Annotated in this window: 118 protein-coding genes (2 of these 118 only partly in view); 49 read left to right on the top strand and 69 right to left on the bottom strand. The window is 39.0% G+C overall.

The genetic code is table 11. From position 1 onward, the window contains the following. Positions 1-89, top strand: partial view of a DUF5615 family PIN-like protein gene (locus GO621_RS01410; RefSeq protein ID WP_157563350.1) — the 3' end only. Its footprint begins 265 nt before the window's first position; the window shows 89 of its 354 coding nt (coding positions 266-354); its start codon lies off the left edge, out of view; it ends in the stop codon at positions 87-89. Positions 90-106: 17 nt separating this feature from the next. Here the strand turns inward: GO621_RS01410 and trpC are convergent, their stop codons facing one another. From trpC to GO621_RS01390, 4 genes are all read right to left on the bottom strand, one after another. Continuing rightward, positions 107-889, bottom strand: a complete 783-nt coding sequence (gene trpC, locus GO621_RS01405) for an indole-3-glycerol phosphate synthase TrpC (RefSeq protein ID WP_317163370.1) — start codon at positions 887-889, stop codon at positions 107-109. A 28-nt stretch (positions 890-917) separates the two neighbouring features. Next, positions 918-1547 (bottom strand): anthranilate synthase component II, encoded by a 630-nt coding sequence (locus GO621_RS01400; protein WP_157563344.1) that lies wholly within the window; start codon positions 1545-1547, stop codon positions 918-920. 17 nt (positions 1548-1564) lie between these two features. Further along, positions 1565-2968, bottom strand: a complete 1404-nt coding sequence (locus GO621_RS01395) for an anthranilate synthase component I family protein (protein WP_157563341.1) — start codon at positions 2966-2968, stop codon at positions 1565-1567. A gap of 200 nt (positions 2969-3168) precedes the next feature. Next, complete coding sequence (locus GO621_RS01390; protein WP_157563337.1) at positions 3169-3609, bottom strand: cytochrome B; 441 nt, start codon at positions 3607-3609, stop codon at positions 3169-3171. 146 nt (positions 3610-3755) lie between these two features. Between GO621_RS01390 and GO621_RS01385 the strand changes: the two genes are divergently transcribed. Both GO621_RS01385 and GO621_RS01380 read left to right on the top strand, forming a co-directional pair. Beyond that, complete coding sequence (locus tag GO621_RS01385; RefSeq protein ID WP_157563333.1) at positions 3756-6881, top strand: amidohydrolase family protein; 3126 nt, start codon at positions 3756-3758, stop codon at positions 6879-6881. 21 nt (positions 6882-6902) lie between these two features. After that, entirely contained in the window at positions 6903-8225 is a 1323-nt protein-coding gene (locus GO621_RS01380; protein WP_157563330.1) for an amidohydrolase family protein, read from the top strand. A gap of 76 nt (positions 8226-8301) precedes the next feature. Here GO621_RS01380 and GO621_RS01375 read toward each other — a convergent pair whose 3' ends face one another. Continuing rightward, a complete protein-coding gene (locus tag GO621_RS01375; RefSeq protein ID WP_157563327.1) occupies positions 8302-9498 on the bottom strand; it encodes a DUF1501 domain-containing protein in 1197 nt (398 codons plus the stop codon). A 34-nt stretch (positions 9499-9532) separates the two neighbouring features. Next, positions 9533-10912 (bottom strand): DUF1800 domain-containing protein, encoded by a 1380-nt coding sequence (locus tag GO621_RS01370; RefSeq protein ID WP_157563325.1) that lies wholly within the window; start codon positions 10910-10912, stop codon positions 9533-9535. A gap of 238 nt (positions 10913-11150) precedes the next feature. Here GO621_RS01370 and aat point away from each other — a divergent pair, with 238 nt between their 5' ends. Beyond that, complete coding sequence (gene aat / locus GO621_RS01365; RefSeq protein ID WP_157563323.1) at positions 11151-11777, top strand: leucyl/phenylalanyl-tRNA--protein transferase; 627 nt, start codon at positions 11151-11153, stop codon at positions 11775-11777. 46 nt (positions 11778-11823) lie between these two features. Here the strand turns inward: aat and GO621_RS01360 are convergent, their stop codons facing one another. Genes GO621_RS01360 through GO621_RS01345 form a run of 4 tightly spaced genes read right to left on the bottom strand, consistent with a single transcriptional unit; the run spans position 11824 to position 16575 of the window. Beyond that, on the bottom strand, positions 11824-12333 hold the full coding sequence (locus tag GO621_RS01360; RefSeq protein WP_317163369.1) for a glutathione peroxidase: 510 nt from the start codon (positions 12331-12333) through the stop codon (positions 11824-11826). Positions 12334-12368: 35 nt separating this feature from the next. After that, positions 12369-12806, bottom strand: coding sequence for an rRNA maturation RNase YbeY (gene ybeY, locus GO621_RS01355; protein WP_157563317.1), 438 nt, complete (start codon positions 12804-12806; stop codon positions 12369-12371). A 5-nt stretch (positions 12807-12811) separates the two neighbouring features. Then, positions 12812-13240, bottom strand: coding sequence for an ATP-binding protein (locus GO621_RS01350; RefSeq protein ID WP_157563314.1), 429 nt, complete (start codon positions 13238-13240; stop codon positions 12812-12814). Between the two features lie 2 nt (positions 13241-13242). After that, positions 13243-16575: a DUF4175 family protein gene (locus GO621_RS01345; protein WP_232335561.1), complete on the bottom strand. Its 3333-nt coding sequence runs from the start codon at positions 16573-16575 to the stop codon at positions 13243-13245. Positions 16576-16847: 272 nt separating this feature from the next. Here GO621_RS01345 and GO621_RS01340 point away from each other — a divergent pair, with 272 nt between their 5' ends. Continuing rightward, the gene (locus GO621_RS01340; RefSeq protein ID WP_157563312.1) at positions 16848-17708 is read left to right on the top strand and encodes a hypothetical protein; all 861 of its coding nucleotides are present in this window, start codon (positions 16848-16850) and stop codon (positions 17706-17708) included. 79 nt (positions 17709-17787) lie between these two features. Here GO621_RS01340 and GO621_RS01335 read toward each other — a convergent pair whose 3' ends face one another. The 10 genes from GO621_RS01335 to porX all read right to left on the bottom strand — a co-directional run bounded on the left by GO621_RS01335 (position 17788) and on the right by porX (position 24957). Beyond that, on the bottom strand, positions 17788-17973 hold the full coding sequence (locus GO621_RS01335; RefSeq protein ID WP_157563310.1) for a hypothetical protein: 186 nt from the start codon (positions 17971-17973) through the stop codon (positions 17788-17790). Between the two features lie 25 nt (positions 17974-17998). After that, the gene (locus tag GO621_RS01330) at positions 17999-18142 is read right to left on the bottom strand and encodes a hypothetical protein (protein WP_157563307.1); all 144 of its coding nucleotides are present in this window, start codon (positions 18140-18142) and stop codon (positions 17999-18001) included. Positions 18143-18353: 211 nt separating this feature from the next. Next, positions 18354-19847, bottom strand: a complete 1494-nt coding sequence (locus GO621_RS01325) for a glycoside hydrolase family 28 protein (RefSeq protein ID WP_157563304.1) — start codon at positions 19845-19847, stop codon at positions 18354-18356. A gap of 95 nt (positions 19848-19942) precedes the next feature. Continuing rightward, on the bottom strand, positions 19943-20104 hold the full coding sequence (locus tag GO621_RS01320) for a hypothetical protein (protein ID WP_157563302.1): 162 nt from the start codon (positions 20102-20104) through the stop codon (positions 19943-19945). Between the two features lie 35 nt (positions 20105-20139). Beyond that, positions 20140-21096 carry a YihY/virulence factor BrkB family protein gene (locus GO621_RS01315; protein WP_157563299.1) on the bottom strand — a complete coding sequence of 319 codons (957 nt, stop codon included), beginning with the start codon at positions 21094-21096 and terminating at the stop codon, positions 20140-20142. A 48-nt stretch (positions 21097-21144) separates the two neighbouring features. Beyond that, positions 21145-22371 carry an alanine dehydrogenase gene (locus GO621_RS01310; RefSeq protein ID WP_157563297.1) on the bottom strand — a complete coding sequence of 409 codons (1227 nt, stop codon included), beginning with the start codon at positions 22369-22371 and terminating at the stop codon, positions 21145-21147. 52 nt (positions 22372-22423) lie between these two features. Beyond that, the gene (tsaE, locus tag GO621_RS01305) at positions 22424-22840 is read right to left on the bottom strand and encodes a tRNA (adenosine(37)-N6)-threonylcarbamoyltransferase complex ATPase subunit type 1 TsaE (RefSeq protein ID WP_317163363.1); all 417 of its coding nucleotides are present in this window, start codon (positions 22838-22840) and stop codon (positions 22424-22426) included. A 4-nt stretch (positions 22841-22844) separates the two neighbouring features. Then, positions 22845-23216, bottom strand: a complete 372-nt coding sequence (locus tag GO621_RS01300; RefSeq protein ID WP_157563291.1) for a PIN domain-containing protein — start codon at positions 23214-23216, stop codon at positions 22845-22847. Then, complete coding sequence (locus GO621_RS01295; protein WP_157563288.1) at positions 23203-23367, bottom strand: hypothetical protein; 165 nt, start codon at positions 23365-23367, stop codon at positions 23203-23205. Before GO621_RS01295 ends, GO621_RS01300 begins: the two co-directional genes overlap by 14 nt. Before the next feature lie 36 nt (positions 23368-23403). Further along, complete coding sequence (gene porX, locus GO621_RS01290; protein ID WP_157563285.1) at positions 23404-24957, bottom strand: T9SS response regulator signal transducer PorX; 1554 nt, start codon at positions 24955-24957, stop codon at positions 23404-23406. Between the two features lie 140 nt (positions 24958-25097). On the opposite strand from porX, the gene GO621_RS01285 reads away from it, so the two are divergent. From GO621_RS01285 to efp, 6 genes are all read left to right on the top strand, one after another. Beyond that, complete coding sequence (locus tag GO621_RS01285) at positions 25098-26324, top strand: HD domain-containing protein (RefSeq protein WP_157563284.1); 1227 nt, start codon at positions 25098-25100, stop codon at positions 26322-26324. A 62-nt stretch (positions 26325-26386) separates the two neighbouring features. Next, the gene (gene lpxD / locus GO621_RS01280; protein WP_157563281.1) at positions 26387-27448 is read left to right on the top strand and encodes a UDP-3-O-(3-hydroxymyristoyl)glucosamine N-acyltransferase; all 1062 of its coding nucleotides are present in this window, start codon (positions 26387-26389) and stop codon (positions 27446-27448) included. Positions 27449-27467: 19 nt separating this feature from the next. Continuing rightward, positions 27468-28868, top strand: coding sequence for a bifunctional UDP-3-O-[3-hydroxymyristoyl] N-acetylglucosamine deacetylase/3-hydroxyacyl-ACP dehydratase (locus tag GO621_RS01275; RefSeq protein WP_198170091.1), 1401 nt, complete (start codon positions 27468-27470; stop codon positions 28866-28868). Further along, on the top strand, positions 28865-29656 hold the full coding sequence (gene lpxA / locus GO621_RS01270) for an acyl-ACP--UDP-N-acetylglucosamine O-acyltransferase (RefSeq protein WP_157563275.1): 792 nt from the start codon (positions 28865-28867) through the stop codon (positions 29654-29656). The genes GO621_RS01275 and lpxA overlap by 4 nt, the downstream gene beginning before the upstream one ends. A 16-nt stretch (positions 29657-29672) precedes the next feature. Further along, a complete protein-coding gene (locus GO621_RS01265; RefSeq protein ID WP_157563272.1) occupies positions 29673-30332 on the top strand; it encodes an ABC transporter ATP-binding protein in 660 nt (219 codons plus the stop codon). An 84-nt stretch (positions 30333-30416) separates the two neighbouring features. Continuing rightward, the gene (efp, locus tag GO621_RS01260) at positions 30417-30977 is read left to right on the top strand and encodes an elongation factor P (protein WP_157563269.1); all 561 of its coding nucleotides are present in this window, start codon (positions 30417-30419) and stop codon (positions 30975-30977) included. A 141-nt stretch (positions 30978-31118) separates the two neighbouring features. Here efp and GO621_RS01255 read toward each other — a convergent pair whose 3' ends face one another. Beyond that, complete coding sequence (locus GO621_RS01255; RefSeq protein WP_157563266.1) at positions 31119-32567, bottom strand: M20 family peptidase; 1449 nt, start codon at positions 32565-32567, stop codon at positions 31119-31121. A gap of 9 nt (positions 32568-32576) precedes the next feature. On the opposite strand from GO621_RS01255, the gene GO621_RS01250 reads away from it, so the two are divergent. After that, entirely contained in the window at positions 32577-33239 is a 663-nt protein-coding gene (locus tag GO621_RS01250; RefSeq protein WP_157563263.1) for a 5-formyltetrahydrofolate cyclo-ligase, read from the top strand. A 79-nt stretch (positions 33240-33318) separates the two neighbouring features. Here the strand turns inward: GO621_RS01250 and GO621_RS01245 are convergent, their stop codons facing one another. From GO621_RS01245 to GO621_RS01235, 3 genes are all read right to left on the bottom strand, one after another. Next, positions 33319-34089 carry an exodeoxyribonuclease III gene (locus tag GO621_RS01245; protein ID WP_157563260.1) on the bottom strand — a complete coding sequence of 257 codons (771 nt, stop codon included), beginning with the start codon at positions 34087-34089 and terminating at the stop codon, positions 33319-33321. Between the two features lie 123 nt (positions 34090-34212). Then, positions 34213-34908 carry a peptidylprolyl isomerase gene (locus GO621_RS01240; RefSeq protein ID WP_157563634.1) on the bottom strand — a complete coding sequence of 232 codons (696 nt, stop codon included), beginning with the start codon at positions 34906-34908 and terminating at the stop codon, positions 34213-34215. A 106-nt stretch (positions 34909-35014) separates the two neighbouring features. After that, positions 35015-35356, bottom strand: a complete 342-nt coding sequence (locus GO621_RS01235) for a hypothetical protein (RefSeq protein WP_157563257.1) — start codon at positions 35354-35356, stop codon at positions 35015-35017. Positions 35357-35566: 210 nt separating this feature from the next. On the opposite strand from GO621_RS01235, the gene GO621_RS01230 reads away from it, so the two are divergent. Further along, positions 35567-35896, top strand: a complete 330-nt coding sequence (locus tag GO621_RS01230; protein ID WP_157563254.1) for a hypothetical protein — start codon at positions 35567-35569, stop codon at positions 35894-35896. 62 nt (positions 35897-35958) lie between these two features. Beyond that, positions 35959-38292 (top strand): TonB-dependent receptor, encoded by a 2334-nt coding sequence (locus tag GO621_RS01225; RefSeq protein WP_157563251.1) that lies wholly within the window; start codon positions 35959-35961, stop codon positions 38290-38292. 137 nt (positions 38293-38429) lie between these two features. Here the strand turns inward: GO621_RS01225 and hisS are convergent, their stop codons facing one another. From hisS to fumC, 7 genes are all read right to left on the bottom strand, one after another. Continuing rightward, positions 38430-39983 (bottom strand): histidine--tRNA ligase, encoded by a 1554-nt coding sequence (hisS, locus tag GO621_RS01220; protein WP_157563248.1) that lies wholly within the window; start codon positions 39981-39983, stop codon positions 38430-38432. 86 nt (positions 39984-40069) lie between these two features. After that, positions 40070-40468 (bottom strand): PIN domain-containing protein, encoded by a 399-nt coding sequence (locus GO621_RS01215; protein WP_157563245.1) that lies wholly within the window; start codon positions 40466-40468, stop codon positions 40070-40072. Continuing rightward, a complete protein-coding gene (locus GO621_RS01210; protein WP_157563242.1) occupies positions 40461-40703 on the bottom strand; it encodes a hypothetical protein in 243 nt (80 codons plus the stop codon). Before GO621_RS01210 ends, GO621_RS01215 begins: the two co-directional genes overlap by 8 nt. Before the next feature lie 109 nt (positions 40704-40812). Further along, complete coding sequence (locus GO621_RS01205; protein ID WP_157563239.1) at positions 40813-41247, bottom strand: low molecular weight protein-tyrosine-phosphatase; 435 nt, start codon at positions 41245-41247, stop codon at positions 40813-40815. Positions 41248-41373: 126 nt separating this feature from the next. Next, complete coding sequence (locus tag GO621_RS01200) at positions 41374-42168, bottom strand: S1/P1 nuclease (RefSeq protein WP_157563236.1); 795 nt, start codon at positions 42166-42168, stop codon at positions 41374-41376. A 4-nt stretch (positions 42169-42172) separates the two neighbouring features. Further along, positions 42173-42670, bottom strand: coding sequence for a fumarate hydratase (locus tag GO621_RS01195; protein ID WP_157563233.1), 498 nt, complete (start codon positions 42668-42670; stop codon positions 42173-42175). 79 nt (positions 42671-42749) lie between these two features. Continuing rightward, positions 42750-44147, bottom strand: coding sequence for a class II fumarate hydratase (fumC, locus tag GO621_RS01190; protein ID WP_157563231.1), 1398 nt, complete (start codon positions 44145-44147; stop codon positions 42750-42752). A 373-nt stretch (positions 44148-44520) separates the two neighbouring features. Between fumC and GO621_RS01185 the strand changes: the two genes are divergently transcribed. The 3 genes from GO621_RS01185 to GO621_RS01175 are packed head-to-tail and all read left to right on the top strand — an operon-like array spanning position 44521 to position 46769. Further along, the gene (locus GO621_RS01185) at positions 44521-45726 is read left to right on the top strand and encodes a serine hydrolase domain-containing protein (RefSeq protein ID WP_157563228.1); all 1206 of its coding nucleotides are present in this window, start codon (positions 44521-44523) and stop codon (positions 45724-45726) included. A gap of 21 nt (positions 45727-45747) precedes the next feature. After that, entirely contained in the window at positions 45748-46062 is a 315-nt protein-coding gene (locus tag GO621_RS01180; protein ID WP_157563226.1) for a YbaB/EbfC family nucleoid-associated protein, read from the top strand. Between the two features lie 29 nt (positions 46063-46091). After that, entirely contained in the window at positions 46092-46769 is a 678-nt protein-coding gene (locus GO621_RS01175) for a metal-dependent hydrolase (RefSeq protein WP_157563223.1), read from the top strand. A gap of 52 nt (positions 46770-46821) precedes the next feature. Here GO621_RS01175 and GO621_RS01170 read toward each other — a convergent pair whose 3' ends face one another. The 14 genes from GO621_RS01170 to GO621_RS01105 all read right to left on the bottom strand — a co-directional run bounded on the left by GO621_RS01170 (position 46822) and on the right by GO621_RS01105 (position 60034). Beyond that, the gene (locus tag GO621_RS01170; protein WP_157563220.1) at positions 46822-48087 is read right to left on the bottom strand and encodes a glucose-1-phosphate adenylyltransferase; all 1266 of its coding nucleotides are present in this window, start codon (positions 48085-48087) and stop codon (positions 46822-46824) included. Then, complete coding sequence (locus GO621_RS01165) at positions 48084-49508, bottom strand: glycogen synthase (RefSeq protein ID WP_157563217.1); 1425 nt, start codon at positions 49506-49508, stop codon at positions 48084-48086. The genes GO621_RS01170 and GO621_RS01165 overlap by 4 nt, the downstream gene beginning before the upstream one ends. An 82-nt stretch (positions 49509-49590) precedes the next feature. Beyond that, the gene (gene polA, locus GO621_RS01160; protein ID WP_157563215.1) at positions 49591-52407 is read right to left on the bottom strand and encodes a DNA polymerase I; all 2817 of its coding nucleotides are present in this window, start codon (positions 52405-52407) and stop codon (positions 49591-49593) included. Positions 52408-52490: 83 nt separating this feature from the next. After that, positions 52491-53060, bottom strand: coding sequence for a DNA-3-methyladenine glycosylase I (locus GO621_RS01155; RefSeq protein WP_157563212.1), 570 nt, complete (start codon positions 53058-53060; stop codon positions 52491-52493). 50 nt (positions 53061-53110) lie between these two features. Further along, the gene (locus GO621_RS01150; RefSeq protein ID WP_157563209.1) at positions 53111-53407 is read right to left on the bottom strand and encodes a hypothetical protein; all 297 of its coding nucleotides are present in this window, start codon (positions 53405-53407) and stop codon (positions 53111-53113) included. Between the two features lie 48 nt (positions 53408-53455). Beyond that, complete coding sequence (locus GO621_RS01145) at positions 53456-53815, bottom strand: carboxymuconolactone decarboxylase family protein (RefSeq protein WP_157563205.1); 360 nt, start codon at positions 53813-53815, stop codon at positions 53456-53458. A gap of 33 nt (positions 53816-53848) precedes the next feature. Then, complete coding sequence (locus GO621_RS01140; RefSeq protein WP_157563202.1) at positions 53849-54187, bottom strand: MGMT family protein; 339 nt, start codon at positions 54185-54187, stop codon at positions 53849-53851. A 58-nt stretch (positions 54188-54245) separates the two neighbouring features. Then, positions 54246-54896: a tRNA (guanosine(46)-N7)-methyltransferase TrmB gene (gene trmB, locus GO621_RS01135; protein WP_317163362.1), complete on the bottom strand. Its 651-nt coding sequence runs from the start codon at positions 54894-54896 to the stop codon at positions 54246-54248. Positions 54897-55193: 297 nt separating this feature from the next. Continuing rightward, the gene (locus GO621_RS01130) at positions 55194-55712 is read right to left on the bottom strand and encodes a hypothetical protein (protein WP_157563199.1); all 519 of its coding nucleotides are present in this window, start codon (positions 55710-55712) and stop codon (positions 55194-55196) included. After that, positions 55709-56059 carry a phage holin family protein gene (locus tag GO621_RS01125; RefSeq protein WP_157563197.1) on the bottom strand — a complete coding sequence of 117 codons (351 nt, stop codon included), beginning with the start codon at positions 56057-56059 and terminating at the stop codon, positions 55709-55711. Before GO621_RS01125 ends, GO621_RS01130 begins: the two co-directional genes overlap by 4 nt. A gap of 328 nt (positions 56060-56387) precedes the next feature. Then, the gene (locus tag GO621_RS01120; RefSeq protein ID WP_157563194.1) at positions 56388-57527 is read right to left on the bottom strand and encodes an OmpA family protein; all 1140 of its coding nucleotides are present in this window, start codon (positions 57525-57527) and stop codon (positions 56388-56390) included. A gap of 111 nt (positions 57528-57638) precedes the next feature. Then, entirely contained in the window at positions 57639-57845 is a 207-nt protein-coding gene (locus GO621_RS01115) for a hypothetical protein (protein WP_157563191.1), read from the bottom strand. After that, complete coding sequence (locus GO621_RS01110) at positions 57842-59281, bottom strand: sigma-54-dependent transcriptional regulator (RefSeq protein ID WP_157563188.1); 1440 nt, start codon at positions 59279-59281, stop codon at positions 57842-57844. The genes GO621_RS01115 and GO621_RS01110 overlap by 4 nt, the downstream gene beginning before the upstream one ends. A 159-nt stretch (positions 59282-59440) precedes the next feature. After that, entirely contained in the window at positions 59441-60034 is a 594-nt protein-coding gene (locus GO621_RS01105; protein WP_157563185.1) for an outer membrane beta-barrel protein, read from the bottom strand. Between the two features lie 259 nt (positions 60035-60293). On the opposite strand from GO621_RS01105, the gene GO621_RS01100 reads away from it, so the two are divergent. Next, positions 60294-61961, top strand: coding sequence for a glutamine--tRNA ligase/YqeY domain fusion protein (locus tag GO621_RS01100; protein ID WP_157563182.1), 1668 nt, complete (start codon positions 60294-60296; stop codon positions 61959-61961). Positions 61962-62029: 68 nt separating this feature from the next. On the opposite strand, the gene GO621_RS01095 is transcribed toward GO621_RS01100, so the two are convergent. From GO621_RS01095 to gltX, 5 genes are all read right to left on the bottom strand, one after another. Beyond that, complete coding sequence (locus GO621_RS01095) at positions 62030-62434, bottom strand: PIN domain-containing protein (protein WP_157563180.1); 405 nt, start codon at positions 62432-62434, stop codon at positions 62030-62032. Beyond that, complete coding sequence (locus GO621_RS01090) at positions 62435-62674, bottom strand: hypothetical protein (protein ID WP_157563177.1); 240 nt, start codon at positions 62672-62674, stop codon at positions 62435-62437. Positions 62675-62774: 100 nt separating this feature from the next. Then, positions 62775-63608: an N-acetylmuramoyl-L-alanine amidase gene (locus GO621_RS01085; protein ID WP_157563174.1), complete on the bottom strand. Its 834-nt coding sequence runs from the start codon at positions 63606-63608 to the stop codon at positions 62775-62777. A gap of 210 nt (positions 63609-63818) precedes the next feature. Then, a complete protein-coding gene (locus GO621_RS01080) occupies positions 63819-64946 on the bottom strand; it encodes a Fic family protein (RefSeq protein ID WP_198170090.1) in 1128 nt (375 codons plus the stop codon). A 7-nt stretch (positions 64947-64953) separates the two neighbouring features. Further along, positions 64954-66477, bottom strand: a complete 1524-nt coding sequence (gene gltX, locus GO621_RS01075; protein ID WP_157563172.1) for a glutamate--tRNA ligase — start codon at positions 66475-66477, stop codon at positions 64954-64956. A 149-nt stretch (positions 66478-66626) separates the two neighbouring features. Between gltX and GO621_RS01070 the strand changes: the two genes are divergently transcribed. After that, complete coding sequence (locus tag GO621_RS01070) at positions 66627-67838, top strand: sensor histidine kinase (protein ID WP_157563629.1); 1212 nt, start codon at positions 66627-66629, stop codon at positions 67836-67838. Then, positions 67835-68347, top strand: coding sequence for a DinB family protein (locus GO621_RS01065; RefSeq protein WP_157563170.1), 513 nt, complete (start codon positions 67835-67837; stop codon positions 68345-68347). The genes GO621_RS01070 and GO621_RS01065 overlap by 4 nt, the downstream gene beginning before the upstream one ends. A 9-nt stretch (positions 68348-68356) precedes the next feature. On the opposite strand, the gene GO621_RS01060 is transcribed toward GO621_RS01065, so the two are convergent. Next, on the bottom strand, positions 68357-68719 hold the full coding sequence (locus GO621_RS01060) for a DUF6249 domain-containing protein (RefSeq protein WP_157563167.1): 363 nt from the start codon (positions 68717-68719) through the stop codon (positions 68357-68359). A 272-nt stretch (positions 68720-68991) separates the two neighbouring features. Here GO621_RS01060 and GO621_RS01055 point away from each other — a divergent pair, with 272 nt between their 5' ends. From GO621_RS01055 to GO621_RS01040, 4 genes are all read left to right on the top strand, one after another. Next, positions 68992-69570 (top strand): RNA polymerase sigma factor, encoded by a 579-nt coding sequence (locus GO621_RS01055; RefSeq protein WP_157563164.1) that lies wholly within the window; start codon positions 68992-68994, stop codon positions 69568-69570. Then, positions 69567-70055 (top strand): hypothetical protein, encoded by a 489-nt coding sequence (locus GO621_RS01050; protein WP_157563161.1) that lies wholly within the window; start codon positions 69567-69569, stop codon positions 70053-70055. The genes GO621_RS01055 and GO621_RS01050 overlap by 4 nt, the downstream gene beginning before the upstream one ends. 43 nt (positions 70056-70098) lie before the next feature. Then, positions 70099-70569, top strand: coding sequence for a hypothetical protein (locus GO621_RS01045; RefSeq protein ID WP_157563159.1), 471 nt, complete (start codon positions 70099-70101; stop codon positions 70567-70569). A gap of 167 nt (positions 70570-70736) precedes the next feature. Next, entirely contained in the window at positions 70737-71429 is a 693-nt protein-coding gene (locus GO621_RS01040; protein WP_157563156.1) for a 3-keto-disaccharide hydrolase, read from the top strand. A gap of 97 nt (positions 71430-71526) precedes the next feature. On the opposite strand, the gene GO621_RS01035 is transcribed toward GO621_RS01040, so the two are convergent. Further along, the gene (locus GO621_RS01035) at positions 71527-71718 is read right to left on the bottom strand and encodes a hypothetical protein (protein WP_157563153.1); all 192 of its coding nucleotides are present in this window, start codon (positions 71716-71718) and stop codon (positions 71527-71529) included. Between the two features lie 59 nt (positions 71719-71777). Further along, complete coding sequence (locus GO621_RS01030; RefSeq protein ID WP_157563150.1) at positions 71778-74231, bottom strand: PIG-L family deacetylase; 2454 nt, start codon at positions 74229-74231, stop codon at positions 71778-71780. 209 nt (positions 74232-74440) lie between these two features. On the opposite strand from GO621_RS01030, the gene GO621_RS01025 reads away from it, so the two are divergent. From GO621_RS01025 to GO621_RS01005, 5 genes are all read left to right on the top strand, one after another. After that, the gene (locus GO621_RS01025; RefSeq protein WP_157563148.1) at positions 74441-75076 is read left to right on the top strand and encodes a TetR/AcrR family transcriptional regulator; all 636 of its coding nucleotides are present in this window, start codon (positions 74441-74443) and stop codon (positions 75074-75076) included. Next, on the top strand, positions 75073-76443 hold the full coding sequence (locus GO621_RS01020; protein WP_157563146.1) for a TolC family protein: 1371 nt from the start codon (positions 75073-75075) through the stop codon (positions 76441-76443). The genes GO621_RS01025 and GO621_RS01020 overlap by 4 nt, the downstream gene beginning before the upstream one ends. Before the next feature lie 14 nt (positions 76444-76457). Next, complete coding sequence (locus GO621_RS01015; protein ID WP_157563143.1) at positions 76458-77522, top strand: HlyD family secretion protein; 1065 nt, start codon at positions 76458-76460, stop codon at positions 77520-77522. 4 nt (positions 77523-77526) lie between these two features. Further along, the gene (locus tag GO621_RS01010; RefSeq protein WP_157563140.1) at positions 77527-79077 is read left to right on the top strand and encodes a DHA2 family efflux MFS transporter permease subunit; all 1551 of its coding nucleotides are present in this window, start codon (positions 77527-77529) and stop codon (positions 79075-79077) included. Between the two features lie 231 nt (positions 79078-79308). Next, positions 79309-79830, top strand: coding sequence for a GNAT family N-acetyltransferase (locus tag GO621_RS01005; RefSeq protein ID WP_157563137.1), 522 nt, complete (start codon positions 79309-79311; stop codon positions 79828-79830). Between the two features lie 92 nt (positions 79831-79922). On the opposite strand, the gene GO621_RS01000 is transcribed toward GO621_RS01005, so the two are convergent. Then, entirely contained in the window at positions 79923-81755 is a 1833-nt protein-coding gene (locus GO621_RS01000) for an FAD-dependent oxidoreductase (RefSeq protein WP_157563135.1), read from the bottom strand. Positions 81756-81819: 64 nt separating this feature from the next. On the opposite strand from GO621_RS01000, the gene GO621_RS00995 reads away from it, so the two are divergent. The 5 genes from GO621_RS00995 to GO621_RS00975 all read left to right on the top strand — a co-directional run bounded on the left by GO621_RS00995 (position 81820) and on the right by GO621_RS00975 (position 84980). Continuing rightward, positions 81820-83493 carry an amidase gene (locus GO621_RS00995; RefSeq protein WP_157563133.1) on the top strand — a complete coding sequence of 558 codons (1674 nt, stop codon included), beginning with the start codon at positions 81820-81822 and terminating at the stop codon, positions 83491-83493. A 32-nt stretch (positions 83494-83525) separates the two neighbouring features. After that, positions 83526-84044, top strand: coding sequence for a YfiT family bacillithiol transferase (locus GO621_RS00990; protein WP_157563130.1), 519 nt, complete (start codon positions 83526-83528; stop codon positions 84042-84044). A gap of 58 nt (positions 84045-84102) precedes the next feature. Continuing rightward, positions 84103-84285: an AbrB/MazE/SpoVT family DNA-binding domain-containing protein gene (locus tag GO621_RS00985; RefSeq protein WP_232335559.1), complete on the top strand. Its 183-nt coding sequence runs from the start codon at positions 84103-84105 to the stop codon at positions 84283-84285. A 144-nt stretch (positions 84286-84429) separates the two neighbouring features. Further along, the gene (locus GO621_RS00980; RefSeq protein WP_157563127.1) at positions 84430-84672 is read left to right on the top strand and encodes a hypothetical protein; all 243 of its coding nucleotides are present in this window, start codon (positions 84430-84432) and stop codon (positions 84670-84672) included. Then, positions 84663-84980, top strand: a complete 318-nt coding sequence (locus GO621_RS00975; protein ID WP_157563125.1) for a type II toxin-antitoxin system RelE/ParE family toxin — start codon at positions 84663-84665, stop codon at positions 84978-84980. Before GO621_RS00980 ends, GO621_RS00975 begins: the two co-directional genes overlap by 10 nt. A 33-nt stretch (positions 84981-85013) precedes the next feature. Here the strand turns inward: GO621_RS00975 and GO621_RS00970 are convergent, their stop codons facing one another. The 4 genes from GO621_RS00970 to GO621_RS00955 form a co-directional block, all read right to left on the bottom strand. Beyond that, positions 85014-85814, bottom strand: a complete 801-nt coding sequence (locus GO621_RS00970; protein ID WP_157563122.1) for a hypothetical protein — start codon at positions 85812-85814, stop codon at positions 85014-85016. Positions 85815-85825: 11 nt separating this feature from the next. Further along, positions 85826-86347, bottom strand: coding sequence for a heavy-metal-associated domain-containing protein (locus GO621_RS00965; RefSeq protein WP_157563119.1), 522 nt, complete (start codon positions 86345-86347; stop codon positions 85826-85828). 85 nt (positions 86348-86432) lie between these two features. After that, entirely contained in the window at positions 86433-86804 is a 372-nt protein-coding gene (locus GO621_RS00960; protein ID WP_157563116.1) for an HYC_CC_PP family protein, read from the bottom strand. A 108-nt stretch (positions 86805-86912) separates the two neighbouring features. Further along, positions 86913-87590: an OmpA family protein gene (locus GO621_RS00955; RefSeq protein WP_157563114.1), complete on the bottom strand. Its 678-nt coding sequence runs from the start codon at positions 87588-87590 to the stop codon at positions 86913-86915. 71 nt (positions 87591-87661) lie between these two features. Between GO621_RS00955 and GO621_RS00950 the strand changes: the two genes are divergently transcribed. Then, the gene (locus tag GO621_RS00950) at positions 87662-88486 is read left to right on the top strand and encodes an NAD(P)-binding domain-containing protein (RefSeq protein WP_198170089.1); all 825 of its coding nucleotides are present in this window, start codon (positions 87662-87664) and stop codon (positions 88484-88486) included. On the opposite strand, the gene GO621_RS00945 is transcribed toward GO621_RS00950, so the two are convergent. The 6 genes from GO621_RS00945 to GO621_RS00920 all read right to left on the bottom strand — a co-directional run bounded on the left by GO621_RS00945 (position 88483) and on the right by GO621_RS00920 (position 96040). Beyond that, positions 88483-89049, bottom strand: a complete 567-nt coding sequence (locus GO621_RS00945; protein WP_198170088.1) for a thiamine pyrophosphokinase — start codon at positions 89047-89049, stop codon at positions 88483-88485. The genes GO621_RS00950 and GO621_RS00945 overlap by 4 nt on opposite strands. Before the next feature lie 165 nt (positions 89050-89214). Next, positions 89215-90858 (bottom strand): alkaline phosphatase PafA, encoded by a 1644-nt coding sequence (gene pafA, locus GO621_RS00940; protein WP_157563108.1) that lies wholly within the window; start codon positions 90856-90858, stop codon positions 89215-89217. Positions 90859-90966: 108 nt separating this feature from the next. Continuing rightward, positions 90967-91638: an MgtC/SapB family protein gene (locus GO621_RS00935; protein WP_157563106.1), complete on the bottom strand. Its 672-nt coding sequence runs from the start codon at positions 91636-91638 to the stop codon at positions 90967-90969. A gap of 130 nt (positions 91639-91768) precedes the next feature. Then, on the bottom strand, positions 91769-92875 hold the full coding sequence (locus GO621_RS00930; RefSeq protein ID WP_157563103.1) for an acyl-CoA dehydrogenase family protein: 1107 nt from the start codon (positions 92873-92875) through the stop codon (positions 91769-91771). Between the two features lie 130 nt (positions 92876-93005). After that, positions 93006-93626, bottom strand: coding sequence for a nicotinamide riboside transporter PnuC (gene pnuC, locus GO621_RS00925; RefSeq protein WP_317163361.1), 621 nt, complete (start codon positions 93624-93626; stop codon positions 93006-93008). Positions 93627-93655: 29 nt separating this feature from the next. Further along, positions 93656-96040, bottom strand: a complete 2385-nt coding sequence (locus GO621_RS00920; RefSeq protein ID WP_232335558.1) for a TonB-dependent receptor — start codon at positions 96038-96040, stop codon at positions 93656-93658. Between the two features lie 267 nt (positions 96041-96307). Here GO621_RS00920 and GO621_RS00915 point away from each other — a divergent pair, with 267 nt between their 5' ends. The 6 genes from GO621_RS00915 to GO621_RS00890 all read left to right on the top strand — a co-directional run bounded on the left by GO621_RS00915 (position 96308) and on the right by GO621_RS00890 (position 100569). Beyond that, positions 96308-96628, top strand: a complete 321-nt coding sequence (locus GO621_RS00915; protein ID WP_157563097.1) for a hypothetical protein — start codon at positions 96308-96310, stop codon at positions 96626-96628. Next, positions 96613-96906 carry a type II toxin-antitoxin system RelE/ParE family toxin gene (locus tag GO621_RS00910; protein ID WP_157563094.1) on the top strand — a complete coding sequence of 98 codons (294 nt, stop codon included), beginning with the start codon at positions 96613-96615 and terminating at the stop codon, positions 96904-96906. Before GO621_RS00915 ends, GO621_RS00910 begins: the two co-directional genes overlap by 16 nt. Before the next feature lie 244 nt (positions 96907-97150). Beyond that, positions 97151-98896, top strand: coding sequence for an aspartate--tRNA ligase (gene aspS / locus GO621_RS00905; protein WP_157563091.1), 1746 nt, complete (start codon positions 97151-97153; stop codon positions 98894-98896). 23 nt (positions 98897-98919) lie between these two features. Beyond that, positions 98920-99390 (top strand): FKBP-type peptidyl-prolyl cis-trans isomerase, encoded by a 471-nt coding sequence (locus GO621_RS00900; protein ID WP_157563088.1) that lies wholly within the window; start codon positions 98920-98922, stop codon positions 99388-99390. A 44-nt stretch (positions 99391-99434) separates the two neighbouring features. Then, entirely contained in the window at positions 99435-99980 is a 546-nt protein-coding gene (locus tag GO621_RS00895; RefSeq protein ID WP_157563086.1) for a Uma2 family endonuclease, read from the top strand. Positions 99981-100017: 37 nt separating this feature from the next. Continuing rightward, positions 100018-100569 carry a Uma2 family endonuclease gene (locus GO621_RS00890; protein WP_157563083.1) on the top strand — a complete coding sequence of 184 codons (552 nt, stop codon included), beginning with the start codon at positions 100018-100020 and terminating at the stop codon, positions 100567-100569. Positions 100570-100608: 39 nt separating this feature from the next. Here GO621_RS00890 and GO621_RS00885 read toward each other — a convergent pair whose 3' ends face one another. After that, positions 100609-101571, bottom strand: coding sequence for an SMP-30/gluconolactonase/LRE family protein (locus tag GO621_RS00885; protein ID WP_232335557.1), 963 nt, complete (start codon positions 101569-101571; stop codon positions 100609-100611). A gap of 153 nt (positions 101572-101724) precedes the next feature. On the opposite strand from GO621_RS00885, the gene GO621_RS00880 reads away from it, so the two are divergent. Together GO621_RS00880 and cobA are read left to right on the top strand one after the other, a co-directional pair. Next, entirely contained in the window at positions 101725-103029 is a 1305-nt protein-coding gene (locus tag GO621_RS00880) for an amidohydrolase (RefSeq protein ID WP_157563080.1), read from the top strand. A 36-nt stretch (positions 103030-103065) separates the two neighbouring features. Continuing rightward, positions 103066-103800, top strand: a complete 735-nt coding sequence (cobA, locus tag GO621_RS00875; protein WP_157563077.1) for a uroporphyrinogen-III C-methyltransferase — start codon at positions 103066-103068, stop codon at positions 103798-103800. Between the two features lie 82 nt (positions 103801-103882). On the opposite strand, the gene GO621_RS00870 is transcribed toward cobA, so the two are convergent. Genes GO621_RS00870 through GO621_RS00855 form a run of 4 tightly spaced genes read right to left on the bottom strand, consistent with a single transcriptional unit; the run spans position 103883 to position 107050 of the window. Then, the gene (locus tag GO621_RS00870; protein WP_157563059.1) at positions 103883-104140 is read right to left on the bottom strand and encodes a type II toxin-antitoxin system RelE/ParE family toxin; all 258 of its coding nucleotides are present in this window, start codon (positions 104138-104140) and stop codon (positions 103883-103885) included. Continuing rightward, positions 104137-104334 (bottom strand): DUF2683 family protein, encoded by a 198-nt coding sequence (locus GO621_RS00865; RefSeq protein WP_157563056.1) that lies wholly within the window; start codon positions 104332-104334, stop codon positions 104137-104139. The genes GO621_RS00870 and GO621_RS00865 overlap by 4 nt, the downstream gene beginning before the upstream one ends. A 51-nt stretch (positions 104335-104385) precedes the next feature. Next, complete coding sequence (locus GO621_RS00860) at positions 104386-106068, bottom strand: ArnT family glycosyltransferase (protein ID WP_157563053.1); 1683 nt, start codon at positions 106066-106068, stop codon at positions 104386-104388. Between the two features lie 34 nt (positions 106069-106102). Then, on the bottom strand, positions 106103-107050 hold the full coding sequence (locus tag GO621_RS00855; protein ID WP_157563049.1) for a Smr/MutS family protein: 948 nt from the start codon (positions 107048-107050) through the stop codon (positions 106103-106105). Positions 107051-107426: 376 nt separating this feature from the next. On the opposite strand from GO621_RS00855, the gene GO621_RS00850 reads away from it, so the two are divergent. The 6 genes from GO621_RS00850 to GO621_RS00825 form a co-directional block, all read left to right on the top strand. Continuing rightward, on the top strand, positions 107427-109271 hold the full coding sequence (locus GO621_RS00850) for an ATP-binding response regulator (protein WP_157563047.1): 1845 nt from the start codon (positions 107427-107429) through the stop codon (positions 109269-109271). Between the two features lie 76 nt (positions 109272-109347). Next, positions 109348-109986 carry an MBL fold metallo-hydrolase gene (locus tag GO621_RS00845; RefSeq protein WP_157563044.1) on the top strand — a complete coding sequence of 213 codons (639 nt, stop codon included), beginning with the start codon at positions 109348-109350 and terminating at the stop codon, positions 109984-109986. 71 nt (positions 109987-110057) lie between these two features. Beyond that, positions 110058-111281 carry an FtsX-like permease family protein gene (locus GO621_RS00840; protein WP_157563041.1) on the top strand — a complete coding sequence of 408 codons (1224 nt, stop codon included), beginning with the start codon at positions 110058-110060 and terminating at the stop codon, positions 111279-111281. A gap of 9 nt (positions 111282-111290) precedes the next feature. Then, positions 111291-111650 carry a hypothetical protein gene (locus tag GO621_RS00835; protein WP_157563038.1) on the top strand — a complete coding sequence of 120 codons (360 nt, stop codon included), beginning with the start codon at positions 111291-111293 and terminating at the stop codon, positions 111648-111650. A 301-nt stretch (positions 111651-111951) separates the two neighbouring features. Next, a complete protein-coding gene (locus GO621_RS00830; protein WP_157563035.1) occupies positions 111952-113604 on the top strand; it encodes a glycoside hydrolase family 28 protein in 1653 nt (550 codons plus the stop codon). A gap of 7 nt (positions 113605-113611) precedes the next feature. Then, on the top strand, positions 113612-114491 hold the 5' portion of the coding sequence (locus GO621_RS00825; protein WP_157563033.1) for a glycoside hydrolase family 88 protein. Its footprint extends 1034 nt past the window's final position; the window shows 880 of its 1914 coding nt (coding positions 1-880); its start codon is at positions 113612-113614; its stop codon lies beyond the right edge, outside the window.

Here is a 114491-nt window from a genome sequence, read left to right as displayed (position 1 = left end):
GAACATTGTGGCATTTTTTAAGAAATTATATTGATGCTGCAATAAAAATGTTAGCAGAATCCGATGTTAACATCATCGAGATTGAATAAAAGCCATTAAAGCTCCTTTAAATCTTCCCAACAAATTCCTTCATTGCTGCTCCCGGATCAGCTTCTTTCATAAAATTCTCACCAATCAGAAAGCCGTTAAAACCAGCTTCTTTTAACTGACGGATAGTTTCCGGATCAGAAATTGCGCTTTCCGAAACCTTCAAAAACTCTGCCGGTATAGATTTTATCAGGGTAAAAGAAGTATCAACCGAAACGGTAAAATCTGCCAGGTTGCGGTTATTTACGCCGATTGCATCTAAGTTTTGATCTAAACTTCTTTCCAGTTCTTCCAGATTATGTACTTCCAGCAAAACATTTAAGCCTAAACTTTTGGCCAGTTCTGCCATTTTTTTGATTTCCTGCGGAGATAAAATCGCTGCAATCAGCAAAATTATATCTGCTCCAAGCGCTTTTGCTTCGATAACCTGATATTCATCAATCATAAAATCTTTCCTCAAAACCGGGATTTGATTAGCTTTTCGTGCTTGTATCAAATCGCTTTTTTTACCCATAAAAAAAGCACGATCTGTTAAAACAGACAATGCCGAAGCGCCTGCTGCTGCATAAGCTTGCGTTACATTTTTAACTTTTGCCCGATCGTTAATAATTCCTTTTGATGGCGATTTTCGTTTAAATTCTGCAATAATTCCGCTTTTGGTAGGATCGAGCAAAAACTCGCGGAAAGAATAAGGCTTGCGGCTAAAATACTCTGATTCTTCCAGTTTTATGTAAGAAGTTTTGCTTTTTGAAGCCTGTACTTCTACCTTTTTTCGGGCAACAATTCGGTCTAAAATAGTTATCATTATAAATATCTACGCGTAAAATGGCTTATAGTTTTATAAAATGATTAGCTACTAATTCCGGATCAGCTTTCGTTTCCGTTCCCATTAGCCAATTGTGCATCATTTTTTTTCCGTGTTCTGTTAACACAGATTCTGGATGGAATTGAACGCCACGAACATCATACTTTTTATGCCGCAGGGCCATTATAGAGTTATCTTTTTCATCAATTGCAGTGATTAATATTTCTTCCGGCAAACCTTTTTCTGATACAACCCAGGAATGATAACGGCCAACGTTAAACGTTTCCGGCAATCCGGAGAAAAGTTTTTCTTCTATGTCCGTAACTTTTATTGGTGTTGATAAACCATGCATTGGACGGTTTAAATTATATAATTCTCCGCCAAAAACTTCGGCAATTGCCTGCTGTCCTAAACAAACGCCAAACATGCTTTTTGTTGGTGCATAGGTTTCGATCACTTTTAACAATAAACCAGCTTCCGACGGAATACCCGGTCCAGGCGATAAAATAATCTTATCAAAAGCAGCAACATCTTCCAGCTTAAACTGATCGTTGCGCCAAACTTCGCATTCCAATCCAAGCTCATTCACTAAATGAACTAAGTTGTAAGTAAAAGAATCGTAATTATCAATGATTAATATTTCCGGATTGCTCATGATGCTTCTTTTATCGGTTAAATTTCTGTAGCTGTTTCCAATGCTTTTCGCAAAGCAGCAACTTTATTGTTTACTTCGTTTAATTCGCTTACCGGAACAGAATCAGCAACAATTCCGGCACCGGCCTGGTAATGTAACACATTTGCTTTGCTTAAAAAAGAGCGGATAATAATGGCATGGTTAAAATCGCCGTTAAAACCTAAAAAACCAATTGCGCCGCTGTAAAAACTTCTTTTGCCTTTCTCGTAGGCATCAATCAATTCCATAGCGCGGTATTTTGGTGCACCACTTAAAGTGCCCGCCGGATAAGTATCTGCAACAACTTTAAAAGAAGGAATGCCAGGTTTAATTTTACCGCTAACACGTGAAACTAAATGGATTAAATGAGAGTAATACTGAACTTCTTTAAAAGCCTGCACTTCTACGTTAGTACAATGGCGGCTTAAATCATTTCGTGCCAGATCTACCAGCATAACGTGTTCTGCAGATTCTTTCGGGTCGCTTTCTAAAGCTCTTGCTAATTGCGCATCTTTTTCGTCATCGCCAGTCCGCTTAAATGTTCCGGCAATTGGGTAAATCGTTGCAGTTCTGTTTTTAATGGTGATTTGTGCTTCGGGAGAGGAACCGAAAATTTTAAAACTGCCATAATCAAAATAAAACAAATACGGCGAAGGGTTGATGGAACGCAAGGCGCGGTAAACATTAAATTCGTCGCCCTGAAATTGCTGGCTAAAGGCCCTGGAAGGTACAATCTGGAAAACATCACCGCGCAGGATATGCTGCTGCATTTTCTCAACAATAGCTATAAATTCTTCATTTCTTAAATTCGAGCTTTCTTCCCCCTTTAAATTAAAATGATATTCGGGGAAGTTTTTGTTCTGGATGAGATATTGGATTTTTTTCAACCCGGATGGTTTCGGGTCGTTTTCTGCCTGGTTCTCGAAAATGCACAGTTCATTTTTAAAATGATCGACCGCGATAATATACCGGTAAACGTAGTATTGCATTTCCGGAATGCCACGGTAATCATCTTCTTTTTTTAGTTTGATGGTTTCAAAATGCTCTACAATTTCATGAGAAAAATAACCAAACAAACCATTTGAAATAATTTTTAAAGGAACGGCATTGGTTTCAAACAGTTCCAGAAACGCTTCTATATGCGTAACCAGATCAAATGTTCCTGCCTCAAACTCCTGTTGCTTGCCATCCGGAAACTGGTTTACCAATTTTCCAGCCTGAAGAATCATTCCGGCTATCGGTTCGCAGCAGATGTAGCTCATGCTGTTTTCGCGGCTATGGTAATCAGAACTTTCCAGCAATAAGCTGTTTGGAAATACATCGCGCAACTTTAAATAGATGCTTACAGGAGTGGCTGTATCAGCTAAAAGTTTTTTGTAAGTAGAGGTTAATTTATATTTCATTGTAATATTAAAAAACCCGGCTCGTGTTTACGGCCGGGTTCATATCAGGTTTATAGTTGATTAGGTAGGAAAAATCAAAAACACCATCCGGCTTTCCTTTTAGGAAGACTTTGCCAGTTGTTATTATGGTTTTGATTCATCATTGTTTAACAAAATTAGAAATAAAAATGAACCTGCAAATTTTTTTAGAAAAATATTTTTCAGACTGACATTCCAAGTACGCCCCGATGGCTCAAAACAAGTGTAACAATTACAATTATGGCGGCTAAAAGATAGAAAATGAAAATGTTAGCATGCTTCTTTTCTGGCAATAAAATCTTTTTAGAACGTGAGTAACCAACAGTAATCAATACAATTGCAATGATCATCATGGTAAGATGTTCTACTGTCCAGTAACGTGCTGTCGCATCTTTCATTGTTGCATTGGAAAATTGGACAAGCGGACTTAAAAAGTACAAAACCAAACCAATAAGCAGTTGTGTATGTGCCGAGATCAGCGCAAAAAGATTCAGTTTACGATTGCTTTCCGTATAAGTTTTTTTGCCCAACCATCCTAAAAGTGCCTGAATAATAGCTGCTACAACTAAAATAAGTACAATGTAACGAAATCCGGAATGTAAATATTTAAAAAAAGGGTACATAAAAGAAGTATTAAGTTTTTTGCGAATATACAGCTTATTTAATAGGGCAGTAATTTGGCTCTTTTTGTAACAATTACACTAATCATAAGCATAAATTAATTTTTTTTGGATGGAATTAATACATTTATTGAAAAACCATCAACAGAATGAAAAAAATCTTACTTTTTTGTTTTGCTTTAGCCATTTTTAACCATTCCAGTGCCCAGGAAACCTTTCCTGTTAACGGCGCATGGGATATTAGGCCGGGGCAATATGCTTTTACTAACGCAACTATTGTTGTTAACCCAGATCAAACCATTGCCAATGGTACTTTATTGGTTAAAGACCGACTGATTGAAGCGGTAGGCCAGGGAATTAGTGTACCTAAAGGATATATTACTGTTGACCTAAAAGGAAAATACATTTATCCGGGTTTGGTAGATGCCTTTTCTACTTATGGTTTACCTGAAGCACCACGACAGGCTTTTGGTGCTGCTGGTTTTGGTGCTGCACGTGCTTCTGTACCGGTATCTACAAAACCTGGTGCTTTCGGTTGGAATGAAGCTATCCGTGCAGATGTAAATGCCAAAACATTATTTCATGTAAATGCTACCCGTGCAGAAGAATATAAACGAAATGGCTTTGGTGCAGTGCAAACTTTAGTGCAGGATGGCATTGTGCGAGGAACTTCGGCTGTAGTAAGTTTAGGAAACGAACGTGATAATGAAGTAATGCTGAACGACCAAGCCGCTGCTAATTATTCTTTTAGCAAAGGCACAGCAGCTACTAACTATCCTTCATCTTTAATGGGTGTTATTGCATTGCTCCGTCAAACTTATTTAGATGCACAATGGTATAAAAACCAAAAGGAAGAGTACAATATTTCACTTGCTGAATTTAACCGCACACAAACCCTGCCCCAGCTTTTTGAAGTAACTGATTTACAAAGCATTTATCGGGCTGATAAAATTGCCAGAGAATTTGGTAAACAATACATTTTAAAAAGTGATGGTGATGAATACCAAAACATTGCGGCTGTAAAAGCTACCGGTCGTAGTTTTATCATTCCGCTTACTTTCCCGGCCCCTTATGATGTTGAGGATCCTTTAGATGCCCGCAATATCAGTTACGAACAGTTAAAAGGCTGGGAACTGGCTCCGACTAACCCTGGCGCTTTGGAAAAAGCAGGAATCCGTTTTGCCATAACGTCTAATGGTTTGACTAATTCTCGTGATTTTTGGACTAATCTAAGAACTGCCATCAATTATGGCCTTACAGAAAAGCAAGCCTTAAAAGCACTAACACAAACCCCTGCAGAAATGCTCGGCGTTGCTGATAAGATAGGTACGCTTGCAAAAGGCAAAATGGCAAATTTTATCATTACCTCTGATGGCCTTTTTAAGCCCGAAAATATTATTTATGAGAATTGGATAGAAGGCCGCCAGTTTGTGGTAAACAAAATGGACGTAACAGACCTGCGCGGAACTTATACTTTTAACAGTAATGTTTTATCAAACATTAATTTAAGTATAAGCGGTACTCCCAGCACTTATACTGTTAATATTACAACTTCTGGTGCTGATAGTTTACGTACAACCGGAACCATTACACGCACTGGCGATTTAGTAAGCGTTTATTATAATTCCCGCAATCAGCCTGCCGGCGTTGTCCGCCTTAGCGGTTATATTGCATCCACATCGCCAATAACTTTAAACGGTACAGGCATAACACCAGATGGAACTTCTTTTAGGTGGACAGCTACCCGAAGTGGTGCTGCACCTGCTAACGGTAATCCGTTTGCCCGTGGCGGTAATACGCCTAATGCATCCCGCCCTGCTTCTCCTGTCGGGCCAGTTGTTTATCCGTTTGCGGCTTTTGGATTTACAGAAGTGCCGAAAACCGAAAATGTATTGTTCAAAAACGCAACTGTTTGGACCAACGAAAAAGATGGCATCTTAAAAAATGCTGATGTACTTATTGAAAATGGCAAGATAAAAGCAGTAGGTAAAAACCTTTCAGCCGGAAATGCAAAAGTAATTGATGCAACAGGAAAACACATTTCACCAGGAATTATTGATGAACACTCTCATATTGCAGCTATCGGCAGTATAAATGAAGCTACTCAGGCGGTTACTTCAGAAGTTCGCATTGGTGATGTTCTGGATGCAACCGATATTCAATTGTATCGTCAGTTAGCTGGTGGGGTTACTACGTCACAAATCCTTCATGGTTCGGCTAATCCTATTGGAGGCCAAAATTATATCATTAAACATCGCTGGGGCGTAACTCCAGAACAATTGAAATTTGAAAATGCACCACAATTTATCAAATTTGCCTTGGGCGAAAACGTAAAACAAAGTAACCGTCCGCAGCAGTTTGGCGATGCTAACACACGTTTCCCGCAAACGCGCATGGGTGTTGAGCAGGTTTATATAGATGCTTTTACCCGCGCAAAAGAATATAAAGCAGCGCGTGCAGTAAAAGGAAACAATGTTAGGCGGGATTTAGAATTAGATGCACTGGTAGAAATTTTAGATGATACCCGTCATATTACCTGCCACTCTTATGTACAATCAGAAATTAATATGCTGATGCATGTTGCAGATTCAATGCATTTCAAAATCAACACTTTTACGCACATTTTAGAAGGTTATAAAGTGGCCGACAAAATGAAAGCGCGTAATATTGCAGCTTCAACTTTTTCTGATTGGTGGGCTTATAAAATGGAAGTGCAGGACGCTATTCCTTATAATGCAAATATTATGCATTCAGAAGGCCTAACCGTTGCTATTAACTCTGATGATGCAGAAATGGCCCGCCGTTTAAACCAGGAAGCAGGCAAATCAGTAACGTACGGTAAAATGAGCGAAGAAGAAGCTTTAAAGCTGGTTACCCTTAATCCGGCTAAGATGCTTCATATTGATGGCCGTGTAGGTAGCATCAGGCCAGGAAAAGATGCTGATTTAGTTGTTTGGTCTGCTGATCCGCTTTCTATTTATGCGGTAGCCGAAAAAACTTATATTGATGGTGTACCTTACTGGGATTATTCAAAAGACGCTGATCGCCAAAAAGCAATGAAAGCGGATGAAGGCCGAATTATTCAAAAAATGCTTCAGGCTAAAAATGCCGGTGCTTCAACACAAAGAGTAGGCCCTCCGCGCCGCCGGCAACTATACACCTGTGACGATATTGACGAAAGTGCTTACGTAGTAGCGGATGAATACAATGGTTGGCTAAAAACGGCAACGGATGTTAAGCAGCAATCAGCCCAGAATAATCAAAATAAAAAGTAATTCCTAAATGCTTCTTTTACCATGAAAAAAATATTATTAAGTTTTGGAGGATTGCTTTTTAGTACAGTCCTCACTTTTGGCCAGGCTAATATCGTGCCTGCCAAACCACAATCAGGGCCCATCGTTATCACCGGTGCTACTATCCATGTAGGTAACGGTACGGTTATCAATAATGGTTATATTGCTTTTAATAAAGGAAAAATTACAGCGGTAGGCGAAGGTGCTGCCCCTAATATAACCGGCGCTACCGTGGTTGATGCTTCTGGTAAACAATTGTATCCTGGTTTTATCTGCCCGATTACAACTTTAGGTTTGGTGGAAATTGAAGAAGGTGCGCGAGGAACAGTAGATGATACAGAAACTGGTGATCTGAATCCGCATGTACGTTCGTTAATTGCTTTTAATACCGATTCCAAAGTTATACCTACCGTTCGTTCAAACGGTATTTTGCTGGCTCAGCCAACTCCGGAAGGAGGTACTATATCTGGTCAGTCATCTGTAATGATGCTTGATGGATGGAACTGGGAAGATGCAGCTTATAAAAAAGATATTGGTATTCATTTAACCTGGCCTGTTGCCCGTGCCACTGGCAGAGGCCGAAGGGCTGCTTTTGCTTTAGCTGGTCAAACACAGGAATCGCCAGCAGAGCTTGCACAAAAATCAATTGATAATCTTAACAGTTTATTTACTGAAGCGCAAGGTTATGCTGCCGAAACCCATCATAAAGTAAACAACATTCGGTTTGAAGCTATGCGAGGTTTATTTAACGGAACTAAAAAGCTGTTTATCAATGCTGATGGCGCTAAAGAGATTGAGCAAGCAGTAAGTTTTGCCAAAAAATTTAATCTTTCTGCTGTAATTGTTGGTGGTAAAGAATCTTATTTAGTGGCCGATGATTTAAAGCAAAACAACATTCCTGTTATTATTAAAGAAACGCAAACCTTGCCGGATAAGGATGAAGATGATGTTTACTTACCTTACAAACTGCCACATTTGCTGCAGGAAGCAGGTGTTTTATATGGATTAACAGGTATTGGTTTCTGGAGACAGCGAAATTTACCATTTGAGGCAGGCGAAGCAGTTGGTTACGGTTTAACCAAAGAGCAGGCTTTATCCATGATCACTTTAAATAATGCCAGAATTTTAGGGATTGATAAAACAACCGGAACGTTGGAAGTTGGTAAAGATGCAAACCTATTTGTTTCTAAAGGTGATGCTTTGGATATGTTAGGGTTGGATGTAACAGATGAATATATACAAGGCCGTACAATTAACCTGGATAACCTGCATAAACAGCTTTACAAAAAGTTTTCGGGCAAATATGGGTTAGAAACTAAGTTGTAACAGAAATTACATTTACTAAAAAAGGTGCTTCCGATTTTGAAAGCACCTTTTTTTATGCGGTAAAAGAAGCATTCAGCTACACAAAGTCCAATCCTGCAAACTGCTTGTTTAAAATCTGGCTGTTGTTTACATCCAGCCATTTATCTAAAACCGTAGCATACACATCCCGAAAATCTACCTGATATTGCAAATCGCCCTGGTTTAAATTAACCAGATCAGGCGCAGGATTGTAAATGCCCGCTTTCTTTAGTTTTCCTCCGTAAATCAATACATTATTTGCTGTTCCATGGTCTGTTCCATTGCTTGCATTTTGTTCTACACGGCGGCCAAATTCAGAAAAAGTCATTACCAAAGTATCATCCAGTTTATCGGTTTGCTTTAAATCTTTGATAAAAGCAGCAACAGCATCTGCATAAATTTTTAACTGCCGGCCTTGTTGTGCCTGCTGGCCGGTATGCGTATCAAAACCGCTTAAAGAAACATAATAAACACGCGTTTGCAAACCAGAATTGATAAATTTTGAAACAGTTTTAAGTTGATTGCCTAATCCCGTTGCCGGATAATCTGCTTTAACCTGGTATGTTTTTGCTGTTTTCTGGATATAATCTGCTGAAGAATAAGTTTCGATCATCGTTTTATACAGATAACCCAAATTATCTTCATTTAAATGATCCTGATGCGCGTGCACCATATCTTTAAAAAATGGTTCGCGCGTGGTTTGAAACAACTTGTTCGGGTCTTGTACTGCAATTCCTTTTTTGGTAAGCCCTTTCATGGCTAAAGATAAGGTGTCATCAACCTCAATAGCTGTATAAGGATTTTTACAAGTCTGGCAATTAGAATCTAAATAACGGCCAATCCATCCGGTAGAAAGAAACTGATTTGCCTCGCTGCCAGTTTGCCAGATGTCCATAGACCTGAAATGCGAACGATCTGGGTTTGGATAGCCAACAGAATTAATAATGCTCATCCAGCCCTGATCGTAAAGCTCTTTTAATGCTGCCAGGTTTGGGTTGAGGCCTTGCATATCATCCAGCTTAATCAAATCAGTTGGATTGACAGCAATCGTTTTCCGTTTCTGGTAATATACATCGTTTCCGTAAGGAATAACCGTGTTTAAACCATCATTGCCGCCCGAAAGCTGAATGATAACCAGATTTTTAAAGCCGGTTAAATCATTCATGGCCAAAGCCTCAAAAGGTTTCAGGAAAGCCGGGATAAGATATGCGCCGGAAACCAAGGCTGTATTTCTTAAAAAATCTCTTCTTTTCATGATTTTCTTTTTAACGAAGTTGAGGGATGAGGATTTAACAAAGCTGATATTCAGGCGTGGAAACCAATTGTATCACTAAAGTTTTAATATCATTAATCTGGCTTGCTTCTTTTATCTCCAGATTATTAGCAACCGGTTCAAGCATAAAACGGGCAATTTCATCGTTTGAAGTATTTTTAGGGATATCGGCCATAAACTTAGTCCAGTCTGGTTGTGCCTGTACGCGTTTAATTACGTTTAATTGCTGTTTGCGTGTTGCTGCCAGATATGCTTCATCTTCCGGATTTGCTTTTCCTTCAAACTCAATTAAACCGGCATTTAATATAATAGAAGGGATTTTCATGCGATACATTAAGGATGAACTATCTATCCAATTTCTACCGCCCGCCCAACCGGCAACATTTGGCGGCCTGAAAAGTAACTGGCCAAGGGCACGCTGAAACTGTATTAACACATCCGGATTTTGATAGCTGATATAAAACTGCCGGTTTAGGCCAACCAGCAATTCTACCGGTGATTTGATAAGGTTGCCTATGTTTTTATCTTCATAAAACCAGTCAGCTGTAAAAATATATTCTAAAAGCGGCTTAATTTCATAATTAGAATTGTAAAAAACGTCTGCCATTTGTTTTACGTGGTTTTCGTCTATCGTATCGTTTACCAGATAGCGGTACAATTTTTTGCTGATAAAAGAAGCACATTCTTTTCGGGCAAGAATAGTATCAATAATATCTTCTCCGCAAAAATTAGCGGTTTTACCAAAAAAGGTTTTTTCGCCTTCATCATGTACTCTTGGCCGGAAAGTAAATTCTCCATTTCGGTCAAAAGCCCAGCCGGTAAAAGCACGGGCCGATTGTTTAATGTCATCTTCGGTATAATTGCCTCTGCCTAAAGTAAAAAGCTCCATCAATTCCCGGGCAAAGTTTTCATTCGGATGGCCTTTCTGGTTTTGCTGATTATTTAAAAATTGCAGCATGGCAGGCGTTTTAGAAACTTCCAGCACTAATGTTTTAAAATTGCCGAGTGCGTTTTTGCGTTCTACATTGTTCAACTGCTGCGCATATAACGAATTGCCAATGTTGCAGGCAAAATGGTTATGCCAGAACAAGGTGAGCTTTTCGCGCAATTGGGCATCAGTTGTGCCCATCCTTTCAATCCAGGCCGTATTTAATTTTTTTTCCTGCTGATTTCGGTCTTGCTGGATTTGCTTTCGCGTTTCCTCCATTTGGTTTAAGCGATAACGCAAATCAATGTTTTCGTCAATTGCAAGCAGCGGCTCATTAACTTCTGATGCTTTAAACAGTTTTTTTACAGCCTTTTTTACCGACCAGTGTTCATGGTCGTGCAGATCTTCAAAGCGAATACCAAATGCGGCGCGTGCATACAAATGTTTAATTTGCTTGAAATTGTTCATTGGCTTAAATTTAGATAGATATGACCTATCAAATTTCAGAAAGTTTAATCAGATAACAAACTGAATTTTAGGTTATTAAAAGAAGCATTATTTAAACAGATAGTTAGAGGCAAAACAATAACCGTTTAAAAGAAGTAAGAATATTTTTAGTGTTTATACGGTATGGATGGATAAGCAATAATTAAGTACGAAGGCAGATTTCGTAAAATAAAGATTAACGTTGCTGTAAGAATAATTCATGATTTTTCAGTTAGATAAAAAGCCTGTTTTCCCTGATCCGGAATTGGCGGAACCGGACGGGTTGCTGGCCATTGGCGGAGATTTATCCGTAGAGCGGTTACAGAATGCTTATGCACAAGGCATTTTCCCCTGGTACAGCAACAAGCAACCCATTTTATGGTATTCGCCAAATGAACGTTTTGTGCTTTATCCGTATAAGTTAAAAATATCAAAAAGTATGCGTAAAGTGCTGCGGTCCGGACAGTTTAAAGTTACATTTAACCTGGATTTTGCAGCGGTAATCCGTGCTTGTGCCCGTGTAGTTCGTGATGGCCAAAGAGGTACCTGGATTACTAATGATATGGAAAAAGCCTATCTTAAACTGCACAATATTGGCAAAGCACATTCAATAGAAGTATGGGAAAAAGAGGAGTTAGTGGGTGGCTTATATGGCGTGGAAGTTAACCGAATTTTTTGCGGGGAAAGCATGTTCAGTAAAGTTAGCAATGCTTCTAAAGCAGCACTTATTGCATTGTGCCAGCAAAAAGAGTATGAGTTGATTGACTGCCAAATGTATACGGAACACCTGGAATCTTTAGGTGCCGAAATGATCAGCAGAAAAAAATATCAGAAATTTCTTGTATAAAAAAAGGGCTTCCTTGATGTAAGAAAGCTCTTTTTAGCAACCTTTTTTATAGTTGGCTTGTAATTTCGGTTGATAGTGGTTTTACACTTGACCGATAACGATGGATCAATTTTCCGTTTTCATCAATCAGAAACTTCTCAAAATTCCATTGGATATCACCCGTAAAATCAGGGTTTTCTGTTGTAGTCAGGTATTTAAACAACGGACTGATGTCATCGCCTTTAACACTAATTTTTTCGCTTAAAGGGAAAGTAACGCCATAATTTTTCTGGCAAAATTCTTTAATTGCAGGGTTTGCTCCGGGTTCTTGTCCGCCAAAATTATTGGCCGGAAAACCAATCACCACAACTTTGTCTTTGTACTGGTCCGATAATTTTTGGAGTTCTGCATATTGTGGCGTAAAACCGCATTTAGACGCCGTATTAACAATAAGCAGCTTTTTACCTTTATATGCAGCAAGGTTAAAGTTTTTACCATCTATTGTTTTTAGCTTAAATTCATAAACAGAATTAGGGGCAGTAAAAACTAAAGCAAGGATAATAGCAAGTGATTTTATCATTTTTTTAAAACTAAGATTAAGTAAATATAGCCTTATTTCTGGTTGTTATTAACCATGCTGGCCAGATAAAAGTTTTCTTTATCTGTCATTAGTTTTTTGTCTTTAGCAGATTTATCCTTATAACCCAATAAATGCAGGGTACCGTGGATTAGTACACGATAAAGTTCATCTAAAGTTGTAATTTGATAAGTTGAAGCGTTTTCTGCTACTCTTTCTACCGATATAAAAATATCGCCTGCAATTTCTTTTTTTGTTTCAGAATTATCGAAAGTAATAATGTCTGTATAAGTATCATGCTGTAAATAATCCTGGTTGATTTTCAGCAGATACTTATCGGAACAAAAGATGAAGTTAATTTCTTTTAAAATATGATTTTCTGCAACAATAGTTTGTTCGATCCAGTTGCGTAAATTCTTTTTGTTTTTTAATTTGAAATCAATCTCTTCTTCAAAAAAATTAATTTTAGCCAAAATGCTTAAATTTTGAAGTGCAGTTCAACTTCATTTCCGCGTGCATTAAAAATAAACTGATCTGCCAGATGTTTAATAATAAAAACACCACGCCCGGTTAATTTTTCTAAGTTTTCCGGGGCAGTCGGATCAGGTATATTATTATAATCAAAGCCCGGCCCTTCATCAGCTACCGTCCAAACAATTTTTTTACTATCGGTAACTTCTGCATTAATATATACTTTTTTATTCGGATCAGACTGGTTGCCATGCACAATTGCATTAATCAACGCTTCGTTTAAGCAAGTCATCATATTAGCAAAAGTATCTTCACTAACATGATAGCGTTCTGAGATTTCTTCAACCAGGTTTTCTAAGCGGGAAATGCTCTCCATAGTTGAAGGAAGCTGAAGCGTGTATAATTCGCCGTCTGATACTTTTACTGGTTGCACCATTATTATTTGCGGTTAATTTCGTTAAAGTAAGTCTTTATTTTCGATTTATAAAACAGATTTACATCCGGAGGTATGGTAATAAGCTGTTCTGTTTGCTTATTTTTTATCTGCTGATAGCCCTGCAATGCCTTCTGATAACCTGGAGCAGTGTTTTTGCCAGCCTGGCTTTCCCGCTTTTGGTCTTGTTCCCGTTCCTGTTCTGCCTTTTCAGCTTCTAACAACCTTGTTTGTATCTTCTGTTGTCTGATTAACGTTTCCGTTTCAATTTTCTTATTTACGAGATCGGTTTCACTTTGTTCCATTTGTTTCGTAATATCACCAAGATTACCTAACCCGCTTTTACCGTCTTTGTTTTCTTGCTGGTTAATATTCTGTAATGCCCGGCGTATCATTTCCTGCTGCCGGGCCATTTTTGCCATCTGCTCGCTCATCCCGTTTTTTTGTTGGCCTGGCTGTCCCTGGTTGCCCTGCTGCTGCATTTGCTGGCGTGCTTTCTGCATATTTTTGTTCAGTTCCTGCTGCATCTGGCTCAGTTGCTGTATAGAAGGCTGCTTTTGTTTACCGCTTCCCGGTTTTGCATTTTTCATGGCATTTTGCAACTGGTCCAGCACTTCATTTAACATTAAGGCTAAGTTGTTCATAGATGTCATGGCAAATTGCTGGTTACGGTTTGCTTCTGCGGTCCGTCGTTCACCTAAGTTGGCAATTGCCTGATCGATGTTGGTATTAATCGCTGTAATTTCTTTGTTTACGGTAGATTCAATTTGCGGGACACGCTTGCTTAAAGCAAATAAACTATCTTCTACTGTTTTTAGGTTATCTTTTATGTTTTGCTGCTGCTGCGTTTGGTTTACATAATCCGGGTCGGAAGCATTTAATTGCTTAAAAACCTGCATTACTTTTTCCTGGTTAAAAGAACTTGTAACCAGGTTTTTTAAAATTGCCCGAAGCTGTTGTACGTTCAGTTGCAATTCCTGCTCTTCGCCCTGCTGCTGCATCTGCTTCATTTTGCTGCTCATTTTCTGCATGGCTGATGCTGCCTGCTGCTGTGCCTGCGAAGCTTTTTGTTTGTTGTTTTTGCTTAGGTTTTCCTCGCCCTTGTCCATTTGCTGTTCGGCTTCCTGCTGTTCGGCTTTGGGCGTTTCAAAATTGTTCTTGTTGTCCAAAGCTTCGTTTTTCTGTTCCAGCTCTTTTAAAGATTTCTCTAAATCCTGAAAATCTTTTTTAATCGCTCCCTGTTCCTGCTTAAGCTGATTGGCATCTTGCTTCGTTTGGGCACTCTTTTCTGCTAAAGCCTGTTGCTTTTCAGCTAATTTATCCAACTGGTTAATGCTCTCGTTCAGCTTCTGGTCAAACTCCAGTTGTTTGTACAGTTCCAGCATCCGGTCAAGCTCTTTTTGCAGGGATTTATTGTCCATCTGCATTTTACCCACATCTTCGCGCGTTTCATCCTTTTGGTTTTCCTGAAGCATTTGTTCCAGGTTTTTCAGCAGTTCTTTGGTTTTTTCGTCCAGCACGTTTTTAAACAAATCGTTGATCTGTTTCTGTTTTTCTAAAATATCCTGGTTTTGTTGTTTGGTTTCCTGGCGGTTGTACAAATTCTGCTCGTTTTCCTTTTGCATATCCTTTACCAAATCTTCCAGTTCATGGCGTTTTTGCAGCAAATCTGCTACCTGCTTTTTCTCATCAAAAGAAAGCGTTTTTTTATCCAGCAATAACCTGTTTAATTTTTGTGCATCGCGCTCAACTTCCGCAGAAAGTTTAATGGCTGATTGCATTTTATTTTTTACCGATTGCGTGCCTGCATCCAAAGTTTTATTCTGTTCTGTTTCTGTTGGAATATGTAAAGTTTGCTCTGGCGTTCTACTGTGTTTTGCCCCGTTTACGCCATCATTATCCGCAACATCAAAATAATAAACCAGCTCGTCTCCGGGATTTAACGATACTTCTTTTATCGACCAAAAATAGAAGAACGTGGAAGATGTTTGATGCAAATCAGCTTTAACAGGCAAACTGTAAGATTTATTTTTTTGCGGAGAAGCCGGATTACGGACCGAATAATGAAAAGTTAAAGACGAGAAGCCATAATCATCCTGGATTTTTCCGGTAAAATAATGTGCTTTAGAACTGACAGAATCTGCTTTTTGCTCCACAGCAATTACCGGCGGCAAATCTGGAATAACGGAAATACGGTAAGTAGCAGAATCAGCAGAAGAAACAAAATGGTTGATTGGCTTTACTGCATAAGAACCAGATTTTAACAACTTTTCCTGGTGTTTAAATATGTCATTATCCGCAGTAATTAAAGTTGTTTTTTGATTGAGCGAAAACTGGACTTCGCTTGCATTTTCTGTATGCAGTTCCCATTGTACAACTGTTCCTTCCGGTAAAGTTAAATCACCAGCATTATTAATATTTTCAGCAGGTTTATGGAGATAAGAAGGATAAACCAAGCGTGCATCCAAATGCAGTAAAGATGGTTTTGGGTTGACTTTGATTTCAAATTCTTCTGAAGAAAAATCATTTCCAACTAAACGAAAACGGATATTTTGCTGAATGTTAGAAAAAGTATGGTAAAAAGAGCTTAAGTTTTCTTTGTCCAGCCTAAAACTGTTTTTGCCGGTTTCTAAGTAAACACTTTCCGGAAATTCGTTGCCGGTTAATTTTAGGTTCAATTTAAAGTCCTGGCCCTGAACAACGGAAAGCGATCTATTTAAAATATGCCAGCTAAAAGGAGCTTTTGGTGCAAAATACTGGTTGTGTTTGATGATACGTTCCGTTCCGTCATGAATAATCGACGGTGCAACCAAAGCAACCATTATAATTAATGACAGCGGAATTAAAGCCCACTTTAAAAAACGTTTATTTTCGTTGATTTTTACAGCAGCCGAAAAAGTAACTGGTTTTAATTCTGCTATTTTTTGGTTGATACTGGCTTCGATCAGCAATTTTCTTTCCGGATTTTGGTCCGCAATTTTTTTTAGCTGAAGTGTATTGAGCAGTTTATCCTGCACGTTTTGAAAATATCGGCCAATAATTTCTGCTGCCTGGTCGTGCGAAATCAATTTCCCTAAACGAAAATAAGCCAGCAAAGACGGCGCAACCAGCCAGCAAAAAAGTGAAAGGTTTAACAGGATAAAGCCGTAAAAAATAAGCGAGCGGAAAGAAGTGTTGAAATGGCCGTAATACTCAGAAAAAGTAATAACCAGATAACTAAAAAATAGCGCAGCGCCCAAAAAGATCAATCCACGAAGCAACTTGTTTAAGTAATACTTCCGGATGAATTCATCCATTTTGGTTAGCAGTAAATCGTAGTTATTACCAGACTGCATCATATCAACCAAAAATAAAAATAATAAGCTGTACCCAAAAGGCTGTGGTTAATTATTGTTGATGCTTCTTTTACCGGGTAAAAATTTGTTCCCCCGTTTTCTGAAACTTCCAAAAAGTAAAACCGTATTTTAATAAACTGGCTTTTTTAAAATTCTTATCTAACTAATGCTAATGTTCAATTGCTTTTTTTACCAGTATTAAATTTATACTTTAGATAACCAGTTCTGTTACTAAACCTCAAACTAAAGATTTTGCTAAAATTTGAATTTGGCTTATGGTAAAACCTATACATTGTAAAACCCTTTTAGGGCATAATAATTTAGATTTTTCTATCGAGTGTTTGCAAAGTTTTCTAAAGCATTCATGTGATGAAATTTGCCTGGAAATTTTTGAAGATGGTTCGATTACACCAGCAGATGAGGAACGGTTATTATCCAGCTTAAAAAACAGTGTTGTTATCAGAAAGGGAGAAAGGGACAGAAAACTTCAAACAATGCTGGCGGATTATCCGGCCTGTAACCACTATAGAAACAGTACAAATTATGCCCAGAAATTATTTGATATTATGTTGTATGATAACCAGGACGTGCTTTACATTGATAGTGATATTTACTTTCTGAAAAAGTTTGTGCTGCCAGAACTGGACGAAACACCAGTATTTATGTACGATAATCAGAATGCTTATTCTTTTACGCCTATTGATTTACTTAAAATTAAGATACCGGTTTTTCCTAACGTTAACTCTGGTATATTTTATTTCCCGCATAATTTGTTTAACCTGAGTTTTATTGAACAGTTAATTAATGATGCAGTTATTAGTAAAGGCATAAAAAAAGGTATTCCCTGGTTAGAGCAAACCATCTGGAGTTTTCTGGCGGCTAAAAGTAAGAGGATCAGTTATTTTAATCCTAACCAGGTTATTATGGCTGATTTTGCCCTTAAAACGGATGCCGATACTGTTGCTGTCCATCTGGTTTATTATTTCCGGACACATATTAAACAACTAAGGCTAATGCCTGCTGATGGAAATACTTGTTCTGCAATTGCATTAAAAGCCCAAACCAGTTATTTAAATAAGGTGGATTTTGCAATAGAAAAATTTAACAGGAAAATAAAAAGGATTTATAACGGATAAAGCCATGCTTCTTTTACCATATAAAAAATGCCATCAGCATTTTCTGATGGCATTTTTTGTAGGGTACTTTGTATTAATCTTAGTGATGATAACGTTTTACCACCACATACCTGTGATGCGGTACATGATGAGTACGTCTTTCTACAACAACAACTTTACGATGGCGGCGGGGGTTATCGCCTACTTTAACACGAATTTGTGCTTCGGCATTGTTAAAAGCAAAAACAGTAATTAATGCGATAACAATTACTTTTAGGAATTTCATAAGATTTTTAGGATTAGATTGTTAATTAATAATTGCGATAATCATGCTCATCTCTGTGATCTCCGTCACGGTGATCATCATGATGGCGATCATGCCTTGGCGGCCTTCGGTTATATTCCCGTGTATGAACAGAACAGCTGGAAACTGCTGCCATAGCTAACAATCCCATGGCAAACATTTTTAAATTAGGCTTTTTCAAAATTTTGGTTTCTTTTTTATAATAGATGAAACCGAAAAATTAGCGAAAGGTTTAGTTGAAGCGAAAATTACTTATATTTAAGCTGTTAATATATATTAATATTGCCATAATATTTGTATTATAAGCAGCCATAATTCATATTTTGGGGTGATAAAAGAAGCATTGCCCTGATCGTAAATTTTTAGTCTGTTACTTTTATAAACTTTAAATCTGCTGCTGCAATTGCTGGTTTTTTAGCTGTAACCAACTTCACATTTTTAAATGTAATATCCTTAATGCTTTTGGCAACTACGCCTTCTTCTGCTTCAATGTTTACATTTTCAAAGTAAATATCATGTACCGGCATAGCTGGTAACCCTCTAAAAAACATAGCTGTTCTGGCACCTTTACAAATAATGTTGCTGATGTGGAAATCATGGAAATCCGGCACTTTATCATTCACCGTTCTTTCTGCACCTTTTTCTTTTCCGGCCGGTACATCTTCGTAATAGGTATCAAACAAAACAGCTTCGTTAATAATTTTGCTCATCGAAATTTGGTCGATAAAAACAGCATGTACCGGACCGCCACGGCCAGCATTGCTTTTAACCCGGATGCCAATATCCGTTCCAAAGAAATTACAGTTGGTTACGTAAATATTTTTCATGCCGCCATCCGTATTGCTGCCGATAACAAAACCGCCATGTCCTTGTAAAACCGTACATTCTGCAATCAATACGTTTTCCAAAGCTGCGTTGTTTTCATCACCATTCCCGCTCGATTTCATGCAAATACCATCATCGCCGACACTAACGGTTGTTCTGTAAATTACCACGTTTTTGCTGGCGCTGATGTCGATACCATCACCATTTTGTGCCGAGTAATCATTATGAACTTTGGTATTACGGATAATTAAATTGGTAATTCCTTTTGGGTTGATGACAAACATCGGCGAGTTTTTAAATGTTGGCCCGTCAATCATCAGGTTTTTGGTATTGTTAATTACTACCATTTTTGGCCGCAGATAATCCCGTGCTGGCAGGTAATCTTCTGCTGTTACGTTTTGCTTGTTTTTCAGTTGTTTTAAATAAGCCTCTCCGTTTAAAGCATCCCTGCTTGGCCACCAGATTTTACCATCAGCGCTTAAAACTCCTCCGGAAGCAACAACACTTTGCCATTCTGCTGCGCTAACTTTTCCTTTTTTTAGGGGCCGCCAGGTTTGGCCGTTGCCATCAAAAGAACCTTCACCCGTAATAGAAACATTTTCCAGTTTATTCCCCCAGATTGGCGGCGTAACAGTATAACTGTTTTTAGATTCTGCCATCATAGGGTACTGTGTATGATCTGTAGTGAAAATTACGTTTGCACCTTTTTCTACATGCAAGTCTAAATTACTTTTCATTTCGATCGGTCCGGTTTGCCAATTTCCCGCAGGAATAATTACATGGCCACCACCAGCTTTAGAGCAGGCATCTATCGCTTTGGCTATTGCTTGTGTATTTAATGTTTTGCCATCGCTTACTGCACCATAAGCTGTAATAGAAAAGGTTTGGTTTGGAATAACCGGTCCTGGTACATCAGGCATTTTAAACGGTGCATTTTTAGTGTAATAAGCTATATCATGAGTTTGGGCAGCAGCTAAATTTCTTATAAAAGCCAGGAATAAGAACGCTAACAAGAAGGTGGGTTTATTCATCAGGTTATTTAAGTTTTTATGAAAATGGTTTATAACAATCGTAATTGGTGCTTCTAAGATATTATTATTTCTTTAGACTGGACTATGCTTTCATTTTATCTCCGCAGATAGTAATTTAATGCTTCTTTTAGCAGCTGTTTTTCATCAAGCAGTTGCAATGCGATGAGGGTTTTTTCGCGGTAATCTGTTAAACTTAGGACCGAAGAAACCGAAGTAAGATTTGTAGAATTGTAACTTGCCAATGCTTCTTTTATCACACTAATTTTTAGGTGATAAAAGAAGCATTGGCACATTATTCTTCTAAATGATGTTGCGGCGGCAGCACTTTAACATCACGCTCAATTTCTTTTTGTTCAACGTGTACGGCGTATTCTGCAGGTTCAATCTTATCTCCGTAAGCTTCTGCATAAACGCGGGTAAATTCGGCCCCAAAATATAAAATGGCTGATGTGTAGTAAATCCAAACCAAAATTACGATTAATGAACCGGCAGCGCCATAAGTAGAGCCTGTTCCCGTCGTCTGGATGTAAACGCCAATCAGATACTTTCCCAGCATAAATAAAAGGGAGGTAAAAAAAGCACCGGTACGAACATCGCGCCAGGCAATTTTAACATCAGGCAAAAACTTAAAAATAATTCCGAAAAGCACTGCAATTACAATATAAGTAATGCCAATATTAATGAGGTTAAATAGCTGGATGGTAATTTCGGGGAAATACCGCGTTATGTGTGTGCTTAATGCCAAAACCAAAGCGTTAACAATCAGGGAAACCAGGAGCAAAAATCCTAAGCTGATAATCATCGAAAAAGAAATCAGCCTGTTGGTCAACATCTTAACCCAGCCTTTTTTCGGTTTTGCCCTTACGCACCAGATCATATTGATGGAATCCTGGATTTCTAAAAAAATACTGGTTGCACCAATAATTAAGGTAATTACACTGGTAAAAATAGCAATGCCGGTTTTTCCGGAAAGTGATACGCTCTTGATCATTTCCTGAATCTGAGATGCAGCACTGCTACCTACATAAGATTTAATTTGCGGATAGATGTTATTTTGAACGGCATCCGGCCCCAAAAAAGTGCTGATCAATGAAATCACCAGCATCAGCAGTGGCGCTAAGGCAAAAACAGTATAATAGGCAAGCGAAGCACTTAGTTTTAAACCTTTGTCGTTAGTAAAGCCATTAAAAGTGGCTATTAAAATTTTGCCGGTTCTTTTAAAATATTTTAAAGCGAAGTATTTTTTCATTTGGTGTTTTTATTCGGTAAAAACAGCATATTTAATTAACCGCTGCTTTTACCGGTTAGAAACGATTAGCAGGTCAAGGTCTTTGCTGGGGATATTAAAGCGTTCAGACAAATACTGACTGGTTAAATGCCCCTGGTAAATGTAAACGGCATTGCGTACGCCTGCTTTTTCCCAAATCACATTTTTTAAACCGCCGTGTTCGCCAATGTCCAATAAAATAGGGGCAAAAATATTAGTAAGGGCATAAGTTGCTGTTCTCGCTACGCGGGAGGCAATGTTGGGTACGCAATAATGGATTACATCATATTTTCGGAAAACCGGATTGGTGTGGTTGGTTACTTCCGAAGTTTCAAAACACCCGCCCTGGTCGATGCTCACATCAATAATAACAGAGTTTGGTTTCATCTGGCTTACCGTTTCCTCGGTTACCAAACAAGGGCTGCGGCCAGCATTTGCACGCATCGCGCCGATAGCAACATCGCAAGTAGTAATGGCTTTTTCCAACACAATTGGCTGGATAACCGAAGTAAAAACGCGGCTGCCAATATTATTTTGCAAACGGCGGAGTTTATAAATAGAAGGATCAAAAACTTTTACCTGTGCACCCAAGGCCAAAGCTGTGCGTGCGGCATATTCTCCTACAGTTCCGGCGCCTAAAATCACAATTTCTGTTGGCGGAACACCGGTAATGCCGCCAAGCATCAAGCCTTTTCCGTTAAAAACGTTGCTTAAATATTCAGCTGCAATCAGGATAGAAGTAGCGCCAACAATTTCGCTCATGGCACGTACCACACTTAAAGAACCGCCTTCATCCTGCAAATCCTCAAAACAAAGTGCTGTTATTTTTTTGTTGATGAGGGCGTGTAAATACTCCGGCTTAATGGTTGTAGTTTGCAGCGTAGAGATCAGAGTCTGGTTCATCTTCATCAGCTCAATCTCGGCCAAAGTGGGCGGGGCAATTTTCAGGATAATATCTGCCTGGTAAACCTGTTTGGCATCGTACACAATCTGTGCGCCTTGCTCGCTGTAATTATTATCTGTAAAATTAGCTGCAAGCCCGGCGTTTGATTCTAAAATTACAGTGTGGCCATTGTTTACCAATGTTGCTACCGAAAGCGGCGTAATGGCAATGCGGTTTTCTTGAAAAGAAGTTTCTTTGGGAATGCCGATGTAAAGCTTGTTTTTTTTGTTCCTTACTTCCAGCATCGATTCCTGCGGCTGCATCATTGCCTGTTTGGCGACATCTGAAAAACCACTTAAAGTGCCTGAACTCATATTGTTTCTATTTGCGGTTGCTGAAATTAAGCAAATATAAGCCGAAATGAGATTAAATTTTCGCTATTGTTAATTTTCGCTGTTGATCGGGCTGTACTTCAACCAAAATTTTAAGAGAATTTTCGGGTAATAAATCTGGTATTTTTTCCGGCCATTCGATCAAACAGTAATTGCCGGAATAGAAATATTCTTCTACACCAATATCTAAAGCTTCGGCTTGGTTTTTAAGGCGATAAAAGTCAAAATGATAAACTATACCTTCGGGGTACTCATATTCATTTACGATAGAAAAAGTCGGGCTTGAAACGGTGTCTGTAACGACTAAAGCAGCACAAAAAGCTTTGATAAAAGTAGTTTTCCCGGCACCCATCTCGCCGTAAAAGAGTAGGATTTTTTGGTTTTGAACTCTGGACAATAGAAAATCCACAGCATTTTCTATTTCTTTTTCAGTATAAATAAAAGTAGTCACTTTACTATATTTCAAATAAAATTAAATCCAGTTCTTTAACAGTCGTAAAGGCTTTATCAGCAGTAATAAAAGGTAAATTATTTGAAATAGCCGAAGCCGCAATAATACTATCAGGAAGTTTTAGTCTAAAAGTTTTTCTTATTTCGATAGTAATACTTTTAATAGTTTGATCTAAATCAATCACATCTATAGATTGAATAAAATTGTTCAGAATTTCTGTAGAATTTGAATCATTTCCTTTATATGCAAACAATTCTATCTCACTGATAATGGAAATAAAAATTTCCTGCCCTTGTAAAAAGTCGGCTAAAATTTTATTTCCATTCAGAAGGTATATACAAGTATTAGTATCTAAGAAAACCTTATTCCCACTCATTCCTGAGTTGCTGTTGAATTTTCAATCCGTCTTCTTCAAATTTTAAAGCACCACAAAATTTTTTTGCATCAAAATATTTTTTGACTTTTCGCTTTGCAATTGCCTTCTTGATTTCAGTCAGATCGCTATCCTTATTTAAAATCGTAACCATGATCAAATATAAAAAAAGTATTGTAAAAGAAGCATTCTACCTCGGTCCGTAAGTAGCAATTGGCACAATCATTTCTTCCATAGAAATACCTCCATGCTGGAAAGTTTCGTTATAAAAGTTAACAAAGTGGTTAAAATTGTTCGGGTAAACGAAGTATTTATCTTCCTTGGCAAACACAAAGCTGGAACTTACATGTAGTTTCGGCAGCATGGCATCATGCGGGTTGCGGATGTGAAATACTTCTTTGGCATTGTAATTTAAATTTTTGCCTTGTTTGTAACGCAGGTTGGTATTCGTGTTTCTGTCGCCAATAATCTTGCTTGGGTTTTTTACACGGATTGTTCCATGATCGGTTGTGATAACCACTTTTACCTGTTTTTGCGCCAGAAATTTCAACAAGTCAAACAAAGGGGAATGCTCAAACCAGGAAAGCGTTAATGAGCGGTAGGCGGCATCTCCGCTGGCCAGTTCGCGTATCATTTGCATATCTGTACGTGCATGCGAAAGCATATCTACAAAGTTGTAAACAACCACATTCAGTTCGTTTTGCATCAGGTTGCTGATGGAATCGTTTAATGCACGGCCTTCATCAATATTTAAAATTTTATGATAAGAAAACTTACAGTCTCTGCGTAGTGTCCTTTTAAGCTGATCGGCCAGAAACTGCTCTTCAAACAAGTTTTTGCCGCCTTCATCTTCATCGTTCTGCCACATTTCCGGAAAGCGTTTTTCCATATCCAGTGGCATTAAACCGGCAAAAATGGCATTACGCGCATATTGCGTTGCTGTTGGCAAAATACTGAAGTAAGTATCTTCTTCTTCCAGACGAAAATATTCTGAAATGATTGGGTGAATGATGCGATATTGGTCATAACGTAAATTATCTATCAAAATAAAAAAAGTGGGCGAAGTAGGATTTAGCTGCGGAAAAACCTTCTTTTTAAATAATTGATGTGAAAGCATTGGTGCCGAATCCTGTTCCTTTATCCATTTCAAATAATTTTTTTCAATGAATTTGGAAAATTGTGTGTTTGCTTCTGCCTTTTGCAAAGTCAGGATATCGTGCATACCTGCATCTTCCAGTTTTTCCAGCTCGAGTTCCCAATAAATTAGTTTCTTATAAACATCAACCCATTCCTGGTAACTCAGGTTATCGTTCAAACTCATTCCAAGCGTGCGGAAATCCTGCTGGTAAGCCATTGTGGTTTTAGCCGTAACCAAACGCTTGTTTTCGGTCAGTTTTTTAATGGTAAGCAAAATTTGCTTCGGGTTAACCGGCTTAATCAGGTAATCATCAATTTTAGAACCAATTGCATCTTCCATCAAGTGTTCTTCTTCACTTTTGGTAATCATTACAATAGGTACATCTGCATTAATGTTTTTAATTTCAGTCAGCGTTTCTAAACCGGTCATGCCCGGCATATTTTCGTCCAGAAAAACTAAATCAATATTGTTGTTTTTGAAAATATCAACCGCATCTGCGCCATTAGTTGCAGTTTTAATCGTGTAACCTTTTTCGTTTAAAAATAATATATGTGGTTTCAGAAAGTCAATCTCATCATCGGCCCATAATATAGTAGTATCCTGCATTTTAGTATTTGTTTAAAAAATTAAACCCTGTAGGCAACGTTTTGTTGCTTCAGCTGTATAAACTTAACAAAATTTAACACAAAGCAGGAAAGCGGTATTTTAGTTTTACTTTAAAGGCGTTTTTTAAAGAAGCATTAATTTTGAATAAAAAGAAAATCATTAATGATCCGGTTTACGGATTTATCACTATACCAACCGACCTGATTTTTGATCTGGTAGAGCACCATTATTTTCAGCGGTTGCGCTACATCAAACAATTGGGGATGACACATTTGGTTTATCCCGGTGCGTTGCATACCCGTTTTCATCATGCACTTGGCGCCCTACATTTAATGGGACTTGCGGTAGAAACCTTGCGCAGCAAAGGCGTTGAAATTTCGGCTGAGGAAGAAGAAGGCGTAGAAATCGCTATTTTATTGCATGATATTGGCCACGGGCCGTTTTCGCATGCACTTGAAAATACCCTGGTAAAAGGAGTATCGCACGAAATGATTTCCAGATTATTAATGGACCGATTGAACAAAGAGTTTAACGGGCAACTGGAAATGGCAATTGCTATTTTTAATGATACTTATCCGAAGCATTTTTTACATCAGTTGGTTTCGGGGCAGTTGGATATCGACCGGATGGATTACCTGAACCGTGATAGTTTTTTTACCGGCGTTTCTGAAGGTGTGATCAGTTTTGACCGGATCCTTAAAATGCTAAACGTCCGGGATGATCATATTGTAGTGGAAGAAAAAGGCATTTACTCCGTAGAAAAATTTCTGATTGCGCGTAGATTAATGTACTGGCAGGTTTATCTGCATAAAACTGTTATTGCTGCCGAAATGCTGCTGGTTAAAATTTTAGAACGGAGCCGCGAACTGGCTTTAAGCGGTGCAGATTTATTTGCGACACCTGCATTGGCGCATTTCCTAAATAAAAGTGTGCTAAAAGAAGCATTCGTAATGGATGCACGGCATTTAGATGCGTTTATTAACCTGGATGATACAGATATTTTATCAGCCGTAAAAGTTTGGGTAAACCATTCAGACTTTATCTTGTCTGACCTCTGCAAACGTTTTATTAGCCGTAATTTGTATCGCGTAGAAATAACCAACATACCGCCGGCAATAGACCAAACGGTAGAATTAAAGCAACTGGTAAAAGAAAAACTCGGTCTAATAGACGAAGAAGAAGCCGGTTATTATGTTTTTACAGATCGTATAGTAAATGATGCTTATAAGGTTGGTGACGAGAATATCAGGATTTTACTTAAAAATGGTGAAGTGCAGGACATTGCCGATGCCAGCGATAATTCAAACCTTATTTCGTTATCTAAACGGGTGATAAAATATGTTTTATGTGTAATTAAAGGTTTGTAACAATACTTATTGCAGCTGGTTTATAATTTGCTGCTTTGATATTTAGAATTAAATTTGTCCCGATGCAATTTACCGCACTTGAACTCAGCTTATTGTTAAATGGAACTGTTGAAGGTAAGCCTGAAGTAACGGTTAATCAGTTAGCAAAAATAGAAGAAGCAGAAGAAGGTTGTTTGTCTTTTTTAGCCAATCCTAAATACGAGCAGTTCTTATACACCACCAAAGCTTCGGTTGTTATTGTTAATAACGATCAGCTTTTAGCAGAACCTATAAACACTACCCTTATCCGTGTAGAGAACCCCTACATTGCTATTTCTGTGTTGCTCGAAAAATATAACCAGAGTAAATTAGCAAAAGCCGGTATTGAGCAGCCTTGTTTTATTCATCCCTCTGCACAAATTGGCCAGGATGTTTACATCGGCGCTTTTACTTACATCGGCCCAAATGTTAAAATTGGCAACAATTGCCGCATCTACCCAAATTCTTATCTGGCTGATGATGTACAACTTGGCAGCAATGTTACTTTGTTTGCCGGTGTAAAAATTTATTTTGACTGTATTATTGGTAATAATGTCATTGTTCATTCAGGTGTAATTGTTGGTGGCGATGGTTTTGGCTTTGCCCCGCAAGGTGATGGCAGTTATCAGAAAATTAGCCAGATTGGTAATGTAATTATTGAAGATGATGTAGAGATTGGCGCAAATACAACCATTGACCGCGCTACTATGGGTTCAACCATTATCCGAAAAGGAGTTAAGCTGGATAACCTTATCCAGATTGCACATAATGTAGAAATTGGCTGCAATACTGTTGTAGCAGCACAAACCGGTATTTCGGGCAGTACAAAAATTGGTGAAAATGTAATTTTAGGCGGACAAGTTGGCGTGGTAGGCCATATTAGTGTGGCCAAAGGTTCGCAAGTGCAGGCAAAATCTGGCATCAGCAGATCAATTAACGAAGAAAATAAGAAATGGGCAGGCGCGCCTGCTACTCATTATCAGGAGCACATGCGCTCACAAGTAATGGTAAACCGTTTGCCCGAAATAGAAAAAAAAATTAAGGAGCTGGAAAAAAAACTGACCGAATTGCAACACGTTTCTGTACAACATGATCTGAAACCTTAGCAATAACGACTTGATAATTATGAATGTAAAACAAAGAACAATTAAAGCTGCGGTTTCTGTTTCAGGAACAGGATTACATACCGGTGAAAAAGTAACGCTCACTTTTCGTCCGGCTCCGGAAAACCACGGATTTAAGTTCAGAAGGATTGATATTGAAGGCCAGCCTATTATTGATGCGGATGTAGATAACGTTACCGATACTTCCCGCGGTACAACCATCAGCCAGGATGGGGCATCTGTAAATACGGTTGAGCATGTACTTGCTTCGCTGGTTGGTTTAGAGTTGGATAATGTGCTTATTGATTTAGACGGACCGGAAACACCAATTATGGATGGTAGTTCCCTGCAATATGTAGATGCCTTGGTTGAAGCAGGCTTTAAAGAGCAGGAAGCCGACCGTGAATATTTTAGTATTCCATATAACATCCATTATTCTGAACCTGACCGTAAAGTAGATATGGTAGCTATGCCGCTTGATGATTATCGTTTTACCTGTATGGTTGATTATAATTCGCCTGTCCTGGGCAGTCAGCATGCCAGTATTTCTACCATTTCTGAGTTTAGGCGCGAAATTGCATCCTGCCGCACCTTTTGTTTTTTGCATGAATTGGAAATGCTGTTAAAGCATAACCTGATTAAAGGCGGCGATATTAATAATGCTATTGTTGTGGTTGACCGCGATGTAAACCAGGAAGAACTGCAACATTTAGCTACACTGTTTAACCGGAAAGATATTAATGTTGCCCCGCAAGGCATCTTAAATAATATAGAATTAAGGCACCAGAATGAACCGGCAAGGCACAAATTGCTGGATATGATTGGCGATCTGGCATTAGTAGGCGTGCCGTTAAAAGGCCATATTATGGCTGCCCGTCCGGGCCATGCTGCTAACATCGCTTTCGCTAAAAAAATAAAAACGCTGATCAAAAAAGAGCGGAACAAAAAGAACTACCATTATTATAACCCGAATGCAAAACCGGTTTACGATACAGTACAGATCATGAACATACTGCCGCACCGGCCGCCTATGTTATTGATCGATAAAATCATGGAGCTTACAAAAACCCATGTGGTCGGTGTAAAAGCAGTTACCATGAACGAGCCTTTTTTTGCAGGCCATTTTCCGGGTGCACCTGTTATGCCGGGCGTATTGCAGATTGAAGCCATGGCACAAACGGGAGGAATTTTAGTATTGAATACCGTTCCTGATCCTGAAAATTGGTTAACACTGTTTTTAAAGATAGAAAATGCGCGTTTTAAAGATAAAGTTTTACCAGGTGATACACTCGTTTTCCGTTGTGACCTGCTGGCACCTATCCGCCGCGGCATCGCACAAATGAAAGGGATTGGATTTGTAGGAGAAAAAATTGTGGTAGAAGCCGAACTAATGGCGCAAATTGTTAGATACAAAAACGCATGACCCAGCCTTTAGCATACATTCATCCCGAAGCAAAAATCGCTGCTGATGTGGTGATTGAGCCTTTCGTTACCATTTACGGAGATGTGGAAATTGGCGAAGGTACGTGGATTGGATCTAACGTAACCATTATGGATGGTGCGCGTATTGGTAAAAACTGCCGTATTTTTCCGGGTGCCGTTATTTCTGCTATTCCGCAGGACCTGAAATTTGCAGGCGAAAAAACGACGGTAGAAATTGGTGATAATACGACCATCCGTGAATGTGCAACTATTAACAGAGGCACCAAAGATCGCTGGAAAACAAGTGTAGGAAACAATTGTCTGATTATGGCTTATTGCCACGTTGGCCACGATTGCCAGATCGGTAATAATTGCATCTTCTCCAATAACACAACATTAGCAGGCCACGTAACTATTGATGATTATGTTGTGTTGGCTGGCATGGTTGCGGTACATCAGTTTTGCCATATTGGTGCGCATGCTTTTGTTACTGGTGGTTCTTTGGTGCGAAAAGATGTTCCGCCTTATGTTAAAGCTGCCCGCGAACCTTTATCTTATGTTGGTATCAATTCTGTTGGTTTACGCCGGAGAGGCTATTCCTCCGATCAGATCAACGAAATCCAGGATATTTACCGTACCATTTTTGTAAAAAAGCATAACTTGAGCAATGCACTTTACATGATCGAAGCAGAACGGCAACCAACAGAAATACGAGATGAAATACTGGATTTTATCCGGAACTCCAACCGTGGCATTATGAAAGGGTTTGGTAACCCTTCCTCTTTTTAAAGACCAATAGCCATTCATGCAAATCATTCTTGAAAACCTGGGCCGACGTTTTAACAGAGACTGGATTTTCAGGAACATTAATTATACTTTTTCCTCGCCGCATAGCTACGCCATTTTAGGGATTAATGGTTCAGGTAAATCTACGTTACTTCAAATACTAAATGGAAGTTTATCACCTTCGGCTGGCAGTGTATGCTTCTTTTATCAGCAAAAAAAAGTAGAGGTTGAACAGGTTTACCAGCACGTAAGCTTAGCTGCCCCTTACCTCGAACTAATTGAAGAATTTAGCTTAAGCGAAATGATCGATTTCCATTTTCAGTTTAAAACTTATTTAAGTGGGTTAGACCGACATAAAATTATAGAACTGCTGCAAATGGAAAGCAGTAAAAACAAATTAATCCGCTATTTTTCTTCCGGGATGAAGCAACGTGTTAAATTAGCCCTTGCTTTTTGTGCAGATACACCTTTGTTAATGCTGGATGAACCAACCGCAAACTTAGATACGCAGGGAATTGACTGGTACTTGCAATTAGTGGAAAAATTTGCTGCAAGCCGCCTAACCATTATCTGTTCCAACCAGGAACACGAATACAGTTTCTGCCGGGACCAATTGAATATTTTGGATTACAAGAAAAAGTCTGATACTGTTTTTACCACTATAAAATCTGCCTTCTAAATATCAAAATATGGGAACAGCAATTAAAGCTTTTGTTTCTTTCCGCCCGATTGCTAATTTTGCGGCTCTCAAATAAAACTGATTATGGCTAAGGCATCTGATATAAAAAATGGTAATATCCTGCGTTTTAACGGCGAACTGATACAGGTAGAAGAGTTTATCCACCGTACACCCGGCAACTTGCGCGCTTTTTACCAGGCGCGTATGCGCAATGTTAAAACAGGAAAATTAGTAGAATACCGTTTCCGTACGGATGAAGAAGTAGAAATTGCCCGTGTAGAAACCAGTGATTACCAGTATTTATACGAAGATGGCAACGATTTGGTAGTGATGGACAACACCACTTACGAGCAGTTTAACATACCAAAATTTTTGTTCGGTAATTCTGTTAAATTTTTAAAAGAAGGCGCCAACGTAATTGTAGCTTTTGAAAGCGATGAACCGATTATGGCCAAAGCGCCCGCATCAGCAGAGTTGGAAATTACTTATACCGAACCTGCTGTTAAAGGCGATACTTCAACCGGTGCTTTGAAAAGTGCAACGGTTGAGACCGGGGCCGAAATTAAAGTGCCATTATTTATTAATTTAGGTGATAAAGTAAAAGTGGATACGGCAACCGGCAGTTATGTAGAACGTGTAAAGTAATCATGCTTCTTTTATCGGTATAAAATTGGGGTTTTGTTAGAGTTTGTCATCCCGAACTTGTTTCGGGATTCCCTCAGGATTAGTATAAAGAACATTTCCCGAGAGATGCTGAAATAAATTCAGCATGACAAACCACCTTTTTTATTTCAAGTCCTTCATTAAACGATAATAAAAACCAATCGCTTTTTTATACTCATCCACGCCAATATGTTCGTTCAAACCGTGCATACCTTTCAGGTCAGTTACAGGGGCAAAACGTAAAATACAATTTGAAATACCGGCCATTTGCCTCGAATCTGTTGCGCCAACCGTTAAATAAGGTGCAATCATAGTGCCTGGATAGCTTTCTACCACTGCTTTTTCCAACTGTTTAAAACCTTCACTTTGTGTTGAAGTTAAGCCCGATGCTTCCTCTGCAAAAGCATCTTTTTTAATCAATTGAACGCGATTATCATTAATTGCTTCTTTTACATGCCTAAAAACAGCATCAATAGAAGTTCCGGGCAATAGCCTGAAATTAATAGTGGCACTTGCCGAAGTTGGTATCACATTATCTTTTACGCCAGCCTGTAAGATAGTAGGCGCAATAGTAGTACGGATGAGCGCATTTCCACCAGCAGATTTTTCATAAATTTTAAATAGCAGCGGTTTAAAAAGCCATTGGTTAGCAATAGCCATTTTAGAAGTAAAAGGCATTTCCGGGCCTAAATAATTAAAAAAATCGCCGGTAGAACCAGCAAAACTGGCCGGAAAAGGTTTAGACCGAAGTTTCTGTACCGCATTTACCAATACATCAATTGCCGTTTCGGTTTTTGGCATGGACGAGTGTCCGCCTTCAATATTTACTTTTAAGTCGATTGATAAATAGCCTTTTTCGGATGTGCCGATCAGTGCAACCGGTTTTCCCTGCAAACCCGGGATTTCTTTTTTGGTGATTTCTCCGCCTTCATCCAAAACCCAATCTGCTTTAATCCCTCTGGTTTTAAATAACGCCGCAACTGCTTTTACGCCTTTGCCGCCGGCTTCTTCATCGTGCCCAAAAACAAAATAAATGGTACGTTCCGGCTGCCTGTTTTCCTGCAACAGCTTTTCCGTTGCCTCTAATAAAGCAAACAGACTTATTTTATCATCCGCAGAACCTCGTCCCCAAAGTTTTCCGTCTTTGATTGTCCCGCCAAAAGGATCAACTTTCCATTGCGGTAAACTTGCTTTTTCTACCGGAACAACATCCTGGTGCGCCATTAAAATTACTGGTTTTAAGGCTGGGTTTTTGCCTTTCCAGGTATAAACCAACGAATATCCGGCAACTGTTTCTAACCGCAATTTTTGCTGGATCAGCGGATAAGTTTTAGCCAGATAACGATGAAAAGCTAAAAATGTACTGCTATCCGGTTTGGCACGATCAGAAACAGAAACTGTTTTAAAACGGATCCCTTGTTGCAGGTGGACAATTGCACTATCACTTACGGCAAGGGTTGTTGCCGTTGGATAAGTAGGTTGTATGGATTTAAAAGTGAAAGTTTTGATCAGGATGATAAGCACCAGAATCAATACAACCGTCAATAAAAAGAATGCAAATTTTTTACCCATAAAAGAAGCATGAAAGCAATCTCCAAAATAAAAATAAAAAACCGGAACAGGCGCAATTATCGTTTTGCAACTATCTTTAAGCACAATTTTATTGAGGTGAAGAAGCACGGACTACGCAAAATATATCTTGGAAAGCGGTTGCAGCTACCAGAAACAGAATATCAAAACCTAAACCAGGCTTTGTTGCAGCAATTTGCTAAACTTAATTTTGCGGGAATAACAGCTGTACATATTTTTTTGCCGATGCTCCGCACAAAAGAACCGGATACCAGGCTGTTGATAAAACATCTGCAAAAAGAGCATCCACAGATCAAAAGGGTTTTTCCCAAAGCAGATTTCAAACTAAAAACTTTAAGTCATTTTATGGATGATGAACAATTAGTTATTACTGAAAATGAGTTCGGCATTCCGGAACCGGTAAGCGGAAACCAATTTTATATCGATAAAAACAGCATCATCATCGTACCGCTGCTTGCTTTTGATTTAAATGGAAACCGCGTTGGCTACGGCGGTGGTTTTTACGATCGTTTTTTAGTTGGATGCGAGGCAGGAACACGGTTTATCGGCTTATCGTTTTTTGAACCGGTTGATTTGATTGAAGATGCAGGTGTATTGGATGTAAAATTGCATCAATGTATTACGCCGGAAAGTGTTTTGTCATTCCGACGATAGGAGAAATTTTCTTCAAAGAAAAATGAAACCATCTTGATTAAAGAAGGTTCCTCCTATCGTCGGAATGACAGAAAAAAGCTTAAAACTCCAGTTCAAGCAACACGGGGCAATGATCAGAATGTTTAGCTTCGGGTAAAATAGCGGCACGTTTTAAATATGGTTTTAAATCAGGTGTAACTAAATTATAATCAATACGCCAGCCTAAGTTTTTACTGCGCGCACCAGCGCGAAAACTCCACCAGGTGTAATTGTGCGGCTCTCTGTTAAAATGCCGGAAAGTATCGATAAAGCCAGATTCGAGCAGTTTTTCCATCCATTCCCGTTCTTCAGGTAAAAAACCGGAAGAATTAGCGTTAGATTTCGGGTTATGAATATCAATTGGCTGATGGCAAATATTGTAATCTCCGCAAACAACAAGTTTTGGGAAAGCCCATTGCAATTTGTGCAGGTAATCGCCAAACTCATCTAAAAAACGAAACTTAAAAGCCTGCCGTTCTGCTCCGGAAGAACCAGATGGAAAGTAAACGCTCATTACTGAAACTTCTTCAAAATCTACCCGCAGGCAACGGCCTTCACGGTCAAAATCCGGAATACCGCAGCCATATTCTACATGCAACGGTTTTTGTTTGGTAAAAACAGCAGTGCCGCTGTAGCCTTTTTTCTCCGCAGGAAACCAAAAATGATGATAACCCATCTGCTCCAGCAAAAAAAGTTCGCTCTGCAAAACATCGGGCGAGGCTTTAATTTCCTGTAAGCAAATTACATCAGCATCGGTAGCCTGCAACCACGCAAGCCAGTTTTTGCTGATGGCAGAACGGATGCCGTTTACGTTATAGGTAATGATTTTCATGGGTGAGAGGTTTGAGGTATGAGGTTAGAGGTGAAGGGCTGAAAGGTAAAAGGTGAAAGGTGAAGGGCGAAAGGCAAAGCTAAGTATAAGTATTCTTACCTCATACCTCTCACCTCCTACCCCTCAACCCTTTTGCAAAATCCTGTCCAGCCATTTGCATTCTTTTTTCTTCAGTAAACTAACTGTCATCGGTACATCTTGTAGCGGGCGGTCTTTTGCATCTTTTTTTAGAGCTGCAATACGGTCAACCATATCTAAACCAGTAACAATTTCGCCAAAAACGGTATAATTTTGGTCGAGGTGAGGTACGCCTCCAACCGATTTATACCATTCCCGTTGTGCTAATGGGATTTTTCGTCCTTTTAAACGGGTTTGCTCCATTTGGTCTAACTGCTCATCGGTAAAACGTTTACCTTCAACCAGGTAAAACTGGCATCCGCTGGAAGCTTTCTTCGGATTATCATCGCGCGCAGCAGCTATCACACCTTTTTTATGGAACAAGCTATCGCGAAATTCTGCATCAACGGTATAGGCAACATCTCCATCACCCAAAGCTTCTCCGGGTTTTGCTTTTTTAGAATCCGGGTCGCCGCCCTGGATCATAAAATCCTGTATCACCCGATGAAACAAAGTTCCGTTATAAAAGCCTTGTTTGGCTAATTTGATAAAGTTATCGCGGTGTTTAGGTGTTTCGTTATAAAGCCGAATAATACATTCACCGTAATTAGTTTTAATCCGTACGTATTGGTTTTTGGGAGCTTTGGCAAAAACGACACACGTAATTAATAATAAAATAAAAGCAGCGGCAATTTTTTTCATGGTAAAAGAAGCATGGATAATATTTAGATTGTAGTTATAGTTCATGTTTGTGGTAAATCCGCTCGCGCTCCCCGCACCTCTTACCCCACACCTAATACCTCGCACCTCAAATCCCCTCCTCAAAATAATTAATAATCAAAGATTTCATCACCATTTCCTGTTCCAGCAAGGTATAGTTCGGAATTGTTTTTACCAGTTTCCAGTGCGGCCAGCCATCCTGGTCCAAACCTTCCAGCTCGTAAAAACCTAATTGACTAAATAATTTACAAGTTGCAATGTGCATCAGTTCTTCCTTTTGGCGCTTGCCGAATTTTTGCGGGCCTTTGCCCAATTCCTGTACGCCGATCAGAAAAAGCATGACTTTGATATCCGGCACATCCGAATCAAAATCCTGAGCAATACGTTCTTGCAAAGCGGCCCATTTAGTGTTTATTTCAGCTGCGGTCATACAGCAAATATAAGGTTTGATGCAGGGTTGCAAGGCAAAATTTTAAGCCGATAAAAACAGCATTGGATTGCCTGTCATTACATTGTTACAGCATAAATTGGCTTTTTAATGAAAGAAGCTATAATAAATTGATGTTTCGGCTATAAATTTGATAAAAGTTAGTTCAAATAAAAGATATTTGTAAACAGCTTAAATACTGATTTAAATATTTTGAATAAGCGTAAGGTACATCAAATTTTATCACGGCTACTGCTACTTTTTTTTGTAGTAGGGCAGATTATTATTTATGCACATCAGCATCATTCAAAATATCATACTTTAATAGTTGGTTCGCCGCATTCTGCTGATAAGCATACAGTTGTACAGGAAAAATGTACTTTCTGCGATCAGATGCACCATGCACCCATCAATTGCGTGCAAAAGCCAGATTATTGTACTGTTTTAACGGCTATTGCCCGGATTTATATTTCCAAACAGTATCATTACAAAGGGAATTCTTTGATTCATGCCGATGGCTTATCCCCGCCGGTTTTAGTTTGATAAATAGTGCACCTGAACGTGGGTGTATCATCATTAAACTATCACCTCTTACTTTAAATGCCATGAAATTTAAGCTTTCGTTCTTAATACTGTTTTTATCTACCTTTTTTTTACCTGTTTACCCTGCTGTTGATGTTGCTTTAACCGGAAAAGTAATTGATGCTCAAACTAAAGAAACGCTGCCAGGCGCTGTAATTTCCATCCCTCAGCTTAAAGTTACGGCTATAACCAACAACAGTGGCCAATTTTCTATCAATAATTTACCTAAAAAAGGAAAATTTTTAGTGCAGGTTGTTTACATCGGCTACAAAACACTCACCCAAACCATTGATTTTTCTACTACCACGCCATTAATATTTGCCTTGCAAGCAAGTGTTATCGAAGGGCGCGAAGTGGTTGTTGTAGGTACAGCGGTTAGTTCAAACAGCAAGCAAAACAGCACCAATGTATCAACCTTAACCCGCGAGCAGTTGCTTGCGCCATCATCTACTAATTTAATTGATGCCATTTCTAAACAAGTTCCCGGCGTATCCGAAATTACAACCGGACCAGCTATTTCTAAACCTGTTATCCGTGGATTAGGGTCTAACCGCGTGGTTACTTTAAGCGATGGCGTAAAACAGCAAGGGCAGCAATGGGGCGATGAGCATGGGATTGAAATAGACCAGTTTAGTCCGGAACGGGCAGAAGTTTTACGCGGTGCAGCTTCTCTGCTTTATGGTTCTGATGCTTTAGGCGGCGTAATTAATTTGTTAGAACCCTTGCCTGCACCTGTTGGTGAAATTAAAGGCGAAGTGGTATCCAATTATTCTACCAATAATGGTTTAACCGCCAATTCTTTAATGTTGACCGGCAACGAAAACGGATTTGTTTGGCGTGCACGCGGCAGTTATTCTAACGCTTATTCTTTTAAAACGCCAACAGGTTATTTCCCTAACTCCGGTTATAATGAAACCAATTTAAGCGGAATGATTGGCCTCAATAAAGAATGGGGCTATTCTAATATTAACGTTTCTTACTTTAAAAACAATATTGGTTTTTATGATCCGTCATTTAATTCTCAAGGTAATTATATAAGGGAAAACGGTACTGCTTTTACCGATGCTGATTACACTAACCGCACAATTGAATATCCAAGACAGGATATCCGCCATTACAAAATAGGCTGGAACAGTAATTTTATAATGCCCAACGGACAGTTAAAAGTTGATTTGGGTTACCAGAAAAACCAGCGACGTGAGCTAGACAATGCAGATCCTGCTTTATTTTTCGACTTAAGCACCTACAGTGCAGATTTGAAATATTATATAGATGAAAGCAATGGCTGGCAACCTGTTTTTGGCCTAAGCGGAGATTATGGCAACAGCCTGAATAAAGGAACCGAGTTTTTGGTTCCTGCTTATGATACTTATGGCATCGGCGCTTTTGGTTACGTAAAAAAAACCTGGGAAAAAAGTACTTTTAATGCCGGTTTACGCTACGATTACCGCAGAAATAACGGTTACGGATTAATCGAAAACAATGTGGCCCGGTTTACTCCTTTTACCAATACTTTTTCCAACATCAGCGGCGCTTTTGGTTATACGCATGAGTTTAATGATCACTTAAATTTTAAAGCTAACGCAGGTTCTGCTTTCCGGTCGCCTAACCCGGCAGAATTAGGTTCAAATGGTGTACACGAAGGAACTTATCGATATGAAATTGGTAACCCTAACTTAAAACCGGAAAGAAGCTATCAGGTAGATGCAACGCTGGAATATGAAAGCAAAATGATAACCGGAAGCCTGGGTATTTACGAAAACTATATTCACGATTTTATTTATGCAGCTAATAAAAAGGGCGATAACATAACGGTTAATGATGCTAACGGTAATCCACAGCTTTATCCGGTTTACCGTTACGGGCAAGTTAATGCTAATTTATCTGGTTTTGAAGGAAGTTTAACCATTCATCCAACTTCGTTTATCCATTTTGAAAACCTGTTTGGTTATACTTACGCGCAAAACACAAGTTTAAACAGGCCGCTTTCTTTTATTCCAGCCGGAAGCCTACGCAATACTTTACGTTTTGAACCTAAAATAAAGCACACAACCGATTCTTATGTTTATATTGGGATTGATAACAACTTCGCACAAAACCGTTTCGATCCTGATTTTGAAACACCAACCAGCGGTTATACTTTGTTAAATGCTGGTATTGGTACAACCTTAATGCTCAAACATCAGCCTTTAAGGTTATCTGTCAGCGGAAATAACTTGCTAAACAAAGCTTATTACGATGCTTTAAGCAGATTAAAACCTGGCCGTTTAGACCAGACTGATCCAACTTTAGGCGTTTACAACATGGGCCGGAACATTACTTTTGGTGTTTATATTCCGTTGCAGATTAAAAAATAAGCCATCACAACCATAATGCTTCTTTTATCACCTTAATTTTTAGGTTGATAAAAGAAGCATTCTTCAAAGCGTTTTTTTTCTTTAATAAAGATTTCTCTCTTCGGCTTAAATGCAAAAAAGCTGAAATAATAAAATAGTTAAGCTTGTAATTCAGCCAGAACCTGTTCTACCAAAAGCTTTCGCTGCTCGCCGGTTTGCATGTTTTTTAAGGATAACAAGCCGCGTTGCATTTCTTCGCTGCCAATCATAATCGTAAATGGAATATTTTTATTATTAGCGTAATCCAACTGCTTTTTGATTTTTGCGCCCGGCGGATATAATTCTGCACGGATTTCCTGCTGCCGTAATTGATTCACTAATTGGAAACCGTAGTTTTCAAACTCCTTATCAAAACAACAAATTAAAACTTGTGTGCCTTGTGTGGCATCCTCCGGGAAAAGCTTTAATTCCTCTAAAACATCATAAATCCGGTCGGCACCAAAAGAAATTCCGGCTCCGGTCATTCCTTTTAAGCCAAACATTCCGGTTAAATCATCGTAACGGCCGCCGCCGCCAATGCTTCCCATGGCTACTTCGTTGGTTTTTACTTCGAAAATTGCACCGGTATAATAGTTTAAACCGCGGGCAAGTGTAATATCGAGTTCCAGTTTTGCTGTTTTTAACCTTGCATTTTTTAGGTAGGTAAAAACAGTATTGATTTCTTCAATTCCTTTTAAACCGATTGGAGAAGCTGCCAATACTTTTTTTAAGGCATCAATTTTTTCATCATTTCCGCCGCCTAATAAAATTACTGGTGTAAGTTTTTGCAAGTCATCTTCTGTAAAACCGCGTTCCAGCAATTCTTTGCTTACGCCGGCCATACCAATTTTATCTAATTTATCAATGGCAACCGTCATATCCACAATCAATTCTGGTTTACCAATAATTTCGGCAATGCCGGATAAAATTTTACGGTTATTAATTTTGATGGTAAAATCCTTTAAGCCAAAATTGCTTAAAGCTTCATCATAAATCAGAATAAATTCAGCTTCGTTCAGCAAAGAATCAGAACCAACCACGTCGGCATCACATTGGTAAAACTCGCGGTAACGGCCTTTTTGGGGACGATCTGCACGCCAAACCGGTTGCACTTGAAAGCGTTTGAAAGGAAAAGTAATTTCACTTTGATGAGAAACTACATAACGGGCGAAGGGAACGGTTAAATCGTAACGAAGGGCTTTTTCGGAAACAGTGTTTCCTAATTTTAATGAGGTTAATTGATATAATTCAAACAAGTCATCTGAATCGTAACGTAGCTTTTCAAAAATTTGTTCAAATGATTTACTTGTAATGTCTCTCCATGAAACTTTTCGATCTTTATTTCCATTTCCTACTTCTTCGTTTTCAATATTTAAAATATCTACTTCCAATCCTTTTGAATTTAGAAGACTTAGTAATTCATCAAAAGATTTTAATAGTGTTTGATTAATTAAATCTCCATTATTCAATATCTTAAAAATCAACTTATCACCTTCATCGCCATATTTTCCGGTTAAGGTTTCCAGATTTTCCATAGAAGGCGTTTGGATTTCCTGGTAGCCGTATTTTCGGAATACTGTTTTTATCGTATCAAAAATATAATTGCGTTTGGCCATTTCGGCCGGTGAGAAATCGCGGGTTCCTTTCGGTACAGATGGTTTGTTGGCTGCCATGCGGCAAAGGTAAAAAAACAGGCGGATAGAAGGTGAAGGGGGGAAAGGTTAAAGGGGAAAAGGTGAAGGGTAATTTGTTTTGCTGATTACAAAAAAGGATTGATGATGGTTAGCTTGTTTTCTAACAACATTTTGTGCTGCATATCTTCGGAATAAAGAATGGTGCAATTTGCTTTTAAAGCATCAGCTATAATTAGTGCATCAAAAAGTTGAAAATCATAAAGTTCTACTAATTGAATTGCTTTGTGAACGGATTGATGATCGGTAGGAATTAAAGTACAATCCCTTAATAAATCGCTCCACAAAATTAGCAACTCGTGTTTTTTATACTTAAATCGGTATTTACAAACATTTGCCACTTCTGTTAATACCTGGGTGCAAATAGTAGGATTGTTTGAAAGCAGTTTTCTGGATATAATTTTCTTATGTTCATCTACATCCATAAGATACAATACAATGTTAGAATCAACAAAAATATTATTCATAATTGTTGGCCTCGTCCCGATCAAACTTATAATTTTCGTGCGAAATACGAGGAAGTTTATCGTACCGCTCTTGTATGTCTTTCAATTTGTCAGGATTAAAAGGAATTTCAGCAGGTACAATATTTTGTTGCTCTGTTATATCATAAGCAATTACTTCTACCTTTTTCCCAATTAAGTTTTTAGGAAGTTTTAGGATAATAGTTTCTTCCGCAACCTCTACAATTTCTCTAATCATACTTAAAGTTACGCTAATCAAACCAATAAAAAAATAGGGCAATTTTATACCGATAAAAGAAGTATTTTGAATTCCTGATAGCTGTTAGTGATCAATGAACCATTCGCCATCACTTATATTTCCGGATCAAATCCTTACAGCCACTTTCAATCAAATCAAATACAGGCTCAAACTGCCTGTCATCAAAATACGGATCGGGCACTTCTTTATCATTCAACAACAGTTTTACTTTGTCGCGGTCGTGTTGGTTTCGGGCGAGAGCTAAAACATCAGCACGGTTATTTCTGTCCATCACCAGAATCAAATCGAAATTATCAAAATCCTGCACCTTAAACTGTCGGCAAACCTGCTTGCTGATATTGATACCATGATTTCTGGCAGTACGGGTAGAACGCCGGTCTGGACCTTCGCCTACGTGCCAGTTTCCGGTTCCGGCAGAATCAACTTCCCAATCTAAACCTGCTTCTTTTACCTGCTGTTTCATAATGCCTTCTGCCAAAGGCGAACGACAAATGTTACCGAGGCAAACCATTAGTATTTTCATGGAGAGAGAGAGTGAGGATGAAAGAGCGGGGAGCGATTGAAAGATAAATTTTAGAAGAGCGGGGAGCGGAGAAAATGGATATAACGCTTTATATATCTTTCTTCTCCGCTCCTCGCTCTTTTAAATCTATCCAAACAACTGATTTAAAATTCCAGCTAAACGAATGCCGCCTTTTAACAATTGCTGGTTGGCTATGGCAATATGATCGAAGGTATAACGATAGCTTAAATGGACATTGGGTTTTAGTTCAGCATATAATTTTTCGGAGATTTGGCTTGATTCGTACAGCCATTTGCTGATATTGTCGTGCTGTAAAGCGTCACGTTGTTCTTTTGTGCTGCGGTTAATCCAGTTGGCATATTCCGTATAGCTCAATTGCTCGTCGTCAATCATTTCAGAATCCCAAAGTGCATGTAAGTTGGTGGGTTTGTTAAACCAGAATAGTTTTACATCGTTGCCGCCTTTATCTTCCGTATGTGCGGTGTGCATAGGCTGGTGCACATCTCCTACAATATGAATAAGCATCCGCAGATAAAGCAGCTTTTTGTCCTGCTCCAGGTTTTTATTTTTCAGCTGGGCAATAATCAGGTTGAGTTTGGTATAAGCATCAACCGCGGTATCCTGCTTTAAAAAAGCCTGCATTTCCGGGTATGAATAAGGCTTGTCAAAATCAATATAATGCCAGGGCGATAAATAGTTGTAGGCCGGGTCAGCTTTAATAAAATCGCCCCAGGTACTTGCCATCGCTACAGATTCTCCGCCTAAGATCAGTTCAATATTTTTGCGTGCCTTTTTGGTTAAGTAACTATCGGCAATTTGTCCCACAACGCGATGGCCTAACATTCCCCAAGCCATACTTTGCAAGGGCAGGTAAGAAAAAAGTATACCTAAAAGAAGCATACTAAGTTTGTTTTTTTTCATCTTTTTATAATGGTTTTGGATTACAAGCAATTCTTTTAATTAAGCGTAGATTAAACGGAACGGTACTGGAAAAACTGGTAACATGAAACAAAGAATCGGTTTGTTTCTGCAGTTTAAACAGATCTTCATACACGCCGGTATGAAAGCAGCCGGTATTTTTCAGGCTGAAATCCGGGTTGCAGTACAAGCCTCTTACACGTAATGTATCGTGGTGCAGTTCATATTTTCCCCGCACATATTCTTTCCATTTACCCTGGTTCATACAGGTATCGGTTCCGTAATTTACTTTGCTGAAATTATTAGTAGTGATAAAAACAGAATCGCAGCTAAACCGGAATTGATACAGACTATAGTTTAGCAATTTTTTTTGCAGCTTTACTGAATCCTGCGCCCATTCTCCCTGTAAAAAATCTGTACCAACGTTTTGCAAAGCCGGATTAAACTTACAAGAAGCCAACGCAACAAAAAATAGCAGGTAAAAGAAGCACGTTTTTTTATACATCAGAAAGGCAAGTCCCTCTCCATTGGAGAGGGATTTAGGGTGAGGCCGTAAGGCTTTTAGTTTGTGTGTCTTGAAACGATTATTTCAAACCGCCAATCATATTCTCTGGTCGAACCCATTCGTCAAACTGCTCATTCGTCAACAAACCTAAACTTAGGGCTGCTTCGCGCAAGGATTGATTTTCTTTTAAAGCTGTTTTAGCAATTTTGGCCGCATTTTCATAACCAATATGGGGGTTTAAAGCCGTAACCAACATTAGTGAATTTTCAAGGTGCTTTTTAATACCATCATAATTTGGTGTGATACCAACAGCACAATGATCGTTAAAAGAAACGCAGGCATCGCCAATTAAACGTGCTGATTGTAAAAAGGCAGCAGCCATAACCGGTTTAAAAACGTTCAATTCGTAATGGCCGTTAGAGCCGCCGATAGAAATGGTAACATCATTTCCCATCACTTGTGCGGCAACCATGGTTACGGCTTCGTTTTGGGTTGGATTTACTTTTCCAGGCATGATAGAAGAACCGGGCTCATTATCCGGGATATGGATTTCGCCAATACCAGAACGTGGCCCAGAAGCCAGCATCCGGATATCATTTGCAATTTTCATTAAAGAAACCGCAATTTGCTTTAATGCGCCATGTGTTTCTACAATTGCATCATGCGCAGCCAAAGCTTCAAATTTATTTTCGGCAGTGATAAAAGGCAGATTGGTAAACTTGGCAATATACTCAGCCACTTTTACATCATAACCTTTTGGTGTGTTGATACCGGTCCCAACCGCAGTTCCGCCTAAAGCCAGTTCAGAAAGATGATCTAAAGTATTTCTTAAAGCTTTTAAACCATGTGTTAACTGCGAAACATAACCGGAAAATTCCTGGCCTAAAGTAAGCGGCGTAGCATCCATTAAATGTGTACGGCCAATTTTAACCACACTTTTAAATTCTTCAGATTTTGCCTGAAGTGTATCCCTTAACTTCTCAACACCCGGAATGGTCGTTTCCACAACCACTTTATAAGCAGCAATATGCATGGCAGTCGGGTAAGTATCGTTGGAAGATTGTGACTTGTTCACATCATCATTCGGGTGGATAAAAGTTTTGCCTTCGCCCAAAGCATTTCCTTGTAAAACATGCGCGCGGTTAGCTACAACTTCATTCACATTCATGTTCGATTGCGTGCCCGAACCGGTTTGCCAGATCACCAGCGGAAATTCATCTGCTAATTTCCCTTCTAAAATCTCATCGCAAACCTGCGCAATCAGGTCGCGTTTTTCAGCAGGTAAAACACCCAAATCTGTGTTGGTAAAAGCAGCAGCTTTTTTCAGGTAAGCAAAAGCTTCGATAATTTCTACCGGCATACTCGCCGCCGGGCCAATTTTAAAATTGTTACGCGAACGTTCGGTTTGCGCGCCCCAGTATTTGTCGGCAGGCACTTGCACCGCGCCCATCGTATCATGTTCGGTTCTGAAACTCATAATTTTAATTCGATAATTGCAGCCAAATTTAGGGCTTAATCTAAAAGCAACGCTATAAACTTTAAGAAAATTACAATGCTTCTTTTAGCAGGCAAAAATTGAGGTGGTAAAAGAAGTATTCTTTTTTGGGCGTTGCCCTGCGGGCCGGGCTTTCCAGGGCTGCGCTCCGCTCCGGTGCTACGCACTAAACCCTTCCAATCCCTAACGCAAACCCTTGCAATGGTAATATCGTTCTTGTCATCCCTCTATCCTTCAACCCAAACAAAAAATAGGCAGGTAAAAGAAGCATCATAATTATTGAAACTTTTCAGCCAGTTTTCGTAAGATAATATCTTATTTTCGCGATCGTTAAAGCGACAGATTTTACAGGTTAATGAGATTACAGAACTACCTTCTACCAATTACGGCCGGCCTTTTTTTGCTGTCCGCTTGTTCCAAACATAAAAAAACAGTCCAGGAAGCAGCATACGAGGTCCCGTTTGATACGGCTTCACTCTTAAAATACAATCCTAAAAATGCCGATAAAAGGATAGACGCTTTTATGCAGAACCTGCATAAAAGAAGCGGGTTTAACGGCAATGTGCTGGTTGCAAAAAACGGGAAAATTCTGTACGAGAATGCTTTAGGCTGGGCCAATTATCTAACGCGGGACAGCTTGAAATTGAATTCTCAGTTTGAACTGGCTTCAGTTTCCAAAACATTAACTTCTACAGCTATTTTAATGCTGATGGAAAGGGGCAAACTGAAATTAGACCAGAACGTAAAAGCGTTTTTCCCAGATTTTCCTTACGATGGCATTACCATCCGTTTGTTGCTTACGCACCGTTCCGGAATGATGAACTATGTATATTTTACAGATGATATTTACCGTAAAGAACATCGTGATCAAAGAAAAGGGCTAAACAATGCGCAGGAAATGGCTTTAATAGCCCAATATAAGCCAGCTCCTTTTAACAAACCTAATGTCCGTTTCCTGTACAACAACTCTAATTTTATGGTGCTGGGTGCCATAATAGAAAAAGTATCGGGGATGCCTTATGCACAGTTTATGAAAGAAAATGTATTTAAACCGGCAGAAATGGCACATACAGCAGTTTATTCTAAAGCGGTTTATGAAAAAATTCCCGCTGATGTGGTTGGGCACGATCGTAACAGTTGGCGTTATTCTGTTGCACAAAATTTTTTGGATGGCCCCGTAGGCGATAAAGGAATTTACAGCACTATTGCTGATTTATATTTGTTTGACCAAGCTATGCGGGCAGGGCGTTTACTTAAGCAAGCAACCCAGGATTCTGCTTATAGCAATCGAAACCCAATGCTTCGCGGCCATTTTAATTACGGCTACGGCTGGCGTTTGTTTGAAGCACCCGGACAGAAAGTAGTTTACCACACGGGTTGGTGGCATGGTTTCCGGCATATTTTTTTAAGGGATTTAAAAAATGATGTAACCATTGTATTGCTTGGAAATATGGTAAACGGCAGCCTGCTCCACTTAGATGAATTATTTAGGATAACCGGCATGCCAATTGTACGAAAAAGTGCTTATACCGGTAACGGCAACGAAACAGAAGATCAGTAAATATAACCTAAAAACAGTATTATGTTTGATAAATTATTTGAAGCACAGCAAAAAGCAGACGAAGTTAAAAAACGCCTGGATGGCATAACTGTAACAGGAACTGCCGAAAACGGAAAGATTACCGTTACGGCAAACGGCAACAAACAAGTGCAAAGCATCAGCATTCAAGATGGTTTTTTTAAAGAAGCAGACCGCGAAGAATTGGAAGAGCTGCTTGCCGTAGCGGTAAACAAAGCCATAGAACAGGCAGAAAATCTGAACCAGGCAGAAATGGCTGCCATGACAAAGAATATGTTTGGCGATTTAGGGGCATTAGGAAACCTTTTCGGAAAGTAGTTTGTTCAAGGTAGAAATACTAAGAAAATATGAAAGCTACTTATTTCGGCCATGCAACTATTTTGCTGGAAACTGATAAAGCAAAATTGTTGTTTGATCCTTTTATTACGCCAAATGAATTGGCAAAAGGTATTGATATCGGTTCCATCAAACCAGATTATATTTTGCTGACCCATGGCCATATCGATCATGTGGCAGATTTGTTTACTATTCAAACCAACAGCAATGCAACTGTAATTTGTATTGCCGAAATCCAAGGCTGGTTAAATAAAAATGATGTAGATAAAGTACACGGAATGAATATTGGCGGTTCTTTCAACTTTAATTTCGGACGTGTAAAAATGGTAAGTGCTATCCATTCCAGTTCTATGGCTGACGGTACTTATGGCGGTAATCCTGCCGGTTATGTAATTTATGCTGATGGCAAAAAAATCTATATCGCCGGAGACACTGCTTTAACTTACGATATGAAGTTGCTGGAAGATGAAAATTTAGACTGGGCATTTTTACCTGTTGGAGATAATTATACCATGGGGCCGGAGGATGCCGTTAAAGCAGCTTCTTTTATCAATTGTAAAAATATTATCGGCGTTCATTTTGATACTTTTCCAGCTATAAAATTAGACCATGAAGCGGCTAAATCCAAATTTGCTGCTGCCGGATTAAATTTTACTTTACCGGAAATAGGACAAACAATAGATCTGTAAAAGCAAAAAGTCCCGGAATTTCCGGGACTTTTTGCCCATAAAAGAAGTATGTTTAAATAATGGTACCGCTTTGGATGACGGCATTCTTTTTGACAACAATAATACCTTCTGTAACAGTATAAGTTCCAAAGTCGCCATCCTCCAAATGGCTGCCCCCGTTTATTTTTACATCGTTCCCTATATAACAGTTTTTATCGAGGATAGCATTATTGATATAACAACGCTCGCCCACGCCCATTAAAGGCTTGTTCTGTAATTTGTATTCTTCAATTTGTTCCAGGTTTTGATAATAATCATTTCCCATCACATAAGTATTCAGGATAGTGGTGCCGACACCAATACGGGTACGGATACCAATAACGGACCTGGATATATGTGCTGCATGGATGATACATCCGTCAGAAATCATGGCATTGTGTAATGATGTTCCTGAAAGTTTAGAAGGTGGCAACATGCGTGCACGCGAGAAAATGCTTCTTTTATCAAACAAATTAAATTGTGGTATTTCGTCTGTTAAGCCAAGGTTAGCATCAAAAAATGACGGAATACTACCAATATCTGTCCAGTAACCTTCATACTGGTAACTTAAAATTTTGTGTGTTCCGATAGATTGCGGAATAATTTCTTTTCCAAAATCTGTACGGGTATTTCCTTCCAGCAACTCGTACAAAGTTTTTCGGTTAAAAATATAAATACCCATGGATGCGAGGTAAATCCTGCCTTGTGATTTCATTTCATCACTTACTTCAGAATCCCATCCCGGCAACATATCTTTTTTGGGCTTTTCGATAAAGGAAGTGATCATCTGGTTTTCGTCTGTTTTCAGGATGCCAAAACCGGCAGAATCGGCTTCATCAACCGGAATAGTTGCGATAGAAATTTCAGCGCCTTTGGCTTCATGCTCGTCTATCATTTTGCAAAAATCCATCTGGTACAACTGGTCTCCGGATAAAATCAGCACATAATCAAACTCGTGCGGCGCAAGGTGATGTAACGATTGCCTAACTGCATCTGCCGTTCCCTGAAACCAGGTTGTATTGTGTGGCGTTTGTTCTGCAGCAAGGATATCAACAAAAGACTCGCTAAAAACACTAAAATGGTAAGTGTTTTTAATGTGCTTGTTTAATGATGCCGAATTGAATTGCGTTAGTACATAAATTCGTTCGATGCCCGAGTTGATGCAGTTCGATATCGGAATATCTACTAAACGATATTTACCGGCAATAGGTACGGCTGGTTTAGAGCGCGTAGCCGTTAGGGGGAACAGACGGGATCCCTGTCCGCCGCCCAATACGATGCAGATTACTTTGGAACTCATAATTTAGGTTTTAAACTTTGGTATAGGTTAATGTATTCTTTAGCTGAACGGTCCCAGGAGAAATCGAGGGCCATTACCTTAGGGTACAACAATTGTAATTCGGCTGTGTTCTTAAAAAGTTCAATAGCTCTTTTTACCCCGGTAAATGTTTCAGGCACCGTAGCTCCGTTACAACGAATGCCGTATCCTCCTGTTTCACTGATGTCTATTACCGTATCTTTTAAACCGCCTGTACTGTTTACGATAGGTAGCGTACCATACCGTAAAGCATAAAGCTGGTTTAAACCGCAGGGTTCTACACGCGATGGCATCAAAATAAAATCTGCACCGGCATAAATGCGGTGCGCCAATTCTTCGTTATAACCGATGTAAGCGTTGTATTGTCCCGGGAATGCTTCTTTTAGCACACTTAATTCATGTTCGGTTGCTTCGTTTCCAGAACCTAATACTAAAATGCTGGACGGATTTTCCTGGTCGGCAAGCATTTGCCGAAAAAGTTCCGGCAATAAATCAGCACCTTTTTCTACCACTAACCTTCCAATAAAAGTAAACAATGGTTTATCGGGAGTAAAACCGAATTGCTGGCATAGTAACTGTTTGTTCTTTAATTTTTTGGTTGAAACAGTTTTTGCTGTGTACTTAGCGGAAATCATCGGGTCTGTTTTCGGGTCCCAAACATCCGTATCGATACCATTGATAATACCTGTCCCATAATCTTTTTCCAGCTCAAACAAAAATTCTAATCCGTTAGAGCTAACAGCTAATTCTTGTAAATAGCTTGGCGAAACGGTAGTAAAAGCATCGGCACATTTAACCGCAGAAGCTAAAGGGTTAATACCGCCGTTCCAATCCAGCAAACCCGTTCTCCAGGGATCAACATCCGGAAGATAACTAAACTTTTCCCAGCCAAAAGCACCATGATACTGACCGTTATGGATGGTAAAAACTGTACGGATATTAGACAAAGAAGTATAACGGAAAGAATTGTATAACAGGAAAGGGACCAGCCCGGTTTGATGATCGTGACAATGGATTATGTCGGTTTGCTCTCCCGACCATAACATCCAGTCCAAAAATGCCAGTTGAAACGCTACAAAACGTTCAATATCATCATCATAGCCATAGACTTCGGTCCGGTCGAGCAAGCCGGGGATTTTCAGGATATAAAGATCAAAACCTAATTTTCCGGTCCGTTCTTTCAAAATTTCAAAAAAGAAAGGCCGGTTGCCCATGGTAGTAGTTGCCTGAAAGATGGTATCAAATGCATTTTCCTGTACAAACTTGCGTTCGTAAAAAGGCATCATAATCACAGCTTCAACACCTGCCTGATTTAAGTATTTGGGCAGCGCTCCAGCTACATCTCCCAAACCGCCGATTTTAGCAACAGGATAACATTCTGCACTTAAATGAATTACTTTCATACTTTGAAATAGTTTATAATTGGTAGGCTCAATGTAGCAATTATAATATAGGAAACTCAAATAATATTAATATGTTTCAGCTTTAATGTGCTTCCAGCCAATTGCTTCCGCTTCCTGTTTCTACCACAATCGGTACGGATGTTTTAAAAGCATTTTGCATGTGTTCTTTCACTAAGGGCAATACCGTTTCCAGCTCATTTTTTGGTACATCAAACACCAGCTCATCATGCACTTGCATCGTCATTTTTGCATCCAGTTTTTTGCTGATAATATCATGATGGATATTAATCATTGCAATTTTAATCATATCAGCAGCAGAACCTTGTATCGGCGCATTAATCGCATTTCGTTCTGCATAACCACGGACAGTTGGATTAGCCGAATTAATATCGCGCAAATATCTTCTCCGGCCTAATAAAGTTTCTACGTAACCATTTTCCCGTGCAAAATCCAAAGTACTGCTCATGTAATTTTTGATACCCGGATACTGGTTAAAATATTGTTCAATAATTTCTGATGCTTCTTTTCGGGAAATACCTAAACCTTGCGATAAACCGAAAGCTGATTGTCCGTAAATAATACCAAAATTAACCGCTTTTGCGTTTCGTCGTTCGGTAGAAGTCACTTCTTCTATCGTCCGTCCGTAAACTTTTGCTGCTGTTGCAGTATGAATATCGATGCCTTTAAAAAAAGCATCCATCATGTTTTCATCTTTGCTGATTTCGGCAATTAAACGAAGCTCGATTTGCGAATAATCCGCAGAAACTAAAATATGGTCTTCGTCCCGTGCAACAAAAGCTTTCCGTACTTCCCGGCCACGTTCGGTTTTAATCGGGATATTTTGCAAGTTTGGATTATTGGAGCTTAACCTTCCGGTTGCTGCAACTGCCTGATTGTAAGAAGTATGAACGCGACCGGTTTTTGGGTTGATCATCAGCGGCAAAGCATCAACATAAGTTGATTTTAGTTTTTGCAACTGACGGAAATCAAGGATATCCCGAACAATATCACTTTTATTTGCCAATAAAAGAAGCACGTCTTCGCCGGTTTGGTATTGGCCGGTTTTTGTTTTTTTGGCTTTTGGATCAAGCATCAGCTTCTCAAACAAAACTTCTCCAAGTTGTTTGGGTGATGAAATGTTAAATTTTAATCCTGCCTTTTCATAAACCGTTTTTTCAAGTTTAGCGAGGTCACTTTCTAAATGTAAAGAAGATTCTTTTAACGTTTCCTGGTTAATTTTTACACCTTCAAACTCCATATCTGCCAAAACATGAATCAGCGGATATTCCAGATCGTGCGCCAGTTTTTCTGCATTTACAGCTTTCAGGATTGGTACAAATGCTTCTTTTAGCTGCAAAGTTATGTCGGCATCTTCGGCAGCGTATTCTTTGATTTTTTCAACTTCCACGTCACGCATCGTTCCCTGGTTTTTTCCTTTTGAACCGATGAGCGAAGTGATAGAAACTGGCGTATAACCTAAATAATTTTCGGAAAGTAAATCCATATTGTGGCGCGTATCCGGATCGATCAGGTAATGCGCCATCATGGTGTCAAACAAAGCGCCCTGCACGTTGATGCCGTACCATTTCAGGATTAAAATATCAAACTTCAGGTTCTGACCGATCTTCGTGATCTGCCCGTTTTCCAGGACCTCTTTAAATTCGTTTACAATACTTTGAGTTTCAGTTTGATCAGCAGGAACGGGAACGTAATAACCTTCTCCGATTTTTATGGAGAAAGATAAGCCAACTAACTCGCATTGGTTAGCATCTGTTCCGGTTGTTTCTGTATCGAAACAAATAGAAGTTTGATTGCCTAATAATTCAATTAATTCGCGTCGTTTTCCAAATGTATCAGCCAGAAAATAGGAGTGCTCCGTATTATTGATGTTTTTGCTGGGCACAATCGGTTCCGGCGTTTCTGCTTCTGCTGATTTTTCTGTGCTAAAAGAAGCATTGCTGTTTTCAACCGGCTGTCCAAATAAATCAGTCTGTACGCCAATAGTAGAACGTGCTTCGTTTACCGAGAAATCTTCACCAAAAACACGACGGCCAATCGTCCTGAATTCCAGTTCGGCAAATAAAGGTTCCAGCAAATCACGGCTTGGCTTTCCTACTAATAAAGCATCCTCGTCCAGTTCTACCGGCGCATTCAGTAATATTGTGGCTAATTTTTTAGAAACGATTCCCTGCTCGGCAAAGTTCTCTACGTTTTCACGCATTTTTCCTTTTAACTGATGGGAATTTTTGATCACTTCCTCAACAGAACCAAATTGTTTGATCAGCAATTTTGCCGTTTTCTCTCCAATTCCTGGAATTCCCGGAATATTATCCACCGCATCTCCCCACAAACCTAAAATATCAATTACCTGTTCTGCGCGTTCTACTTCCCACTTTTCCAATACTTCTTTTACCCCTAAAATTTCCATCTCGTTTCCCATTCGCGCAGGTTTATACACGAAAATATTTTCGGAAACCAATTGGCAAAAATCCTTATCAGGCGTCATACAGAAAACGGTATAACCTTTTTGCTCTGCTTTTTTGGCTAAAGTGCCAATGATGTCATCCGCTTCAAAACCGTCCGAAGTAATTACCGGAATATTAAAGCCTTCTACTAAACGGACAACATAAGGCAAAGCCAGCGATAAATCTTCGGGCATTGCCTGCCGGTGCGCTTTATAAGCAACAAAATCTGTATGGCGTTCTGTAGGCGCATCTGTATCAAAAACAACAGCTAAATGCGTTGGTGCTTCTTTTTTAAGGATTTCCATCAGCGTATTGGCAAAACCCATTACAGCAGAAGTGTTAATTCCACTTGAGGTAAAACGAGGATTTTTGCTTAACGCAAAATGTGCGCGGTAAATAAGCGCCATGCCGTCCAGAAGGAATAATTTTTTCATTGGATATTGATTACACGGATGCAAAAGGATTGCACCGATTAATGCAATTTTAAGGATTTGGATTGATTAGGCGATGCTTAAAATTAGAATCTGAAGCTACAATTTTCGGTATGATCGTTTACCATGCCTGTTGCCTGCATGTGCGCATAACAAATGGTAGAACCGAAGAACTTAAAACCGCGTTTTTTCATGTCTTTACTAATGGCATCAGAAATTGCTGTTGTAACTATCGGCCCGCTGTTTAATTGTTTTGTGTTGATGATTGGCTTTCCTTCGGGCATAAAACTGTACAAATACTGATCGAAAGTGCCGTACTCTTTTTGCACCTGTAAAAACAGTATCGCGTTGCTGATGGCCGCCTGGATTTTTAAACGGTTGCGGATAATCCCGGCATCCTGCATTAATCGTTCTACGTCTGCTTCGGTAAAAGTTGCTACTTTTACGGCATCAAAATCAGCAAAAGCTTTTCTATAGTTTTCCCTTCGGCGCAAAATTGTTAACCAGCTTAAACCAGCCTGTGCAGATTCAAGGACCAAAAATTCAAAAAGAATGCGGTCGTCGTGTACCTCCTTGCCCCATTCTTCGTCGTGGTAACGCATATATAACTCGTCATTTCCGCACCAGGAACAACGTGTAATTGTATTTTCTTCCATTACCTAAAATTAAAAATGCTGCCTAAATTTAAGCAGCATTTTTAAAAAATTTATCTTGCAGGCCGCCAACCACCTTTTACCCAGGTATGCCCGCGGCTATCATGGTTCCAGTGTCCGGGATGATAGCTGTAATTAGGGCGTGGCCTGCTCCAATAACCGGGACGGGCCACATACCTGCCACCGCTCCAGTAATATTCCGGTTCAATCCAGATAGCGCCGGCAAAAGGCGGGGCAGGGCGAGTGTAAACATAAGGCGCAGGGCGTTCGGCTACGTAATAGGATCCGCCACAAGAAGCAAACATCAGGGCTAAAGTGCAAATCAGCATTATTGATTTTATCGCTTTCATAAATTTTTATTTTTTTATTTATGACGATTGCAAAGCTTCAGCGTTTAATCAATTTTGATGATTTCCTTGCTGGTTCAATTCATCCCAAAATTCAACAGCACGGCGGTAATGCGGAATGACGATAGAACCGCCAACTAAATTAGCAATCATAAAAATTTCGTTCATTTCATCGTGGTTAACGCCTTCATTATAACATTTTTCCAAGTGATATTTAATGCAATCATCGCAACGCAAAACCATTGATGCAACCAAACCAAGCATTTCTTTGGTTTTTACACTAAGCGCTCCGTTTGCATAAGTTGTGGTATCTAAAGCAAAAAAACGTTTGATATTGGTGTTGGCCGTTTCCATAATCCGCTCGTTCATCCGGCTACGATAGTTGTTAAAATCGTTTATTAATTCACTCATATTTTTTTATTTATAACGATGATGCTTCTTTTATCAGGGTAAAATTAGTTCTGTTGCCGGGTCCCAGAATACTTCTTTAAAGTTTTTGATCTGATCATCTTCTACCACAATTCCTTCGTTTTCTAATAACTGCTGCATTAAATGCGGACTGCCAAAACGTTGTTTTCCGGTTAATAACCCCGTTCTATTTACTACGCGATGTGCAGGCACCCGCGGCAAAACATGAACAGAAGCGCCCATTGCATAACCAACTACCCTTGACGATCCTTTTGTGCCTAAAAACGCTGCAATTGCTCCGTAAGTGGTTACTCTTCCGGCCGGCACTTGCCTAACAACCCAGTAAACCTTTTCGTAAAAGCTGTCGTTCTCCATTTTTAAATTTACTCAAAAGAAAGAATTGTGGGCTGCTATTTTAAAAACAGTTAAAAAATTAGTCGAATGAAAACTTTAGATAATTAATGTTTTTATTATTTTGAAGATACTTCTTTTCGTAATAAGTTTTAATGGATAGAATTTCATTTACATGATCAGAATGATAAAGGTCATTGGTCGCAATATGTAATTTCAGATGATGTTCGGCAATCTTTTCCAAAGTGTAAGCATATAACTCATCATTATCTGTTTTTAAATGGATGAAGCCCTTGGGTTGCAAAATATGACGATAATTTACGAGAAAACGGGGCGAAGTAAGCCTCTTTTTTTCGCGTCCTAACTGTGGTTGCGGATCAGGAAAAGTGATCCAGATTTCCGAAACTTCTTTTGGTTCAAAGTATTCTAAAATCTGCTCAATCTGAATCCTTAAAAAAGCCACGTTAGTTACATTTTCTTCCAGCGCTGTTTTGGCGCCGCGCCAAATCCGGTTGCCTTTATAATCAATACCAATAAAGTTTTTACCAGGAAAAAATTGCGCCATCTCTACGGCATATTCTCCTTTTCCACAAGCAAGTTCCAGAACTAAAGGATGGTTATTTTGAAAATGATTAGCATTCCAGTTTCCTTTTAAGGCATGGCCTTCTGTTAATTGTAAAACGTTTTCAAAAGTTGATATTTCTGCAAAGCGCCTTAGTTTATCTTTTCCCACAAATTCAAAAAATTAGCTGGCAAAAATAGCTTTAGCAAAGAGGTATCAGAAATATAAATTGAAGTTGTTTCTATTTTTAACATTGAGGGACCGATTACATATTACTATTAATAACAGCAACAAGTGAGATAAACAATGATTTTTAGGTGATAAAAGAAGCATTGCCTAAAATACCGCAGCTAAAAGAGCAACTGTTGGTTGTAATTATAAAACTTTGTTTAATGTAAGATGTAAACAAAAAAAGCAGGACCTGATGAAAAGGGCCTGCTTCAAAAAAAATAAAAAATGTAATGGCTGTTAATCTATACTTTTAATTACGATTGGTGTGTTTGCTTTTGCAAGCGTTTTTACTTTGATCGTCTTTTTAGCAGGGAATTTTATTTTTGACAGTAAGTTTTCAAGTGGTTTTACTTTTGATATTACTGTATCAGGGATTTTTGATTTTGATACTGCTGTTTTCAATTTTTCCCATCCCGAAGTTACCGAATCCTGATTGATATAACCGGAAGCTTTTTTAGAAAGGAAAGTAACGATTGACCGGGTAATAAAGCCAGATTCTTTAAACAGGGTTTTGTTTAGCGTTAAAGGGAGCAAAAATTTAGAAATAGCGCCAATAATATCCTGGCTAAATAAACTATTTGCATTTGTGCCCGTACTGCTGCTTTCAGATTTGGGAAACGCCGAAAGTATAGTTTTATAAATAGTTTTAGGACTGCTGAAACGTTGTTTAATAGCAGCTTCCTGTTGTACGGTTAAAGTTTCTAAACGTACAATCTCATTCCTTAAATCATGGATACTTTTAATTGGTACAATCATTTGCTGTTATTTTTAAAAAATTTTGTAATAAAAAAACCAATAAGCGGTGCTTCAATATATTTAGCCTTTAATACAAGTACTAAAATAGCCAGTATAATATATAATAAAGTAATACAGCCAAAACCAGCCCAGTAAGAACCCAATAACGAACCAAATAGTAAAGCGAGCGTTACACTAAAAAACAACAAAATGAATAAACCCAATACAGCAATTATTGCATAAGCAACTACGTTTGCAGCAATACCGGTTGCTTGATCAATTACTTTGTATTTAAGTAGTTTAATGCGGGTTTCTATATACTCTTTTATCTGCTCTATTATTGGGGGGTTTATTTTGTTTTGTTCCATAAGATATTGGTTTTTTGTAAACTGTTGATGCCTTGAATTGAAATCAGTTTTAGTAATTTACAATTGATACTTTTATTGTAAAAGCATTGCATAGGAAAAAGCATTTGTCATTTTAATTTATAAGCAATCATACTTTTACTTGCGATACTAAAAATAGCTAACTATCGATTGATTAATAATGTTTGCTATAAATTTTATTTACTACTTAACAGAAGGTTGTTATCCTACATCAGGAACACGGGAACAGTAGCAACAAGTTGATAAAATCAGGGCATAAAAAAAGCTCCGGATTAATATCCGGAGCTTTTTGTTTATCACAAACTAAATTTTATTTTTTAGCTGCTGCTTTTTTCTTTTTAACAACAGTATGGTACTTTTTAGTACGGACACGATATTTTTTAGTAACGGTTTTTTTAATAACTACAGGAGCTGGAGGGGCAGGAGGTGCTACAACCACAGGGGCCGGGAATTTAATTTCGCAACCAGAACCATCAACAACAGTACCAGCAGGTGTACCTGGGCATTTGTCTAAGTCATCACGAACACCATCACCATCAGAATCTTTTTTCAAGTCAGAAATACTGGTTTCAACACCACTAACTTTACCTTTTAAGCTGTCAACAGTAATACGTAATGTAGAATCTTTTAACTCATCATACATCATGGCAGCCGGATTAACCCAATCTAAATTTGGTTTAGATTTTCCACCCAAAGCAAATTCTAAACCGCCATAACCGTAAGAAAATTTATCTTTTGTAGGATAACCTTGTGTATTTCCGTCTAAATTATCACCGTCTATGAAGTTGGCAGTATAGCCTAAATTAAGGGCAACTTTATCAGATAATCTAAATTTAACACCTACACCAACAGGAATAACTAACTCATGAACATAGGTATCATTTCCGCCATTGGCTTTGTCTTTCCAATCTATAACAGTATTGTTTGCATAAGTAACTTTAGGGGCATAAGCAGCAAGGCCACCACCAGCAGAAACGAAGAAGTTAACAGAGTTTTTACGACGGATAAAATCTACGGTAGCAACATTAACTACACCACTTAAAGTCGCAGAATATGCTAATTGTGTATCAAATGCTCTAATGCCATTTCTTACACCACCAACAGCATTTACATTAGAGCCAGAAAGTTTTCCGGAAACACCCTCTAATTCTAAGCCAAATGCATGGCCTAATTGTTTTCTAATCGTAATGCCGTAACCTAAATTCAGCTCTTTGTTGGTGAAATCATTAACTCCAAAAGGGATAAGCGGAGCTAAAACACCAGCATTGATACCAATGTTCCAGGTAGTGTACTGTGCACGGCCACCAAATACTTTTGGGGTAGTTGTTGTGGCTGGCATACTTGATCTGGCCGATCTTCTTGTAGCTGTAGAATCTTGTCCGAAGGACTTAGCCGCCGGCAGGGACAACAAGCCGAGAGCTATTAGTGAGTAGAGGTTTACTTTTTTCATTGTCTTTTTTTTGGATATGCAATATTGCTAATTATTTTTTTGATTAACAACATTACCGTGAATAGATAGTTGGTTGAATTATTTTAAATTTTTAGTGAAACATGTAAATCATTAAATTGGTTTAGCCCTTTTTATAATATTTTCTACTTGTTTACAGCAATTGATAATAATATCTGTATAAGAGATAAAATCTTCATTATCATTTTCTGTAAACTCGGCCTTAATACCTTCTACTGCCAGGTATATATTGCCAAGCTGGTTTCTAATATCATGCTCCAATACCCTTGCAGCAATAATCGCTTCGTTTTCTGCACTCATACTTTTATAGTTTGCTGATGGTCGGCGGCATTCATTTTATTATACAAAGTTTTTCTGTCAATGTTTAGAATTTGTGCAGCTTTTGTTTTATTAAAGTTTACTTCTTTTAAAACCCTCAGAATAGTCTCATATTCGGCTTCTAAGGCAGCGTTTTTCAGATCGGGCTTAGGCGGATTAACTACTTGCTGCTTATATTCTGGCAATACTTCGTTTACCGGTGTTTTTATATAATTACTATATATTTCTAATGGCAATGATTTGGTTAAAATTTCTTCGCCTTCTGTTAATAAAGTAGCCCTGCGGATTACATTTTTAAGTTCGCGGATGTTGCCAGGCCAGGAATAATTGGTTAATGCTGTAGTTGCATCTGCAGAAAAACGGGTAATATTTTTGCCTAATTCCTGACTGGTGATTTTTGCAAAATGAGTAGCAATCAGCATAATATCCGCACCGCGGTTACGTAAAGCAGGCATGTAAATAGCAAATTCGTTAAAACGATGGTACAGGTCTTCCCGGAAATGCCCTTTTTGAATAGCTTCTATCAGGTTTTCGTTTGTTGCTACAATAATGCGTACGTCTAAGTCAATTTCTTTCGTGCTGCCTATCCTTTTTACTTTTCTTTCCTGTACGGTCCTTAATAATGTAGCCTGTATTTCGTAGGATAAATTTCCTATCTCATCTAAAAATAAAGTACCGCCGTTTGCCATTTCAAAATGGCCGATTTTAGTATTTAATGCGCCGGTAAAAGAACCTTTTTCATGGCCAAAAAACTCGCTTCCGGCAAGCTCTTTAGTTAAAGACCCGCAATCCATCGCTATAAAAGGTTTATCATAGCGGTCGCTGTTTTGGTGGATACTTTTTGCTACCGATTCTTTTCCTGTACCACTTTCACCAAAAATAATGACACTATAATTAGTTGGCGAAACCAGGTTTATTTGTCGCGCAAGTTCTTTTGAAGCTTCGCTGGTGCCCGTTACTAAATCACCTTTTCCTAACGTTGGTTTAAAGCTTGTTTTATCAGTGTTTTTTTCCGGATTTTGATAAATATTTTCTGGTGGAGCTGCTGCTAACGCGCTTTGTGTTTCTATGGCTTTGTTGATGGTATTTAGTATTTCATCCGGATAAAGCGGTTTGGTAATATAATCATAAGCGCCCATTTTGATTAGTTCGACTGCCATTTTAATATCAGAATAACCGGTAATAATAATTACGCCTGTTTCCGGGTATTGTTGCTTGATTTTTTTCAAAACCTCCCGGCCATCGGTATCTTCTAACCGAAAATCGCACAGTACAAGTGTAAAAGAATAGTTTTTTAAAAGCTCGGCGGCAGCAGAGCCGCTTGCGGCCGTCATTACTTCAAAACCATTTCGGGTTAAAAACCTGGACAGCAGGTTTGCTGTGTTTATTTCATCATCAATTATAAGCAGCTTTTTCATAACCAGTATCGCTTTAAAAATTCAGCACTACACAACTATAGTTACTGCTTTACGCTAAACCTGAGAAAAAGGTTCCACAATTAGGATTGGAAATTAAGGGCATAAAAAAAACTGCCTTATCTAAAGCAGCTTTTAATGGAGCACATTTATTCAAAAAAATTATTTTAAATCAAAAGCATAAGCTACACGTATTCCGAAGAAATTATTGCTGTTGCCGTTAGTAGTAAATTTGGTATTGCTTTCGTAACGGATGCCGGCATCAATATAATTTTTGTCGCCAACCGGAAATAATACACCAATTTGGGGGGCATAAGTAAATGCAGCAGATTGATTAGCGCCAATATTATTTTTATTAGCAATAAATGAAGCGCCTGCTTCTCCCTGTACATAAAAATTTTCTACAGGAAAATATTTTAAGCCAACTTTTACCGGGATTAAGTTAATGTCGTTGTATTTGGCATCAATTGGGCCAATCTTATAATCCTTGCCAAAAAAGTTGTTAAAGCCAGCATTGGCAGTTACATCCAAGCCAGTAGCAACCGGGAAATCAGCCTGAATAGATCCGCCCAAATTCCAGTTATGTGTATTGCTTAATGATCCAACCGGGAAACCTGCATCTGGGCCAATGCTAAATCGTACTGCTTTAGAAGTTCTGGTAGAAGGTGTACTTGTGGTAGTATTTTGTGCTTGTGCACTGTAGGATAATCCGGCAATAGCCAGGGATAGAATAGAGAATTTAAATAGATTTTTCATTTTTTTATATATTATGTGTTTAAACACGCAACAAATGTAACAACTAAGTTATAGAGCTTTTTCATTCAAATGTCAATATTATTCAATCGATTGATTAACAGACAAATATTTTAATACAAAATTATGAATGCTTCTTTTATCGACTAAAAATTGTGATTAAAGCAGAATTTGTAACTAAAACAGCTATCTATACAATCAATAAAGCTATCCAAATAAAGCGCTGTAAAATTTTTCTACTTTTGCAGAAGCACAATTGGTTATGAGCGAGAAAAGATCATTAAATTTTATAGAAGAAATTGTTGAAGAAGATATCCGTAACGGCAAAAACGGCGGTAAGGTTTTTACCCGTTTCCCGCCGGAACCTAACGGATATTTACATATTGGCCATGCCAAATCCATCTGTCTAAATTTCGGTTTGGCACAGGAATATGGCGGGCAAACCAACCTTCGTTTTGATGATACCAATCCGGTAACCGAAGAAACCGAATACGTAGAAAGTATCAAGGCCGATGTAAAATGGCTGGGTTTTACCTGGGCAAACGAACTCTATGCTTCTGATTATTTCGACCTGCTGTATGCTTTCGCTTTAAACCTGATCCAAAAAGGTTTGGCTTATGTTGATGACAGTTCTCCCGAAGAAATTGCTGCCCAAAAAGGTACACCGACAGAACCGGGAACGCCAAAACAATACCGAAGTCGCAGTGTAGAAGAAAACGAAAGGCTTTTTAAAGAAATGCACGACGGAAAATATCCTGATGGGGCAAAAGTGCTGCGTGCAAAAGCAGATCTGGCTTCGCCGAATATGCACATGCGCGATCCATTAATGTATCGTATCAAACATGCGCACCATCATCGTACTGGCAATAAATGGTGCATTTATCCGATGTATGATTTTGCACACGGACAAAGCGATTCTATCGAAAATATCACGCATTCGCTTTGTACGCTGGAGTTTATCCCGCACCGCGAGTTGTACAACTGGTTTATCGAAAAACTGGAGATTTTCCCTTCGCAGCAATACGAATTTGCGCGTTTAAATATTACTTATACAGTAATGAGTAAGCGTAAACTGCTGCAGTTGGTTAATCAAAAATTTGTTTCCGGCTGGGATGACCCGCGGATGCCAACTATCAGTGGACTGCGGCGTCGTGGTTACACGGCTGCAAGTATCCGTGATTTTTGCGACCGCATTGGTGTAGCTAAAAGAGAAAACTTGATTGATTACAGTTTGCTGGAATTTTGCATTCGGGAAGAACTAAATAAAACGGCCTGGAGAAGAATGGCTGTCTTAGACCCGGTAAAAGTAGTCATCACCAATTATCCGGAAGGACAGGAAGAAATGCTGCACGGCAAAAATAACCCGGAAGCAGAAGGCGGCGAAGGCAGCCGGGATATTCCTTTTAGTCGCGAGCTTTATATCGAGCGTGAAGATTTTATGGAGAATGCGCCTAAAAAATTCTTCCGTTTAGGTCCGGGTTTAATGGTTCGTTTAAAAAATGCTTACATTATTCAATGCGAGGATTTTGTTAAAGATGAAAACGGCCAGATCACCGAAATCCGTTGCAGCTATATCCCGGAAAGCAAAAGCGGACAAGATACCAGCGGCATCAATGTAAAAGGAACTATCCATTGGGTAAGCGTGCCGCATGCAAAAACTGCCGAAGTGCGTTTATACGACCGTTTGTTTACAGCAGAAGATATGGGCAGTGCAGAAGGTAATTTTGAAGATCTTATCAATCCGCAAAGTTTAACTGCGGTTACTGCTTTTATCGAACCAGATTTGACACAAGCGGAAATAGGCCGCGGCTATCAGTTTATCAGAAAAGGTTATTTTTGTCTGGATCCTGATTCTACTTCTGGAAATTTAGTTTTTAACAGGACGGTTACTTTAAAAGATACCTGGGCTAAGGAAGTTAAGAAGTGTTGATGCTGTTTTTATCGGGTGAAATCTGTAATAGTTATTGAAAAGGTTTGTAGTATTTTAATTTATATAAATCACTTCCGCTGAAACCAGTTTTCAATAACTATTCCATCTAATCTCTGAAAATCTTTAACATTATCGGTAACTAAAGTTAGTTTATTTTCAATTGCAGTTACTCCAATTAAAAGATCAAAGTCATCGTGCATAGGTGTTCCTATTCTTCGTAATCTTACTTTTTCTTTCGCATAACGTTTAATACTGCCAACAATTGGAATTATAGTTAAGCCCAGTAAAAAATCATCAACAACTTTATACGATTTTATCGGATTGCTGCTATTTTCGGCACCATAAGAAAGTTCAACAACTGTAATCTCGGATATGTAAAAATTTTCCCGTCCTTTTTCTTTGATAAACTTATCTAAATCCAGTTTCCCTCTAAGGAAATAAACACAAATTGAAGTATCAAGCAAATATTGCATTTAAAATTGTATATCTTTTTCTCTAAATTTTCTGCTTGATCTAATATCTTCAATAATTTCTTCTGCTTCCTTTCCTAAATCAAATGCGCCAAAAGAGTTGTAAAATATAGTTTCTACACTTTTGTTTTCTTTTTTTAATGACTTTGTAAGGCTTTCAATTAATCCAATTTTACTACTTGGACTAAGACCTTCAAAAAGCTTTGAATAGGATTCAATAATATGTTTGTCTGTATAAGTCATTTTAATTAGGTTTACTTATTAAAAATATCTGATGTAGTTTTAATTAGAAAGTTTTATCCGAGTAAAAAGTGTATATAAAGATAATTATATCCTATTAAAATTAATACTTCCTAATCAAATTATTCAAAATCATCCTGCTCGAATCCGTAACCATCCGTGTACTATCCTGCGGTGTAAAATGCCGCTTAAAAGCAGCTAATGCAGCAATAGAATCACGTGTATCATAACCAATAATACGCATCGCTTGCAAAGCATTAAAGTTTGCCGGAACAGTGTCTAAAGCCATATCGTACCAGTTGCCAAAACCATGTTCGGCTAAAGTTTTCCAGGGAAAGTATTTATTCGGATCGTTTTTGCGGGTTGGTGCAATATCGCCATGCCCGATAAAATTAGCGGTTGGAATATTGTAGTTTTTTTTCAGGTTAGCAAGCAACAGTAGCAAGCTGTTAATTTGTGCTTCCGGGAAAGGTACAAAACCATTATTGTCCAGTTCAATACCAATCGAATTACTGTTGATGTCGGTATTTCCTCCCCATTTGGCATTTCCGGCTTGCCACGCACGCAAGTAATCATTCAGCATATGGTAAACCTTGCCGTCTTTCCCAATCACATAATGCGCACTTACCTGCGTTCTGGGAAGCGTAAAAGTTTTCAAGGTTTGTTCTGTTGAGTTTTGCGCGGTATGATGGATGATGACATAGTTGGGTTTACGCAAATTGAAATTGGTTGTGCCAACCCAATTGGCCTTATCAGGCGGCGTTTCTCCTGTTGTTACCGGCGGGACTTGACCGATAATCTTTGCATACGCTTTCGCTTGTTTTTTATACGAACGATTTGTAATGGCATAAGGATTACTGGCGCAACCGCCTAAAATCAGGGTAGCAAGAGTAAATAAAGAGAGAAGAGTTAAAAAGGGAAAAGGGTTCGTTTTCATTGAAAGCAAGATAGAAAAAATCAGACTGAAAAACTGATATGTATAGAAAATGGCGTTTTTCTATATACGTTAATAACGACATGTATAGAAAATGGCGTTTTTCTATACACGTCAAAAGTGATATGTAAAGATTTTGCTGTTTTCTTTACATATCAGTATCCACATTTAAAGATTTTGGCATTTTCTTTACACGTTATTTAATCAATCAATTTATAATTTTTCAGCATTTATTGTTTTAATAGGTGGCGCAATAGCATCTTTTACAGGTTCTCCTTTAAATAATTGGTATAAAGGAGTATTGATGTAGAAATTGCTACGGCCAATCCTTTGTTTTTCTAAGAAACCTTTTTCTACCAGCAAATCTATATATCTGGTTGCAGTTAACCTGGAAACCATTAGTTCATTCATCAGAAATTCGATTTTGGTATAGGGATGTCTGAATAAGTTATTTAAAAGGTCTTGACTATACATTTTTGGAAATTCTTTGCGGATCCGCATTTTATAATCCTGCATCAAGGTTTTGATGTTGACAATTAATAAAATAGTTTCTTTTGCGGTTTGCTCAATGCCGTCCAGCATGTATAAAATCCATTCTTCCCAATCACCTGTATCTCTTACTTTTTGTAATAAACGGTAATAATCACTTTTATGCCTGATGATATAACGACTTAAATAAAGTATCGGTAAATCAAGCAGTTCGTTTAGGACCAGGTATAAAATATTAATAATCCTGCCCGTTCTGCCGTTCCCATCATAAAAAGGATGGATACTTTCAAACTGATGATGGATCACAGCCATTTTAATTAAAGGGTCAGCAGGATATAATTCTGTATCATTAATAAATGAAATCAGGTTATCCATTAATTGGATGACAGAATCATAATCCTGCGGAGGCGTATAAACAGTTTCTCCGGTTGCTTCATTTACTAAAGAAGTTCCGGGTAGTTTACGATAACCGGCGTCATTTTGCTCTAAGATTTTTTGAATTTGAAGAATATGACTGGTTTTTAAAATTTTTTGCTGCCGGATCATCTGAAAACCTGTTTTCAAGGCTTCAGCATAACTGTTAACTTCTTTTGCAGAAGCATTTAAAAAAAGCTCTTCAAAAAGCATTGCTTTATAAATCTCATCATGGGTGGTAATGATATTTTCTATGGCAGAACTATCTTTCGCTTCCTGTAAGGTAAGGGTATTGATCAGGATAGTTTCATTAGGAATAGTTGACGAAATACCTTTCAGTTCTGCCAGCCGACGATGCGCAGCAGGTAGTTTTTTTAGAACAGCTTTTGTTTCCAGATCAGTATCTGGAGGAAGGGCTTTTATATTGGATTTCATCATGCTTCTTTTATCGGCCTAAAATTGCTAAAGCCAGTTCAATTCTTTCCACCGTTTCCTCTTTGCCCAACACTTCGGCAATATCAAAAACCGCAGGGCCAAATTTTCCGCCAACCAGCATCACACGTAAAGGCAGCATTACTTCGCCAATTTTAATGCCTTTTTCCTGCGTTAATGCTTTAAAAGCTGCTTCGATCGATGCTGCTTCCCAGCTTGCTGTTTCCTGCGTTTTTTGGATGAAAGCAATGAAAAAATCAGTTTTGGCATCATTCCATTTGGGTTGGATGCTTGTCCAATCAATCTTACTTTCGGCAGGTTTCTGGAAGAAGTACGAAGCATGTTCGTAAAAATCAGTCAGCAAAGTACAGCGGTCTTTTACCAGATCAATAATTTTAGTAAGCTGCGGATGGTTTTCTGCGGAAATGTCATGTTGCCTTAAAACAGAAATAACGTTAGGCGTTAAGCTGATTGCAGTGCTTTGCCTGATCCACTCGTGGTTAAACCATTTCGCTTTCTCAAAATCAAACTGCGCACCTGCTTTGCTGATTCGTTCCATCGAAAATTGCTCCACCAGTTCATCCAACGTAAAAATCTCCTGATCTGTTCCGTTGTTCCAGCCTAAAAGTGCCAGTAGGTTTACAAAAGCTTCCGGTAAAAAACCCAATTCGCGGAAACCTTTTGTCAAATCGCCAGATTTTGGATCGGTCCAGTTCATGGCATAAACCGGGAAACCTAAACGGTCGCCATCACGTTTGCTTAATTTTCCGTGTCCGTCAGGTTTTAAAATCAAAGGCAAATGTGCCCATTGCGGCATTTCATTTTTCCAGCCTAAATATTCCCACAAAAGCAAATGTACCGGTGCGGATGGCAGCCATTCTTCCCCGCGGAAAGCATGTGTAATTTGCATCAGGTAATCATCCACTACAACCGCCAAATGATAAGTGGGCATACCGTCAGCCTTTAAAAGTACTTTGTCATCAACCTGGCTGGTTTCAAAATTAACGCGCCCGCGGACCATATCGGTAAAACCAATGGTTTCATCCACCGGCATTTTAATGCGGATGACGTGCGGCGTTCCTTTATCCAATAATTCCTGTACTTCTTTTACCGGCAAAAAAAGTGAATTGCGCAAAGAGCTGCGGTGTGCGTGCCCGTATTGAAAATTGGTTATTTCTGCACGTTTTTGTTCCAGTTCTTCCGGTGTATCAAAAGCGTAATAAGCGTTCCCTTGTTTAACCAGTTGCTCGGCGTACTGCCGGTAAAGCGCTTTGCGCTCGCTTTGTCGGTATGGCCCAAATCCGCCGCCTGCATGCGGCCCTTCATCCGGCGTTATGCCGCACCAGTTTAAACAATCTATAATATATTCTTCTGCACCTTCTACAAAGCGCGTTTGGTCGGTATCTTCAACCCGTAAAATAAAATCGCCTTCGTTTTGTCGGGCAAAAAGATAATTAAAAAGCGCAGTACGCACTCCGCCCAGATGCAGGCCGCCGGTTGGGCTTGGCGCAAACCGGACTCTTACTTTTTTAGACATTATATAATTTTAAGCGGTAAAAACAGCATTTGTTTAATTAAAGCAAAGATAAGTTTTAACCTTGTAGATAAATGCTTCAATAATTTTAAAGCAAAGCCAAAATGAACCCAACTGCCATATTTCAGGACGATTCGCGTATTTTGAAGCGGATGAACCCTTACGAACACAAACGACAGTGGAATTATCTGCTGCTTGTTTTTGCCGCAGTTATTGCCAGCGGCTCTTTGTTTTATACCAATTACTTAGTAAAACATATAGCTGAATCCGAACATACGCGTGCCGAAGTTTGGGCGAGAAGTATGCAGCAGGTTTTATCTTCTGATGATAATGATTTTTTAAATTACGTTTTTACCGTTCGTGATAGCCTTTCTGTTCCTGCCATTATTACCGATGAAAAAGGCGATTTCATCTCTACTAAAGGCCTCGATTCTACCAAAACCTTTATTGATCTGGAAGAAAAAAACCAGGTAAAAGGAGCGCCGGCCGTAAAATACGACCTGCAATATTTTAAAGACGAACTGGCTTCTATGAAAGCCCAGCACGAGCCCATCCGCTTAAAGATGTTCGGAAGCAATTACTGGCTGGTTTATTACAAGGATTCGCTGCTGCTTACCCAGCTTAAAATTTTTCCGTATGTGCAGCTTTTGCTCATTGCCGTTTTCCTTTTGGTTGCTTATACCGCTTTTAATTCGTCCAGAAAATCAGAGCAGAACCAGGTTTGGGTTGGCCTGGCCAAAGAAACAGCACACCAGTTAGGCACGCCCATTTCTTCGTTAATGGCCTGGATCGAGTTGCTGAAAGATAAGTTTAATGCCGAAGATGACCCGCTTTTACTGGAAATGGACAACGATGTTAAACGCCTAGAAATTGTGGCAGACCGTTTTTCTAAGATCGGTTCAAAACCCGCATTAGAAACGCATGTAGTTTACGATGTGGTTAAAGATTATGTAGATTATTTTAAAGTGCGGGTTACCAATAAAATCAGTTTTGATTTAGCAGGAGATACACAGTTAAAGGCAGGTTTAAATATTCCTTTGTTTGATTGGGTTTTAGAAAACCTGCTTAAAAACGCCGTAAATGCTATTGAAGGAACCGGACAAATCAAAGTTTTTATCCGCGGAAGCGTATCAAAAAAATTAGTTTATATTGATGTTAGCGATACTGGAAAAGGTATCCCGCGTTCTAAATTCCTGACCGTTTTCCGTCCGGGTTACACCACGCGGAAACGTGGCTGGGGCTTAGGGCTTTCGTTAACCAAACGGATGATCGAAAATTATCATAACGGACAAATTTTTGTGAAAGACTCTGAAGTTGGAAAAGGCACCACTTTTCGTATTATTTTAAAAAGACTTGAAGCATGATCAGCAAACCGAAACCAGAAGAATACGCGCCATTTTACCAAGGATATGTAGATTTGGTTGGTGATGACGATGTGCTCGAAAAACTCTCATCCAATCAGAAAAAGACTTATGAGTTCTTTTTATCCCTTCCGCCGGACAAAGCTGATTTTGCTTATGCCGAAGGAAAATGGTCGGTAAAAGAAGTATTGGGCCACATGATCGATACGGAAAGAATTATGAGTTATCGTTTGCTACGGTTTTCACGTGCCGATCATCATCCGCTGGCTGGTTTTAATGAAAACTTTTACACTTCAAAATCAAACTACAGGTTACGCGAACTGGAAGATCTGGCAGACGAATTTAGCGCGTTACGAAAAGCGAACCTGTACCTGTACAAAAACCTGACCGAAGAAGAGTTAAAACGTAAAGGAAAAGCCAGCAACGCCATTGTTTCTGTAAAAGCATTGCTGTATATAATCTCGGGCCACGAAATGCACCACATCAATATCATCAAAGAAAGATACCTGTAAAAGAAGCATTTACAGTTCTTTCTTTTGGTTTGCTTTTCTTTCTATCAAATAAGAAACAAACAAACCCAAGCCACCAAAAAATGCAATCAGCGAAAAATAAATTGCAGGGCTGTTTTCGTCTGATAAGGCAAAATGGTCTATCATATAAGCAATAAACAAACCCAAGCCCGAGCCAATAAGCAATAAGCCAAAGGTTAGGCTAAAGGCCGGATTGCTTTGCCGCTGTCTCGGTAAACGGTTATCGGGTTCCATGCCACGCTCAATCATGGCCATTCTTTCTTTGTTCCTGAGGTAAATAATCCCAAAAATCAAAGCAAAAAGTGCAAGCGGAACTAAAATTGGGATTAAAAGGGCTAATTGACTCTGACTCATTTTATTAATATTAAAAAAGTTAAATTTATTGAATTACAAGTTATGACCACCTGCTTTTAAATTAGGTTACACATAAGCATAAATAAATTTTATATTGATAAAAGAAGCAAATTCCATTTAGCAAACCTGCGGTCTTGACTTTTTGGTTCTTTTTGGTCAAGCAAAAAGGACGTTAAATACAGTTAAATAAAAAGATGCTCATAAATTTATATCGATAAAAGAAGCATTAGCTGTAACCTCATCTTAATTTCGGGCGTCAGAGTTTACAATTCATGCAAAAAGAATTAAGCGATATAGAACTGATTAAGCAGGTTTTGGCCGGCCATCAGTCTGCTTACGCAGATTTGGTGAAACGCCATCAGCGGTACGTTTTTACGCTTGCCATACGTTTTGTAAAAAACAGGGAAAACGCGGAAGAAGTGGCGCAGGATTGTTTTGTAAAAGCGTATAAAGCATTGGGTTCTTTTCAGCAGCAATCTAAATTTAGTACATGGCTGTACACAATTGTTTATACTACTTCCATGACTTTTCTGCGGAAGAAAAAATTGAACACCTATTCTATAGATGATGATGCTGTTTTTATGGAGGTAAAAAATCAAACAGAATTTAAAACGGACCAAACAGAACAAAAATCGCAAACGTTCTATATTAATTTAGCCATCAGTAAATTATTGCCGGATGATGCCGCCATCATGACTTTATTTTACCAGGGCGAACAATCATTAGAAGAAATAGCAGCCGTAATGGAAATGGAAACTAATACGGTGAAAGTAAAACTGCACCGGGCGCGGCATCGTTTAAAAGAAAAGCTGGAAAGTTTGTTAAAAGAGGAAGTGAGGGAATTGTTATGAACGAAATAGAAGAAAAACTTTGGAATTATATAGATGGTTTTTGTACAGAAGAAGAGCAAAAAACCATCAGCCAGCGTATTGAAAAAGATGAAAATTACCGGAGGAAATATGCAGAATTGTTAGCATTTCAGGAAAACATAAATGCAATTGACCTGGAAGAACCATCAATGGGTTTTACCTTTAAAGTGATGGAAAACATCCGGTCAGAACAGGCACGAGTACCCTTAAAAACGCATATTAACCATCGCATTATTGGGGTAATTGCTGCTTTTTTTATCTTTTCAATACTGCTTCTTTTGGGATATATTTTTGCAAATATCAGTTGGTCGCATGCGGTTGCAATAAAATTACCACAAATTAATCTGCCTGCTGTAAACAGTTATTTAAATCCGGTAGTTATTAAAGGGTTTTTGTTTTTTGATGTGGTTTTAGGATTGTTCTTTTTAGATCATTATTTTAGAAAATGGTTTTTTGAAAAGAAATAGCGCTATTTTTAGCTATAAATCGTGGTTCAAAAAATTAAGGCAGATGGCAAAAGCAACAATACAAGTAATAGCAGCTTTGCGTAAAACGGCAGAAAACTTGCAAAACAAAGCGCCGTACCAATGGGGCCACATGGGCAGTTGTAATTGCGGTAATTTAGCACAAGTGGTTACAAATCTGGACAAGGCAGCTATACACCGGGAAGCAATGCGCCGACATGGCGACTGGAACGAACAATTATTTGATTATTGTCCGCAAAGCGGTTTGCCTTTTGATCATATTATCGACGAAATGCTGGCCTTTGGCTTTACCCGTTCTGACCTTGCCCATCTGGAAAAACTTTCTGATGATGCAGTTCTGGCTAATCTCCCGCAGGGAAAACAATATTTAAAGCACAACAAAAGCGAAGACGTAATTAAATATTTAAACAGCTGGGCAGGTTTATTAGAAAAAAAGCTAATTTCTGGTATGATAATTGAAGAATCATTATTTGAATCAATAGCAATATTGGTTTAATTGTGATAAGGTTTAGGTTGAAAGCTCCACGGACACCGTTTCGTGGGGCTTTTATTTTTTACACTGATTTTTATGTGCTAAAAGAAGCATATCTTGGTTAAGATTTATAAATTTAACAGCTTTAAAAGAAGCTTCAACCAATTTAATAACACAAACCTTAACCAATTATGAAACTCTTTCTGTTAAGCTTATTTGTATCTGTTGCTTTTATTTATCCGGCATCTGCCCAAAATCAATCTTCCCAAAAACAATATGGAGAACAGTTGTTGTTTAACGGAAAGAATACGCAGGGCTGGCATACTTACCTGAAACCGGATGTTACGCCTGCCTGGACAGTTGCTAACGGCATCCTCCAATTAAATCCAAAAGCCGAAGGCCAGGGAGATTTAGTAACTAATGAGGAATACGAAAATTTTGAATTAACCTTAGAATGGAACATTGCCGAAGGTGGAAACAGTGGTTTAATTTTCGGCGTTCATGAAGACCCTGCTTTTCATAATACGTATGATACCGGTATAGAAATGCAGATTTTGGATAACAAAAATGCAGAAGACAATAAAAAGGCCAATCATTTAGCGGGGTCGTTATATGATATGAAAGCTCCTTCGCAGGATGTTGCTAAACCGGCCGGACAATGGAACCTGGTAAAATTGCGTAAACAGAACGGGCATCTAACATTTTGGCTGAACGGTGTAAAAATAGTAGAAACCCAAATGGGCAGCGAAGAATGGAAAACCATGCTCGAAAACAGCAAGTTTAAGACCTGGAAAAACTTTGCGGCCTTTCCGAAAGGGCATATTGCATTACAAGATCATGGCTATGGCGTTTCCTTTAGAAATATTAAAATCCTCCAGCTTTAAGATCTGGTATTAATTAAACACAAAAACTAAAAAACCAGCTAAACCACATTTGTGGTTTAGCTGGTTTTTTAGTTTGATAAAAGCGCGGAACTGTTCCTTAATTTTCTACGTCTCTTGGTGCAACTTTACTTACATAAAACCCTGCGCTCAGCAAACCCAGTACGGCGCCGATCAGCATCCATAAAAAAGTTCCCTGTACAATATAAGCAGTAATAATTCCTGCCAACAAACCCACTATATAGTATAAGTTGTCAAAATTTTTAACTTCTTCTGTTTCGTTATTTTCCATAATGCTGTTTTTACGGCAGTAAAATTAACCGAATAATTGATTGCTGCCTAATGCTAATTTTATTTTTTTGCTTTGCTGATCAAATTGATAAATAAACGGTAAGCGCCCGGAACACCTGCCGGCAATTCCCTGAAAAATACCAGCGAAGTATATACAAATCGTCCTTTTCCGTAATCTGCAACTAATAACGAACCTTTATTTGGTTGTTCATTTGGATCGTTTAGTTGCAAAATAGTTCTGTATTTTGGGTCGATGTCTGTTGCAAAGTAAATTCCTCTTTCCTGAATCCAGCCTTTAAAATCCTGGTCTGTTATTTTATTTGGATAATTTAAAACCGGATCAGCAGGATCTAAAATAGTAACCGGCGCATTTTCATCTGTAACCCGAACGTTAACGATACGAAACGGAAACGGGCCAATCCGGTTAGTTACCAAACCATTATTGTTGTTGTATTGCACTAATAAATTGCCTCCGTTTTTAACATATTCTAATAATTTAGGCTGTTCAACGGTTAAACGATTGTTAATGTTGAAAGCGCGCACACCAATAATAATCGCATCATAAACAGAGAGGTTGCCGGTCAGTATTTCATTTTCCGTAAGCGTATTAACCTGATAGCCTACTTGTTGCAAAGCTTCCGAAACTAAATCTCCAGCTCCGGGCACATAAGCAATTCTTTTGCCGTTTGTTTTTAAATCTACATTAACCAGTTTTGCTTCTGCCGGCGGGAAAAAAGTAATATTCGGAATGTGCTCGTAACTAATTTGATGAATGCCTTGTGTATAAGTTTTGCCATTAACCTGCGTAATTGCTTGTATGGTATCGGTTTCGTTTTTGCTGATGCCGGAAGTAACAGTAAAAACAGCGCCCCACTCGTCCCCCTTTTTTTTGCCGGTAAAAGAAGCATTTGCGGGAGCTACTTTCCATCCGGCCGGAACTTTTAAACTGATGCTGCCATTACTGTTGGTAAAACTTTTCAATTTAACCGTAATTTGTTTAGGCTGATTGTTGTTGAAAATATAAACTTCCTGATCCAAATTTGCAGTAACCGGCGGTGTAATTTCTAAAGGCTGATAAACTTCTCCGCGAACCGGGTTTACGTATTTATACATCAGTTGTCGCTGCAGAGTGATCAGATGCCCATAAATTACAAATTGCCATTTAACAGTAACCGGATCAGGGTTTTCAGGATAACCAACTAACTGCTGCTCTGCTACCGGATACATTTCGTGAATTTGCGGGCCATCGAGCCAGTAAGGCTGCGTAATTTTTTTTGCAATGGTTTTACTGTCTAAACCAAGCATTTGGTTGGCTGGCAACAAAGTATTAAAAGTGTTTTTCTGATCGCCTGCTTCGGTAGCTACCAGCTTAATATTTATCCCGGACCGATCAATCACCTGGTTGCGGATGCTGATGCTGTCGCCAACAGCATAAGTAGGGTTAACGGCATAACTTTCCAGCCATAAACCAGCGCAGGCCGGTATCAGTAAATCCAGTTCTTTTAATTTTTGTGTTTTCCAGTATGCATCTGAAAGTTTTTGTACGGAAGCATAAATATCCATCAACAGCGGCAAAGATTTTGCCGGTTCTGTTGGATTGAAACTTTTTACCAGATCATTGATCCTGATATTAATTTCGTCTCCGCCCTGCACTCTTTTCCAGGTAGTATTTACGCCATCCATTAAATCTGTTCTTGGGGCATCGCCTAATATCGTTTTAAAAAATTCGTAAGAAGTGCCGCGTTGTTTTGCGGTGCCAAATCCCTGGCTTTTATGGTTAGAGCGACTGTCGGCAGCAATTTCGCCATAACCTTTCCCCAGCAGCGTATTATAAACGCCAACATCAATCTTAAACTGGTCGGGGTTGGTGGTGTCATTTCCGCCAAAATTAAACGTATTCCAAAGCAGACGTTTGGCCTGCCAGGGTTGTACAAATTGTAACTGTTCCGGGAAACGTTTCGGATCTGCAGCAGCCGCAAAAGCTTCCTGCGCCAGTATGGCCGATGCGGTATGGTGCCCGTGCCCGCCTTCGCCGGTTGTAGGGAAACGGCAGATCATTACATCCGGCCTGAATTTTCTGATCACCCAAACTACATCTCCCAGAATTTTTTCTCTGTCCCAGATTTTTAAAGTTTCGTCCGGCCCTTTAGAAAAACCAAAATCTTTTGCACGTGTAAAAAATTGTTCTGCGCCATCTACGTGCCTTGCAGCCAGCAATTCTTGTGTCCGTATTAACCCAAGCAATTCGCCCTGCTCATTGCCAATTAAATTTTGTCCGCCATCGCCTCTGGTTAAAGCCAGATAACCGGTTCTGTAATGTTTTTCCTGTGCTAGATAAGCCAGCAAACGGGTGTTTTCATCATCGGGATGGGCAGCAACGTAAAGGACGCTTCCTAAAACGGGCAGTTTTTTAAGTTCCTGTTCGATAGAAACCCGGTCAGCAGGAGGAGAAGTTTGTGCATAAATACTGCTTTTACACCATAAAAAAAGCAGCAGGATATAGAAACGTTTCATTATTTAGATAAAATGGTGAAGTTAGTTAAAAAGATCATGGCTTATTTGTTCGCGGTTTATTAACACAAAGTATAACAACAATTTTATAGTGGTAAAAGAAGTATTTATATTAAGTATGGGCTTTACTTCAGGTTAAAAAAACATTTATGTGTCAATTATTTTACAACAACTTGTAGTTTAATCAATCGTTTGATTAAATTTGCATCGAAATGGAAAAAGAGAAAACCGACAAAAAGGATCATATTCTGGATGTTGCCGAAAAGGTTTTTTCGGAGTTGGGATATGACGGTGCTTCCACACGTTTAATTTCAGGTGAAGCAAATGTGAACATGGCCATGCTTAATTATTACTTTGGCTCGAAGGAAGGTTTGTTTATTGCTGTTTTTGAGCGTAAAATAAATCTTTTTAGGACCTTGCTGCAAAACATCAACGAAGATGAAAGCTTGAGTTCCTGGAACAAGCTGGAACTTTATATTGATAAATATGTAGATCGGGTTGTTGCCAACAGTTGTTTTCAAAAGCTGGTTAACCGGGAGGTTTCTTTAAGCAGGCATGCAGAAATTAATGAGAAAATCACCGACATTTTAATGACTAATGTGTTAGAATTTAAAAAAGTGATGCAGGAGGGGGTTGATAACGGCTCGTTTTTTGAAGGTGCAGACATCGGCCTGTGTATTGCAACTATTTTTGGCACTAAAAATTATATCATCAATACGCCGCAAGTTGCCTCGCGGATGCTGGGTAAAGATGTGCTGGATGAAAACTTCCTGGAATCAGAATTAAAGCCACGTATGAAAATATACATGAAAAAACTTTTAAAATCTTATTTAGCAACAGAAAAATGATAGAACAAATTAATAAATTAACTTCAGCTTTTGCATTTAACAGCAGGAGGGCTACTGTTTTAAAGTGTGTTACCTCGGTGCTGCTATTAGTAGCTGCCACAGTTGGTACAGTAAATGCACAAGACAGAACACTTACTTTAGATGAAGCTATTAAATTAGGCTTAGACAACAGTAAAACTTTAAAGTATTCCCAATCAAAAATAGATCAGGCGGTTTCTCAATATAACCAGGCGAAAGACCGTGCTTTGCCCAGCGGGAGCGTAAGTTACATGTACAGCCGCGCACAAATTCCGGTTAATAACTTAAGCTTTGGGACGAGTTCTTTCAGCCTGCCAAAAAGTGCAAATGCTAATTTAGGGATCGCTTCTCTTGCTGAACCAATTTATGCAGGCGGAAAATTTAAATATGCACGCGAATCAACAGACTTACTGGTAAAAGTAGCCCGTTTAGATGTTGATAATGATAAAGACCAGATTACTTATGGCATTATCAACGAATACTACAATTTGTACAAAGTATTACAAAACAAAAAAGTAGTAGAGCAAAATTTAGCAACTGTTGACCAACAGATTAAACAGGCACAACGTTTTTTTGAACAGGGGATTGTTACTAAAAATGATGTTTTACGTTTTCAGTTACAACGTTCTGATATTGAATTAAACGGTATCGAACTGGAGAGCAATCGTAAAATAATTAATTACAATCTGAATGTGTTGTTAGGTTTGCCGGAAACAACTGAAATTGGCGTATCTCAGGTTAACACTATAGATGATCCCGTGTTGCCTTTAACAAACTATTTGGACAGTGCTTATGCAAATCGCCCGGAGTTACGCCAGGTAGATTTACGTACACAAATTGCAGAAACCAATATTAAAAATACACGTGCAGACAGGTTGCCAACATTAGCAGCAACAGTTGGGGCATATTATCTGGATATTGCGCTTAACCCTTTCCCAACAAAAGGTAATTATATCACCCCACTTACTGCAGGTTTATCATTCTCCTGGAACTTTGGCTCACTTTGGAGCAACAAAAACAGGGAAACAGAAGCCCGTATTGAACGCGATCAAACCATTATAAATAAAGGCATTACTACAGATAACCTGAAAAATGAAGTGAATCAAAACTATCAGAACTATTTAGCTGCTTTAAATAAGGTGAACTTATTACAAACTTCTATTGCACAGGCTACAGAAAACAACAGGCTGCAGGAATCGCGTTACAGGAGCAATATTGCTACAGCAACAGATCGTGCGGATGCACAAACCTTACTTTATCAGGCACAAATTAACCTGGAACTTGCAAAAGCAGATGCGGGTTTAGCTTATTATAATTTATTAAAATCAACCGGAAAAATCAACAAATAAAATTAGAAATTAATATGGCACAAGAAATAGAAACAGAAGAACCAGTAGTTACCAAGAAACCGAACAGGGTAATTCCTATTATATTAGGTTTAGTACTTTTAACAGGTGTAATATTTGGTATCAGAGAATATATTTATTACAGCAAACACGAAGATACAGATGATGCACAAATTGACGGCGATATCAGCCCGGTAGTTGCACGTGTGGGAGGTTATGTAGATAGCATTGCTTTTGAAGAAAATACGCACGTTAATAAAGGCCAGGTTTTGGTAAAGCTGGATGACCGTGATTATAAAGTAAGGTTAGAACAAGCACAGGCAGCACAAAAGGGTGCAGGGGCAAGCGTAGGTGTGGGCCAGTCTCAAATAACTGCTACCTCTGCTAATTCTGCAAGTGCACGTGCACAGGCTGAATCTGCAAAAGCGAGATTAGAACAAGCAAACAGAGATTATGCCCGTTATGCTAACTTGGTAAAAGATGGTTCTGTAACACAGCAGCAATTTGATCAGGCTAAAGCAAACAGAGATGTGGCACAAGCCAATTATAGCGCTGCACAAGAACAATACCGTGCTGCACAGCTACAAATCGGAACTACCAGAAATCAATTACAAGTAACCAATACAGGAGTAAACCAACGCCAGGCAGATGTCGATTTTGCAAAATTACAACTATCATACACCACTATTTATTCGCCTGCAAGTGGTATTATATCTAAAAAGAATGTACAAAAAGGGCAATTGGTACAAGCGGGACAAACTTTGTTTTCGGTAGTAAATGATAACAGTATTTATATTACGGCTAACTTTAAAGAAACCCAGTTAGACCATTTACGGAGCGGAGAAAAGGTAGATATTAATGTTGATGCTTATCCTGGGTTAAAATTACAGGGAGAAGTTTATAATTTTTCGCCTGCTACAGGAGCCAAATTTTCATTGCTTCCTCCGGATAATGCTACCGGTAACTTTGTAAAAGTTGTACAACGTGTACCGGTTAAAATAAAAATCAATGCAAATAAAGAAGTAATGGAAAAATTACGCCCGGGTATGAGCGTTGATGTTTCTGTTATTTATAAAGATTAAAACAATGGCCGAAACTGGTTTTAAAAAATGGATCATTACCATAACGGTAATCACCGCTTCTTTGCTGGAGTTGATTGATACAACCATTGTGAATGTTTCCTTACCACAAATACAGGGTAACCTGGGGGCAACCCTGGAAGATGTTGCTTGGATTACAACCGGGTATGCGGTAGCCAACGTAATCATTTTGCCAATGTCTGGTTGGCTGGGCAGCTTTTTTGGAAGAAAAAATTACTTTTTAGGTTCTATCGTACTGTTTACTATTGCTTCCTTTCTTTGCGGCAATGCACATAGTCTTTCCGAGTTAGTAGTTTTCCGTATTATTCAGGGGGTTGCCGGCGGCGGATTAATATCAACTGCCCAGGCTATTCTGTTAGAAACCTGGCCACGCGAACAGGTAGGTACAGCAACGGCATTATTTGGTTTAGGCGCCGTTGTCGGGCCAACCGTTGGTCCAACAATTGGTGGTTGGATTACAGATAATTATTCCTGGCCCTGGATATTTTATGTAAATATACCGGTAGGTGCTTTAGCGGCCTTTTGTACTTATACATTTGTTCGTGCTACACCTAAAACCGGAAGAGACAAACCTATTGATTGGTGGGGAATTGCCTTATTAGCGGTTGCGGTAGGAAGCTTACAAACCATTTTAGAAAAAGGGGAATCAGAAGATTGGTTTGCAAAAACTTATATCCTGGTATTAACCATTATGGCTGTTCTCGGCACCATCTTATTTATATGGCGTGAGTTAAGTACTGATAATCCAATAGTTAACTTCAGTATCATGCGGCACAGGAGCTTTTCGGTCGGGATGTTTACTTCTTTTATCTTGGGTTTTGGTTTATATGGTTCGGTGTTTGTATTTCCAATATTCTGTCAGACGTTGCTTGGTTTTACCGCTGCGCAAACTGGTAAAATACTTTTTCCGGGAGGGTTGTTTACAATATGTATGATGCCTTTTATCGGTAAAATGCTTAACAAAGGTGTTCCTGCACAATTTATGGCAACCATTGGCATGTTCCTGTTCTTTGTGTTTACGCACATGTTAAGTAATTCGACACTTGAAACAGGAATTGGTGATTTCTTCTGGCCGCTTGCTATTCGTGGTATTGGTATGGCACTGCTTTTTGTACCATTAACAACGCTGGCCATTGCAGATTTAAAAGGGCCTGAACTCGGACAGGGAACAGGCTTAAATAATATGATGCGGCAATTAGGAGGATCTTTTGGTATAGCGGCATTAACTACTTTAATCCACATCAGGCAAGGTGTTCACCGGAATAATCTTTTAACTAATATTAATCCTTATAACCCTGCTTTTGTGCAGCGTTATAACATGTATGTCCAAGCATTTTTGGCAAAAGGTAAATCTATGCTGGATGCCACACACATGGCTTACGGTGCAATGGAAGGGGCAGTAATCAAACAATCCCTGCTGTTAACTTATGATGATGCCTATTGGGTATCCGGATTGATCATGTTGTGTTCGATACCACTTTTGTATCTGCAGCCTTTTAGAAGAAAGCCTGTGCAGATGCCTGTGGATGCCCACTAAAATAAAAAGCCGTTCTGTAAAAAAACAGAACGGCTTTCCCCCAAAAAAAAATTAACAATTAGAATGTAAACCGCTTATTATTCGTGCTGCAACTAAAGTACTGGAAGTAAAATCGAATCAGGTAGAATAAATAAGCTTTTAATCTCTTTATAAAATTATACTTTAATATCTGTTAAAACAACTGTTTGCATCAATTTATTTGAAAAAAGTTTTACACATATTTGTTAATAAATGATATTGAAGGGCTTTAGCTTTGAAATTCGTCCCTATAAAAAAGGCGACGAAGTTTCTTTACAAAAATATGCTGATGATCCAAAGGTTGAAGCCTATTTGGATAACAGGTTTCCTTCGCCTTATACGCTTGCTGATGCTGATTTTTGGATAACCTTACAAACGAAACAGCCTGAACCGCAAACTAATGCAGCTCTAATAATAGGTGAGGAAGTTGTGGGAGGAATTGGTGTTGACTTGCAAAATGGGATTTATTGTAAAAACGCAAAAATAGGTTATTGGTTAGGCAGCCCGTTTTGGGGAAAAGGCATCATGGCGGAAGCACTTGCTTTGTTTACCACCTATATTTTTGATCGGTTTGCTATTGAACGAATTTATGCCGGTGTTTTTGCCAGTAATCAGGCTTCTGCAAAAGTTTTACAAAAAGCCGGTTATCAACATGAGGCCACTTTTAAAAAGTCACTTTATAAAAATGGTTTGTATGATGATGAACTGATTTTTTCAAGAAGGAGACCTGTTTGATCCCATATCGATCTGTTTTATCAACCACAAAGAAACTACCGGTAAAAGAAGCATGCATTATTTTGCCAATGCTTCTTTTACCAGTAAAAAATTCAGTTTAAAAGTTTCCCTGTTAAATCTATCGAACGGTCAAAAGGTTTCAGGTAAACATCTGCCAATGCAGCAAATTCTCTTCTTGTGATTGGCCGGCTTATATCAAATGCAGTGTTTAAATGCAATTTCGTTTTCCAGTCGTTTTGAATTTGCAACCGGAATGTTTTGGCATCGCGCAAATTCAGCTCCTCAATAAAAGAAAGCATATTACCAATGGTAAAAAATTCAGCAGGTTTGGTTTTGTTGAACCAAAGGAACGAACGGGTATAAATTTCACTTAAAACAGGTTTTATTTCAGCCGTTTTTACAGCAGAATCAGGCAAAAAGAAAACAGGGGCAGAACCGCCCGAAGGTTTTTGCACGCCTTGAAGCAATCCGGTTACACCAATTTTTTGGATCGCAATAAACTGTGGGTCATTTTGCTTCACATCTAAAAAAGGCATTAAATAGCCATGATAACTTAATATCTCATTCTGGATCAAGCGAAGCTTAATACTTTTGGTAGTGGTTTTAAAAAAGGCACAATAAGCAGCAATACAACCAATGCCTTGTCCAACTGTCATTTGTACCGATGGGTACATGGTACTTGCATTTACCAAATGTGTAACAGACATCGCTTTTTCTGCTACCAAAAAATTATCAAAATCCTTTACAATTGCTGCTCCTGCCGAAATACTGTAAGCCGGAAAAGCACCATAATTGGTTTCAGGAGCTTTGCCAAGCGGCAAAAGATGCTGGCCAGGCGAAGCATCGCCAATTCCAATAGAAGTACGGTAAAGTTTGGAAGAACGGCTGTAAGGCGTATAAATATCATCTAAAACCATTTTGATAACGCCTTTGCTTCGTCTTACTTCGCGGATATAAGGAAGATAAGGTAAATGATCGACAGAAGCAAATTCTAAATTATCCAGACTGATGTTTTTATAACCCAACTTTGTTTGAAGATAATAAACCAATCCCAATGTTTTTAAGCGGGCTTGCTGATAAGCATTTTCTTTTGCCGAAGCCGAAGCAAAATCAGCAATGGTAACCGGGTAATCATTTACGCCTTTTACTTTAAGCATAAATTTATCGTTGGGCAACCGGCCGCTTTCCAAGGTTTGTTTAATGTTTTTGCTTTGGAGAGAAGTGTATAAATGTTCATCATATCCTTCGGGCTTTGGAATGGTTCGATCAGCCGCACGTCCGTAATCTCGTAAAATTGCAATCCAGGTTATGTTTTGAATGATTGGCAGTGCTGTTTTTGGCGCCCATTTTTCTCCGGTTTGTGCTTCACTTTCAAAACCAACATCAAATGGTACGCCTAATTTAGCTGCTACGTCTCCGGTCTCTGTTCCATCAACTACAACTTGCGCTTTGATGATAGCATTTTCTCCGTTAATTTTTGCGGTAACTTCATAACCTGTTCCGTCTTTTTTTATGCCGGTAAAAGAAGCATTCAAATGAACGGTGAGGTTTTTAGCCGTATCTGTAATTTTTTTGAGGACAGCCGCGCCAGCAGCAGGTTCAAAACGAAGAACGGCATTGCTGGTGGTATCAAAACCAGGCGTAGTTTTATAATATTCTTTGATCCGTTTTCTGAATTCTCCCCAAATTCCCGAAGGAAAATTTCGGTTTCCATCTACAACACACATCGCGGCAGAAGTTAAACTACCGCCCAGCCATGGGCCAGGTTCTAAAATTATCGTTTTTACATTGCTCCTTGCGCTTTGGATTCCGGCTGCCACGCCTGCTGCGCCACCTCCAATTACCAGTACACCGGTTTTAATGGTTTGGGCAAAAGCGGCGCTGTTAAAAATGAATGTAAATAAAAAGATACAAATTTTTTTCATTGAGCCGAAGTTAACAAATTACAAAACGCTATTTTTAGAACAAACGGTTAAACAAGTTACATTGATGAGTATTTCTACCAAAAAAATTCTAACCATCACTTTTTTGTGTGGCTTCAGCTTTATTTGTGGTGCTTTTATCACCCAAAAACTAGAAAATAGTCCGATAACAGTTGCGGTGGTCAACGAAGCTGAAAAAATAACTGGCATTGAGTTTTCTCTGGCTCAAGCTGATTCAATGCTGACTGGGTTGAACGAGCACCGTAAAGCGTATGAAGAGCTGCGCAAATTGCATCTTCCAAATAACGTTGTTCCAGCTTTAAACTTCAACCCAATTCCCGTGGGCTTCGTTTATCCTGATAAAACCAATGAATTTTTGCTTGATAAAAGAAGCACAGCCAATATGCCTGCGGACAAAAACGCGTTGGCTTTTTATACCATTCGTCAATTGGCTGATCTGGTCCGTACTAAAAAGATATCTTCTGTAGAACTGACTAAATTCTTTATTGAACGATTGAGAAAATATAATCCTAAATTATTATTCGTCGTAAATTTTACAGAAGAATTAGCCTTAAAACAAGCAGCACAAGCCGATGCCGAAATAAAAGCCGGACATTATAAAGGTATTTTGCATGGTATTCCGTTTGGTGTAAAAGATTTGTTAGCAGCAAAAGGTTATAAAACAACCTGGGGTTCTGTTCCATATAAAAACCAGGAGTTGGATATTGATGCAACAGTTGTAAAAAAACTGGAAGCAGCAGGCGCTGTGTTGGTTGCTAAATTAACTTTAGGTGAACTTGCTTCGGGCGATGTTTGGTTTGGCGGAAGGACTAATAATCCCTGGGATATTAAGCGCGGTTCCAGCGGTTCTTCGGCTGGCCCGGCTTCTGCGGTTTCTGCCGGTTGTTTGCCTTTTGCCATTGGTTCAGAAACGTTGGGTTCTATCGTTTCGCCTTCTACGGAATGTGGTGATACCGGTTTGCGCCCGTCTTTTGGCCGCGTTAGCAAAACCGGTGCGATGGCTTTAAGCTGGACAATGGATAAACTCGGTCCGATTACCAGAAGTGCGGAAGATTGCGCCATTGTTTTTAACGCCATTCAGGGAACTGATCCGCAAGATTTAAGTACCATTGCTGCTCCTTTTAAGTACGATGGCAAACAGAAATCGTTAAAAGGCTGGAAAATAGGATATTTAAAAACAGATTTCGACCGAAGCCGCTTTAACCGGGAAAGTGATTCATCAACCTTAATAAAACTGAAAGAATTAGGTGCAGCATTAGTACCGATAGAATTGCCAACGTTGCCTTACAACTCTTTGCGTTTTATTCTGGAAACAGAATCCGGGACAGCTTTTCAGGAACTGGTTTTAAACCATCAGTCTGATTTGATGGTCCGCCAGGGAAAGGGCGGCTGGCCAAATATTTTCCGTACGGCACAATTTGTTCCGGCGGTTGAATATATCCAGGCAAACCGTGTTCGTACAATGGTGATCCAGGATTGGTACGAAAAATTAAAAGGCCTGGATATGTATATTGCGCCAGCTTTTTCCGGTAACTTAGTGCTTACCAATTTAACCGGAAATCCTTGCGTAGTTTTACCTAACGGTTTTAATAAACAAGGCCGGCCGGTTAGTATTACTTTTATGGGACAATTATTTGGCGAAGGAAAAATTCTGGAAGCAGCTAAAATTTATCAGGATGCAACGGATTTTAATAAGAAACATCCGGAGCTCAATTTTTAGGTGATAAAAGAAGCATTTAATTAAAAAAGATCATGACAGACGAAAGATATCCCATTGGAAAATACACAGCACCAGCATCCTTTACGGAAGAACAAATGCGGTCCTGGATACAGGAAATAGCCGATCTGCCCGGACAAATGCGCCAAGCCGTAGCCGGGTTAAATTACCAGCAGTTTGATACGACATACCGTTTGGGCGGATGGACGATCAGGCAGGTAATCCATCATGTTGCGGATAGTCATTCCAACAGTTTAACGCGTTTTAAACTGGCTTTAACAGAAGATAACCCAACCATAAAACCTTATCAGGAAGCAGACTGGGCTTTGCTGCCAGATTATAAAATGCCGGTTGCGCCATCTTTCCAAATGATTGAAGGCATACATTTTCGTTGGGTAGAATTAATGAACTCTTTAACAGAAGAACAATGGAGCCGTACTTTTTTTCATCCGGCTACTCAAAAATCAGTTTCACTTAAAGCCGCTTTAGGTTTGTATGCCTGGCATGGTTTGCACCATTTGGGACATATTAAGGTGGCGATGGGGAAGGTGTGAGAAAAATTAAAAATGTTTGTGTTCTTTTATATTGTTATAATTTGTTATAACTTTAAATATGAAATCGACAATAAGAAATATTGGCAATTCAAAAGGTATAATTCTACCTCAAAATATTCTTAAAGAATGTTCAATTGAATATGAAGTAAACATTGAAGTAAAGGATAATACAATTGTCATCAGTCCGGTTGAAGAGCAAAAGCTTTTAAAGAAATGGCGAAAAACGGTGATGATGAATTAGTTATTCCGGATGTATTTGAGGATGAAGACTTTAAAGACTGGACGTGGAAATAAAGCAACGTGCTATTTGAATATCTATTTATAATACTCATAATAAGTGATAGCATATAACTAAAATCTTTATTTTTGTTAAAACCTTAAAGGCATGGATTTAAAGACAAGAAAATTTGATTTTATTCAGGAGTTCTTTAAACTTCAAAGCGAAGAAGCAATTTTACGTTTTGAACAGCTGTTAAAAGAAGAAAAGAAAAAGCTTGAAAACAACAGCTTTAAGCCAATGACGATGGAAGAATTTCACAAACGAATAGATGCTTCTATAGAAGATTCTAAAAATGGCAGATTGATCGAAGTTACTGAACTTTTAGCTGAAATAGAAACTTGGAGTTAAACCTTTATTGGACTGTTGTTGCTAAAAATGAGTTGCAGAATATTTTTAGCTATTATAAAGAAAAAGCAAATTCCGGAGTAGCGAAAAAACTGACTTCCGGAATAGTGCATGAAACTTTGAGGTTAAAAACAGAACCTCGTATCGGACAAATAGAAGAATTACTTTCCAAACATGCGCAAGAATATCGTTATTTGGTTTATAAAAATTATAAGATTATTTATTGGATTAACGAGAAGAAAAACAGGATTGAAATCGCTGACGTTTTTGATACAAGGCAAAACCCTGTAAAAATTAACAGATCAGAATAAAAAGAATACTTCTTTTATCACCTTAAATTTCCCTCAAAACAAATTAAAAAAATTATACTCCAACCGCACCAAATACATATTTTGTGAATTGCGAGTCATGCTATTATACAAAGGTGTTCTGTAAGATAGATCAACCCTAAAAACACTATTAATAATAAATTGAATAGCAGGAGCAGCATCTAAGTAACTTTGCCCGTAACCCGGATTCGTTTTCCCCAATAATTCCAGATATGCGTTCACATTGGTTTGATTGTAATTGGTATAGTTTTTAGGGAAAAGCAGGTAACCGGAAGATAAAGTATAAGCAACAGCATCCCGCGCAAAACCAACAGGAATTTGGTTATGCTGATTATCCAATCCACGCAAATAACTTACAGAACCGGAAAGCGCCAGTTTATGCAGTAATTGCGTAAAAACCAAGCCGCCTTGCAAGCCCGAATTGTCTCCTTCCAAAGTAATTTCCTGGTTAATAATTGGATTATTAATGGTTGATGCTTTAATAAAAGCCGCGCCGCGAAAATGCTTCTGAACAGAATCAACCGATAAAAAACGATATTTTGCATAAGCGCTAAAACCATCTAAATGCTGTTTTTGCCGGTAAAAATCTGATACGTAACCGGAAGCATGCACCATCCAATTTTTGCTTGCGCCATACATCAATTCTACCGTATTTCGGTTACGAAAACCAGGGTTAAAGTAACCCTGATTTTCTAACCTGAGCCCTAAAGAATGTCGTGCCATATTGCTGGCCGGTTCGGTATTTACATATAATTCCTGGGCAAAAGCAGTTAAGGTTGATGCTAAAAAGCACCAAAAAAGAAATGCATATTTCATTTCCTTAACCTTTAAATAGTAACGTGGTAAACTTTCTGGCTGCCCATCATGCCGCTTTTATAGCAAGGAAAATTAGTAGTTTGAGCAGCATATTTTTTATAAGTAGAAACCGGCACAAAATTTTTATCAACTATAGTAACCGGCGTAACCCCGTTTAAAGTTTCATCCTTTACATTCAGGAAATGATACGTGTTTCCTGCGTAATTAAAATGATAATTGTTGTTGATCTTTAAGTTATCAAAATTGAAAGAAGCAGTTAGCTTATTAACAGAAAACCCCGCGTCCTGCACTTTTTTGCTGATCGCTTCCAGGTTTACAGGTGCATCTTTTTTAAAAGTGATCACAAAAAGATTGCGGTTTAAATCAGGCTTAATATCGCTGATAAAAGGCAGAGTGCGTAATGATTTTTCGGTTGCTTTAGAACACATAGAACAAGTTAAACCGCTAACTTGTAACTCGGCTTTAACAAATTGTGCTTTTGCAGCACCAATAGAAACGGCCAGAACAGCCAGTAATATTTTAAAAGTTTTCATGAAGGAATGATCGTAAAATTGTAATTGTAAAAACAGTAGAACAGCAGCTAAAAGCTGTGTTATTTTCTGAAGAATTACAATTCAATCAAATCCGGAAAGTGCAATTTTTGACAAAAACAGGAACAGAATTAAGATGTGGCGGACCGCGATCTGGAACTGGATTGGCAAATTGGTTAATAGTTAATAGCTCTTGAGAAGAAGCATAACTAAGAACAGGAACAAGGAACACTAAATTTTTGCCGGTAAAAGAAGCATGTACAGCCTGATGTGCATCTTTAACCTTAACTTCCAAATGCGTATTTTTACAGCATTTGCTGTCCATACCGCACTTTTTAGTTGGCCCGTCAATCTTTACCGATTCGATACTATTGCCGCAAAAATGCAGGTTTAAAGCAAAGCCGGTAGCTGTAACTAAATACAGCAGCACAACTAAAACTATTCCTGATCTTTTTAACATCGATGCAAAGATAAAGCATTTTTTAATAGCGAAGTACCGGTTTGCCGTAAAATAAAAGAAGCATCCCCGTTTTGCAGGAATGCTTCTTTTACCAGGTAAAAATTAAAATTATTGAGCCGTTTTTGCGTCAGCTTTCATTTTATCATTGGCTACAATTACAATTTCTACGCGGCGGTTTTGTGCACGTCCGGCTTCTGTACTGTTATCTGCAATCGGGTCGCCCTCGCCTTTTCCCTGAGTAGTTAAACGGGAACCGGAAACACCGTTAGCTGTTATTGCAGATTTTACAGCTTCTGCCCGGCGTACAGATAAATCCTGGTTATATTGCGCAGAACCGGTATTATCCGTATAACCGATGATCGAAATATTGGTGTCCGGGTTTTTTTGCATAGAAGCTGCCAGGTTTTGCAAATTAGTGGTTGCAGCAGGCTTTAAATCGGTTTTATTTACATCGAACAAAATGCCCGAATCAAATTTTACAATCAAACCTTCTCCTTCGCGAACTACATCAGCTCCGGGAACGGTTTGTTTAATTTCTGCTGCCTGGCGGTCCATTTTCCTACCAATAAAAGCACCTGCAGTTCCGCCAATTGCACCGCCAATAATGGCTCCAATGGCTGTATTTCCTGCTTTTTTACCAATTAAAGCACCAATTGTACCACCGGCTCCGGCACCAATAGCTGTGCCTTTTTGGGTTTTGGTGAAAGATGAACAACCGGTGTTAAACGTTGCTGCCATAGCAATGGCTATACTGGTAACGGCTAATTTTCTGGATAAAATTTTCATAGTTGATGATCGTATTTAAGTTGCATGATTACAAATGAGATGCCAAAATGATTTGGTTTATCTTTGCTAGAATGAGCAGCAAAGGTAAAAATAAAACAATAAGCATTGCAGGATGCGGCTGGCTGGGCCTTCCGCTGGCACAAAAACTGGTTAAAAAAGGCTGGCGGGTTAAAGGTTCTACCACAACCCGGGAAAAGTTAACGTTGCTTGAAAAAGCTGCAATTGAGCCTTTTTTAATGCAGTTAGGAAATTTAAAAGAGCAAGTTGACCCGGTATTTTTCAATTCAGATTTTTTGTTGATCAATGTGCCGCCATCCAGAAAAAACGCCCAGGCTGGTTACCTCGAAAAAATGCAAGGTTTGCTGCCTTTTATGCACGCTGCCACTATCGGCAAAGTTATTTTTATCAGTTCTACTTCTGTTTACGCTGATGTTTGCCGCGAAGTTACCGAAGCAGACGAGCCGAGCAATCCATCGGAATTGCTGCTGGCAGAGATGCTGTTTTTACCGGATAAAAACTTTGATACCACTGTGATCCGTTTTGGCGGATTGTTTGGCCCTAACAGAAACCCGGGAAGATTTTTCAGGGATAAAAACAGTATTCCCAATGGCTTAGCTCCGGTTAACCTGATCCATTTAAATGATTGTTTGGGTTTGATCGAAGCTGTTTTAAACCAGCAAAAAACCGGAATTTACAATGCAGTTGCACCTTCTCATCCCACTAAAAAAGAATTTTACGGCAAGGCAATTTTAAGATCAGGTTTTGCTGTGCCGGATTTTTTGGAAGAGAAAACGCAATGGAAAATCATCAGCCCTGATAAAATTATTGCTGATTTGAATTACCAGTTCCAATATCCTGATTTAATGAAATGTTTGGATGATCCGGCTGCTTTTTAAATATCTTCCGCAATAAATAAATAAGGTTGCGCAAATTTCAACGTAAAAAAACCATCGTTTTTTGTTTTAAACTGATTTTGGTTGATTTGCTCCAGTCCGCTTTGTTCCAAATCAGCAGGAATATCATCAATATAAATGAGTTCTCCTGCTGCTTTCCATTTACTGAAACTGCTGCTTACCGGATAAATTTTTTGATGATTGCTGAAAATAACTAAAGTGATCTGATCCGCGTAAACCAGAAAATCTGCCATGCTTCTTTTACCGGCAATAATATTGACTGCCGGATATTTTTCGCTGATTAAAAATTGTAATCCTGCTTTTAGTGCGTCTTCCTCAACTGTAATTAAGCGCAAGTTTTCCTGTAAAAATACCGGTTCGGTTTGAGTAAGCAGCACATCAAACTTAATCCCTAAACTGTACAGTTTCTCTGCAGCATCATCCGTTACCAAAACTGTCGGGCTCCATTCTAATAATTGGCCCAGGTGCTCTTCATCAAATAAATCCAGCTCTAAAATAAGTAAAGCGGGTTCTTGTTTTTCGCGAACAACGTGATGGGAAGACATAGGAAAAGGTAAAGGGTTTTAAGGTGAAAGGAAAAAGGTTTTAAGGTGAAAGGAAAAATTTGCAAGTGTTTAGGTAAATTTAGAAAAAACTTTAGGCTTTTTCGTTCTTCCTCTTACCTTTCAACCTTTTACCTTTCACCTCTTAACCTTTTACCTTAAAACCTTTCACCTCAACACCTCAGAAATTGGCTGGCCGATACAACCATTCGGCGCCTGTATATGCAGCAAAGCAGCTACAGTTGCAGAAATATCTGTCATGTGTGTTTCGCGGTTTAAATGTCCATGCTGGATGCCCCAACCCATAAAAACTAACGGAATATGTGCATCATAAGGGTTCCAGGTGCCGTGCGTAGTGCCGGTTGCACCATGGCCAGAATACCAACCAGGTTGCAGAATAATTTGGATTGCTCCGGAACGGTCATGATTATAACCGTTTATAATCCGATCACGCAATTCATTCGGAATACTGGCTTGTTGTACTTTTTCCATATCTATTGCATACGCTACGCCTTTTTGCTGTTGTAAAAATGCAATGCAGTCAGCTTTAATCTCATTCAGGTTTAATTTGTTGTTTTGAATGAGCACATTGTTGAGGTTAACCTGATAGTTTCCTAAGTTGATCACCAGTTTTTTTGCCTTATATTTATTCTCCAGCATCTGGTTCAGATCTTTCAGCGTAGAAGCTCCCCATAAACCGGCAGGAATTTGATGATCAATTAAAAAGTTAGGATTATGTGAAGCACCATGATCGGCAGTTAAAAAAACAGTATAATTTCCTTTACCAACTTTGCCATCTAAATAAGTAAAGAAGTTGGCCAGATCTCGGTCTAAACGTAAATATGTATCTTCAATTTCTACGGAATTAGGTCCAAACTGATGGCCAATATAATCGGTAGAAGAAAGGCTTACAGCTAAAAAATCTGTTACCGTATTTTTGCCTAATTGTTCATTTTCAACAGCTGCTTTAGCCAGGTCTAAGGTGAGCGAATTACCATAAGGAGTACTGCGGATGATACCAACACCTTTTGCCAGCATAGCAGCCGTTTTAACAGGAAAAGTTGGCGTTTCAGAACCACTGAAAGCACCTTCGTGTTTGTTGTTATCTGCCTCGCTTTGTACATAAGTTTGAATCGGATAAAGCGTATTCCAATCCTGTTTTAAATATTTTTGCGCCAGCTTTTGCTCATTGAAATTTTTAACCCATAAAGGAAGCCCGCTCATGTAATAAGTGCTTGTGATCCAGTTGCCGGAAGCATCATCAAACCAATAAGCAGCATTGGCAGCATGGCCGGCAGGTAAAATTCCACCGCGGTCTTTTAAAGCGATGCCGATTACTTTAGAACGAAAATTAGTGGCTAAACGAAGCTCATCGGTAACAGTACTTGCCAATAAATTTCTGGGCGACATTTGGCCAGCATCAGAAGCGCTTCCTACTGTTTTTACGGTGCTATCTTCTGTGCAATAAACAGATTTTCCGGTTGCCTGGATGATAAAATCATTACCGGCAATACCATGAATAGACGGAACAGAACCGGTGTAAATACAAGTATGTCCGGCAGCAGTTACCGTTGGAATATAATCAATATTCGTGTTTTCACAGGTAAAACCTTCATTCAGCATCCGCTTAAAACCACCCGTTTGGTAGCGGTCGTAATAACGGTACAAATAATCCCAGCGCATTTGGTCAACCACAATCCCAACCATTAATTTTGGCCTGGGAAGAGCAGTAACAGCAGGTGCCGTTTTTTTCTGTGCAAAAGAAGCATTGCCAAGTAATGCAGGAAAGAGCAGCAGGTATTTAATTTTCATCCTTAAATTTTAAGTTACGTTGTAAATATCAGCAATGAAAATGGGTTGGTCTGTGATATTTCTGTTAAGAAACAACTAATGATACAAGTTTTAAAGGCAGTTTTAGGGTTAATTACTCCAAAAAACTTCTTTTATCGTTGGGTTTGCCTGCAAGCTGCTAATTACTTCTGTAACTTTAAGAAAGTCAATATTTTCAAATTTTAGTTGAATAATAAATTCATCATCACCTTTATCCAAAGAAAAACTTAATAATTTAAAGGATTTATTTTGAGTTAATTCTTGCAGCATTTCTGCCGGGTTTGCGTTGGATTTGGTTATTATCCTTAAAGTTTTTTGCCTGAACCGCTTGGCTATCCTGTTTTCAAGCGGTTGCAATAACCAAAGAATTATAATAGCTATAGCAGTGGTTGTTGCGGCTGCAAAATACATTCCGCCGCCAGTTGCCAGGCCAATTGCAGCAACGGTCCACAAACCGGAAGCCGTGGTTAAGCCACGGATTGTCCCTTGTTTTGAAAACAGGATAGTTCCTGCCCCGATAAAGCCGATCCCGCTGATTACCTGTGCTGCAATTCTCGCCGGATCAAGAACAACATGTGCCGTTCCTAAAACATCTGAGAAGCCAAAAGCGGAAACCATCATGATTAATGTAGAACCTACACAAACCATCATGTGTGTACGCATACCAGCCGTCCAATTTTTTCTTTCTCTTTCTAATCCAATAACTGCCCCGAAAAAAGCAGCTAAGGTTAAACGGATGATAACTTCAGTCCATATCAGCATAACACTTTATCCAATTTTGCATTCGCTCCTGTTTACATAATAGTTGCTGCTTGTTAGGACTAATAAAATGTGATTTTTGTTTTTTTATAGATGCAAAGGAACCCTTGAGTTGTTAGAAGAGCAGGTTTCTTTAGGCTGAAAAAGTAAGCAAACTATGCTGACTTGCCGTATGCAGATCGCGCCAAACGCGGTTAATTTCTGTATCCGGACTGGCAGCCAATAAACCGCAGTAAGGATACAATTCGTCAACAGTTTCCCTTGCAGTTTTAGCTAATTGGCGACTGGTTTTACTAACTTCCTGCAATGCTTCTTTTACCATACTTTTTTCATCAGATAAAAGAAGCACCCAGGATTGATCAACTGCCTGATAAAACGCCTGCCGAATCTGGTTAAATGCAGCTTCAAGCGTTTTAAATGTGTTTCTTAAAACTGATTTTTGGGTTGATGAAAGCTTATTTTGCCCGATTTTTTCCTGAAAAATCACTTCTGCCAAATCCATAAAACGAATAGCCATGCCCGAAAGATTTGCCGCAAGGGTAGCTTCTGCTAATTGCAGGAACGGATAACGGTACAAAGGCCGTTCAATCACTGCAGAATCCGGGTCAATTTTAAAGCTGCGAGCTGCCGGAACAAACAAATCTTTCACTTCAAAAGCATCGCTTCCGGTTCCCATCATGCCCATGTATTTCCAGGCAGGTATCAGTGTAACATCTTTGGCATTAATAATAAAAGATAAGATCAGCGGATCTCCGTTTTCATTTAAAACCGTTTCCCGTGCTTCTTTTATCAGGCAATTTGCGGTGAAGTGCGTGGCATGCTGCGCGCCACTGGCGTATTTCCATTTTCCGCTGATGATAAAGCCATCGTTGGTTTTGGTAGCTGTTCCGTTAAAAGCGCCGCTTCCGGCCAGGCAAACATTTTCGCCTTTAAAAATTGCCGATGCTGTTTTTACCGACATAAAACCTCCGAACCAACCTGCGCCGCTGCATAAAGTAATTACCCAGCCCACGCTGCCCTCGGCCCAGGCCAGGCTTTCTTCCAGCCGCACCATTTCCGGCAGAGGTTTTTCTGTTCCCGAATAAACTTGTGGCACTAACAATTTAAACCATTGCTGCTGGTAGATCAGTTCTAATTGTTTGGGTTGAAGCAAACCGGTTTCTTCGGCTTTTGCTGCGCCGGATCGGATAATTTCGATCCATTCAGGTTGGAGAAGTGTAGAAGGATGGGAAATGTTCATGAAGTTATAAATTAATAAAATCATCCCCCTAACCCCCTTCAAAGGGGGAAAAGGGCCAGGGCTTATACCGTTCTGACTGCAAATTTAAACGGCAGAAAGGTAGGTGTCTGGCTTCCCCCTTTGAAGGGGGTTAGGGGGATGAATTAGCTTTAGATTGCTGCCGATAGATCCTCTTCCAGTCAAAATAACCAAAAATGGCCACTACAAACAGGAAAATGGTAAGCAAGGCAAACAGCGGTAGTTGTTTGTAAAACAAAAGCGGTACGGCAAACAGGTTAGAAACATTTAGAACGATCCAGTTTTCAATTTTTCGTCGAGTTAATAGCCACGTTCCAGCCCAGGCAGAAGCCGAAACAAAAGCATCCCAAACGGGAACGGTGGAAGGTGTAAACTTTTTTAAGACCAGGTATAAAACCAACCCGCCAACGAAAGTAATTAAAGCAGTAATGATCCATTCTCGCCTGTTACTATAAGTAATGGGAACGGTGGGCTGATTGCGTTTTTTCATCCAAAACCACCAGCCATAAACGCTCATGGCAATATAATACACGTTTAGTAAGGTTTCGGCATATAACTGCGCTTCCAGCAACAGAACGATGGAAAGCATGGTGCCAATCAATCCGGCCGGATAAAGTAAAACATTATTGCGTTTGGCCAATAAAACTTCGGCAACGCCAAAAACCACGGCCAGCCATTGCAGCCAGCCGGTTTCCAGGATTTGTTGGGATAAAAGCTGCAGCCAGTATTGCATGTCCATTTTGTGATGCTTCTTTTATCGGCCTAAAATCTTAGACTTAATGCAGCCAGAAAATTTCGGGTTGCCTGCGGATAGTAATAGTTGTAATTCACTACTTTTCCACCTTCAATATCCGGATAAGTTGCACCGTTTGGCTCGTACAATTCGCTGAAAATATTGTTGATGAGGAAAGAAATGCCAATATTTTTAACTGCTTTGGTGCTGAAATTGTAGCGTAACCGGATATTATTTACAAAAAAAGCATCCAATTTTCGGTCATTACTGGAAGTATTATCCAAATATTGCTTGCTTACATATTTACTGATGAGCGCAATTTCTCCGCCTTTGATCGGGCTGTAACCAATTTCGCTGGAACTTACAAAATCCGGCGAATAAGCAATATCGGTTTTTTGGAACTGCTGGTTCAATACCGTTTGTCCAGTATCATAATTTTCTAAATACTGCTGGAAGTTTTTCACTTTATTAGCACTTAAAGCAGCAGTAAGCGACCAATAAAGTGGTTGTGCAATTTGTATTCGCCCATCCAGTTCCAATCCTGCACGATAGCTGTCTTTTACGTTACTTCTAATAGCTGCGCCAACATCGTTCAAACTTCCGGTAAGCACCAGCTGGTTATGATACAGCATGTAGAAACCGTTAATTCCACCTGTAAAAACACCTTGTTTAGTTCTGTATCCGGCTTCAAAATCGTATAAAGTTTCTGCTTTTGGCCGGCTGGAAGGAGTAGATTGCGTGTAATCATCCCGGTTCGGTTCATGATTTCCTACCGCAAAAGAAGCATAAACATTATTTGCAGGATCGATCTGGTAACTTAAACCAAGTTTAGGATTGAAAAAGTTGAGTGTTGCCGATTGCTGCACATTATTTAAGTTATAATCATATCCTAAAAACGAATAATAAACGCGGCGGTACTGCACATCGGCATACAAGTTTAAGTTGCCCAGCCGGTAATCCATCTTGCCAAAAATATTGAAATCGGTTTTAAAAGCATTGTTGCGCGAGTATTCGTAATCCGGCGTAATATTGGTGCTTTGCTGCGTCCATTCAATGCGGTTGTAGTGCTGCCCTCGGTATTGATTGTAAGCGCCGCCCAAAGTAAAATTCAGGTTTTTTTGTGCCTGGTAATTGAGGTTGTAAGTAACGCCGTAGAAATAATTAGTCAGCCAAAGCCTTCTAACCAGATCTGTGGTATCCACGCCCTTAATTATCGGCGTTAAACCATATTTTGCAAAAGGCTGGGCAATCTTATATTCTTCGTAATAGCCGCTTCCCTGCGTATAATGCAAGGCGCCGTTAAAAGAAAGTTTATCAGAAATTTTTTGGTTGAAAAGCAGCTGGTAATGGTTCTGGATATAATTATCAGTTTGATTTTTATAGAAATCGCCGTTCGGCATCAAGCCTAATTCATTGTAAGTTCGATCTCCTGCTAACAGTTTATCTTCCGGAACGCCGTCCCAGGCCTGGTAAGTTTTTTCTGATCCGGAGAAAACGTTTAAGCGGATGGACGTATTTTTACCATAATAAGCGCCTGTAAGGAAGTAGGATTTGAGGTCAGAAGAAGCACGATCAATATAACCATCAGAATGAATGCGCGACAAACGGCCGTCAAACGTAAAATGGTTAGCAATCAAACCAGAACCTAAACTGATCGTGTTTTTTACCGTTCCGTAAGAGCCAACAGAATTATCCAATTGTGCATAAGCAGTATCCTGCCGTGTTGTTGTTTGAACGTTAATGCTGGCACCAAAAGCACCTGCGCCGTTGGTGGAAGTGCCTACGCCGCGCTGGATCTGGATGTTATCCACAGAAGAAGCCAGATCAGGAATATCTACAAAAAAACTTCCCTGACTTTCGGCATCGTTTAGCGGAATGCCGTTCAGCGTAACATTTATCCGCGTAGCATCAGAACCACGAATTCGGATACCAGTATAACCAACGCCAGCACCAGCATCCGAAGTAATTACGGCAGAAGGCGTTTGGTTGAGCAAATAAGGCAAATCCTGGCCTAAGTTATTTTTGGCCAGTTCTTTTTTACTGAGGTTGGTATAAGTAAAACCCGAATTTTGTCCGGTCCGGGTAGCGCGTACAAACACTTCGTCTGCTTGTACCGTGCTTCTTTTAAGGGCAAAATTTAGAGATTGACCTGTGTTGATTACTACCGATTGCTGTAATTGCTGATAACCGATATAGCTAACGATAACATGGTAGGTTCCGGCTTTTAAATTGTGGAAACGGAAATTTCCGCTGGCATCCGATACTGTTTTTAACGCTGTTTTTTCAATGCTGATACTTGCGTTTGGCAAAGTTTCGCCGGTTTGAACATCGGTAATTTTCCCCGACAGGGAAAACTGCGCCGCAGCCAGAAAAGGAAGCAGCAGGGCTGTAAAAGCCAGTAATAATTTTTTCAAAATGTTTTAAAATAAACTGTAGTTAAACCATCTGCCCGCCAGGGCGAACGTGCAGTACACTTAACTTTTTACCTCTCCCTACGCCGGCATTACCCGGATCAGGTGCGGATTGGAGTTTGAAGTGGTACGTTATAAGTTATACGTTTAGCGCACGTACAACTTAAAACTTATAACTTACAACTCTTCTTCCTGGGTTTGATCTCAGCCTGTTTTTCAGTTGGTAGCAACAATCTGCAGATTGTAAACTATTACCAAGCAAGGCACCCCTTGAGAATTTGGGCAAAGATAGGGTTTGGTTTTGGATTTGGAAGCTTTGATTTCAAATTCTTATATTTGGTAAAAGCAATAGCTATGATTGATATTGAATTAAAGGAAAAACTGATAGCAAAAATCGACAGCATTAATAACGAAGAGCTTTTGAATCAGCTTTTGCGTATAATTGATTTAGAGTCTAAAGCACATGAAGTCTATGATCTAAGTAAAGAGGAGGCAGAAGCTGTAAATGAAGGTATAGCACAGCTTAATAAAGGGATGTTTATATCGAATGAGGAAGCTAATAGGCAAGCCGATCAATGGCTAAACAGATAAAATGGTCGGTTCGCGCTAATCAGGACAGGCTGGAGATTTTAGATTATTGGATTAAAAGAAATCAATCGAATTCTTATAGCATAAAACTTGATTCTTTGTTTAGAGAAAATATTGAATTGTTAGCTCAAATTCCAGCGCTTGGAAAACCTACTGATTTTCCAAACGTAAGAATAAAGATCGTACGCGATTACTCCATTTTCTATCGTATTACAGATCAGTTTTTAGAAATTATTACCATCTGGGACAGCAGAAGAAATCCAGAAAAGTTAAAATTGTAATTTAAACTTCCCTTTATAGAAAAACCAGGTACTGATGTATATGCCTCTTAAGTAACCTATACAGATATTACGATAATTCCCAGATATTAAAATTTCACTCCTTTAATCCCCTATTATAAAATCATTCATACTTCTTTTACCACCTAAAAATTGGCATCGCTTCACGTTCAAACCTTTCTTCCCTTCACCTTTCCGCCTTTCACCTCAAAACCCTACTTTTGCAAATTCAAATAATTAGCATAACATGCTCAGAACAAATACTTGCGGCGAATTAACACGGAACGATTTAGGCAAAGAAGTTACACTTTGCGGCTGGGTGCAAAAATCGCGCGATTTAGGCGGAACTACTTTTATTGATGTACGAGACCGTTACGGCATTACACAACTGGTTTTTAATGATGAAACCGATGCTGCCGTACGAAACCAGGCGCGTGATTTAGGCCGCGAATTTGTGATTAAAGTTTCCGGAAAAGTAATTGAGCGCTCCAACAAAAACCCGAAAATACCAACAGGAGAAATTGAAATTGCCGTAACTGCGCTGGAAATTTTAAATCAATCCAAAGTACCGCCTTTTTTAATTGAGGATGAAACCGACGGCGGCGAAGAGCTGCGTGCCAAGTACCGTTATTTGGATCTGCGTAGAAATCCAATCCGTAACAACTTGGTTCTTCGCCACAAAATGGCGCAGGAAGTACGTAAATATTTAGACGGACTGGATTTTATTGAAGTAGAAACACCGGTTTTAATCAAATCAACGCCTGAAGGCGCGCGTGATTTTGTGGTGCCAAGCCGCATGAACGCCGGCGAATTTTACGCTTTGCCGCAATCGCCGCAAACCTTTAAGCAATTGCTGATGGTTTCCGGGTTTGACCGTTATTTCCAGATCGTAAAATGTTTCCGCGATGAGGATCTGCGTGCTGACCGTCAGCCGGAATTTACACAGATTGATTGCGAAATGTCCTTCATCACGCAAGAAGATATTCTGAATGTTTTTGAAGGAATGGTGCGTACACTTTTCAAAAACGTAAAAGGAATTGATCTGGTTGAAGTGCCACGCATGACTTATGCTGATGCCATGCGTTTGTACGGTTCTGATAAACCCGATACGCGTTTTGGGATGCAGTTTGCAGAACTGACAGATCTGGTAAAAGGCAAAAATTTCCCGGTTTTTCATCAAGCAGAACTGGTAGTTGGTATCAACGCAAAAAACTGTGCTTCTTACACTCGCAAGCAATTGGATGAACTTACTTATTTTATTAAACGTCCGCAAATTGGTGCAACTGGTTTAATTTATCTGCGTTACAATACCGACGGAACTTTAAAATCATCGGTAGATAAATTTTATAATGAAGAAGATTTAAAACAATGGGCGACTGCTTTTGATGCAGAACCCGGCGACTTGATGCTTCTTTTAGCAGGTAAAAAAGATAAAGTGCGCAAGCAACTGAACGAATTGCGTTTGGAAATGGGCAGCCGTTTAGGTTTGCGCGATAAAAATACGTTTTCGCCGCTTTGGGTCTTGGATTTTCCGTTGCTGGAATGGGACGAAGAAACCGAGCGTTACCATGCGATGCACCATCCGTTCACTTCGCCAAAACCGGAAGATATTGCTTTGCTGGAAACCGATCCGGGAGAAGTTCGGGCCAATGCTTATGATATGGTTATTAACGGAACTGAAATTGGCGGCGGTTCTATCCGTATCCACGATAAAAACCTGCAGGCTTTAATGTTTAAGCATTTAGGTTTTTCTCAGGAAGAAGCCCAAAAACAGTTTGGCTTTTTAATGGATGCTTTTGAATTTGGCGCGCCCCCGCATGGCGGCATTGCCTTTGGTTTTGACCGTTTGTGTTCCATTTTTGCCGGACTGGATTCTATCCGCGATGTCATTGCCTTCCCTAAAAATAATTCGGGAAGGGATGTGATGATCGATTCGCCATCCACCATCGACGAAAAACAATTGAATGAATTGAAGATCAAAACAACAGCTTAGGCGTTACCAAAGCAAATCTCCACATGAAAAAATATTTATTATTCTTTGCTCTTTTTACCCTTATTTTTTCTGCCTGTAAAAAAAGTAGTACCGCAACTGTTGATCCAGCTGTACAGGCTAAAATTGATGATGATAAAATTCAGGCTTATATTAAAGCTAAAAATATTACAGCTGTAAAAGATCCGTCCGGCTTGTATTATCAGATTTTAATCCCGGGAAGTGGAACTGCACCAACGCTTAAATCTACTATAACTGTAGCATATACTGGAACACTGTTAGATGGAACTCAATTTGATAGCAGCATGAATTTTACTTCTCTTTTAGGTGGTAATTTGATTCAAGGCTGGAAAATTGGTATTCCCTATGATCAACCCGGAGGCCGTATTTTGCTACTAATTCCTTCGGCTTTAGGTTATGGCAATTCGGCGGCCGGCACTATTCCGGCAAACTCTGTTTTGGTATTTACCATTGATTTGCGTGCTGTACAAGGATAATTTCTAATGCTTCTTTTACCACCTAAAAATGTATACATTTGATTATGCACATCACGGAGAAAAAGAAATACACCGAAAAAGACTACCAACTGCTGGAAGAAGGTGCGCCGTTTCAACTCATTAACGGAGATTTAGTTATGTCGCCATCGCCAAGTTCTTATCATCAGCTATTATCAGCACGGATTTTTAAAATTATAGACGCTTTTTCAGAAAAAATTAATGCTGACGGACTATGTTTATATGCTCCGTTGGATGTAGTTTTAGATGAAGAAAACATTTTTCAAACTGATTTAATCTACATTTCAGGCGAAAGAAAAAAGGAGCTGTTTCATGACCGGATTATGGGCGCACCTGATTTGATCGTCGAAATTCTTTCTCCTTCTACCGCTTATTATGATTTGCAGCAGAAGAAAAATTTTTACGAACGTTACGGCGTAAAGGAATATTTGATTATTGATCCAAAACATTTCTATGCTGAAGCTTATGTTTTAAGAGAAAATAAATTTGAGCTACAGCAAAAGCAAAATGATACGATCAACTTAAATACCTTGCCTGGTTTACAAATTGACCTGCAAAAGCTGTTTTCCTGATGCTTCTTTTACCATCTAAAAATTTATAAACTTGATTATGCCAGTTGCGGAGAAAAAGAAATATACCGAATTAGATTACCATTCGCTGGAAGTAGGCCCGCAGTTTCAATTGATTGATGGAGAAAAAGTGATGCCGCCAATTTTTTCGCTTAATCATCAGTTGGTTAATGGGAAACTTTTTATGTTGATCTCTCAACATTTAGAAAAAAACGGTTTAGGAGGACTTTGTTTGTTTTATCCTGTTGATGTTGTGCTGGATGAAAAAAATACCTTTCAGCCTGATTTGATTTACATCTCTAACGAAAGCAAAGTTGAATTACTTTACGATCGTATCCATGGTGCACCTGATTTGGTTATCGAAACCCTTTCGCCTGCCACCGCTTATTATGATTTAATACATAAAAAAGATTTTTACGAACGTTACGGCGTAAAGGAATATTTGATTATCGACCCTTTATCCAAAAATGCAGAAGTTTATGTTTTAAACGATAAACAATTTATCTTACAGCAAAAAGAGCATCAAAACGGCACCATCACCTTAAATACTTTGCCTGGTTTGCAAATCGATTTGCAAAAGCTATTTTCCTGATACTGTTTTTACCGGCATAAAAACAGTATTAGCATAAAATTATTCAACACCTTTTACTTTCGTTTTCAGCGTATAAATTCCTTCGGAAGCAGTAATAAATAATATGTCTCTGTTTTTTCCACCGAAGCAAATATTGCCAGTCCACTTTTCCGGAATGCCGATATGTTTAATTTGCTTCCCTTCAGAATTGAAAACAAAAACGCCATTTCCGGTCAGGTAAATGTTTCCCTGGTTATCCATCGTCATTCCATCAGAACCTTTTTCTGCAAAAAGCTGCCGGTTAGTTAAAGTTCCGTCTGCTTTAATTTCGTACTTATAAGTTTTATTTCCTTCAATATCGGCCACAAATAAATATTTTCCGTCTGGCGTTCCTACAATGCCGTTTGGTTTTTTTAAGTCATCGGCAACCATTACCAAATCTTTTTTTCCTTTCGGGAGATAATACACCTTTTGGCCTTCCAAATCAGGTTTTTTTCGTGTCCAGTAATCGCGCTGGTAATACGGGTCAGTAATGTAAATTCCGCCTTTTGCATCTATCCACAAATCGTTTGGCCCGTTTAATTTCTTGCCTTCAAAACCTTCAACCAAAACCGTGATTTTTTTTCCGGGCGAGATAGACCACAATTCATCTTTTTCATCAGCACAGGCAATCAAATTTCCTTTTTTATCAAAATACAAACCGTTAGAACGACCGCTTTTATCCATAAAAACAGAAAGATTTCCGTTAATGTCGTATTTCCAGATCTTGTCGTTGGGCTGATCGGTAAAAAAAACATTTCCCATTTTATCAACTGCCGGCCCTTCTGTAAACTTAAACTGTTTGGCGATCAATTGCAGTTTAGCATTGTCTGCAACAATTTCTGAGTCTGGTTTTATTTTGATAGCCTCGTTAGAAAATAAATAAAGTGCTTTATGATTTTTATCTCGTGCGTAAGCATAAAAAGATAAAGTTGTAAGCATCCCACAAATTAGCAGCGTACTCTTTTTAGGCAGGTTTTTCATAGATTAAGTTTAATAATTGGTAATGGTATAAAGCATTAAAAGGGTAATGCTGTTTTTACCGGTATATTTTTAGCATCAAATTTTGATACTAAAAAAATTTAAGGCTTGTGCAATAAGCATATTTGACTATCTTTCTTACAAATAAAAACCCTGATGAAAAAACTTTACTTTTTACCGTTTGCGTTGATTTGCTTTCCGGCTTTTTCGCAAACTTCTTATAAAGCCCAGGTTGGCAAACAGGCAGACGCTTTAGAAAAACAGGTAATTGCCTGGCGGAGAGATTTTCACGAACATCCGGAATTGGGAAATCATGAAGTGCGGACTTCCGGAATTGTAGCCAGTTACTTAAAATCATTAGGCATCGAAGTAAAAACCGGCGTAGCCAAAACGGGCGTAGTTGGGATATTAAAAGGAGGAAAACCCGGCCCGGTGGTGGCTTTACGTGCCGATATGGACGGTTTGCCGGTTACAGAACGCGTAAATGTACCGTTTGCATCTAAAGTAAAAGCGATGTATAACGGACAGGAAGTTGGCGTAATGGCAGCTTGCGGGCACGATTCGCATGTGGCGATATTAATGGGTGTGGCAAAAATTTTATCTTCCATGAAAAGCGAACTGCATGGAACGGTAAAGTTCATTTTTCAACCGGCAGAAGAAGGTGCACCTGCTGGCGAAGAAGGCGGTGCAGCATTAATGGTAAAAGAAGGCGTACTGGAAAACCCGAAAGTAGATGTCATTTTTGGCTTACACATCAACTCGCAAACAGAAGTTGGCAAAATAGCTTATCGCCCGGGCGGCGCAATGGCGGCGGTAAATGATTTTAAAATTACGGTAAAAGGGCGGCAGGCGCATGGCGCTTATCCGTGGTCGTCTGTTGATCCTGTCGTTACTTCGGCACAAATTATTATGGCTTTGCAAACTATTGTGAGCCGTAATTTAAACGTAACAGAAAACGGCGGCGTGGTTACCATTGGTTCGATTAATGGCGGAAACCGTTCTAACATTATCCCTGAACAGGTAGAAATGATGGGAACCATCCGAAATTTAAGCGCTCCGGATGAAAAAATGTTTATCGAACGCATTAAAACCATCGTGCAAAATACGGCAGCAGCGGCAGGCGCTACGGCAGAAGTAAAAATTCCATACAGCACCCATTACCCGGTTACTTATAATGATCCGGTTCTGACAGAAAAAATGCTGCCAACTTTACAGGCAACAGCCGGGGCAGAAAATGTATTGTTGCGCCCTGCTGTTACCGGCGCCGAAGATTTTTCTTTTTACGAAGAGAAAGTTCCGGGTATATTTTTCTTTTTGGGAGGAATGCCCAAAGGCGGAAACCCATTAACAGCGCCTTCTCACCACACGCCTGATTTTTATATTGATGAAAGTGGATTTACTTTAGGTGTAAAAGCGATGTGCAATTTAACGCTGGACTATATGGCAATGAAAAGTAAATGATAAGGTTAAGGCATAAAAAATGCTGGTAAAAGAAGCATGGGCGAAGAAACTAAAGAACCTGAATTATATGTTGTTGGCGCTGGTCCGGGTGATCCTGAATTGATCACCGTTAAAGCTTACAAATTATTGCAGCAGGCCAAAGTTATTTTGTACGATAACCTGGCCAATAAGCAATTGCTGGATTTGGCGCCTAAAGATTGCGAGCTGGTTTATGTAGGCAAACAACCTTACGGAGAATATACGCCTCAGGAAAAGATCCTGGAACTAATTAAACAATATGCTCTTGCAAAAGGACAAGTCATTCGCTTAAAAGGCGGCGACCCGTTTATTTTTGGGCGAGGATTTGAAGAAATTTTATTTGCCCGTGAACATGGTATTAAAACCTATTTTATCCCGGGAATTACGAGTATGCAGGCTTCCGGGTTTGAAGATATTCCTCTAACGCACCGCAATTTAAGCGAAAGCGTTTGGGCGATAACCGGAACGAAAAAAGACGGCTCGCTTTCTGCTGATCTGCGTTTAGCCATGCAAAGCAACGCAACGGTTGTAATTTATATGGGCATGAAAAAGCTGCAGGAAATTGCAGCAACTTATATAGAAGCAGGAAAAGGTTCAGTTCCGGCGGCAATTATCCAGCATGCTTCTTTACCCAAGCAGAAATCTGTAAAAGGTTTGGTAAAAGATTTACCGGAAATGGCGGAAACACAGAAGTTAACGTATCCGGCGCTGATTATTATTGGGCAAGTGGTGGATATTGCCCTTACTAATTAGTAAGCTTTTAAGCCTCATCAAAATAAGAATTTCAAACAAAGCCTTTAAAGGTATTGCTTTTTATTGTAGCGGTTCCTGGCGGTTATCCCAAAAAAACAAAAGCTGTATCATTAATACGGTAAAACAGAGAAGTTTGCTTGCTGATCAAGCCAATTCTAACATTCTTGTCGATTGTGCTGCTTTTAAACATTAACGGATGAACAGCAATAAGATCAATTGTCTTTTCGGCTTTCCATACAAACTTTTCTGCTGCTTTTAAGCCAAATTTAGTATGTATAAAATGATAAACAGATTGTAAGGTTTCTTTTGCTTCAGGCGTATAAAAAACCTGCAGGCTCATAACAAATTCTTAATTCCGGTATAAGGCAAAATTTGTCCTGCATCTGCTTGTTTTAAGGATTTTTTTACACCTTCAATTACCTGATCCGGATAAATTTCGCTTTTTTGCTCAAAAGATATTTTCATAGCCTTCATTACTGCTTTTAAAGCAGTTAATTGTTCTTTGTTCTCGGGGTAAACAATCAGCGCATCCATCTAACAAATATATTAATTCCTGCTGTAAAAATAATTGAAGGTTTATCGCTTTTATTTTGCCAAAACATCCTTTTCCACCAAAACCAGGTCTTTCTGCCCCAGTTGTTCTTTCCGCGTTTTCCGGTTCAAAAACTTTCCTGTTAAACGCGTTACCAACTCATCATTAAACGTTTTCACCGGTCTGATTTTCCAGCCTTTTGCCACTATTTGGTTTATGTTTTCTTTCGAAGCATACAACAAATAAGGTTTTGAAGGAAGGTTCCCTTTTCCGTCTTCATTAATTAAATAAAGCGGCCGGTTTAAGTAAAATTCCAAGGCGTGCGAATATTCTTCTTCCTGCAATTGTGCTACCGGCAAATTACCCATGCTGTTTTTATCGATATAAAATGCGGCTTCGCTGCCAGATTGATAATGTAAAAGGGAAGGATAAAAATTGAGGTTGAGGTAAAGGTTGATGAATATCGAAACCAAAACCGATTGAAATAACAGTTGATATTTACTGCCCCATGCTTCTTTTACCGATACAAAAATGAGGAGGACGGCGGTAATGAGCAGCAGCAAAATGGTAAAGAACGTAAAATTTTCTGCCCGGTAAAAATACTGGAGAAGCAGAACGATCAGGATCAGCAAAGCTAAAACCGCGCTTTGTGTAATGCGGATAGCCTGCAATCCTTTTGCTGTTTTGATGCCAATTAAATACTGCGCCGTGATGATCGCAAAAAACGGAAACACAATGGTAATATAATGCGGCAGTTGGAATTTGGAGGCCGAAAAAACAAAGAAAGTAAGCAGCGCTCCGCAGATGCAATACCATTCACGTTTTTGTTTGTGTTGATTTCGGAAGAACTGAACAACCGCAATATAAAGCAAAACCGACCAGGGAATAAACGCCCAAAGCAAGGTATGAAAAAAGAAAAACGGATCGCCGTGCCCTTTTATCGGCCCGTTATTAAAGAAGCGGCCAAACTGGCTGTCCCAGAAAAAGAATTTAATACCGGAAACGTTATGCTGATCGAAAACTAATTTCTCCGGGTGCAGATCAAACTGCTCGTACAAGCAGTAAATTTCGGATGCTAAAAACAGCATCACCAAAATAAAAGCAAGCAGCCATCGCCAGTTAAAAAGCTGTTTCCAGTTTTTGGTGAGGATATATTCTCCGGCAAAAGCGCCAAAAATCGGGATCAGGGCAAAAATACCTTTCGTCATTACGGCGCAAGCGGCAAAAACGCAGGCGATAATTAAATGTCCAATGCTGTTTTTAGCAACCGTTTTATAGAAATGATAAACCGAAGCGATAATTAAACCCGTTAAATAAGGTTCGGCACGAACATCATTGTTGGAAATGATGAGATGTTCAGCAGTTAAAAAAATCAAAACCGACCACAACGCAACCTCTTTATTGTACAGGTTTTTGCAGAAGAGATAAGTGTAAACTCCTCCCATCAAAACAAATAAAATAGCAGGAAGCTTGTAAGCCCAGGTTGTAAAACCAAAAAGGTTAAATGATAAAGCCGTAACCCAGAATGGAAAATGCGGTTTATCCAGCCAGTCTTTCCCCTGCGAAAACAGGTTTACATAATCGTGCCGCTGCACCATGCTTTTGGCAATACAGGCATATAATGGCCCGTCTAAACCAAGAATGGTAATAAACAATCCGCTGAAATTAAGCAGAACAGCGGCACCGATAAAAAAATACAGCCATTTAAAAATAGGAGTTGAAGTAAACGAAGGCATAAAATTGAACGATACTGTTTTTACCGGTATAAAATCACTTTAAAACAACTTCTGTAGCGCCATAGCCAAATTTTTCTTTGCGGGCGTCCATAAACGTTTTTACCTGCGGATGCTTGCTAACCACTTTATGGATTTCGTGCCGGAGGATACCGTTACCAACGCCATGAATAAAAACGATGGAAGGCAATTGATGTACGATTGCCCCGTCAAGTGTTTTCTGAAAACGCTCCAGCTGCGTTTTCAAGATCTCGTTGCTGTTTAAAAATTGGTAATCATCACGAAGTTTTTCGATATGCAGGTCAATTTCTTTAGCTGGTTTTTCTACCATTTTTTTCTCTTCCGGCGATTTAAAAAAGCTTTCCTTCAGCTTTTGTGCATCTACTTTTACTGCTCCAATATCTAATTGAAACTGCCAGCCTTGCTGGTTTAATAAGTGTACCGCTGTTTTTGATCCTGCAAAATCTTTGGCTTTAAACCTTTCGGTATAAATCAGCGGATCTAAAAAATCTACTGTTTGTTTGCTGTGATATAGAATTTGGAAGATGAATTTGGGCCAGATAGAAATATCGGGCAAGCCGGCCGAAAAAACCTTTACGGCTGTTCGCGGTAAAAGTATCCCGGCAAATTCCCCTTTAAATTCCTGGCTTTTTTCGGTGGTAAAAGAAGCAAGTAAAGTATAAGAAGTTTGGTTGATCAGGTAAAACTGAACCACGGAAGTTACCTGTTTCTCCGGAACGGCAGCCAGGTAAATCCCTTTAGAAATAAATTCCTGGTTAGCTGCTTCTTCAATTTCTTCCTGTTCTTTTGCTGCTGCTACGGCTGCTTCGCGGCCATGTACAGAAGTAACTTTTGAAGCCAGAACTGGTATTTCAAAATCATCCTCACCCGTTACACCTATCGTTTGCCCGTCGATAATCCGGGTGATAAAACCTTCTCTTTTCTCTTCCACAAAACGCACAAAGTCGCCTAATTTAAATTTCATAATTGATGGTTAAATATTATAATATATGCTCCGGCTGTATTATTTCATACAATAATTAATTTCCTAATACATTGTTTATTAATTATATAGCTTATACTGAAAGTAATATATAATTATATGCAAAGCTGTATATATATTTGTAAGTTCTGCACTAACCATAATAAAAATTATTACGTACAGGTTTAGAAAATAAATAGCTTAACATAATAACAGCAGGCTGATTTTAGCAATGGATGTAATAAGTCGGAACAATTTCTGGATAAAATTAATGATAAAAAAAGCCTTAAGCACAACATTAGATTGCTTTCGACAAATCGGACAGGTTAGTGCTGCGTCTGATATATCAATTGTAATGCTTTAAAAAGGTAATTACACAATGGGCAGGCATACCTTAAATATTTTGATTGTTGAAGAAGACGCAGCAAATTTTGTGCTCCTGAACAGCTATATTAATAAATTCTTCCAAAATCCGGTTATTGTTTATTCCCAGTTTTTAACAAAAGCTGTAGAAATTAATTCTTCGGTTGCGTTTGATGTATTAATTATCAGCCTGAAGTTTGAACAAACATCCGAAAAAGAATTATTTAACAAACTTTTAAAGAAAGCAAATCATCCGGCAGTTATTATTTTAACAGACCATCCGAATGAAACACTTGCTACAGAAGCGATACTTGCAGGCGCGCAGGATGTAATTGCAAAAGAGAACCTAAACAGTAGTATTTTATATAAAAGCATTACACATGCAGTAGCCCGGCGGATAAAAAACCTGGAGGTTGCTACAGCCGGACAACAATATAAAAACCTGTTTAACCGCAATCCTTTGCCGGTGCTGGTTTACGAGGTTGACAATAAAAAACTACTGCTAACAAACGAAGCTGCCGAACATTTCTACGGTTACACCTGGGTTGAGTTTGCTGCAATGACCATTTTTGATTTACAGCAAAAAACAGAAGCAGCCAGTAACAAAAGCTTTGCCGGCAAGTGGCAGCATGTAAATAAAAGAGGGGAAGTAACGGCAGTGGAGGTTTTTACCAGCCTGTTTCAGTTTAATAACAAAACTTGCCGGGTTGCTGTTATTGTTGATTTAACGAAACAAAATGAGCAGCAGCAACCCATCATCACAGACGAGGTTCAGCAGCAGTTGCTCTTATTGCAATCGGCCATTAACAACAGTGCGGATGGTATCATCATCACCAAAAACAGTTCAACAGATTTTTATAATTCAGAAATTGTTTACAGCAATGCCGCTTTTAACCATTTAACCGGTTATGCTGCACAGGAAATTGTAGGACAAAAGCCAGCATTGCTTCATAAAAAATACCCGGTAAAAGAAGCATCTGCCGTTAATCATTTTCAACCCGAAACATTTGAAACCCGTTTAATCAACTATAAAAATAACAAAAGCGATTATTGGGTAGATTACAGCATTAGTCCGGTAGAAGACGGTCAAGGCAACATCACCCATTTTGTAGCTGTTTACCGGGATGTTTCCGCACGTAAAAGCCGGGAAGCAGAAAATGAAAACTTCGTCCGCGAATTGCAGGAAAGCAACAATGAACTGAAACAGTTTTCTTACGTTATCTCGCACAATTTACGCGCACCGCTGGCTAATTTAACCGGGCTTTTAAGTTTGCTGGATACCGAAGCAATTAAAGATGAAGATACGCTGGAACTGATTGAGGCCGTAAAAAGCTCGACCAATAAATTAAATATCACGGTAAATGATATCATTGATATTTTAATGATTAAAAGTGAGGACGATAAAATTGCCCAACCTTTAGTTATTGCCGAAGTTTGGGGCAAAGCAAAAGCATCCCTTGCTTACTTGATTGAAACTGCAAACGCGCAAATAGAAGAAGATTTTGCCGAAGCGCCAGTAATCCTGTTTAAAGAAAGTTATTTAGAAAGTATTTTACTGAACTTTTTATCTAACGCACTGAAATACAGAAGCGACGAACGAAGGCTGGTTATCAACATAAAAACTTATCAGGAGCAGGGCCATGCTGTTTTAATTTTTGAAGATAACGGCATTGGCATCGATTTAAACAGATACGGGCAACAACTTTTTGGTTTGTACAAACGCTTTAGCAACAAAGCAGAAGGTAAGGGTTTAGGCTTGTATATTGTGCAGGCACAGATTACAGCCTTAGGAGGCAAAATTGAAGTAAAAAGCGAATTAAACAAAGGGACACGTTTTACGGTTTACTTTAAAAACAAGTAATGTTGCCTAACAAAGCGGCGTGTTTTTACTTATCATTATAAATTTGTCGTGCTTTGTTTACCTATGTTTAATTAAGATGTTGCATATCAAGTCATTTCCCAATAACCCTTATTACGAAAATACTTACCTGCTTTTTGACGATACGCTGGAATGTGTGCTGATTGATCCGGGAATGTATTCAGCAGAAGAACAAAATAAAGTAGTGGCATTTATACAGAAAAACCAGTTAAAGCCTGTTTTGCTGCTCAATACACATTGCCATATCGACCATGTTTTGGGTAATAAATTTATTTTTGAGCAGTACGGATTGAAGCCGCAATTTCACGAAGGCGAACTGCCGTTATTGGCTGCGGTCCCGGGTTATGCGCCGCAAATGGGCATCAGGTATGATGTTTCGCCATTGCCGGATACTTTTTTACCGGAAAGCGGAACAATAAAGTTTGGAGATACAGAACTGGAACTGATATTTGCGCCGGGCCATTCGCCGGCACATTTGTGTTTTTATTCGGCCAATGATCATATATTGATTGGCGGGGATGTGCTTTTCAGGGAAAGTATAGGCCGCACGGATTTACCAGGCGGAAATACCGGGCAACTAATTCAAAACATCCGCGAAAAGTTGTTTACGCTGCCAGACCTGGTTATTGTTTATCCTGGCCACGGCCCGGAAACTACAATTGGTTACGAAAAAGAGTACAATCCGTTTTTAACCTAAGCGTTATAAAAAAAAGTGTCATAAAAGAAGTATTGCTTAAAAAAGTATTGTAAAAGAAGCATCCGAAGAAATTGAACACATCTGCTTTTATAGCTAAGCGCTATCTTTTTTCTAAAAAATCTACCAATGCCATCAATATTATTTCCGGCATTTCGATGCTGGGCGTGCTGGTGGGCAGTGCAGCGCTAATTATTATTCTTTCGGTTTTTAACGGGTTTGAAACATTGATCGTTTCGCTGTATAACAACTTTACGCCTGAACTAAAAGTACTGCCGGCAAAAGGAAAAACATTTGATCCGGCAACGCTGCACTTGGATAGTTTACGCAAACTACCGGGGATGCTTTCGGTAACCGAAGTGCTGGAAGAAAAAGTGCTGCTCCGTTATGGTAAAAGCCAGTTTATTGGGACGGTAAAAGGCGTAAGTGATGATTTTTTAAAGAACCCCAACTTAGATAGTACCTTGCAGGTAGGTTCTTTCACCTTAAAAGAAGACAATCAAAACCTGGCTGTTATTGGTGCGTCAGTACAAATTAGTTTGGGCATTAATATCAGAGATCAATCTGCACTCTTGCAAATTTATTCGCCTCGGCATAATGTTGTCAGTTCTTTTAACCCGATGGATGAGTTTGTTGTTCGTTATATTGGCATGTCGGGCGTTTTTTCAGTACAGCAGGATTTTGATGATATGGTGATTACACCTATCAGTTTTACGCGTGATTTGCTCGACGAGCCGAAGAAAATATCTTATATAGAACTCAACCTGCTTAATAAAGCAAATGTTAACCAAATGCAGCAGCAACTGCAGAACAAGCTGGGGAAAAACTATGTGATAAAAAACCGTTATCAGCAAAATACTTCTTTATATAAACTGCTGAATTCCGAAAAATGGGCGATATTTTTGATACTGACTTTTGTGCTGATCATTGCAATTTTCAATATAATTGGTTCGTTAACAATGTTGGTAATAGACAAGCGAAAAGACATTGCCATTTTAACCAGTTTGGGTGCAGGTAAAAAACTGATCCATCACGTTTTCTTTTACGAAGGAATGCTTATTTCTTTGATTGGTTGTTTGGTTGGTATGCTGGTAGGTTTGGTGTTTTCCCTGCTTCAGCAAAAATTTGGTTTTATTACGATGGGCGGAACAACGATGGTACAAGCATATCCGGTAACCTTAAAACCAACTGATTTTTTACTGGTTTTTACTACCGTAATCAGCATTTCGGTAATTGCATCAGGCATTAGTGCCCGTTTGAGTGTACAAAAACTCGACGAAATTAAACAGGAACTGTAACTTAGCGGCATGAAAAGAATAATTTTCATCGGGAGTATATTGGGGATGTTAGGTGGCTGTAGCTGTAACAGGCACAACCAGTCGGAAAATAAAATATACAAAGGCTTATACAGTTTTGGGCTTGAAGTAAAGTCTTTTAAAGATTGCAGCACGGGCCGCGAATATTGGGTAACCGATAGTTCTAAAAAGCTGGAACTGCAATACTCAAACATGAACTTTGAAAAACCTTACGAACCAGTTTATGTAGAAGTGGAAGCCATTAAAAAAGTTTCCGGTCAGGAAGGCATAGGTGCAGAGTTCGACAGCACACTGGTTGTTACTAAAGTTCAAAAAATTACCCGCGAGATCCCCGAAGATATGTGCAACTGATAATTATCCTGTCCATATTTTTTTTTATACAACCTAAGCAGTTACAATAAATCTTTACACGGTTGTATCATCTCTTTGTTAAACCTGGCTTTTCTTTATTAGATACAAATGCCTTAATTCCGCCCCTCCGGTAACGTTTGCGCAAATATTATAGAAAATAAGTTCAGTTTTATTAATATTCTGTGTACAATTGCCTTAGCCATCAAAATTAGATAAACCAATAATTGCTTGTATTAGTAATTGCTGTATAGTTGTAATGCAGAATTTACTGAGCGGGCAATTAATCTGTTAGTTATACCTTATGAAAAGATCAATACTTCTTTTATCGATAGTTTTTATGTGCTTCTCCAAAGAAGTATTTTCACAATCTTATAGTTGGAATAAACTCCCCCAAATACAGAAAACCAGTTTTAAGACCGATACTTTCAACATCTTAAAATATGGTGCAAAAGCAGATGGCATTACACTAAATACCAAAAGTATTAATGATGCCATTACTGCTTGCAGCAATAAAGGCGGTGGTGTGGTTTTAGTTCCGGGCGGGATGTGGATTACCGGTCCGGTCGAAATGAAAAGTAATGTAAACCTACATATTAACAGAGATGCAGTTTTGCAGTTTACAGATGATTTTAAGCAATATAAATTAGTTGAAGGAAACTGGGAAGGAAGGCCGGCCGTAAGAAACCAGTCACCCATATCAGGTACTAACCTTACCAATATTGCCATAACAGGAACCGGAATTATTGATGGGAACGGCGATGCCTGGCGAATGGTTAAAAAAGATAAGCTGACAGAAACGCAATGGAAAAATAAAGTAGCTTCAGGCGGTTTGTTAAGTGATGATAAAAAAACCTGGTATCCATCCGAACAATCTTTAAAAGGATCAAAAATAGAAAACGCAGGTGTCTTGCTTCCGGGTAAAACTGCTGCAGATTACGCAGATATTAAAGATTTTTTACGTCCGAATTTATTAGTCCTTACCAATTGTAAAAGAGTTTTGCTGGAAGGCGTAACCTTTCAAAATTCTCCTGCCTGGTGCTTGCATCCTTTATTATGCGAAGATTTAACCGTTAGAAACGTTTATGCAAAAAACCCGTGGTATGCACAAAATGGTGATGGGATAGATGTAGAATCTTGTAAAAATGTACTGCTTGAAGGAAGTACATTCGATGTAGGCGATGATGGGATCTGCATTAAATCCGGGCGCGATGCCGATGGGCGCAAAAGGGGCAAGCCAACCGAAAATATGATCGTAAAAAACTGTATTGTCTATCATGCACATGGTGGTTTTGTTATCGGCAGCGAAATGAGCGGCGGCGCACGTAATTTGTTTGTTTCCAACTGTTCTTTTATCGGAACAGACGTTGGCCTTCGTTTTAAAACCAACCGTGGCCGCGGCGGAATTGTAGAAAAAATATTTGTAAAAGACATCGCCATGAAAGATATTGGCGGCGAAGCTATTTTGTTTGATATGTATTACATGGCAAAAGATCCCGTTCCGTTGGCTGGCGAAAACCGCGAAGCACCAAAAGTGGTATTATTGCCAGTAACCGAAGAAACACCGATCTTTCGTGATTTTCACATCAGCAATATTGTTTGTAATGGGGCTTCCAAAGCTGTTTTTATCCGTGGTTTGCCGGAAATGAAAATCAGCGATATTTATATGGACAATATGGTTTTAACAGCTAAAAAAGGTATCGATTTGCAGGAAGCGAAAAACATCAATTTTAAAAATGTCAGGGTAATTGTGGCTGATACTAACCCGGTTGTAAATATTCAGAATTCAAGTTTAATTTCTTTGGATAATCTTCAATATAACTCCAATGCCGATCTGCTTTTTAATGTAAACGGACAAAGCAGCGGCATAAAAGTTACCAATACAGATGCTTCCAAAGCAAAAACCAAAACAGCATTTAGCGCCGGCGCCGATAGCAAGGCCCTGGTTATGAAATAATTTTTCCATGAAAAAAAACACTCTTAAAAGAAGCATCGTCCTGTTATTTCTGCTTGGTACGGCTTATAGCCTTCGGGCGCAATCGCTATCAGAAAAAGTAGCAAAAACGGCCATGAAAGTATGGCCGGATACCAGTTCAACCAAATTTGCAAGATGGTCTTACGATCAGGGCGTTTTGCTGGAAGGAATGGCTGGCGTTTGGAAGCGTACTGCCGATGCAGAGTATTACCGCTATATCCAAAAAAGCATAGATAAGCTGGTAGATAATGAAGGTAAGATTACGGGCTATAAAGCCGAGGACAGTAATATTGACAATATTAAAACAGGTCGTTCTTTATTGCTGCTTTACCGTGTAACCGGACAAGAAAAATATTACAAAGCATTAAGTCAGTTGCGCGGGCAATTAAAAAACCAGCCGCGTACTACTGAAGGTGGTTTCTGGCATAAAAAAGTTTACCCTAACCAAATGTGGCTTGATGGCTTGTACATGGGCGAACCTTTTTATGCCGAATATGCTTCCGTTTTTGATGAACCTTCTGATTTTGATGATATTACCAAGCAGTTTATTCTGATGGAAAAGCATGCGCGCGATCCGAAAACGGGTTTGCTTTACCATGGCTGGGACGAATCAAAACAGCAAAAATGGGCTAATAAAACAACGGGAACTTCGCCCAATTTTTGGGGAAGGGCAATGGGCTGGTACGGAATGGCTTTGGTAGATGTGCTGGAGTATCTGCCGGAAAATCATCCGCAGCGAAAAGCTTTGCTGGATATTTTAAACCGTTTTGCTGCTGCCGTTCAAAAATATGAAGATCCGAAATCCGGCGTTTGGTACCAGGTTTTGGACAAGGCAACTGAAAAAGGCAATTATTTAGAATCCTCCGCTT

The sequence above is a fragment of the Mucilaginibacter arboris genome, from assembly GCF_009754915.1.
Lineage (GTDB): Bacteria > Bacteroidota > Bacteroidia > Sphingobacteriales > Sphingobacteriaceae > Mucilaginibacter_A > Mucilaginibacter_A arboris.
The sequence above is the reverse complement of the archived record's forward strand: the minus strand, read 5'-3'. Positions and strand labels throughout refer to the sequence as shown.

Excerpts from the sequence above, each read along its gene's own strand:
- GO621_RS01400 (WP_157563344.1), bottom strand. The coding sequence starts at position 1,547 with ATGAGCAATCCGGAAATATTAATCATTGATAATTACGATTCTTTTACT.
- GO621_RS01395 (WP_157563341.1), bottom strand. The coding sequence starts at position 2,968 with ATGAAATATAAATTAACCTCTACTTACAAAAAACTTTTAGCTGATACA.
- GO621_RS01390 (WP_157563337.1), bottom strand. The coding sequence starts at position 3,609 with ATGTACCCTTTTTTTAAATATTTACATTCCGGATTTCGTTACATTGTA.
- GO621_RS01385 (WP_157563333.1), top strand. The coding sequence starts at position 3,756 with ATGAAAAAAATCTTACTTTTTTGTTTTGCTTTAGCCATTTTTAACCAT.
- GO621_RS01380 (WP_157563330.1), top strand. The coding sequence starts at position 6,903 with ATGAAAAAAATATTATTAAGTTTTGGAGGATTGCTTTTTAGTACAGTC.
- GO621_RS01375 (WP_157563327.1), bottom strand. The coding sequence starts at position 9,498 with ATGAAAAGAAGAGATTTTTTAAGAAATACAGCCTTGGTTTCCGGCGCA.
- GO621_RS01370 (WP_157563325.1), bottom strand. The coding sequence starts at position 10,912 with ATGAACAATTTCAAGCAAATTAAACATTTGTATGCACGCGCCGCATTT.
- aat (WP_157563323.1), top strand. The coding sequence starts at position 11,151 with ATGATTTTTCAGTTAGATAAAAAGCCTGTTTTCCCTGATCCGGAATTG.
- GO621_RS01350 (WP_157563314.1), bottom strand. The coding sequence starts at position 13,240 with ATGGTGCAACCAGTAAAAGTATCAGACGGCGAATTATACACGCTTCAG.
- GO621_RS01345 (WP_232335561.1), bottom strand. The coding sequence starts at position 16,575 with ATGATGCAGTCTGGTAATAACTACGATTTACTGCTAACCAAAATGGAT.
- GO621_RS01340 (WP_157563312.1), top strand. The coding sequence starts at position 16,848 with ATGGTAAAACCTATACATTGTAAAACCCTTTTAGGGCATAATAATTTA.
- GO621_RS01335 (WP_157563310.1), bottom strand. The coding sequence starts at position 17,973 with ATGAAATTCCTAAAAGTAATTGTTATCGCATTAATTACTGTTTTTGCT.
- GO621_RS01330 (WP_157563307.1), bottom strand. The coding sequence starts at position 18,142 with ATGGGATTGTTAGCTATGGCAGCAGTTTCCAGCTGTTCTGTTCATACA.
- GO621_RS01325 (WP_157563304.1), bottom strand. The coding sequence starts at position 19,847 with ATGAATAAACCCACCTTCTTGTTAGCGTTCTTATTCCTGGCTTTTATA.
- GO621_RS01315 (WP_157563299.1), bottom strand. The coding sequence starts at position 21,096 with ATGAAAAAATACTTCGCTTTAAAATATTTTAAAAGAACCGGCAAAATT.
- GO621_RS01310 (WP_157563297.1), bottom strand. The coding sequence starts at position 22,371 with ATGAGTTCAGGCACTTTAAGTGGTTTTTCAGATGTCGCCAAACAGGCA.
- GO621_RS01300 (WP_157563291.1), bottom strand. The coding sequence starts at position 23,216 with ATGAGTGGGAATAAGGTTTTCTTAGATACTAATACTTGTATATACCTT.
- GO621_RS01295 (WP_157563288.1), bottom strand. The coding sequence starts at position 23,367 with ATGGTTACGATTTTAAATAAGGATAGCGATCTGACTGAAATCAAGAAG.
- porX (WP_157563285.1), bottom strand. The coding sequence starts at position 24,957 with ATGCAGGATACTACTATATTATGGGCCGATGATGAGATTGACTTTCTG.
- lpxD (WP_157563281.1), top strand. The coding sequence starts at position 26,387 with ATGCAATTTACCGCACTTGAACTCAGCTTATTGTTAAATGGAACTGTT.
- GO621_RS01275 (WP_198170091.1), top strand. The coding sequence starts at position 27,468 with ATGAATGTAAAACAAAGAACAATTAAAGCTGCGGTTTCTGTTTCAGGA.
- lpxA (WP_157563275.1), top strand. The coding sequence starts at position 28,865 with ATGACCCAGCCTTTAGCATACATTCATCCCGAAGCAAAAATCGCTGCT.
- GO621_RS01265 (WP_157563272.1), top strand. The coding sequence starts at position 29,673 with ATGCAAATCATTCTTGAAAACCTGGGCCGACGTTTTAACAGAGACTGG.
- efp (WP_157563269.1), top strand. The coding sequence starts at position 30,417 with ATGGCTAAGGCATCTGATATAAAAAATGGTAATATCCTGCGTTTTAAC.
- GO621_RS01255 (WP_157563266.1), bottom strand. The coding sequence starts at position 32,567 with ATGGGTAAAAAATTTGCATTCTTTTTATTGACGGTTGTATTGATTCTG.
- GO621_RS01250 (WP_157563263.1), top strand. The coding sequence starts at position 32,577 with ATGAAAGCAATCTCCAAAATAAAAATAAAAAACCGGAACAGGCGCAAT.
- GO621_RS01245 (WP_157563260.1), bottom strand. The coding sequence starts at position 34,089 with ATGAAAATCATTACCTATAACGTAAACGGCATCCGTTCTGCCATCAGC.
- GO621_RS01240 (WP_157563634.1), bottom strand. The coding sequence starts at position 34,908 with ATGAAAAAAATTGCCGCTGCTTTTATTTTATTATTAATTACGTGTGTC.
- GO621_RS01235 (WP_157563257.1), bottom strand. The coding sequence starts at position 35,356 with ATGACCGCAGCTGAAATAAACACTAAATGGGCCGCTTTGCAAGAACGT.
- GO621_RS01225 (WP_157563251.1), top strand. The coding sequence starts at position 35,959 with ATGAAATTTAAGCTTTCGTTCTTAATACTGTTTTTATCTACCTTTTTT.
- hisS (WP_157563248.1), bottom strand. The coding sequence starts at position 39,983 with ATGGCAGCCAACAAACCATCTGTACCGAAAGGAACCCGCGATTTCTCA.
- GO621_RS01215 (WP_157563245.1), bottom strand. The coding sequence starts at position 40,468 with ATGAATAATATTTTTGTTGATTCTAACATTGTATTGTATCTTATGGAT.
- GO621_RS01210 (WP_157563242.1), bottom strand. The coding sequence starts at position 40,703 with ATGATTAGAGAAATTGTAGAGGTTGCGGAAGAAACTATTATCCTAAAA.
- GO621_RS01205 (WP_157563239.1), bottom strand. The coding sequence starts at position 41,247 with ATGAAAATACTAATGGTTTGCCTCGGTAACATTTGTCGTTCGCCTTTG.
- GO621_RS01200 (WP_157563236.1), bottom strand. The coding sequence starts at position 42,168 with ATGAAAAAAAACAAACTTAGTATGCTTCTTTTAGGTATACTTTTTTCT.
- GO621_RS01195 (WP_157563233.1), bottom strand. The coding sequence starts at position 42,670 with ATGTATAAAAAAACGTGCTTCTTTTACCTGCTATTTTTTGTTGCGTTG.
- fumC (WP_157563231.1), bottom strand. The coding sequence starts at position 44,147 with ATGAGTTTCAGAACCGAACATGATACGATGGGCGCGGTGCAAGTGCCT.
- GO621_RS01185 (WP_157563228.1), top strand. The coding sequence starts at position 44,521 with ATGAGATTACAGAACTACCTTCTACCAATTACGGCCGGCCTTTTTTTG.
- GO621_RS01180 (WP_157563226.1), top strand. The coding sequence starts at position 45,748 with ATGTTTGATAAATTATTTGAAGCACAGCAAAAAGCAGACGAAGTTAAA.
- GO621_RS01175 (WP_157563223.1), top strand. The coding sequence starts at position 46,092 with ATGAAAGCTACTTATTTCGGCCATGCAACTATTTTGCTGGAAACTGAT.
- GO621_RS01170 (WP_157563220.1), bottom strand. The coding sequence starts at position 48,087 with ATGAGTTCCAAAGTAATCTGCATCGTATTGGGCGGCGGACAGGGATCC.
- GO621_RS01165 (WP_157563217.1), bottom strand. The coding sequence starts at position 49,508 with ATGAAAGTAATTCATTTAAGTGCAGAATGTTATCCTGTTGCTAAAATC.
- polA (WP_157563215.1), bottom strand. The coding sequence starts at position 52,407 with ATGAAAAAATTATTCCTTCTGGACGGCATGGCGCTTATTTACCGCGCA.
- GO621_RS01155 (WP_157563212.1), bottom strand. The coding sequence starts at position 53,060 with ATGGAAGAAAATACAATTACACGTTGTTCCTGGTGCGGAAATGACGAG.
- GO621_RS01150 (WP_157563209.1), bottom strand. The coding sequence starts at position 53,407 with ATGAAAGCGATAAAATCAATAATGCTGATTTGCACTTTAGCCCTGATG.
- GO621_RS01145 (WP_157563205.1), bottom strand. The coding sequence starts at position 53,815 with ATGAGTGAATTAATAAACGATTTTAACAACTATCGTAGCCGGATGAAC.
- GO621_RS01140 (WP_157563202.1), bottom strand. The coding sequence starts at position 54,187 with ATGGAGAACGACAGCTTTTACGAAAAGGTTTACTGGGTTGTTAGGCAA.
- GO621_RS01130 (WP_157563199.1), bottom strand. The coding sequence starts at position 55,712 with ATGATTGTACCAATTAAAAGTATCCATGATTTAAGGAATGAGATTGTA.
- GO621_RS01125 (WP_157563197.1), bottom strand. The coding sequence starts at position 56,059 with ATGGAACAAAACAAAATAAACCCCCCAATAATAGAGCAGATAAAAGAG.
- GO621_RS01120 (WP_157563194.1), bottom strand. The coding sequence starts at position 57,527 with ATGAAAAAAGTAAACCTCTACTCACTAATAGCTCTCGGCTTGTTGTCC.
- GO621_RS01115 (WP_157563191.1), bottom strand. The coding sequence starts at position 57,845 with ATGAGTGCAGAAAACGAAGCGATTATTGCTGCAAGGGTATTGGAGCAT.
- GO621_RS01110 (WP_157563188.1), bottom strand. The coding sequence starts at position 59,281 with ATGAAAAAGCTGCTTATAATTGATGATGAAATAAACACAGCAAACCTG.
- GO621_RS01105 (WP_157563185.1), bottom strand. The coding sequence starts at position 60,034 with ATGAAAAATCTATTTAAATTCTCTATTCTATCCCTGGCTATTGCCGGA.
- GO621_RS01100 (WP_157563182.1), top strand. The coding sequence starts at position 60,294 with ATGAGCGAGAAAAGATCATTAAATTTTATAGAAGAAATTGTTGAAGAA.
- GO621_RS01095 (WP_157563180.1), bottom strand. The coding sequence starts at position 62,434 with ATGCAATATTTGCTTGATACTTCAATTTGTGTTTATTTCCTTAGAGGG.
- GO621_RS01090 (WP_157563177.1), bottom strand. The coding sequence starts at position 62,674 with ATGACTTATACAGACAAACATATTATTGAATCCTATTCAAAGCTTTTT.
- GO621_RS01085 (WP_157563174.1), bottom strand. The coding sequence starts at position 63,608 with ATGAAAACGAACCCTTTTCCCTTTTTAACTCTTCTCTCTTTATTTACT.
- GO621_RS01080 (WP_198170090.1), bottom strand. The coding sequence starts at position 64,946 with ATGATGAAATCCAATATAAAAGCCCTTCCTCCAGATACTGATCTGGAA.
- gltX (WP_157563172.1), bottom strand. The coding sequence starts at position 66,477 with ATGTCTAAAAAAGTAAGAGTCCGGTTTGCGCCAAGCCCAACCGGCGGC.
- GO621_RS01070 (WP_157563629.1), top strand. The coding sequence starts at position 66,627 with ATGAACCCTTACGAACACAAACGACAGTGGAATTATCTGCTGCTTGTT.
- GO621_RS01065 (WP_157563170.1), top strand. The coding sequence starts at position 67,835 with ATGATCAGCAAACCGAAACCAGAAGAATACGCGCCATTTTACCAAGGA.
- GO621_RS01060 (WP_157563167.1), bottom strand. The coding sequence starts at position 68,719 with ATGAGTCAGAGTCAATTAGCCCTTTTAATCCCAATTTTAGTTCCGCTT.
- GO621_RS01055 (WP_157563164.1), top strand. The coding sequence starts at position 68,992 with ATGCAAAAAGAATTAAGCGATATAGAACTGATTAAGCAGGTTTTGGCC.
- GO621_RS01050 (WP_157563161.1), top strand. The coding sequence starts at position 69,567 with ATGAACGAAATAGAAGAAAAACTTTGGAATTATATAGATGGTTTTTGT.
- GO621_RS01045 (WP_157563159.1), top strand. The coding sequence starts at position 70,099 with ATGGCAAAAGCAACAATACAAGTAATAGCAGCTTTGCGTAAAACGGCA.
- GO621_RS01040 (WP_157563156.1), top strand. The coding sequence starts at position 70,737 with ATGAAACTCTTTCTGTTAAGCTTATTTGTATCTGTTGCTTTTATTTAT.
- GO621_RS01035 (WP_157563153.1), bottom strand. The coding sequence starts at position 71,718 with ATGGAAAATAACGAAACAGAAGAAGTTAAAAATTTTGACAACTTATAC.
- GO621_RS01030 (WP_157563150.1), bottom strand. The coding sequence starts at position 74,231 with ATGAAACGTTTCTATATCCTGCTGCTTTTTTTATGGTGTAAAAGCAGT.
- GO621_RS01025 (WP_157563148.1), top strand. The coding sequence starts at position 74,441 with ATGGAAAAAGAGAAAACCGACAAAAAGGATCATATTCTGGATGTTGCC.
- GO621_RS01020 (WP_157563146.1), top strand. The coding sequence starts at position 75,073 with ATGATAGAACAAATTAATAAATTAACTTCAGCTTTTGCATTTAACAGC.
- GO621_RS01015 (WP_157563143.1), top strand. The coding sequence starts at position 76,458 with ATGGCACAAGAAATAGAAACAGAAGAACCAGTAGTTACCAAGAAACCG.
- GO621_RS01010 (WP_157563140.1), top strand. The coding sequence starts at position 77,527 with ATGGCCGAAACTGGTTTTAAAAAATGGATCATTACCATAACGGTAATC.
- GO621_RS01005 (WP_157563137.1), top strand. The coding sequence starts at position 79,309 with ATGATATTGAAGGGCTTTAGCTTTGAAATTCGTCCCTATAAAAAAGGC.
- GO621_RS01000 (WP_157563135.1), bottom strand. The coding sequence starts at position 81,755 with ATGAAAAAAATTTGTATCTTTTTATTTACATTCATTTTTAACAGCGCC.
- GO621_RS00995 (WP_157563133.1), top strand. The coding sequence starts at position 81,820 with ATGAGTATTTCTACCAAAAAAATTCTAACCATCACTTTTTTGTGTGGC.
- GO621_RS00990 (WP_157563130.1), top strand. The coding sequence starts at position 83,526 with ATGACAGACGAAAGATATCCCATTGGAAAATACACAGCACCAGCATCC.
- GO621_RS00985 (WP_232335559.1), top strand. The coding sequence starts at position 84,103 with ATGAAATCGACAATAAGAAATATTGGCAATTCAAAAGGTATAATTCTA.
- GO621_RS00980 (WP_157563127.1), top strand. The coding sequence starts at position 84,430 with ATGGATTTAAAGACAAGAAAATTTGATTTTATTCAGGAGTTCTTTAAA.
- GO621_RS00970 (WP_157563122.1), bottom strand. The coding sequence starts at position 85,814 with ATGAAATATGCATTTCTTTTTTGGTGCTTTTTAGCATCAACCTTAACT.
- GO621_RS00965 (WP_157563119.1), bottom strand. The coding sequence starts at position 86,347 with ATGAAAACTTTTAAAATATTACTGGCTGTTCTGGCCGTTTCTATTGGT.
- GO621_RS00960 (WP_157563116.1), bottom strand. The coding sequence starts at position 86,804 with ATGTTAAAAAGATCAGGAATAGTTTTAGTTGTGCTGCTGTATTTAGTT.
- GO621_RS00955 (WP_157563114.1), bottom strand. The coding sequence starts at position 87,590 with ATGAAAATTTTATCCAGAAAATTAGCCGTTACCAGTATAGCCATTGCT.
- GO621_RS00950 (WP_198170089.1), top strand. The coding sequence starts at position 87,662 with ATGAGCAGCAAAGGTAAAAATAAAACAATAAGCATTGCAGGATGCGGC.
- GO621_RS00945 (WP_198170088.1), bottom strand. The coding sequence starts at position 89,049 with ATGTCTTCCCATCACGTTGTTCGCGAAAAACAAGAACCCGCTTTACTT.
- pafA (WP_157563108.1), bottom strand. The coding sequence starts at position 90,858 with ATGAAAATTAAATACCTGCTGCTCTTTCCTGCATTACTTGGCAATGCT.
- GO621_RS00935 (WP_157563106.1), bottom strand. The coding sequence starts at position 91,638 with ATGCTGATATGGACTGAAGTTATCATCCGTTTAACCTTAGCTGCTTTT.
- GO621_RS00930 (WP_157563103.1), bottom strand. The coding sequence starts at position 92,875 with ATGAACATTTCCCATCCTTCTACACTTCTCCAACCTGAATGGATCGAA.
- pnuC (WP_317163361.1), bottom strand. The coding sequence starts at position 93,626 with ATGCAATACTGGCTGCAGCTTTTATCCCAACAAATCCTGGAAACCGGC.
- GO621_RS00910 (WP_157563094.1), top strand. The coding sequence starts at position 96,613 with ATGGCTAAACAGATAAAATGGTCGGTTCGCGCTAATCAGGACAGGCTG.
- aspS (WP_157563091.1), top strand. The coding sequence starts at position 97,151 with ATGCTCAGAACAAATACTTGCGGCGAATTAACACGGAACGATTTAGGC.
- GO621_RS00900 (WP_157563088.1), top strand. The coding sequence starts at position 98,920 with ATGAAAAAATATTTATTATTCTTTGCTCTTTTTACCCTTATTTTTTCT.
- GO621_RS00895 (WP_157563086.1), top strand. The coding sequence starts at position 99,435 with ATGCACATCACGGAGAAAAAGAAATACACCGAAAAAGACTACCAACTG.
- GO621_RS00890 (WP_157563083.1), top strand. The coding sequence starts at position 100,018 with ATGCCAGTTGCGGAGAAAAAGAAATATACCGAATTAGATTACCATTCG.
- GO621_RS00885 (WP_232335557.1), bottom strand. The coding sequence starts at position 101,571 with ATGAAAAACCTGCCTAAAAAGAGTACGCTGCTAATTTGTGGGATGCTT.
- GO621_RS00880 (WP_157563080.1), top strand. The coding sequence starts at position 101,725 with ATGAAAAAACTTTACTTTTTACCGTTTGCGTTGATTTGCTTTCCGGCT.
- cobA (WP_157563077.1), top strand. The coding sequence starts at position 103,066 with ATGGGCGAAGAAACTAAAGAACCTGAATTATATGTTGTTGGCGCTGGT.
- GO621_RS00870 (WP_157563059.1), bottom strand. The coding sequence starts at position 104,140 with ATGAGCCTGCAGGTTTTTTATACGCCTGAAGCAAAAGAAACCTTACAA.
- GO621_RS00865 (WP_157563056.1), bottom strand. The coding sequence starts at position 104,334 with ATGGATGCGCTGATTGTTTACCCCGAGAACAAAGAACAATTAACTGCT.
- GO621_RS00860 (WP_157563053.1), bottom strand. The coding sequence starts at position 106,068 with ATGCCTTCGTTTACTTCAACTCCTATTTTTAAATGGCTGTATTTTTTT.
- GO621_RS00855 (WP_157563049.1), bottom strand. The coding sequence starts at position 107,050 with ATGAAATTTAAATTAGGCGACTTTGTGCGTTTTGTGGAAGAGAAAAGA.
- GO621_RS00850 (WP_157563047.1), top strand. The coding sequence starts at position 107,427 with ATGGGCAGGCATACCTTAAATATTTTGATTGTTGAAGAAGACGCAGCA.
- GO621_RS00845 (WP_157563044.1), top strand. The coding sequence starts at position 109,348 with ATGTTGCATATCAAGTCATTTCCCAATAACCCTTATTACGAAAATACT.
- GO621_RS00835 (WP_157563038.1), top strand. The coding sequence starts at position 111,291 with ATGAAAAGAATAATTTTCATCGGGAGTATATTGGGGATGTTAGGTGGC.
- GO621_RS00830 (WP_157563035.1), top strand. The coding sequence starts at position 111,952 with ATGAAAAGATCAATACTTCTTTTATCGATAGTTTTTATGTGCTTCTCC.